Here is a 115,343-nt window from a genome sequence, read left to right on the forward strand (position 1 = left end):
GTTCTAAAATGAGTAGTAATTTATTAGGGCAGTTTAAGTCGTCGAGCTGAGTTGGCGATAAATTAAATGCCATTTTAAAATCATGACCTAGTTGCGCTTTCATATTTTTAAATTCGCTGGTGGCCTTTTCAAAAAGAGAAAATGTAATTTGATTAATTAAGTTGTGTTGTTCGGCAGTGTTTATAAAACGGTTAGGTAAAATAATATTGCCGTCTTTACTTGATAAAATACGTGCTAAGACTTCAACGCTTTCAATTTTATTGTTATCAGCGTTTATTTTTGGTTGGTAAAAAGGCGTTATTTCATCGTTTTTTAATGCATCAATAAGCTCATCTTTTGAAATGGCTGACTCTTTTAATAAAGTGTGGCTGTTTAATTGCGCCACTTTAATAAGTAACCTACTAACCTGAGACAGTTGCACTGGCTTTTCAATATTACCAATGAGGTGAGCGTTATGTTGTTTCGCGAGATTGGCAGCTAAGCTAATAACTTTATGGTCCATTTCAGAAACAATTATAATACCGCCTTGATAATGTAACTCTCCTAAGTGGCGGATTAATTCCATGCCGTCCATTTCGGGCATATTGAGATCAGTAAAAATAGCATCAAAGTAGTTGATATCCTCTTTAACTTTTTCAAGAGCTTCTTTTGCATTCAGGCACGTAGTTATAGTGTTAGACATACCCAATTCGTTAAGTATAGCTTCCATAACGATCAAAATTGCTTTTGAATCGTCAACAACTAAAATATTAGGCACTATTTTGTCCACTGTTATCCCTTTCAATGTATCGCTTGGAGTTACTATAAAAGTAGTAGTGTTTTTTTATTTTGTCAGTATCAAATACTTTTATTTTGAAAATAGTTACCTAGCACCTTCACTCGTGTTTTTAAGCTGATTAGGTATACTAGCGCCATTGTTTTAAACGGTCTTAATTATGATAAGAATAGATCTTACTTTAGCCGAGCAGCCATTTTCGCTTATGGTGTCTGGGCAAAAAATTGTGCAGGTATTTCACGCGCAACAAGCCATTACCTTTGATAACCCTCGTGAAAATTATTTTCAATTTACTTACGACAACAAAGTAATAGGTATTGATACAGCTGCAGTGGAAGAGCAAAGCATTTCGCTCTTTGTAGATGATCAATTTGCAACACAACTTGCGTTACCAGCACCTACAAATGGATCACCTAAAAAAGGCTTTTTAGGGCTAGCTGCATTAGGTTTTAAGCTTTTTAAAAGTGCTAAGGTAATTAAAGTAGTGCTTGCCGGGGCTTCTGTTGCAGGCTATGCGTGGTTATTTAGTATTGAATTTGCACTAATGCTGATTGGGTGTTTAGTTGTACATGAGTACGGCCATGTGCGAGCAATGAAATATTTTGGTATAAAAACCAAAGGTATTTATTTAATCCCGTTTGTTGGTGGGCTAGCTGTAAGTGACGATAAAATAACGACTCGCTGGCAAGATGTCGTTATATCGCTAATGGGGCCTGCATTTGGTTTAATTACCTCGGTACTGGGTGTCGTTTTATATTACGCCACCGAGATGGAAATATTTGCAGGTGTGGCGGTTCTTAGTGCGTTATTAAATTTATTTAACTTGTTACCTATTTTACCGCTTGATGGCGGGCATGTATTAAAAAGTATTAGCTTTTCAATGCGTTCATGGATTGGTTTAATCGTATGTTTACTCGGTGTATTTTTTGGCTTATGGCTGAGCTACACATTTGGCTTAATGTTATTGGTATTCTTTTTGTTTGTAGGTGCGCTGGAAATTGTATTTGAGTGGCGAGGCCGTCACTATTCACATTTAATGCCACTAGATAAATATGGCCAAGGCTTTTCAGCGGTTATGTATGCAGTTGTAGTAGCTGGGCATGTAGCTGTAATGATGCACTTTGCCGATTCGGAAAATCCAATATTGAGCCTTCCAATGACTATTTTATCGAGCTAGCATTTATCGTTCTAGGTAAAAGCGGGCTGTAATATTTGTTACAGCCCGTTAAAAATTAATAAAAGCTCAATACCAGCGATATAAAAACCCCAGTCACAAACAACTGCACAACACAAAACCCCATAATATCTTTTGCTTTTAGGCCTGCTATAGCCAATACGGGCAACGCCCAAAAAGGTTGAATTAAATTAGTCCAGGCATCACCCCATGCAACAGCCATTGCAACGCGCGATATATCAGCACCTAGCTCTTGCGCTGCGGGTATTACAATAGGTGCTTGTACAGCCCATTGGCCACCGCCAGAGGGAACAAACATATTAACGAGCCCTGCACTTATAAAACTAAAGAATGGCAAGCTATCAGCATCTGCAACGGCAATAAAGCCACGTGATATCTGTTGTGCTAACCCTGTATCGACCATTACCGCCATGATGCCGGCATAAAAAGGAAATTGAATAACAATGCCAGCCCCGCTTGGAATTGCTTGTTGCAGGCTATTAAGTAAATTATGGGGTGTTTGATGCAGTGTAATAGCTAAAAATAAAAACACGGCAATAACGCTATTAAGGTTTAAGTTTCCGCCAGTAATAAAAAAGTAATAGCCTAAATATGCCAAACCTAATAAGCCAATTGTCATACCGAGTAGTTTACTTTGTTCCAAATGTTGAGCGGGTCTGGTTATTGTTGTGGGCTTAGGTGTTGTCTCTTGTAAAAGAGCTGGGTCGATATATACGCTTTCTTGCTCGCTTGGCAGCATATAGCGATTAACGAGCGGCATAATAATGAATAAACCAACTAATATGGCTATATTAAAGCCCGCAAACAAAGTGTGCTCTGTACTAATAATACCAATGCTGGACTCTGAAAAGTGACCATCGGTTGCGATAGTTAAAGGAATCGAACCGGCTAATCCGCCATGCCATACAACAAAACCTGAGTAAGCGCTGGCTACTAATAATCGATAATCAACACGAGTATGTTTAGCAATTGCCTTGGCAAAAAGGGCACCAATAACTAAGCCAAATCCCCAATTTATCCAGCTCGCTAAAAGCGAAATAAGCGTGACTAATATAATTGCTTTAGGTGCTGTATTTGCGAGTGTTGCTAGTTTTTCTAATAACTTACTTATAGGAGGCGTACTTGCCAGCATGTAGCCTGTAATTAACACTAGTAGCATTTGCATAGCAAAACTTAATAAGTTCCAAAACCCACCTCCCCACGCTTGTAATACTTCAATGTTAGTTGCGGTTGTAAATAAGCTCGCACTGACAAGAGTAATTATTGTAAGTAAAATTACAAATATAAAAGGGTCGGGAAGATAGCGTTCTACAATTTTAGTAAAAGGGCGGGCTATTTTATTAAGCATAAGCACAACTGTTTTGGTTATTATTTTAACGCTAATTAATCATGAAAAATCACCATTGGCAAACAGCATTTAGTCTTATATTTGTGGTTAAAAGCTTAAACATTGCTTAAAAGCATCGCTTACAGTAACGTACTGTTTATAGATAATTTACTAACGAAGACTTTGTATTATGCCGGTGATATTTAAAAGGCTAGCGTTACTTGTTCGCGCTCATATAGATCAGTTGAGTTGGCAAGCAGTGGCATTAGCTATTTTGACTCATATGCTATTAACATGGAGCTTACTATTTATAGCGAATGAGAAAGCGTTAACCTCGCTTACTACCTTTTTTTACTATTACACAGTAACAACATCAACAGTGGGATATGGTGACTTTAGTCCAACTACTGATCTTGGTCGTTGGGTGGTTGCATTAATACAAATTCCATTTGGTTTAGCTTTATTTGGTGTTTTGCTAGGAAAAGCAGGACAAACTGTTACTTACTTAATTAGGCGCGCTATGACTGGTGATAAAAACTTTGCCCACAGTAACCACCATATTATTATTTTTGGTTGGCACGACACTCGTACAAAAAAGATGATTGATTACATTTTGGCAGATACGAAACGTACTGACCGTCGTATTTTACTCGCGGTAACAGAGCAAATGGATCATCCTTTTTTAGCTAACGAAAGCGTTGATTTTGCACGTTTAACGAGCTTCACTAATTTAGCTGAACTAGAGCGGGTAGCTATTCGTAGTGCTGATAAAGTGATTATTGATGGTCAAGATGACGATCAGACATTTACAACAGCCCTGCGCATTAGTCGCTTAGTAAAAGATGATTGTCATATAAGTGCTCACTTTTTGGATGAAACCAAAGTTGAGATGATGTTAGAGCATTGCCAAAATGTAGAGTGTAGTAGTGCAAAATCAGCTGAGATACTCGTACGCTCAATGCAAGATCCAGGTTCGAGCCGTGTGCAAGAGGAGCTGCTATCTACTTTGCACGGCGATACACAATTTAGCTTGAAAGTACCAAGTGGCTGCAAAGATATGGAGTTTGGTACTTTGTTTCATCATTTTAAGCTTGAGCATGATGCAATACTGTTAGGTGTTGCCCATAATTTAAGTGCGCAAAATATGGATTTAAACCCACCATTAGATTACAAAGTAAGTGAAGGCGATATTTTACACTATATATCGGTAGATCGAGTATTAAGTAGTGAAGTAGACTGGTCGAGCCTAGAAAAGTAATGAATGAAGTTGTATTTTTAATTGTTGTTTTAAGTGCTTACATATTACCTGTCGTTATTGTACTTAACAGTAAGCGTACACAGGGTCATGAAAAGAATGGCTGGCTAATGGGAATCATTATATTTTCTTGGTTAGGTTTAATGATGTACTTTACCATTGTGCCCAAGCATAGGCACAAAAAGAAAAAGGCTAAATAGAGTAATTAGCCTTTATAGCCGTTTTCGTTGGAATAATTACTCTTCCAACTGTTTGAGTTTATGCTCAATTAGAGGGTCGTCAGGTAGAAGTTGCTGGGCGACTTCTAATAGCTGAATAGCATCATTAGGGTGCTCATCTTGGTGCTTAAGTGCCACATCTATTAATGGCTGAATATCAATTTTTGCTTGATGCTCTTGTACATACACTTCTTTTTCATCAGCTAAAATTTTATGCGCTGTACTCAATAATGCTAAACGATGGGGGGAGTCTGCATTAGCCGTATTGAGACTTTGATAATAATCTTCTTTTAAGCGTAAGGTTTTGGTTTGCAGGCGAAACTGTGCAATATCGATTTGCTGATGTTGAATGAAATCAACGGCTACTTGCTTATAAAACCCAAACTTATTCAAATATGTAGCGTGTGTGCCATGTCCCATACCAAATACTCGCAAGTGAGTTAACTGCTTATAGCGCTTGGCGTGCATTCGGTCTATACGATTAGTAGGATCGTAAATAATATAGCCTTGGGCATCTCCTAAATCTAGATCGTGATAATCTTGTTGCCATTCAAACTGCTGAGCTATATCGGTACTAGAGCGGTCATCCCACGGTACTAATTCTTTATTTTTAGTACTTACCGGGTGAAAGAACAGTACTTGGTTTAGCTTTAATAGTTTAGCAAAAGCGCCAACAGCAAATCCGCCACGGCTTAAGCCATAGCCTAATCGACAATTAAACGGCGTAAGTAATGTTGATAATTGCTCGAGAAAAAAGATTAAATTACGATTACGAAACCAATTACTTTTACCTAAATGCTGAAAAGCGATTACGTTTACGTTTTGTTTTTGAGCCAAGTGATAACCCCATGGTGCAAAATCAGGGTGAAGATCTTGCTCTTGCACGTTAGTGCCTGCGGGTGAAAAGGTAAAAAGCAGGGGCTTATTAACGTCAACAAAATCATACTTAACAAATACATCGCCGAGTAAATCACTACCCGTCATGGGTAATCGAGTTTGTTGCTCATTGCGCGGGAGAGTTAACCATTCATCTAACCAATACAGTAATTTCATTAATCCTCCAGCTATAAGTCAGCGTAGATCATATCAAACTCAATGAAATTAGGTCAAACCGAGAGGGTGTTACTGCGCCATTTTGATTATTTCATCCCAGTCATTTTTAGTAACAGGCATTATTGATAGTCGTCCGCCTTTTTTAAGTGCGATTTCAGTAATATTATTATTGGCTTTAATATCTTTAAGGCTAATTAATTTTTTTAAATGGCTTTGGTAAGTAACCTCAACAACAACCCAGCGTGGTTTGTCGCTGGTGGCTTTTGCATCGTAATAGTCGCTACTTAAATCAAACTGAGTAGGGTCAGGGTAGGCATCGTGTGTCACTTCGGCAATACCCGCTACACCTACGTGTTTACAGCTTGAATGGTAAATCATCACTGAATCACCGAGCTTAACGCCATCACGCATAAAGTTTCGCGCTTGGTAATTACGCACGCCTTCCCAAAAAGTCGTTTGTTTTGGTGCGTTTTTTAAATCATCTAATGAAAACGCATCGGGTTCAGTTTTAAATAGCCAGTAAGCCATAACAGTATTCCTAACAAATATTTACTTCCCACTATTGTATAGTATCATTTGGATACTAGGGTAATGAGGAAGAAGTAATGAGCCAAGTATTAGATGATTTATTGTCGTTGTTAACACTTGAAGAAATTGAGCAAGGTTTATATCGAGGACAAAGCCAAGATTTAGGCTTTGGTGCTGTGTTTGGCGGTCAAGTTATGGGGCAGGCGCTTTCTGCCGCTAAAGAAACTCTACCTGAGGGGCGTATAGTTCACTCATTACATTCTTACTTTTTACGCCCAGGCGATCCAGCTAAACCGATTGTTTATGATGTAGAAACTATTCGCGATGGAAAGAGCTTTAGTACTCGCCGAGTAAAAGCGATTCAGTACGGTAAGCCAATTTTTTATATGACAGCGTCGTTTCAGGGTGAAGAAAATGGTTTGTCGCATCAAGCAACAATGCCTGATGTACCCGCACCTGAAGAGTTACGCTCATCACTTGAGTTTTATCAAGATAACGCTTCTCATATCCCTGAAGTCATCCGTAATAAGTTTACGCGTGAAATGCCAATTGAAATGCGACCAGTAACTTTTCATAACCCGTTTAAACCAGAAGTTATGGAGCCGGTAAAGCATATTTGGTTTAAAGCTAATGGTGAAATGCCAGACGATCAGCGCATCCACAATTATTTATTAGCATACGCCTCTGATTTTGAGTTTTTACCAACAGCATTGCAGCCTCATGGTGTATCGTTTATGCAGCCAAATATGCAAGTAGCTACTATTGATCATGCAATGTGGTTTCATCGGCCATTTAGAATGGATGATTGGATTTTGTATTCAATTGACAGTCCAAGTGCGAGTAATGGGTGTGGTTTGGTACGCGGGCAGTTTTTTGATCGCCAAGGCAACTTGGTTGCCTCAACAATGCAAGAAGGGGTTATGCGTCAGCGCTAACCCCCCTTCTATAGATATATTACTAGTTACACTGATCTTGTACTATATCGCTGATTGACTGCCAGACGCGTGCTGGCAGTAATGTTTTAAGGTGTGCGTAGGTTTCGCAAAGTTGTGTACTGCCTACTAAGCCTTTATCACCCTCTGTTATTAACGACTCGCCACGTAAGTTTTCGATAAAACTAACAAGTACTTTTTTATCAAAAAACTCAGGTGTTTTAATGCCATGCAGTGTGCCTAAACGCTGTGCAAGCACTTGGCTCTCTCGTTCTAATTCTGCTTTTTCAATGCCATCACTTGTTTGAATAAAACCAATCACAATAGCGTAACGTTGTAGAGTAAAACTAAGTGCTCGTCCAAGCATTTCTAGCTTAGCTAAGCAGTCATTACTGTTCGTTATATGAATGTTATCGCCATCAAACTCAATTAAATTTTGATCAGCAAAGTTAGCTAAAATACGCGTTATATAGTTTTCATCAAGAGGCTGTAAATACCATTCTTTAGCAAATAATGGATAAAACGTTTTTACAAGTTGCTGGCATTGCTCAATAGTTGTGCTGTGTTGTTTAAATAGATGTAGTGCAATTAAGCTTGGTACTGCAAATAAGTGCAAAATATTGTTTCGGTAGTAATTAAACAGTACTTTTTCTTTATCGCTAATAGTAATAATTTCGCCAAATTCATCACTGATAACTTCAAACTTATTCAGCTTTAATGCATGCGTTAGTAATTGCTCTGGTGTTTCGTTTGGCGCGGTTACTTTATCGCTATAGCTTGCATCGCGCTGTAAGCGCAGATAAAAATCAAGTTGTGCTAATAGCTTTGGTTTACTCAATGCTTGTTTATCGTTAACCAGCAATATCATCGCTAGTAAGTTAACCGCATTAAGCGCCGCCGCATTATTAATTTTAACCATTACTTGGTCGGCAAGTTTAGTTACTTGTGGCGCTAACCATTGTGGCTTTTGTACATCGGTAGGGTGTATTGAATCACGCCAATCAGGTTGGTTATCGTTTAAGTATTGGTTAATCGAGATTGGATCACCAAAGTTTAAATTACCACGACCGTAGTTTTTAAGGTTTTTGATTGCCTTAAAAATACCAAATATAGATTCGCCTTTTTTATCTTTTCCATCCAGCTCTTTAAGGTAGGTGTTAATTTCCATTACGTGCTCGTAGCCAATGTACACAGGAACGATAGATATTGGTCTGTCTATTCCGCGTAGCATTGCTTGTAATGTCATAGATAGCATACCTGTTTTAGGTGGAAGTAAGCGCCCAGTTCGGCTTCGACCGCCTTCCGTGTAAAACTTAACAGAGTAACCTTTAATAAACAGTTGGCTTAAATACTCTTTGAATATGGCAGAATAAAGTTTATTGCCTGCAAACGAGCGACGAATAAAGAATGCCCCAGAGCGTCTAAATATGCCACCGGCAGGGAAAAAGTTAAGATTTATACCTGCAGCTATATGTGGTGGAACTAAGCCTAAATGATAAATAGAGTAAGTAAGCAGTAAGTAATCCATATGACTGCGATGACAAGGCATATAGATTATTTCATGGCCTTTATCTGTTAGTTCATGAATTTGTTCTGCGTGTTTAATATCAATACCGTTATAGAGCTTATTCCACAACCAAGTTAAAAATCGCTCGGCCACACGTATCATTGCTTCAGAGTAATTAGCGGCTATCTCATCAAGTAGCTTAAGTGCATTTTGGCGGGCTTCTGTTTGGCTAATGTTTTTAGCTTTAGCTTCATCTTGAATTGCTTTTTTTATTGTAGGTGACGCTAATAATGAATTAAATAATTGTTCACGAGAGGGCATTTTAGGGCCTGTAGCAGCTAGCTTTTGGCGCTTAAAGTGAACACGTGCTACACGTAATAATTTATGTGGTAACTCGCTTACATCGGCTTTTTCATTGACTAAAAGCGATAAGTCGAGTGGTTGGCTAAAGCGAATAAAGTTGTCGCGTCCTGAAAACAACACCACAAAAAACTTTCTAAACCAGCTAGGAGTTAGAGAGTGCGTAATTAAAGTGCGTAGCCCCGGCTTTTCTTTACCCGGGTCGCGACCCCATAAAATAGTAACCGGAACCACTTGTACGTTTTGCTGCCCACTTTGTATTAGGTATTCAATAATTTGTTTACCTTGAGCTAAAGCATTGGTTGGCTTAGCTTCATCACCAAACAGTGGCGGTGGATTTTTAATACCAATAAAACGGTCTAAATCTTGGTTACCTAATACTTGCTCTTCGGTTGGGCTAGGTAGACCATTTTTTTTACACGCATGTGCGAGAGCCGCTAAATCAAATCGTGAATTTAAACGCACTATATAAAATGTAGGGTACTCAGGGTTTAGATCATACTGTTTAATCGGATTTTCTGGCAGCACTTTGCTTTTTACAAATAAGCGGCTAAATCCAGCAGACATAACATTTAAACAATAATTAAAAATACGCATCGACTCACCATATTGAGAGTATTAAGGGCAAAATTAGCGCAGTAGGATACCATAATATCTAAAAATCCCTTAGTTTGCGTAATTAAGGTGTTAACTTGTTTATTGACTAACAGTAGAGGTATTAGTTCAAGTATAGCTAGTAAGCATGTATGGGTGCTTATTTAATCAAATTTATAGGCATTGTATTGTTTCTAAATAGTTGTTGCATTTATCACCAATACCTCTATAATACGCAGGCTTTCAAAATTCCTCTGGGAACTAGAAAGGATAAATTAAGCTTGGATTTCAAGCTAATAAACAGGAGTTCCGATTTGGAACTCAACGTAGATATAATCAAACAGCCGACATCTTAAGTTTTAAGATTGTTTCGGTCGTTTTTTTATGCTCTTTTATATGCTCTTTATATTGAGGTTAAGAATGTCAAATCAACGCATTCGTATTCGCCTAAAAGCTTTTGACCACCGTTTGATTGACCAATCAACGGCAGAAATCGTGGAAACTGCGAAACGCACTGGCGCACAAGTACGTGGTCCAATCCCACTACCTACACGCTTTGAACGTTTTACTGTACTAACTTCACCGCACGTTAATAAAGATGCGCGTGATCAGTACGAGATCCGCACCCATAAACGTCTGATAGACATCGTAGAACCAACTGATAAGACTGTAGACGCGCTTATGCGTTTAGATCTTGCTGCTGGTGTTGATGTTCAAATCAGCCTGGGTTAATCGAAAGATTAGAGAGGTTTTAGGAAAATGGCATTAGGTCTAGTCGGTCGTAAAGTGGGTATGACACGAATCTTCACTGAAGATGGTGTATCTATCCCTGTGACAGTTATTGAAGCGACACCTAACCGCATTGCTCAGATCAAATCTGACGCAACAGACGGTTATAACGCGCTTCAAGTAACCGCAGGCACTAAAAAAGCAAGTCGTGTAAACAAAGCTAAAGCGGGTCATTTCGCTAAAGCTGGTGTTGAAGCGGGTCGCGGTCTGTGGGAATTCCGCCTTAACGGTGGTGAAGGCGATTTTGAAGTAGGCGCTGAGCTTACTGTTGAATTATTCAACGAAATCAACAAGGTTGACGTAACCGGTACTTCTAAAGGTAAAGGTTTCCAAGGTGGTGTTAAGCGCTGGAATTTCAGCATGCAAGACGCTACACATGGTAACTCTCTATCTCACCGTGCTCCTGGTTCAATCGGTCAAAACCAATCACCTGGTAAGGTGTTTAAAGGTAAGAAAATGGCCGGTCATATGGGTGCTGAGCGTGTAACGACTCAAAACTTAGAACTAGTTCGCGTTGACGCTGAGCGTAATTTGCTTTTAGTTAAGGGTGCAGTACCTGGAGCTATTGGCGGTGACGTTATCGTTAAACCAGCTGTTAAAGCATAAGTCCTGGAGATTTAGTGATGGAATTAGCAATTAAAGACGCTTCTGGCGGTCTTGAAGTTTCTGAAGCTACTTTTGGACGTGAGTTTAACGAAGCATTAGTACATCAAGTAGTTGTTGCATACGCAGCAGGTGCTCGTCAAGGTACTCGTGCTCAGAAGACACGTTCTGAAGTAAGCGGTGGTGGTAAAAAACCATGGGCTCAAAAAGGTACTGGCCGTGCACGTGCCGGTACAATCCGTAGCCCAATTTGGCGTTCAGGTGGCGTTAGCTTTGCAGCTAAACCACAAGACCACAGCCAAAAAGTAAACCGTAAAATGTACCGTGGTGCGATTAAAAGCATCTTATCTGAATTAGTTCGTCAAGAGCGTTTAATCGTTGTTGAAAGTTTTGCTCTAGCAGCACCAAAAACTAAAGAACTAGTTGCTAAGCTTAAAGAACTTGAGCTTAAAGATGTTCTTATCGTGACTGAAGAAGTAGATGAAAATCTTTTCTTATCGGCACGTAACCTTTATAAGGTTGACACACGTGATGTAGCTGGTATCGATCCTGTAAGCTTAATTGCTTTCGATAAGGTACTTATTACAGCCGCTGCTGTTAAGCAACTTGAGGAGGCGCTAGCATGATTCGCGAAGAACGTCTTTTAAAAGTGATCCTTGCTCCACATATCTCTGAAAAAAGCACAATTGCTGCTGAAGAAAACAATACTATTGTTTTTAAAGTAGTAAATGACGCAACTAAAGCTGAAATTAAAGTAGCAGTTGAGAAGCTTTTTGAAGTAGAAGTAACTGGTGTTCGCACACTTAACGTTAAGGGTAAAACAAAACGTACTGGCGCACGTTTCGGTCGTCGTAGCGACTGGAAGAAAGCTTACGTTACTCTTAAAGAAGGCAGCGAGCTAGACTTTGTCGGCGGCGCCGAGTAATAAGGGGATAGAATTATGGCACTTCAAAAGTGTAAGCCTACTTCTGCGGGCCGTCGTCACCTAGTTAAAGTGGTTAACTCTGATCTACATAAGGGTAAGCCATACGCACCACTTTTAGAGAAAAACTCTAAATCAGGTGGTCGTAATAACAATGGTCGTATTACGGTTCGTCATATCGGTGGTGGTCATAAACAACACTACCGTTTAATCGATTTCAAACGTACTAAAGATGGCATTCCAGCTACTGTTGAACGTTTAGAATACGATCCAAATCGTAGCGCAAACATCGCTCTTGTATTATATGCAGACGGTGAGCGTCGTTACATTATCGCACCTAAAGGCTTAAAAGCTGGCGATGCAATCCAGTCTGGTGTTGATGCACCAATCAAGCCTGGTAATGCATTACCAATGCGTAATATGCCTGTAGGTTCGACTGTTCACAACGTAGAATTAAAACCAGGTAAAGGTGCTCAAATCGCACGTTCTGCTGGTGCATACGTTCAAATCCTTGCTCGTGATGGTCAGTATGTAACATTACGTCTTCGTTCAGGCGAAGTTCGTAAAGTTGAATCTGATTGTCGTGCGACTCTAGGTGAAGTAGGCAATGCTGAGCATATGCTTCGTTCACTTGGTAAAGCAGGTGCAAATCGCTGGCGTGGTATTCGTCCGACAGTTCGTGGTGTTGCCATGAACCCGGTAGATCACCCACACGGTGGTGGTGAAGGTCGTACATCTGGTGGTCGTCATCCTGTGTCTCCATGGGGTAAACCGACTAAAGGTGCGAAGACGCGTAAGAACAAGCGTACGGATAAATTTATAGTACGTCGTCGTACTAAGTAATATTGAGGAATAGCCATGCCACGCTCTCTCAAGAAGGGTCCTTTTATAGACCTACACTTGCTGAAGAAGGTAGAGAAAGCTTTGGAAAGCGGTGAGAAAAAGCCAATTAAAACTTGGAGCCGTCGTTCAATGATCATACCTAACATGATCGGATTGACCATTGCTGTCCATAATGGTCGCCAGCACGTACCAGTTTTCGTTTCTGACGAAATGATCGGTCACAAACTAGGTGAATTTGCACCAACTCGCACTTACCGTGGCCATGCTGCGGATAAGAAAGCGAAGAAACGATAAGAGGGGAAGATAAATGCAAGCATTAGCTAAACATAAATTCGCCTCTGGTTCGGCGCAAAAAGCACGTCTAGTTGCAGATCAGATCCGCGGGTTACCTGTAGATCGCGCACTAGAAATCCTGGCGTACAGCCCTAAGAAAGCGGCTGTATTAGTTAAGAAAGTACTTGAGTCTGCTATTGCTAACGCAGAGCATAACGAAGGTGCTGACATTGATGAGCTTCGTATAACAACGATCTTTGTGGACGATGGTCCTACAATGAAACGTATTATGCCTCGTGCTAAAGGACGCGCAGACCGCATCCTTAAGCGTACAAGCCATATCACTGTTATGGTTTCAGATAGCTAGGAGTATAAGTAATGGGACAAAAAGTTCATCCTACTGGTATTCGCCTAGGTATATCTAAACCTTGGGTTTCTACCTGGTACGCGAGTTCAAAAGATTTCTCTGCACAGCTTTTTGGCGATCACAAAGTTCGTACATTCCTTACTAAGGAATTGAAAACGGCTTCTGTGTCTAAAATCGTTATTGAGCGTCCAGCAAAATCAATCCGTGTAACAATTCATACGGCTCGTCCGGGTGTTGTTATCGGTAAAAAAGGCGAAGACGTAGAAAAATTACGTCAAGCGGTAACTAAAATCGCTGGTGTACCTGCTCAGATTAATATCTCTGAAGTACGTAAACCAGAACTAGATGCACAACTAGTAGCAGACGGCATTGCCTCTCAACTAGAACGTCGTGTTATGTTCCGTCGCGCTATGAAGCGTTCGGTACAAAATGCAATGCGCATCGGTTCTAAAGGGATTAAAGTTGAAGTTAGCGGTCGTCTTGGCGGCGCTGAAATCGCACGTTCAGAATGGTATCGTGAAGGTCGTGTACCTCTACATACTCTTCGTGCTGATATCGATTACGCAACTTCTGAAGCCTTAACCACTTATGGTATCATTGGTGTTAAAGTTTGGATCTTCAAAGGCGAAGTTATTGGTGGTTTACCACTAGTACAAGAGCAAGAGAAGCCAGCTAAACGCGCACCAAAGAAAGCCAAGAAAAGTGCTAAGTAGAGGTAGCGACTAATGTTACAGCCAAAACGTACAAAATTCCGTAAAATGCACAAAGGCCGCAACCGCGGTTTAGCGCAAAACGGTAACAAAGTAAGCTTCGGTACTTTCGGATTGAAAGCAACTGGCCGTGGCCGTATGACTGCTCGTCAAATCGAAGCAGCTCGTCGTGCTATGACGCGTCACGTGAAACGTCAAGGTAAAATCTGGATTCGTGTCTTCCCTGACAAACCGATTACAGAAAAACCTCTTGAAGTTCGTATGGGTAAAGGTAAAGGTTCTGTTGAATATTGGGTTGCTGAAATTCAGCCTGGTAAAGTACTTTACGAAATGGAAGGTGTTTCAGAAGAGCTTGCTCGTGAAGCATTCGACCTTGCTGCTCGTAAATTGCCATTCAAAACAACTTTCGTAACTCGGACGGTAATGTGATGAAAGCTAGCGAACTAAAAGACAAAAGCGTAGAAGAGCTTAATGCTGAACTTCTAGGACTACTTCGTGAGCAATTTAATATGCGCATGCAAGCTAGCACTGGTCAGTTAGCTCAGACACACACGCTAAGAACAGTACGCCGCGATATCGCGCGTGTAAAAACAGTTATTAACCAGAAGGCAGGTCAATAATGAGCGATAAAATTCGTACTCTTCAAGGCCGTGTAATCAGCGACAAGATGGAAAAATCTTTCACTATCGCTATCGCACGTTACGTGAAGCACCCGATCTATGGGAAATTCATTAAACGTACGACTAAGTTACACGTACATGACGAAAATAACACAGCAAAAGCGGGTGACGTAGTTACTATCCGTGAATGCGCACCAATTTCTAAGAATAAATCTTGGACTTTAGTAGACGTTATTTCTAGTCCAAAACAAGCTTAATTTTTTAATTAAGTTAGTTTTGTAAAAAAGCCCCGGCATTAGCTGGGGCTTTTTGTTTTTAAAGCACCTGCAAACAGTAAACTAGGATGAGCGGGTCACCTGGATTAGTCTTCTATCTGAAAATACAAAGTTATCTTGGGGAGTAGTGAGAGTTTCATGTACCAGTTACTTTTTTGCTAGCAGAACCATCTGCTGAATCAGAAGAAGTTAGATAATAAACTTACATATCTCAGTTAATTTAATGCCAACATGGGGTCATCTAATTCGTGGTGTTACTTTTCTTTTACTATCTTTTAGTCTGAGAACTCACTTACCTTATTTTATTACAATAATACAGTTTCAAAGTATCGAAAATAGACATTCATACACAACTTTCATTATCAGCTTATCTGGTTTTTTTATGTCTAAAATCTCAATTTATCGCCTTAAATTAATATTCTGGTATGATTAGCAAATATGCGCTTTTGAATGAATTTTTGAGGTAGTAATGACGTGTAGTTTTGAATTTCATTTGACTGATGAAGTAGCCACGGTCGCAATGGGTAATTGCGTTGCTGATATTATAGAGCAAGGTGCGGTTATTTATTTACATGGTGATTTAGGCGCTGGTAAAACAACGTTTACTCGAGGTGTAGTGCAAGGCTTTGGACATACAGGTAAAGTTAAAAGCCCAACATATACACTTGTTGAGCCCTATGAACTCGAGCGCGCAAATGTTTATCATTTTGATTTATACCGCTTAGGTGATCCTGAAGAACTAGAATACATGGGAATACGCGATTATTTTTCACCAGATGCAATTTGCGTTGTTGAGTGGCCAGAAAAAGGTGGTGAATTTATTCCTGTGCCTGATTTAGATATTACTCTAAGCTATATGGGTAACGAACGTAAAATTGTTATTAATAGCGCCAGTGAGCGTGGTGTAGCAATTGTCGAAAAACTAAATAACAAATAATAATATAGTTAAGGCAGTAATTATCAAATGAGCCGAGGTGTAGTTAAACTCTTTATTTACCTTATGGTTATTACCATAAGCTTGCCGCTGTGGGCCAAAAATACAATTAATAGTGTACGCGTATGGCCGTCCCCTGATAGTACGCGTGTGGTATTTGATTTAAATGATAAGCCTGACTTTAGCTATTTCATGCTTAAAAACCCAAGCCGCTTAGTAATTGATTTAGAAAACACTAGCGAGTTAAAAATACTACCAGGTGTACCACCAAAACATCAAATAGTGAGCAAGCTACGCTACTCAAAACCTAAAAATAAGCACAGTGTTCGGTTAGTGTTTGAATTAAACGCACCAGTAAAGCCAGTTGTATTTGCCTTAGCGCCTACAGGCCCTTATAAAAACAGGCTCGTTGTTGATTTATACAATAAAAGCCAAGCTGCCACAGTTGTTTCTCCTGCTCAAACAGCAGCTAAAAATCGCCAGTTAAGCCAAGAGCGCGATATTGTGATTGCAATTGATGCGGGTCATGGCGGCGAAGATCCAGGTTCAATTGGTCCATCTGGCACGTACGAAAAAACAGTAACACTGCAAATTGCAAAACGTTTAGAGCGCATGATTGATGGCGAACGTGGGATGATTTCGCGCATGGTACGAAGCGGTGACTACTTTGTAAAACTTAATACGCGTACCAATCGTGCTCGTGAAAAAAAGGCCGACTTTTTTGTCTCTATTCATGCTGATGCATTTACGAGCCCGGGACCAAATGGTGCCTCTGTTTGGGTGTTGTCGTTAAGGCGTGCTAATTCAGAGATAGGTAAATGGATAGAAGATAAAGAAAAGCACTCTGAGCTTTTAGGTGGCGCTGCGGATGTAATGAAAGATGCCGCTAACGAAAAATACTTAGCGCAAGCATTACTTGATATGTCGATGGATCACTCTATGAAAACCGGCTTAAACGTAGCTGACGAAGTGGTTAAAGAGCTACGTAAAGTTGCTAAGCTGCATAAAAAAGATCCCCAACATGCGAGTCTTGCTGTACTTAAATCACCAGATATCCCATCAATTTTAGTAGAAACAGGGTTTATATCTAACCCACGAGAAGAAAAGCTGCTTAAAAGTGCTAACCATCAAGAGCGTTTGGCTAAAGCTATATTTACTTCAATTAAAAATTACTATTTAAAAAATCCACCTGATGATTCTTTATTTGCTAAATTAAAGTCGCAATATCCAACAAAGCACAAGGTACGCCCGGGTGAATCTTTAAGTATGTTGGCGAGTCGCTATGGCATTACAGTCACTGAATTAAAACAAGTTAATAAGCTTAGCTCTAATACTTTGTTTATTGGGCAAGAGCTCGATATACCACAAAGTTAGTCATTATTATTAGCGCAATGCTTGCTAGGAAATCTCATGAATATTGAAATATTACCCGCGCGTTTAGCTAACCAAATTGCCGCAGGCGAAGTGGTTGAGCGCCCAGCGTCGGTAGTAAAAGAGCTAGTCGAAAACAGTTTAGATGCTGGCGCTACACGTATTCAGATAGATATAGAGCGTGGCGGTCATAAGCTTATTCGTATACGTGATAACGGTTCAGGGATAAGTAAAGATGAGCTAACGCTCGCGCTTTCTCGTCACGCTACGAGTAAATTAAAATCTCTAGATGACCTTGAAAATATTTGTTCACTTGGTTTTAGGGGGGAAGCGCTTGCGTCAATTAGCTCTGTATCGCGTTTAACGCTGAGCTCAAAACCAAAAGATCAAGAAGCTGCTTGGCAAGCATTTGCAGAAGGTCGCGATATGGCCGTGCAAGTAAAGCCAGTAGCGCACCCTGATGGCACAACCATTGAAGTAAAAGATTTATTTTTTAACACCCCAGCTCGTCGTAAATTCTTGCGTACCGAAAAAACTGAATTTAGCCATATTGATGAGTTGATAAAGCGTATTGCGCTTAGTCGCTTTGATGTCTCTATTACACTAACTCACAACGAAAAAGTAGTAAGGCAGTATCGTGCGAAGACAGATCCCTCTCAGGCTATTACACGTGTAGCGCAAGTTGCAGGTAAGGCTTTTGCTGAGCAAGGTTTGCATATTCAATCAGGAGAGGGTGGCTTACAGCTGCATGGTTGGGTGCTACCTGTAGGTTCAGCTAATACGACTCAGTATACTTATGTTAATAATCGTATGATGCGCGATAAACTTATTCTGCATGCTATACGCCAGGCATTTGAAGAAGTAAGTGGAACACAAGAATTACCCGGTTTTGTCATTTATATTGATATAGACCCTCGGCAGGTTGATGTAAATGTTCATCCAGCTAAGCATGAAGTGCGTTTTCATCAAGGGCGCTTAATTCATGACTTTATATTACAGGCTATTAAGCAAGTGGTAGTGCCGCTGCAAGGTGAGTTTACGAATGAACCGCTTAGCTCTGAGATGGAATCTGCGCCTGTGTTTATGGGGTCAGCGCATAGTAGTTCTAATGATACAAAAGCGGATGGAGTATTTGATTACCCTAAATCGCAATTACAGCCCTCTTACTCAGGAAGTGCTGGTAGTTCGTCATCAGGTACTAGAAGTGTTGGCGGTGGCGGGGCATACCGTGCTACACCAAGTACAAGCCATCATGATGTAAACGCGTTTTATCAAGGTGTGAGTGAGCAACACGCTGCGCATTTTGATAATGTAGCAAACATACCTGTAGCACAACACCAGTTAGAGTCTGCGCATAATGTTTTAAAGACAGTTTCAATCATCAGTGTTAATGAAGGTGCGTGTGTATTTAGTGTTGAGCAGCAATTGTATTGCTCACATTTCAAATATGCATTGGTAGATGATTGGCATAATCAAATTAAAGAGTCCGGAAGTTTAGAAGGGAAAGCCCTTTTGCTGCCCGTAAGAGTAAACTTATCAAAAGAAGATTGCTTACTTATAGAAGCTCAGCAATCGTGGTTTACTTTACTTGGTTTTGAACTCGTAATAGAAAAACAGTTTGTAATGGTTAAAAAATTGCCAGCGTGCTTATATTTACTTGATGTAAGTACAGCGATAGGTGAGCTACTTGATGGGTGTAAAACAGGGCTTGAAAATATAGAGAATTGGTTAGAGTGGCAGATAAAATGTGTACCTCCCCGGTTTTATTTAAGCAATGTGTTTTTAGCGCAACAAATGCGCTTACAAAATAATCCGCAAACTATTGAACGCTTACGCGAAAAAGCAGTTAAAATAGAGCTAAATCACTATTTAATGCAATTAGATTAAGGTATCAGTGTTGAGTAATTTACCAGTCATATTTTTAATGGGTCCAACTGCTGCTGGTAAAACAGCATTGGCAATCTCACTGTGCGAGCATTTAAATACAGAAATAATCAGCGTTGATTCAGCGTTAGTGTATAAAGATATGAACATTGGTACTGCAAAACCCGATGCAGAAGAACTTGCTAAAGCTCCGCATCATCTGATCGACTTACTTGACCCGAGTGAAACATATTCAGTTGCTGATTTTAGGCGCGATGCAGTACAAAAAATTGACGAATTTCATAGACAAGGTAAAGTGCCTGTATTGGTTGGAGGTACAATGTTGTACTTTAAATCTTTAATTGATGGTTTATCGCCTTTGCCTGAAGCAGATACAGTAATAAGATCAGAGCTAGAAGCACAAGCTAAAGAATTTGGCTGGCCTCATTTATATAAAGAATTAGTTAAAGTTGACCCAAAAGCAGCCGAAAAAATAAGTGAGAATGACTCACAAAGAATTAATCGAGCTTTAGAGGTTTACAGGTTAACTGGTAAGACCATGACTGAGTTGCAAAAGCAAAAACAGCCGGCTTTACCTTATACTTTTCATCAATTTGCGATTGCACCGCAAGAACGTAGCGAATTACATCGCCGAATTGAAGAAAGGTTTAAAATAATGATTGATCAGGGGTTTGAAAATGAAGTTTCGACCCTATATCTACGTAAGGATTTACACCCCAATATGCCTTCTATTCGTTGTGTTGGTTATAGACAAATGTGGGATTACCTTGCGGGTGAAACAAGCCATGATGAAATGGTTTTTCGTGGCATCGCAGCAACACGTCAATTGGCAAAACGTCAGTTAACGTGGCTTCGTAGCTGGCCTGATGTTACTTGGTTAACAACGGGTGACGAAGAAAACTTGCATCGTGTAGTAAGTTCGCTAAGCTAGTAGTAGTTGAATATTGTTTTTTATCAAATAAGTTCAGCCACTTAATTATAATAACACCTAGAACGAAGGAACAATAACATGGCAAAAGGCCAATCGTTACAAGACCCATTTTTGAATGCACTACGACGTGAGCGCATTCCAGTATCAATCTTTTTGGTAAATGGCATAAAATTACAAGGCAAAATTCAGTCATTTGACCAATTTGTTATTTTACTAGAGAACACCGTAAATCAAATGGTTTATAAGCATGCAATTTCAACAGTTGTCCCTGCTCGCGCAGTTAACTTCCAAGCAGTTCAAGGGAGTGAAGACACTGAAGAACCAGAAGCTGGTAACTTTTAATTAGGAGCATAATGTTTGTTTGACCGCTATGAATCCGGCGAACAGGCAATTTTAGTTCATATCGACTTACCTAAAGAAGGGGATCGTGAAGATCTTCATGAATTAGAAATGTTGGTATCTTCTGCTGGTGTTAGTAGTTTGGCGGTTGTGCAAGGCAGCCGTCAAGCACCACATCCGAAACTATTCGTCGGTACCGGTAAAGCAGAAGAAATAGCTGAGATTGTCAAAATCCACAATGCAGATGTCGTAATTTTCAATCATCAACTCAGGCCGTCACAAGAGCGTAATTTAGAGCGTGTTTGTCAGTGTCGTGTGCTTGATAGAACGACGCTAATTCTTGATATTTTTGCCCAACGTGCACGTACCCATGAGGGTAAGCTGCAGGTTGAATTGGCACAACTTCGCCATATGTCGACTCGATTAATTCGGGGCTGGACCCATCTTGAACGCCAAAAAGGCGGGATTGGTTTACGTGGACCTGGTGAAACCCAACTTGAAACAGATAGACGATTACTTCGTGCCCGAATTCAAAATATCCGTGCGCGTTTAGCTAAAGTAGCAGTGCAACGCGAACAAGGTAGGCGAGCTCGTACTCGTAACGAAATACCTACGGTATCGTTAGTTGGCTATACCAATGCGGGTAAATCTACATTATTTAATCGAATTACGAATTCAGATGTATACGCGGCCGATCAGTTGTTTGCAACGCTTGACCCGACTCTACGTAAGCTTGAATTAGGTGATGTTGGTCCTGTTATCTTAGCTGATACAGTGGGCTTTATTCGTCATTTACCGCACGACTTAGTTGCTGCTTTTAAAGCAACGCTAACTGAAACTCGTGAAGCTGATTTACAGTTACATGTAATTGACGCAGCAGACTCTCGTCTTCAAGAAAATATTGAACAAGTACAATCGGTGCTTAAAGAAATTGAAGCCGATGAAGTACCACAGCTATTAATTTATAATAAAATTGATGCGCTGGATAACGTAAGCCCACGTATTGATCGAGATGACGAAGGCCAACCTATAAGAGTATGGCTTAGCGCTCAGACTGGTGAAGGGTGTGAATTACTTAGTGAGGCTATTAGTGAACTGCTTGCTAAGAAGATGTTTAACGAAACATTATTTCTTACGCCATTGTATGGTCGCCTAAGGGCTGCATTGTTTAGTTTAAATGCAGTACATGAAGAACGCTTTGATGAGCAAGGTAATTGGCTGTTAGATGTTAGAATGCCAATGGTTGAGTGGAATCGTTTAATTAAAGAATTTGGTCCTGAAATTGCTGGTTTTATCAACCGTAATTAAAAATTGACGTTTTAATGTCGGTTTTTGTATGAGAAACGCGGTAGATTTGTTAGATTTAACACAATTTCCTAATTTATTTAGATAACAATGGAGTATAGCTATGGCCTGGAATGAACCGGGTAATAATGGCAATGACAAAGATCCGTGGAATAATAAAGGCGGACGTGATCAAGGCCCACCTGATTTAGACGAGGTGTTCCGCAAGTTTAGTAACAAGTTCGGCGGCTTATTTGGCGGGAAAAAATCCGGCAATGGTAGCGGCGGTGGACTTGGCGGAGCCGGTATTTCATTCATACTTATTATCGCCGTTATTGTATGGGCGTTAAGTGGTATTTATACGGTTAAAGAAGCCGAGCGTGGTGTGGTTCTTCAATTTGGTAAATATGACCGAATTGCTGATCCTGGTCTGCGTTGGAAAATGACGTTTATTGAAACGGTAATCCCAGTAGATATTGAAGCAGTTCGTTCATTATCGGCTTCTGGTTTTATGCTTACTGAAGACGAAAACGTAGTGAGCGTTGAGTTTCAGGTGCAATACCGTGTTATTGACCCATACCTTTATGAATTTAGCGTAACTAACGCTGATAGTAGCTTAGAAGAAGCACTAGATAGTGCACTACGTTACGTTGTGGGCCATGCAAAAATGGACCAAGTATTAACTAATGGCCGTGAGGTTGTTCGTCAAAATACATGGGATGAGCTTAATAAGATTATCGAACCATATAACTTAGGTTTAATTGTTACTGACGTGAACTTTAAAGACTCTCGTCCGCCAACTGAAGTTAAAGATGCATTTGATGATGCGATTGCTGCACAAGAAGATGAAGAACGTTTCATTCGTGAAGCAGAAGCATATGCTCGTGAAATTGAACCGCGTGCTCGTGGTCAAGTAACGCGTATGACTCAAGAAGCGGAAGGTTACCAAGAGCGTATTACATTAGAAGCACAAGGTGAAGTAGCTCGTTTTGAAAAGCTATTACCTGAATATCAAGCAGCTAAAGAAGTTACTCGTGAGCGCTTATACATTGATGCAATGGAAGAAGTGTTAGGGAGTAGTTCTAAAATATTGGTTGATGTTAAAGGCGGTAATAATATGCTTTATTTACCACTTGATAAGATCATGGATAAGCAAGGGACAGCAACACGTGTTGCACTTCCAAGCTCTAGTGATATTCAAGATTTACGCAATAAAGTAAATACGTCGCGCAATAGCTCTGTTAATAGTGGCAATGACCGCTTTAACAACGACCGCTTCAATGATGGGAGATAATCATAATGAAAAACTTTAGTTTAGTAATACTATTAGCTGCCATTGTTATGTCTTTTTCATCGGTATTTGTTGTACCTGAAGGGCAAAAAGCAATTGTAATGTTATTCAGTAAAGTACAAAAAGACAGCGACGATCAAGCGATTGTATATGGCCCAGGCCTACAATTTAAGGTGCCATTTTTTAGCCAAGTACGTCGTATTGATGCACGTATTCAAACGCTAGATGGTGCGCCGGACCGCTTTGTTACTAGTGAGAAAAAAGACTTAATTGTTGATTCGTTTGTAAAATGGCGTGTTAATGACTTTAGCGCTTTTTACTTACGTGCCCGTGGCGATAAGCAATATGCTGAAACGCTACTTAAACAAAAAGTAAATAATGGTCTTCGTACAAACTTTGGTACACGTACAATTCGCGAAATTGTATCGGGTGAGCGTAGCGAGTTGATGGAAGAAGCGTTAGTACAAGCTTCTGAAAGTGCACGTGAGCTTGGTATTGAGGTGCTAGACGTACGTGTTAAGCAAATTAACCTACCACAAGAAGTGAGTAGCTCTATTTACCAACGTATGCGCGCTGAGCGTACTGCTGTTGCAAAAGAGCATCGTTCTGAAGGTCAGGAAAAAGCCGAGACTATTCGTGCGGGTGTTGACCGTCGTGTAACAGTAATGCTTGCCGATGCAGAGCGTAATGCGCGTTCTGTACGTGGTCAAGGCGATGCTGATGCCGCAGGCATCTATGCAAGCGCGTATAACAAAGACCCTGAGTTCTTTAGTTTTGTGCGTTCGCTTGAGGCTTACAAAAAGACTTTTAAAAATAAGCAAGACGTTATGGTGCTTTCACCAGATAGCGACTTCTTCCAATATATGAAAGGCGCTAAAGCTCAATAGGCTTTACGTTAATTATTTAAAAGTTAAAAAGCCTCGCATTTGCGGGGCTTTTTGTTAAACACAGTCTAGTGCTTTAAATCACTGTTATTTATGTGGTTATTAGCTAATATTTGGATATAACAAATGCGCGCAGAAAAAATAAGCTGAACAGGGGTGATCTTTACTTTAGTTTTCTGGTAAAATCTCGTCCTAATTTTCTCTAAGTGAATTTACGATGGGTAAAAACGTTGTTGTATTAGGCACCCAATGGGGTGACGAAGGAAAGGGTAAGGTAGTTGATCTCCTTACAGACAAAGCATCTTTAGTAGTTCGTTATCAAGGTGGCCACAATGCGGGTCATACTTTAGTTATCGAAGGTGAAAAGACGGTTCTACACCTTATTCCATCGGGTGTATTACGTGACAATGTTAAATGTGTGATTGGTAATGGTGTAGTTTTATCACCAGAAGCGCTAATGAGAGAAATTGGCATGCTTGAAGAACGCGGCGTACCAGTACGTGAGCGTCTTTTAATAAGTGAAGCATGTCCGCTAATCTTGCCTTTCCATGTTGCATTAGATGTAGCCCGCGAAACTGCTCGTGGCGATAAGCCAATTGGCACAACTGGCCGTGGTATCGGTCCTGCGTACGAAGATAAAGTGGCTCGCCGTGGTTTACGCGTAGGCGATTTATTTAATCCTGAATTATTTGCAGCTAAATTAAAAGAAGTTCTTGAATACCATAACTTCACTTTAGTTAACTACTACAAAGTAGACGCTGTAGATTTCCAAAAAACGTTTGATGATGCAATGGCTGTTGCTGATATCTTAAAAGCAATGGTTGTAGATGTAACTGAGCTTTTAGATCAAACGCGTTTAGCAGGCGAAAACATTTTATTTGAAGGTGCACAAGGTACGTTACTTGATATTGATCATGGTACTTACCCATATGTAACATCTTCAAATACTACAGCTGGTGGCGTTGCTACTGGTGCAGGTTTTGGTCCATTAAACCTTGATTACGTTTTAGGTATTATTAAAGCGTACACTACACGTGTTGGTTCAGGTCCTTTCCCTACAGAGCTTTACGACGGTCTTGAGAAACAAGATCCAGTTGGTAAGCACTTAGGTGATAAAGGTCATGAATTTGGCGCGACAACAGGTCGACTTCGTCGTACTGGTTGGTTAGATGCAGTGGCAATGCGCCGTGCAGTTCAAATCAACAGTATTTCAGGTTTTTGTTTAACTAAGCTTGATGTTTTAGATGGCTTAGAAACACTTAAAATCTGTACTGGATATAAGCTTGAAGATGGCACTGTTACTAACATAACGCCATTAGCAGCTGAAGGTTACGATAAAGTAACACCAGTATACGAAGAGATGCCAGGTTGGTCAGAGAACACAGTTGGTGTAACTAGTCTTGACGGTTTACCAAAAGCTGCGATTGATTACATCAAGCGTATCGAAGAAATTACGGGTGTTCCAATTGATATTATTTCTACAGGTCCAGATCGTGTAGAAACTATGGTACTTCGCAACCCGTTTGCGTAATTACTAATAGATTAAAAAAGCTGCCTAGTGCAGCTTTTTTTGTGTCTAAAATTCACCTTGGAACGATCTTTGTATATCATTTAATAAGTTTATTTTTATAAGTGGTGAGCATGCGTTTATTTACTCATAATTGCGTATTAAGGCTTTCGTTAATTTCGTTATCTTTATTTATATCAACCAATAGCTTAGCTACAGAAAGCCCAGCTGCAGTGCCGCTGTATACTGAATCTGAGCTAATTGCATTAATAAATAAAAATACGCATTTAGCGCGTGTAAAGGCAGATGATTGCCAGTTAGTGCAAGATATAGAGGCGCGAGCCAATAAAATGACACTGCCGTCTTATCAGTTTTTATATGGCGATATGCTGGCTTATAACGTGTGTGTTGATCGAAATGTAGAGTTAGGTGTGTATTATATGCGAAAAGCTGCTCAGCAAGGCTTAGCGGCTGCATTAGAGCAACTAGGGCGTTACTACGACACTGGGCGTTTAGTTCAACAAGATAAAGCAATGGCAATTACTTATTTGCGTGAAGCTTCGTCGCAAGGTAATTTGAAAGCACAGTTGCGCTTAGTTAAATTATTTAATGATGGCTATGGCAGCCCGCGTGATTTTGAAGACGCGTATCGTTGGTTATTTAACTCTATGGTGGCAGATAAGGCGACTCATAAAAAAATTGAGCAAGCGTTAACTAAGTTAGCGCAAAAAATGCCAGATAGTGTAGTTGCCCGAGCTCGCCTTCCTATTTAATGGCTCTTAAAAAACAAAACCCTAACTTTTTAAGTTAGGGTTTTTGAGTTTTTACAGGTAGTAAAAGTGTTTAACTTTCTTCTTTAGCCTTTGTTTGCGGGTCTTTTAAGACCGACATTTTAGGCGGCTGTAATGCAACAACACGCTCGCCTTCTTGCGGTGGTTTTTCCATGTTGATTGTAAACGGTCTTAGCTTAATTGGCGTATCGTCGTCGCTGTCTTTATCACCTTTAAGAATAAACAAAGGGATAGCTTCAGGGTTCATTTCCTGGTACTGCTCCCAACTAAATTCATCAGAGATACGAGTAGCACTCACCTTTCCGCCTTTTGCAATCATGCTGCTTAAACGTGCGTACGAGCCTTCATCCCCAAACAGTATTTGTCGTGATAAAAACGTTGCGCTGTCTTTATTTGCTTTTGCATGTGACGTTGAAGAGCGAAGCGAAAATACATTTTTTTCATTAAGTAAATGAGAAAAATATTGAACTCCCAGCGCGTTATGATGACGATTTGGCGATAATGCTAATACACTACGAATGGTTGTTAGTGGTAAATAACGCTCGGCATGCTCTGATTGCGGGTTACCGTAATAACAGGCTAAGCCGTCCATACGTGCCATCCTACAGTTTTCCCATGCTGGGTCTGATAAATGCACTGGAATATTTTGATCTTTCAAACCACGACCAATTGCACGCGATACATGGTTAGCGCCTATAATTAATATGGTATTTGCAGATGGCTGACGTACACCTAAAATTTTAGCAACAGGAATTGCTGTTAAGCTTTGTAGTACCACTGTAATGATAATTACTGTAAATATTAACGGTACCATTTTTTCGGCATCGGCAACGCCGGCTTCCATCATGCTTAAAGCAAATACAGAACCTACTGCAGCAGCAACAATACCTCGCGGAGCAATCCACGCTAGCACTAAGCGCGACTTCATTGGTAAGTCGGTACCAAAGGTTGATATTGCAATACACAGCGGGCGTGCAATAAATAACACAACAGCTAAAAATATAAATACGTCACCGTCGAGCATCATTAAATCCGAAAGCTTTAAGCGTGCAGCGAGTAAAATAAATAGTGTTGATATTAAAATCATTGATAAGTCTTCTTTAAACTCAAGGACTGAATCAATTTCTAAATCGTCTTGATTGGCAAGCCAAATACCAAATACAGTCACGGCTAATAAACCAGATTCATGACTTAAATGATTAGATACAGAAAAACTAATAAGTACTAACGCTAAAATACCAAACTTATGTAATTCAAATGGTAGCCACTCACGACGCATAAGTTGTGTTGTAATCCAACCAGCAGCAACACCTATACTTAAACCAACACCGAGTGTTTTAACTAAAGCGATAATTGTATGGCTTAGTATTTCACCTTGCCCAACAAGCATAACGGCTTCAAATACCAATACGGCAAACAATGCGCCAATAGGGTCAATTACAATCCCTTCCCAGCGAAGTATGCGGTCTATATCTTGCGTTGGTCGCATAGAATTTAGCAAAGGTGCAATTACGGTAGGTCCCGTAACAACAAGTACAGCACCAAGCACTGCGGCAACTCGCCAGTTGAGCTCTAGTAGCCAATAAGCACTTAGGCTAACAACAATACAGGTAGTAAGCATACCGATAGAGCAGAGGTTTCTAACAACTTTACCAATGCCTTTTAATTCTCGAAAATGTAATGTGAGTGAACCTTCGAATAGGATCACCGCAACACTTAAAGATACAATTGGAAACAGTAAGTCTCCTAAAAGTGCATCTGGGTCTAATACGCCACTAAATGGCCCTAATAACAGTCCCGTAAGCAATAAAAAAAGAATAGCAGGCACTTTAAACGCCCATGCTACCCATTGAGCAAGCACAGAGCAAAGTGCGATACCGGCTATATAAATTGCTGACATAGATTAAGAATTCCTTATTTATGACGATATTTTAAAGTATAACTTTTGTTAATTATTAGTACAGGGGTATACACGTGAAACTCAAATATTACTAATGAATTTTAGCTGCTTATAAAAGATTAGTGAGCTTTAATTATTGCTAAAGTACCGAAGAGCCTTATTAAAGCGCATAAAAGGAACTTAATATTTTGATTATAAAGGATAAAAATAGAGGTTTTAAACAATATTACCAATGCCGTTTAAATTTTAGCCTTGATCTTACACCCCAAAATGACGTATTATACTTCGTGTTCAAACAATTAGTTATCTAAGTATGTTTATTGTTATTAAATAATGGCTCGTTAATGTTAGCGTCATATTTAAACCTTATAATCATGCAGTAACAGTTAAATTTGAGTTTGAATACTCAAAATGTCATTTACCGAACTCTTTGGTATGGTTTTGCTAAACAAGTTTATTTAATTTTTTAAGTAAGCAAAGGTTTGAGTTGAACTATTACCTTTCAATATTTAATCCCCATCGTGGCGGTTAAATCTCGGTCCTTAAGTCTTCACCCTATCTGTCGGTGTATCAGACTTTAGAGGCTCTATGTATGTTGTTAATAGAAAAGCTTCACACAGCTTTTTACAGCGATGCATAAACAACACTTTTTAAATTTTCTGATTTAGTACCACTCAATTTTATTGAGTTGTTGCTACTTTATATTCGAGCTTAAATCTACAACCATGGTTTTAGATATGGCCTTTTCGCGTGCGTAAAAAAGTGTCGCCTAAATGACAAGACAAATTCGAAGCTATGTTTTATACGTAGCTACCTAGTTTTAGCTTATCGAGTAAAGATGAGCGCAGATAAAATGGAAAGTTGAGCTCTTATGCAAAAGTTAAATTGGCGACGTATTGTACTTAAAGTAGGTAGTGCTTTAATTGCACCAGATCAAGATGGCTGTCGTTCACGCTATTTACTAACTATCGCACAGTTTATTGTTCGTTGTCGTGCCCGTGGTATTGAAGTTATTTTAGTTTCATCGGGTTCTGTAGCAGCAGGCGCACACTTATTCCCATCGGATAAACCACGTACTGTTGTTATGAAAAAAGCAATGGCGGCGGCAGGTCAAACTGAAATGATGGCAATGTGGGATCGCTTTTTTGATTTTCCTTCAGCGCAATTATTACTAACTCATGGTGATTTACGTGACCATGACCGCTATCAGAGTATTCGCGAAACCGTATTTACCTTACTAGAGCACGGTGTATTACCTATCATTAATGAAAATGATGCTGTAACTACGGATGATCTAAAAGTAGGTGACAACGATAATTTATCAGCGATGGTAGCAGCTGCGGCAGATGCAGATGCATTATTAATATTTTCAGATGTTGATGGGTTATACGATAAAAATCCAAATTTACATGATGATGCAGTGCTATTGCCTGAAATAAAATCAATTGATGAATCTATTTATGCTATGGCAGGATGTGCTACAAGTTCAGTAGGCACGGGCGGTATGAAAACCAAAATAGAAGCTGCAGAAAAAGCGACTTCACATGGTATCGCAACATATATTATAAATGGTTTTAAAGAAGAAACATTTACACAACTATTAGCTGGTGAAAACCCTGGTAGTATATTCTTACCATACGAAAAACCAATGCAAGATTCTGTTCATTGGATGACACACACAGCAAACGAGCAAGGCGAAGTTGTTGTTGATGGATCATTTGATGAATCATTAGAAGGTGAAACAGGCTGTATTCGCGGCGATGAAATAATGGAAGTACACGGCGAGTTTGCCGTTGGTGATACTATTTTAGTTCGTAGTGAAGATGGCACTCGGTTAGCGAAAGCGACCGCAAATTATAGTAGTTGTTTGTTGAACTTTATTGCAGACAACGAACAAAGTGAATTCAGTGAAAAAATGCAGGATTCAATTGGACCTGTAATATCTGAGAAATATATCGCATTATTGGAGAAGTCATGAGCTTAATTACAGACATTTCACGCCAAGCAGCTAAAGCTGCATTAACACTTGCTTTACTCGATACCAAGACAAAAGATCAAGTATTAACAGAGATAGCAGCAGCACTTAGAGCTCAAAAAGCATTTATAATTAAAGAAAACGAAAGTGATTTAAGCGCTGCTCGCGACAACGGTTTACCAGCAGCAATGATTGACCGTTTAACACTAAACGACGAGCGTATTGAGTCAATGGCGCAAGGCATTGAAGTTATAGTTAGCCTTGATGATCCAGTTGGTCAACTACGTGATATCACAGAACGTCCAAATGGTATTAAAATTCGTAAAATGCGCGTACCACTAGGCGTAGTTTGTATGATTTATGAAGCGCGTCCAAATGTAACAGCGGATGCCGGCGCATTGTGTTTCAAATCAGGTAATAGTGTTATTTTACGTGGCGGTAAAGAAGCGCTTAAAAGTTCACAAGCAATCGCGAGCGTAATGCACACCGTGCTTGAAAAGCACAATTTACCTTTAGCGCTTATCTCGGTAATACCTGATCCAGACCGTGCGCTATTAATGGAATTAATGCAGCAACGTGACAGTATTGACCTAATAATACCGCGCGGCGGTGAAGGTTTAATTAATTTTGTAACTGAAAACAGTACTATTCCAGTGATCCAGCATTACAAAGGTGTTTGTCATTTGTATGTAGATAAGGACGCTGATTTAGAAGTGGCAATTAACTTATTACTTAATGGTAAAACACAGCGTACAGGCGTATGTAATGCGCTTGAAGGCTTAGTTGTTCACCAAGATGTTGCTGATGAGTTTTTAAATCTGTGTGCCGTGGTATTACGCCAAGAGGGTGTAAAAATAAATGCAGATAGCCAAGCAGCTAAGTATTTTGATAACGCAACAGTATTAGCTGATGATGAATTTGGTGAAGAATACCTAGATTTAGAAATCGCTATTCGTGTCGTACCAAGCTTTACAGCAGCGGTAGAGCATATTGCTCAATTTGGCTCAAACCACACTGAAGTAATTTGTACTAAAAACCAAACTGCAGCAGAATTATTTCAACGTAGCGTTGATGCATCAGTAGTTATGGTTAATACATCTTCACGCTTCTCAGATGGCTCGCAGTTAGGTTTAGGTGCCGAGATTGGTATCGCAACCTCTAAGCTTCATGCTTACGGACCTATGGGTCTTGAATCACTAACAACTGAAAAGTACTTAGTGAATGGTGAAGGTCAAGTACGCGAATAAGTTAATAGTATAAAATTAAACTAAAAAGCCGAGCTATGCTCGGCTTTTCTATTTTAATGGCTAATAGTTTAGCCGTTGCTTATTACTTTAGTTTTTCGAGCCAATCATTTGCTGGCTCTGGTTTATGCAAATAGTAACCTTGCAATATAACCTCAGGATATTCTTGTAATAAATCAAAGTGCGATTGATTTTCTACCCCTTCAGCAACAACTTCTAATTCAAATAAACGACCTAAGCTCACAATCATATCAACAATTAACTTATCGTTATTATCAGTTGGTGCTTCCAATACAAAAGAACGGTCAATTTTTAGTTCTTGTATGGGTAATTGTTTAAGATAAGTTAAACTCGAATATCCAGTACCAAAGTCATCAATTGATACCCTAATACCTAGCTTCTTGAGAAAGTGAACAGCCTCAATAGCCGCTTCCATGTGATTAAGCAATGTACCTTCAATTATCTCAATAGTGAGTTGCTGAGGATTAATGTTATGTTGCTTTATTTGTTGGCTAATAAAGCTTAAAAAACGCGCTTCATGAAAGTGCCTGCCACTTACGTTAATTGATAGGTTTAACTCAGGGTGAGTTTTACTAAGTTGCGTTAATATTTCAAGTGCATTTGAAGTTACCCAGCAATCTAAGTCATAAATTATATCTGACTCTTCGGCTATAGATATAAACTCACCAGGGCTAATGAAGCCTTTTTGAGGATGCTCCCATCTTAATAAAACCTCAGCCCCTTTAAGGGTTTGGCTTCGGTCAAATTGGGATTGTAAATATAGGGATAACTCATTATTTGAGATTGCTTTACGTAAATCTTGCTCTATTTCAAAACGGCGTTTTGCTTGCTCGCCAAACGAAGTATCAAAAAAGGTAACTCTATTACCGCCTTTTTCTTTTGCTTTGTAACAAGCCGCCTCACAGTTACGAATTGTTTCTATAGCACTTTCCCACTGATCTTCTCGAGGAAAAATATACGTGCCAATACTTACTGTTAAGCTAACGTCTTGTTCATCAACCACAAAGGGGTGGTTTACACTTATGAGCAGTTCTTGGGCTTTATTTTCAGCCATAGCTTGGGCTCTGATCCTGCCAATACCTTTTTCAACTGTACACAGTACTGCAAATTCATCACTGCCTAAGCGAGCAATAACATCTTTTTTACTCACCTTAGAATGAATTCGTTTAGTTAATTCTTTTAAAATGTTATCGCCAGCGAGTAGGCCTAATCCATCATTTATTGAGTGGAAGCTGTCTATGTCAATAATATAAATATAGGCATAACTATTTTCGGTACTACAAACCTGAAGTTGCTGCTCCAACTGCTTTAAAAAACCATTTCGGTTGGGCAAACCTGTAAGTTCATCATGCCATGTGAGGTAGTGAATTCTTTCTTGCGTTATCTTAACGCTAGAAATATCACTAAATACACCAATATAATGCACGTTGGTATCTTGCTCGCCTTTTACCATACTAAGAGTTAATAACTCAGGATAAAGCTCGCCATTTTTTCGTCTGGTTACTAGCTCTCCACTCCAATATCCTGCTTGGTTTGCATGATGCCATACTTGATCAAAGCTAATACTAGGGTGGTTATTTTGTTTAATATCGTGCAACTGCATTTGCAGGGAGTCAGATTCAGAGTAACCTGTAATCCGGCAAAATGAAGGGTTTACGGCAATAATTTTTCCGTTACTGTCGGTAATAACAACGCCATCAGCGGTACCCGTTAGGGCTTGATAAAATAACTTTTGTTTTGAGGAGAGTTCTTTTAACTCTTCTTCACGCTGACTTAATTCTTTCGCCAGTGACTCTATTTCAAGTAGTTTGTCGTGCAGGTCAAAGTTTTTTTCTATAAGCCTATCTAGCATGCCTTGAGCGGTAATATGAGTGCGAATGCGTGCTCTAACGAGCGCTAACTTGTAAGGTTTGTGTATGTAGTCGATTGCGCCCATAGCAAAGCCTTTTTCTTCAGACTCTTCCTCGGTAAGCGCAGTTACAAATATAACGGGGATGCCTTTGGTATTTTGTTTCGCTTTGAGTATATTACATACTTCGTAGCCGTCCATGCCGGGCATCATTATGTCTAATAAAATCAAGTCAGGCCTAGTTGACTCAATAAAGATCAAAGCCTGCTCACCACTAGTAGAAATACGTACATCGTAGTCAGTTAAAAGTCCTTCTACTAATACGTGTAAATTACTAGGTTCGTCATCAACAATAAGAATTAAAGGTTTATGCTTTTGTTCTGTGGTTAATCCATTATTGTTTGCGAGGTAATTTGAATGCACTATCTGTCCTTCTCTGCGTTCTTTACAATATTAAATCTAGTTCAGGTTAGTGGTTATACCTAATTTTTATTATCGTTCCTATACATATCAATAAGCTCAATTACTAACGCGTAGTTAAAATGATCAATTGCTTCTTTGAGCTTAAATAGGGAGTGGCCTCTATCATATTGATTCATTTCTAGCTGTCTAACCAAACTGCTAGGTACGGGGCGAGCCGTTAATGCTAATGAGTATATATTATCAATAACCGAGTCTTCGTTTTCTAGTTCATGTTGCTGTATATGTTCTTTTTTAAAGCTATCAGCTATCAAAAATTGTTTTACAGCAAAAAGTGTAAGTATTAATTGCTCATTAAAATGAGATAAATTAATACTTTTCTTATCTATTAAGCTTTCCTCAACACTTTGCGCGCTTTGTTGCAGTAGCTCAAAGCCTAATGTGCCGGCCAAGCCTTTGAGTGTATGTACTAGTCGAATTAAGCTTTCTAACTCTCCATTTTTGATTAATATATCAGCTTTAATCGAAAAGTCATTGTAATCGTTGACAAACTGAGTAAATAATTTAGCTAACAATTCGTCATTGTTTTCTAGGTTTTCTTTTGCTAAAGGCAGGTTTATAGTGCTCAGAGATTCGCTACTTTGCAGATGCTTTTCTATACTTTCGTAAAGCGCATCAAAAATAATCGGTTTTACTAAAAAGTCATCCATACCCGCTCTAAACGCTGCTTTTTTATCATTAGGATCGGCGGCTGCCGTAATGGCAATTATGGGAGTTTTGTAGCCTCGCTCTCTTAATATGCTTGTTGCTTCAAGCCCATCCATAACTGGCATTTGAACATCCATAAAAATAATATCGATGTCATTTATCTCTACTTTATCTAATGCATCATGTCCATTATCAGCAATGATCACGGTCATATCTAATCTTGCTAAAAGGGCGGAGGCTATTTCTTGGTTAATTCTATTATCATCAACAACTAATGCATTAAAACCCGAGAATTTAGGGTGAGGCTTTAATTGCTTTTCTTTAAAATTATTTGGTGAAAGCATTCTTAAAATTTCAACTTCACTATTTTTATTACCAATAATTATAATGTCTATATTTTCATTTTTTGCAATTGGCTCAGGAGACTCTTCATCGGTAATTAATAAAATCAGTGTCAATTTTTCATTAACGTTTTTATTTTGAGCGTACAGTTGTTGTAAAATAAAGTTATCGTTGAGCTCTTTTTTTTCTATCGACATTATTACAATACTAAATGGGCTACTAGGCTGAGACATTTTTGCAATGGCCCTTAATGGTTCTTGTGTTGTTTCTGTCGTTATATTTATATCACTTAGTAAGTCCATTAATTTTTTAATTTGCTCATTATCAGGGCTAATTAATAAGGCGTGTTTTTTAAGCTTTTGTTGCTCAGATAAAGTAAAGGGTAAAGTAAAGAAAAACTCGCTACCTTGATTAATCGTGCTCCTTACTTGTATATCTCCGCCCAGCAATTTAGTTAATTGTTTGCTTATAGTGAGTCCTAAACCAGTACCACCATACTTTCTTGTTGTGCTTGAATCACCTTGCGAGAAAGACTGGAATATAATTTTTGATTGCTCTTCAGTCATCCCAATACCGGTGTCTTTTATACTAAAGCGAAGGTTTATTGTTTTTTCGTGTTGAGATGTCGCTTCTATAATTAATGATATTTCACCATGCTCAGTAAACTTAATTGCGTTACCTACACAGTTATTTATTATTTGACTTAAGTGCATTGGGTCGCCAATAAGTTCAAGCCCTGCATCAACGTGTAAAGTAAAGTTTAATAACAAGCCTTTTTGCTTAGCATTTGTTGAGAATAAATTTTGAACGTTAGAAACTATAGTATGTAAGGTAAAAGGGATTTGCTCTAACTGAACTTTTTCCGATTCTAGTTTAGAAAAATCCAGAATATTATTTAAAATCTGCAATAAATTTTGAGCACTTGAAAAAGCTTTATCTGCGTAGTGTTTTTGCCTTGAGGGAAGCTCGCTGCTTTGTAAGAGTTGCAACATACCTAATATGCCATTCATTGGGGTGCGAAGTTCATGACTCATATTGGCTACAAAATCTATTTTTGTTTTATTGGCTTTATCAGTTTGCTCCATAGCACTCGTCAGGTCGGCATTCATTGCTTCCATTTGGGAATTTAATACGCGGGTTTCATTGAGTAGCTCTTTGGTTTGCTTATTTTTTAAATATAAAGCGTTGGCTGCATTTATTACCGACGCTATTTCAGTTTGATTTTGGCTGGTATTTGAAATAGTTACTGGCTTTTCGTTATTCATGTCTTTAAGTAATAAAGTGAGCTGGGTAATCGGTTTTATAACCGATCTAAAAATAAAATAGCTTAATAATAAAATGATTAACATAATTAAAACGGCAAATATATTTGCCTGTTCTGTATTTTTTGTTAAGTGGCTACTTAGTAGCTCTTCTGTTTTGATTAGTTTATTTTTTTCTATATTTTTAATTTCATTAGTTAAATACAGCAATTCGTTTTCTATGCCTGTAAGCACTACATTTACAGAAAAAGTGTAGCTACGGGTGAGTAATACAAGTTGGTTATAAGCTTGTTTTAAGCTTGTTGTTTTATTGGAGAGGGATTCATTTATTACAGAGGTGCTCGTTAGTTTTTTATGTAAGTGATTTAAGTTTTGTTTTACATTTTGTGCTTCATCAAAATTAGGTTTATAGAGATAGCTTATAATTGCGTGTTTTAAATTACTTATTGTGAGTAAAACATCGTTAAAAATAACTTTATTATCATTGTTTGAAGACCCTTCTAAATCACTAATTGTTACCTGTAGGTCATCAATAGGCTGTTTGAACTGAGTAGTGTAAAGGTGTTCGCGTTTTTGTCTGTTTACGACAACTTGGCCAAATGTATCTTGGTAATTATTTAGATACTCGCCAAGGCGTATTAGTGAGTTTTGATACTCAGGGGTTTGGTTTTGAGTGTTTGTTTTTAGCTGCTCGAGATTTAGATTTGCCTTATTTAAATAAAAATTAAATTTGGTAATCGTATTTTCATTTGCATTGTCAATAAATGAAACTGCATGCCCTTGCAGGGAAATAATATCGTTTTCTAAGTGATTCACAGCTTCACTTTGAATAAGCGCGTTATGCTGCGACTTTTGCAAGTTAAGTAAGGACGTTTGTGAATAGTTAAACAAATAGCTTTGTAAAAGAAGTAATCCAATCAGCGAACACAAAGCTAATATTATTTTTGATTTAATTGAATTTATTATCATTATCGGCTAATCAACTCATACCATTTTTGTAGACTGTAGTCATAGGTTGGCATAACTGTATTCCATACTGCTACATTGCTAAAGCGTTTATGGTAACTACCGCCATTACGCTGCTCACCTGCTTTTACTGCTACGTCGCCATTTGTATTTAATAAATCTATGCTTGTTACTTTTCCACCGTACCAGTAATCCCATTCGGCCGGCGATAAGAGTAGTTTAGAGCGTTGTGGGTTACTAATGTAATAACCTTGGCGAGCAATAAATGCACCAGGCCAACCCGAAAGCCACCAGTTCATATAATCGTAAGCTGCATCTTTTACGCTACTTTGTGTTTGTGACGATAAACACATAACACCATGCCAGCCTCGGTAGCCTTCTTTTGGCGCGGCAAAACGAACATTAATATTTTGGCTGTTTAACGCAGAGACGGCAGGCGAAAACATACTTTCTATATGGGCTCGCTTACTTTTCATAAATTCAATCGACTCAGGAACCGAGTTCCAATAGCCACTAAAGTGACCTTGGCGTTTAAAGTCGAGTAATATACTAAACAATCTATCAAGTTCTGGGCGAGTCATCGCACCTATATTGTTAAATTTTATAAGCCCTTTACTTTGTGCTGCTAGGGCTAGGTCAAAGAGTCCAATGGTAGGCGCATTTACGATAGCTACTTTACCTCTGTTCTCGTCATCAAGCAGCCAACTCCAGCTTTCGGTTTCGTATGCTATACCGGGCTTAATAAAATCGGTGTTGTAACCAAAAGAGTCAACATTATGCACATAAGGTAAAAAGCTAATATGATCGCTTTCTTGTGAGCTTAATGTGCCATCGGGTTGAACATTTAATAATTTATAGGGAGCATCACCTGCACCAATACTTGCAGTTTCGGTTAGTTTTCCCGTTTTAGTAAGTGGATTTATCTCGTTAAAGTAGGTGAGTCGTTTTTTTTCTATTGGCTGTATAGAACCTGCATCCCAAAGCACATTAATGCTGTTTGACCATTGTTCGTATAAATCAAAGGAGCTAGGGTCCATTGATGCCTTTTGCAAAACAGCAGCGCTGCCTGCTGGAGTAAATTCTATATTAATACCCAAGTCACTCATCGCTTGCTTGCGGATAGCCTCTTGGAGTGTTACATGCGTACCAAGTACTCTTAATGTGACTTTTTTTCGGGCAAAAACATAAGGCGCATGTGTTATTGCACCAGCTGTTAAACCTATTGCAGCTAGCTTTTTTAGCGTTGAACGCTTGGGTATGTCCATGTTAAGCCTAAAGTACTAATGTGTGACATTATGTATAGCTAAGAACTTGTAAAGACACAAGTTGAATGGATAAATTTAAAATTATATAGAATGAAAAATTAGAATAGTAGGGTGTCAAAAAACAATAAAAACAATAAAAACAATGGAAAAATAGAAGAGTAGAGCGAATTTGAAAAGGAGTAGGAAAGTGGTGGAGCTAAGCAGGATCGAACTGCTGACCTCCTGCGTGCAAGGCAGGCGCTCTCCCAGCTGAGCTATAGCCCCACATTCCTAAGTTACATATAATGTAACTGCTTGACTGCTGAGTTCCAAGCGGGACGAACTTTAAGTTTTTTTATAAAATTGGTCAAGTATTTTTTCGTAAATTTTCACTGTTTACGTCAATTTTTGTTAGACTCGGCTTAATTCAAAACTAAAACGATAAAAAACAATGAAAAAATGTGTTCTAGCGCTTATGGTTTTACTCGCTGGCTGTGCCTCAAATGATGAGCCGCCTTTTGAAATAAATAATAAACAGTTTCACGAAAAGCAAGATGAGCAAGGCAATAAGCTTTTTGCTTATGTTGTTTCGGTAAAAGCTAAGCATCGTGAAAACTTTAACCTAGACCGTGGTCCTAACAATAGACCAAGCCGTGGTGAGGTTAAGCAGTATATAGAGAAAGAGCATTTTGAAGAGTCGAGCATTCTAAAGTTACAGCTAGAAGATCAAGCAGTTGAATTATTAAATCAAGAGCTAAAAGAGCGTGAGTATTGCGATAACAAACATGAAGTTAATGATGTTTTATGGCGAGATTTGAGCGTACAGCTAAGAGGGCGTTGTTTGTAATATGTTGGCTGATAAAACTAAGTTAGCAGAGCTTTTAGTGCGCCTAGATATTACTTACGATGCAATAGAACATCCGCCGCTACATACTAGCTTAGCGGCTGATGAGTTTATGATTGAGCGCCCAGGTACTCGTCTTAAAAACCTATTTTTACGCGATAACGAAGGCAAGCGACACTTTTTAGTTATTACAGCGCACAATAAGCAACTCGATTTAAAGGCGCTATCAAAGCAACAAGGGCTTTCGCGTTTAGGGTTTGCATCGAGTGAACGCTTAGCAACGTATTTAAAAGTGGCTCCTGGGTGTGTATCTATGTTGGCTCTTTTAAATGATAAGCAAAACGAAGTGAGCTTATGGGTCGATCAAGATATTTGGGGTGGTGATTTGTTTCATTGTCATCCGTTTGAAAACACCCAAACATGGTTGCTTAGTAAAGCTGATTTAGAAACATTTTTTAATCACACAAAGCATCAACCGCGCGTTGTATTTTTACCCTCAAAATAAGCCCACATAATTAACGATAAACCGCATAAGCAAACTGCGAGCAGCGCAAACATAAACGCTGTTTGCCCATGATGTTGGTATACCACACCGGGTAATAACGACCCCAATGCCCCACCACTGTAATAAAACGATACATATCCGCCATTGGTTACACTTGGCGAGGCTTTACTTATTTTATTAACGAGTGGCGCTGCGGTTGAGTGAATCACAAACATAGCACCACAAAACAAAGTAAATGCGATTAAAAATAAGCTAAGCTGGTGGCTCATTAATAAAATAATACTCACACTATAAAAACTAAATACCGCAGTTAATAAATGCCAAGGCGAAGGGACTTTTTTAAGTAACCAAGGTGCAGCAATAGAGGCGAGGGCACCAATTAAATAACCACTGTAAACTAAACCTATGTCACGAGTATTGGTAATTAAAAACGTGTTTTGTAATATAAACGGTAAGTAATTAAGTAGTGCAGCAAAACAAAAAAACATACAAAAGACGGCACCGTACACTTTAAGGATAGCGCCTTCTTTAAGTTGTTTAATGTAATCCAGAGGGGAGAGCTGCGACGGTGTAGCTGGGTTTGTAAAGCGAGAATGCTTAATTGTCAAAGCTAAGCAAATAAGCATAAAAGCAATTACGTAATAAAAGCTCTGCCAATTCCATAAGTCGCTAAACAAAGCTGCGAGCACACGACCAAAGTAACCACCAACTATACTGCTACCAATATATAGGGTCATGTTTTTTTGAAGTGTATCAGCGCTATAGCTCATGCCTATATAGCTAGTCATTGCTGTTAAAGCTGCGGGGAGCGTTAAACCTTGTAAAAATCTGACTAATAATAAAAGCTCAAAGCTAGGTACATAAATAAAAAGTAGGCAGCTAAGGCCTAAAAGCACCATTGCAATACGTAATATAAGTAGTGGATTTATTTTTGCTAAAAATAAACCATAAACGAGCGGGGCAATGGCTAAGGGCAGCATAGTTGCAGTCATTAAGCTGCCAGCTACCGCAGGTGCTACATTAAATTCGCTCGCAAAAAGGCTAAGTAGGGGTTGGGGTGCATAAAGCACAAAAAATATAAATACCGAGCAAACGAGTAGATGAGGTAAACGCATTATATGGCTCGTGCATTTGCTGATTGGTTGCGTGGTATTGTATTAAAAATTGCTTTTAATTCATAATTAAAACCATAGTCATTGCGCTATATCATGGTTTGTTTTAACTAGTTTGCTAGATTAATGTCGATAGCGCTGTTATTTGAACTCGTTGGTGATTAAAATAGCGATAATATTAGTTTTTAGTGGAACAAAGCCATGGGTTCATTACAAGACCAATTGCTTCAAGCAGGATTAACAACATCGCATAATGCTAAAGTTGCTAAATCAGAAAAGCGTAAGCAACAAAAAAAGCAAAAGAAAGGGGCTACTAGCAACCCAAGTGATCTGCAAAAGCATATTCAACAAACCAAGCTAGAACAGCAAAAAAAAGCTGAAGAGCTTAACCAAACACGCCAAGTGAGCTTAAAGCAGCGCGAGCAAGAAGCGCGTGTTAAACAAATTTTAGAGCACCACAACCAAGACGCTATTCGTGGTGAGCGCACATTTAATTTTACTTATCAAAATAAAGTAAAAAATATCGACGTGAACGAGAAAACGCAAAAAGCGTTATCGGGCGGTCGTTTAGCTATTTGTGTACTAGAAGGGCAATTTTACGTATTAGACGACGAACCAGCACGCAAAGTGGCTGAAGTTGACGAAAAGTATATTGTTTTTCATGTAGAGCCAGAAAACAAACCAAAAGATGAAGATGACCCGTACGCAGACTTTGAAGTACCAGATGATATAGTGTGGTAATAGTCTATTAAGGGTAAGCTCATTTTTATTTGCTAAAGTATATAAAAGTGAGACAGAAACGAGTTGGCGGTTTTTGGTTAAGTTGATCGTCTAGCGTCGTTTCGTACGTATGCTTTTTATTTGATTGTTTACTACAATCAATAGAACAGTTTTTCTAACCGTCAAAAAAGAAGAGTAAATACAATGAGCAAGATGAAAACACTACTATTAGGCGCGGGTATTACTTTAGCCGCAAGCTTCTCGTTTAATGCAGCTGCTGCCGATGGCGCTGCACTTTATACCGCTAAGAATTGTCAAACTTGTCATGGCGCTGAAGGTAAAGCACCAATTATGGGTATGTACCCTAAACTAAACGGTCAAAACAAAGACTATTTAGTAGCGCAAATGAAAGATATTAAGTCAGGTGCACGTAATAACGGTATGACCATGGCTATGAAAGCAATGGTTGCAACGGTAACTGATGAAGAGTTTGAAGCAATTGCAGATTACCTAGCTAACGTAAAATAATTTACGCAGTTATACCATTTTAATGCAATTGGTATTTTAGTTTTATAAACAGCCACACAATAGTGTGGCTGTTTTGTTTGGTGTTTGCTATAAAATAGAGACTGCTTTAGACTTCTAAACATCTGTTCGTACAGGTTAATAATGTACGTTTTTATAAGGCTCATTATGTTTGATTTACCCCAACTCGATTTAAAAAATAAAGTATCAGCACAAGAGTGGCAACTGCGTATTGATTTAGCTGCGTGTTACAGACTGGTAGAGCACTTTCGTTGGGGGGATTTGATCTATACGCATTTATCAGCACGTTTGCCTGGCACAGATCACTACCTAGTAAATGCCTTTGGTTTAACCTTTGATGAAGTAACTGCGTCAAATTTAGTAAAGGTCGACTTAGACGGTAACATTATTGACGATACGCCATTTAGTATTAATCCTGCTGGCTTTACTATTCACAGTGCGATTCATGAGGTACGCGAAGACGCTCATTGTGTTATTCACCTTCATACTAAAGAAACAATCGCTGTCGCTACACAAAAAAATGGTTTATTACCGCTTAGCCAGTATTCAATGTTTTCACTGCCATCGCTTTCTTATCATGGCTACGAAGGGCTTGCAGTAAACGACGACGAGCGAAAAGTGTTGCAAGATGATTTGGGCAGCACCAACCATATGTTATTGGTAAATCACGGTGGCTTAACGGTAGGCCCAACGGTAGGCGATGCGTTTATGCGCTTTTATGATTTACAGCGAGCGTGTGAAATACAACTAGCGCTACAATCAAGCTCGCAAGAGGTGATTGAAGTACCGCAACCTATAATCGACAATATTTATAATCAAGCAAACGTAGTACACAGTGGTAGCACTGGCGGGCAACTTGCGTGGCCTGCTATGTTACGTAAAGCGTATCGACTTGACCCTAGTTTTGCAAAATAACCCATAGCGGTTAATAAGGAATTTTAATGAAAGTAAATCGCGTTGAAGTATTTGATATTCACTGTCCTGATAGACCTTCTTGGACACCTGTGTTTGTACGTATTCATACTGACGAAGGTATTAGTGGTGTTGGCGAAGCGGGCCTTGCATACGATTTAGGTCACAGTGCTGCAGCGGCTATGATTAAGGAAATGGCCGATGCCTTTTTAATCGGCCACGACCCGTTTCAAACAGAAAAACTATGGTCACGTATGTTACGTGAAAGCTTTTGGGGTTTAGGCGGCGGACCTGTTGTTTATGCTGCAATGAGCGCAATTGATACCGCACTTTGGGATATAAAAGGTAAAGCGCTTGGTTTACCTGTATACCAGTTATTAGGCGGTAAGGTTAACGACAAACTACGCACTTACGCTTCGCAATTACAGTTTGACTGGGATAGCGAATTTAAAGCGCTCGTACAACCGCAAGAATATGCAGAAGCGGCTTTAAAGGCGATGGCCGAAGGTTACGATGCAGTAAAAGTAGATCCAATTCAGTACGATAAAGACGGCAATACTTATTACGACCGTACAAAAATAATCTCACGTACTGAAATGAAGTTATACCGTGCACGTATGCAAGCTATTCGCGAAGCGGTAGGTGACGAAGTAGATATTATTTTTGAATGCCACAGCTTACCTGGTGTGACAACAGCCATTCAGTTGGGTGAAATTGCAGAAGAATTTGACTGTATGTACTTTGAAGAGCCAGTTAACTATTTAAACCATTCATTACATGCAAAAGTAGCAGATAAAGTTAATGTGCCAATTGCTGGTGGTGAGCGTTTGTATAATCGCTGGGGTGTGCGCCCGTATTTAGAAGATCAAAGTATTGATGTACTACAGCCAGATATTGGTTTATGTGGTGGTTTTACCGAAACCAAAAAAGTGTGTGATTACGCTGATATTTTTGATGTGCGTATTCAAGCTCACGTATGTGGCGGGCCTGTTGCAACAGCAGCATCACTGCACTTAGAAACGGCTATTCCTAACTTTTTGATTCATGAGCACCATACTTATGCGATTAAAAAGTGGAACCGCGAGTTATGTTTACAAGACCCACAACCTAAAAATGGTTTCTTTGAAGTATCAGAAGAGCCTGGGTTAGGTATTGAATTAAACGATGAGATTGTTATGCGTTCTCAACGTGTAGAAATAAAATAATAGCCTTTTAACCTAACTTTAGGTCATGCATTAAAAAGCCGGTAAGTGATTAGTCACTTACCGGCTTTTATTTGTTTGGGGGAAGTAAAGCTTGTTATAACTCGTTAATTTTACATTCTACGTCTTTAAGCTCAATAGTTGCTTTACTATCGAGATGGCGTATATAGCACTGATTACCTTTAATCATCAATTCAAACTGATCGGGTGTATTGCGACTTTGCGTGTCGATAATATTATTACCATCCACATTGCTAAGGGTTACTGTGCTGCTGGTAGTAAATACATTATCAGCTAATTGAGTTTCTTGCATATGTACAAGTGTTTTAATTGCTTTGCTAACTGCTGTTTTATTTGGCTTTGCCAGTAGAGCATGTTGCAGCTTAGGTGTAGGGTCTGGATTTTGAGATATGCAGCCATTGAGAAGAAGCACTGAAAATACAACGATTGGTAAAAAGTACATTTTCATAAATTAGCCGTATTATCATAAAAAGAGAGTTTAATATAACTAGTTTTACTTACACTTGGTAGTAGTGCTTAGCGTTTGCATAGCTGAGGTTGTGCCATGTCTTATCGTTTGAGCATAACGCCTTATGGGAATGCCATAGAGTGTTGTAGCTTGTATTTATTTGGCACACAGGGAAGTTGCTTGCAAACATAATACGCTGCTGGCCAAAGTGATTAAAAAGAATATTAAAACACGCTGCTTGTTGCTCACTGGTGAGTTGTAGTAATTCAAAACCAGAGAATTTAATTGCTATGTTGTCATGCTGAGCAAGTAACTCAACACCTTGTCGCCAATCATTTAAATTACTTGGTAGTCCTGCATGATTAATTATAATTTGAAGCCGCGGTAGCTGCTTAGCGTAGTAAGCTATTTGTTTGGTTATTTCGCTATTTTCAATATCAAATTGCGCTTCAAAATGCAGCTGGGTATCTGATAATGTTGTTAGGTTTTTAAAGCTATTGGCATCTAATAAACGCTTTGCGTCAGTACCTTCGGTTATATCTCTAATGCCACACAAACTCAGATGAGCTAAAGCTTCTAACGAGTTTATAAACTGATCAGCCGATGAGTCAATTTGGGTGTAACTAATAGCTTTAAATGAAAGACTTTTTAAATGCGAGCTTAGCCAGTTTAGCTCGTTTATAGGTGATTGATTATCAAACCCAGCCTCAATGTGCACAATACCGGCAAGTTCAAAATCAGTACTTTTAACAAGTTGCTCTGCACTTATTGGTTGTTTAATTTTTTCTAGGTTAGGCCATGCTGGTGGGTTTTCGCCTTGTAGCCAAGTATATTGCCCCTCGGCAAGATTAAAAAAATGGACATGGGGGTCAATAATTTGCATGCTCATTGCACATTACTCATTGGGCTGTATAGCCGCCATCAATACTTTGTAAGCTGCCAGTAATAAAGCTTGCGTCATCACTTGCTAAAAAGCTCACAAGGGCAGCTACTTCATCGGCTTGACCTAATCGGTTTAGCGGTTGAAGACTTGCTTCCTCGGCAACTATTTCAGCTTTGTTTGCGCCACTTTTTGCGCAGTACGCATCTATCGCGTTGTGAAATAAAGGTGTTTCTATTGTGCCAGGGCATACCGCATTTACTCTAATATTAAAGCCCGCGTAATCAAGCGCCGTTGTTTTAGCCATTGAAGCAAGGGCATGTTTTGTTAGGTTATACGCAAAAGAGTTTTGCTTACCTATAATTGCCTGATCGGAAGCGACTAATATAATAGCGCCGCTATTTTGCGCTTTCATGCTTGGCAATACGCTTTTTACAGCGGCATAGGCGCCTTTAACATTAAGCGCAAAAAGTGCATCGAGAGTTTGCTCGTCGGTGCTTTCTATATTTGCGCTTAAGTGTTTTCCAGCATTAGAAACAAGTACATCAATACGTTTGCTTTGTTCACAGATAGCGTTGATACAGCTTTGTACCGCCGATACATCACTTACATCACACTGATGAAATATACCGATTTCGCTCAGCTCTATATCAAGGTTATGTACTTCATAGCCATTGTTTAGCAAACGCTTAACTACGGCTAAGCCAATACCTTTTGTACCACCTGTAACGACTGCAACTTTAGACATACTTACTTCCTTTATTGCTAACTAGTGAGAGTGACCACAGCCGCCTTCAGCGTGCACGTGTCCGTGAGAAACTTCTTCACTTGTTGCTTCACGTACTGATATAACTTCAACGTCAAACGTTAGCGTTTTACCAGCAAATGGGTGGTTTAAATCACAATCTGCGTTAAAACGACCAACCTTAACAATAGTAACCTGATGACGACCTTGGTTAGAGCTAACCATTGCTGTCATACCTGGTTTCCATACTTTAACGTCGCCTTGTAGGTGCTTAAGCGGAATACGTTGAATTAAGTCATCAACACGCTCGCCGTATGATTCACTTGGCTCTAGAGTTACACTAAATTTTTCGCCAACTTCTTTGCCTTCAAGTGCTTTTTCTAAACCAGGAAGCATGCCTTCGCTGCCATGAATGTAAGTAAGTGGCGCTTCGTTTGTGCTACTTTCAATTTGCTCGCCCGCTTCGCTAAGGGTGTAATGAAATTCAACTGCTGAATTTTTGCTAATTTGCATGCTTGTCTCTTCAAATAATAACTATGTTAGGGCGCAATTTTACGCGAAATATACTTGTTTATAAACTTAACGTGGCTGATTTAGTGTTTTTTGTAAATTTAGCAGAAAATCTTTTTTTGTTGGGGCTGCTTTTTGCTTTTCAGCCTGTGGTATAAACAGCACTAATTGAGTACCAGGCTTTAAAATGCTAGATGCAGAGAGTTTGTTCCATTTTGCCAAGTCGCTATGAGGTACATCGTAAAGCTGACTTATACTCCAAAGGCTATCGCCCGACTTAACTTCGTAATCTATTTCAATGGTGGGAATCGCAATCTCTTGGTGTTCTAAATAAGGGCTAATTTTGTAATCAACTGTTAATGTGCTTGGCAGGGTTTTAGGTTGTCCAACTAATAACTTTTCTCCAACGCCTATTAAATTATTATTTTTGTTATTAAGTTGTTTTAAAGCTTTTACCGACATACTAAAACGTCTAGCAATACCGTAAAGCGTGTCGTTTTGTTTAACGATGTACTCTCCAGCAAAGTTTGATTTAAAAAACTGACTTTTTAATAAGGCCTCTTGCCCTATAGGCAGCAGTAAAGTATGCGGCCCGTTAGGTGAGCTTTGATTTTTTAAATATCCCTGATTAATCGCGTGTAACTGCTTTGAACCTATACCAGAGAGCTTAGCTATAACCGAAAAGTCGAACTGCTGGCCTATATTCATCTGTGTTGTAAATGGCTTATATGCAAGCTTTGGGCGTTTAATGCCCTTTTGTGGATGCTTAACTAAATAGCTTAAAGCGAGTAACTTGGGTACGTAGTCGGCGGTTTCTTTTGGCAGGCTAAGCGACCAGTAATCGGTGCTTTTACCGCGTTTTTTGTTTTTTTCGATTGCGCGTTTAACGCGGCCCTCACCGCTGTTATAAGCGGCCAAAGCATGTAGCCAATTACCATCAAAGCGTTTATGTAAGTAGCTTAAGTAATCAAGTGCTGCATCGGTTGAAGCAAGTACGTCTTGGCGACCGTCGTACCATTGGTCTGACTTAACTCCAAAGTGATGCGCTGTTGCGCCAACTAACTGCCAAACACCAACAGCTTGCTGTGATGAGGCTATCGTTGGTCTAAAATCGCTTTCTACAAATGGTAGTAAAGCGAGCTCCATAGGTAGTTGCTTTTGCTCAATTTTTTTTACGATATGATACAGGTAAGGCGCTGCGCGTTTACTCACAGTTTGTAAGTAGTTAGGTTGCTTTGCGTACCAGCTGATACGCTTTTTTAACGCGCGATTTTGATAAACCGTAAAGTGTAGATTGTTGGCTATATGCACCCACAGATCGGTGGTTCTTGGTGGGCGCTTTTTTACGATTGTTTTTTTGAATTGAAGTGACGTAACGTGCTCACTAACTTGGGGCGATTGAGCTACTTCTTCTTCAATATCATAAGTATAGTCAGGCTCAAAATGAGTAAATATTTGTGGAGCTTCTTGTGGTTCTTGCTCCGTTGATTGACAACCAAATAACAAAATACCCAAACAACATAAAACCAAACTGCGCATAGTGATCACTTTTGTAAATTCCTTTTATTATTTTAACACAATCCGTTGTGTTGAGTTATTCTGCGCTTTTTACGCGATTTAGGCCAGCTTGTAAAAAGAAGTTACTCGATTTTATATTAAGCGCTTCTTGTTTATAAGGCTCAATAACTGATTCAGGAAACGATAGCATTAACTGCTCAATACTTTGATCTTTATTGTTTTTAACGTGCTCTATTATGGCTGTTAAAAATGATAGAGGCTGTTTCAGCTGCTCTTTTGTTAATGTGCCGCCGTGCCCAGGTAAAATAATAGTGAGCTTTTCGTCGTTAATATATTGCTTAAGCAACGTTTGCCAACTTTTAAGTTCACCGTGTCCAGGGTAAGGAAGCCAGTCAACGATATCGCCACCAATCAGCACACTGCCATCATTAGTAGTAATAGTTAAATCGCCGTTAGTATGGGCTTGTTGCGGCTCAAGCGTTACCTCAAAATCACCAAGGTCGATAACTTTACGACTATCAATTACTATTTCTGGTTTGCTAAGCTGATACTCCTGCCAGCGAAAAAGTCGTTTTTTTGCAAGCTCTAACTTATTTCGCCATTTAGCTTGCTCTTCTTTGGGCACATTCGCTAATCGTTGGTAGCTCAGCTCAATGCTCTTTTCATACGTGTCTAGTTTGTCGGTATATGCTGTTTGATAAAGGTTAAAATTTTTATTTACCTGCTGATGAACAATGAGCTTAGCATCAGGGTAAAAATTTTGCATAACCGCCATGCCCAGCAAGTGATCGTCGTGAAAGTGGGTAGCCACTAAATAGCATAAAGGTGTTTTAAGGCGTTTCTTTAAATCTTCAGCAAGTTGTTCAACTGCGGCAAAATTGGCGCTCGTATCAACAAGTAGGGCACATTTTTCGCCTTCAATTAATACTTGGTTAGAGTCGTAAAAGCGAAGCTTGTCTTGTTGCTTTAAAAACTGAATATGAGGGTTTATTGTATTCCAAGTGACGGCAGCATAGGTGCTAGGTACTATTGATAATAAAGTGCATGCTAATAGTAAGTGCTTACATGAAGAGGCTATGTTTGAAAGTTTTAACTTCATTTATTATCTCTACGCTGATGTTTAATTACTTTAATAATAAACAAAAAGCGCAGTATGCGCTTTTTATTTTTGGTGTTTGGGGTCATTTGCCAAATGCTGACTGAGTTTATCAATCATTTGGTCTTGATGCTGTTGCTCAACTGTAGCCTGTGTTTTTGCTTCTAGCAATTCGTGGCTTAAGTTTAATGCTGCCATTAGTAGGGCTTTTTGATCGTTTCTAACGGTTGAGCGTTGCTTCATTTGCTCAACTAAGTCATTTAGATTTTTAGCTGCTGCTATTAATGCATCTTCCTGCCCTTCAGGGCAAGCAAATTGCTGCTCTTTACCTAGCAACTCAACAGTGACCCGCTGGTTTTGCAGCTCAGACATTAGCTAGCCTGTTGTGCGCTTTGTAACTTATCAAGAAGACCAGATAAAGTAGTGCTGGCATCTTTTTGCTTTTCTTCATTTTCTAAAGCTTCAAGTTGTAGCAATTCGTTGTCATCGCTTAGTTTAGTGTTCTGTTCTTTTAAAGTAACAACATCTGTTTGTAATTGGTTATTACGTTCGATTAAAGAATCGATCAGTTGTTCGAGTTGTTGAAGAGTAGTGTTATTCATAAAGGCGCTCATATAACTGTAATTAATGTCATGCAAATGTAAAGCAAAGTGTGTTGATTTGCCAGCATTTACGGTGGTTTTAGCTGGTTTTTCTTTTGCGTTAAGGGATAATTCAGCATATGGGCTTTTTCATTCAGAAATGGTTCACTTAAACACTCTCTTATCTTGGTGTAAGTTGCCAAAGCCTAGTGCTTATGGTTCACTTACGATATTAAATTGCGTATGGCGAAAATAAATAATGCTTAGTTACAGACACTCATTTCATGCGGGTAATCCTGCCGATGTACTTAAACACTTAGTACTGGCACAAGTGCTAAATTATCAAACAATTAAAGATAAACCGCTTGATTATATAGACACACATTCAGGTGCTGGCTTTTTTGAACTTGCAGCTGCCGATGCGCAAAAAACGCAAGAGTATCAAGATGGTATTGAAAAACTTTGGCATCATAAAAGTGAGCATGCTGAGCTTAATGAATACATTGAATTAATTAAGTCATTTAACGACACTGACGAACTTGCGTTTTATCCAGGTTCACCAAAAATTGCAGAGCACTACTTACGCCGCCAAGATAAGGGTTGGTTTTTTGAACTGCACCCGCGCGATTTATTATTACTTGAAGAAAACATGCAAGGTAAGCGATCTATTCGTGTACGTGGAGAGGATGGTTTTGCAGGCTTAGTTGGTTTGTTACCACCAGCATCTCGCAGAGCGTGTGTATTAATTGATCCTCCATACGAAATTAAAGATGACTACGAAACGGTTGTAAAAACCTTAGTTAAAGCTCATCAGCGCTTTGCTACAGGTACTTACATGATTTGGTATCCGGTTGTTGATAGAGAACGCATTGATAATATGGAGCAGGGCTTAATTGATTCAGGAATGCGCAACATTCAGTTATTTGAATTAGGCACTGAAGCCGATACTGATGTACACGGTATGACAGCATCGGGCATGATTGTAATTAATCCTCCATGGAAGCTAAAGCAAACAATGGATGCAATAATGCCTGAGCTTGTTGGTTTGTTAAGTGAGCCAAGTGGTTTTTACCGAAGTGAACAACTCGTTGATGAGTAACTTTAAATAGCGCTTATAACGAATAATAAAATGCCCAGCTTTGCTGGGCATTTTATTTAAAATCAATACGAATGTGTTAGGTAATATTTATATAAGGGAGCTAAATATTAATTAAAATAAACCGCACTAAAAGTAGCAAGTGTATTACCGCGACTGTTTTTAAGTTTTAGTGATTCACCTGTTATTTCCCACTTTGAAGTTTTGCTAAGTACGTCAGACATAGCCGCTTCTTGGCTCATATTATCCGAGCACATCTTTTTTGTACTTGCTAGCTGACTAAGTGTAATTGTTTGCTGCTCGGTGCTATAGCTTCCGCTAAAATTATTACAGCCTAAAAAGCCATTAACGCGGTGGTCTTTATTGAACTGAATGAATGGTTCTTTAGTTGTAACATTCACAGTTTGAGCATTTATTGTTATTGCTTTCCAGTAAGTATTTGTGAGTGTTACATCGGGTTTTTGAGTCGACACTTTTGAAAGCTCAATTTTATAGGGGGTAGTTAACTGTGATTCTGCAAACGGGTCATGATTTGTTGTACTTGTGTAAAGCACTTTGTCTTTATTTATAATTCTGGCGCTTAGGCTATAGCGATGTTTATCGCTAATTTTGCTGGCATCATAAATTAGCTCAACGGTAAATGGCGGGGCTTGGGTTACATCAATCACTTCTTGTGTGATTATATCGGCTTTTACATCCATTTTAGATACATTGGAAAGCGTAACTATTAATTGCGAGCCAGGGCGAAGCATACTGCGATCTTTGTAGCTAGCTTGGATAGTTAGGCTGGTTATTGCTTCTGCAATTTCTGTGTTTTTAGTCGATTTAGTTTGCTCACCGCAGCCAGTTACTGCAAAAGCGCTAAGCGCCAATAAGCCAATCCCTGCAACTGCTTTTTTACGCGAAGATACTGCTTGATGCTTTTCCATGTTGGTTATCCTTACTCAATATTATGTCCTTAGTGTATTACCTAGTTACTTAATCATTCCTTAACTTATTTTAAACATAAAAAAGGCGCATTAGCGCCTTTAATAATTAAAAACAAACGATTATTTTTTAACAAACTTAGTTAAAATAACAATGCGCTGGCCGTCAACTCGCCCTTCAATATGTTCAGGGTTGCTGGTTAGGCCAATATTACGAACAGCTGTTCCACGTTTAGCGGTAAGGCTACTGCCTTTAACGTCTAAGTCTTTAATTAGGGTAACAGTATCGCCTGCTTGAAGTACTACACCGTTGCTATCTACATGCTTTAAATCGTCATCTTCGGCAAGTGCTTTTTTAGCCCAGGTTAGCGTGTCTTCTTCAAGGTAAATCATGTCTAGCGCATCTTGTGCCCAGCCATTATCAGGCGCTAAACGCGAAAGCATTCTGTAAGCTACAACTTGTACTGCAGGAGTTTGGCTCCACATGCTATCGTTTAAACAGTGCCAATGTGTAGGCGTTATTTCGCTGTTATTCTCGATTTGATCTTTACATGTTTGACACGTGTAAATACATTTATCTGAGTGGGTTTCAGTTACCGGTGGTACTTCATAAACAGATAAGTTCTCGGTGGCTGCACACAATTCACATTGATTATTACTACGTTCGATTAAGGCTTTTTCAATACTCATGGGGCTCTTTCTGATTCTGGTCGAGTTAACATTTGCTGCTATTATACTCCAAAACACGAGCTCTGCGCCATTAGTCCCTTAATTTTGTGTGGGTATATTACTCATATACTTATCTTCAATACTTTTTATATATCCTTGAGCATGAAGGTTTTTAATTGCTAGGTTTATTTGGGGCAATAATTCTTTATGTTTGCTTAATAAACGAATTCTTAAAAAACCATGGGAATGCTGTGCGCCAAAGGCAATGTTTATCTCTAATTGCTTTGCCCAATAGAGCGCAGTTAACTTACCTACTAGTGCAGCTTCTACACGGTTTCTTGAGAGAGCGGTCATAAGTTCTTTCTCGGATGGAAAGTCAACGCGCTCAAAGGTGTTGTCATTAAAGTAATAGTAACCTAGTACTGTTCCTATATATTTGCCCTTTAAGCTATCGGCGCTTTGCCAGTTCTGGGCATTTTGAGGCAAGGTAACAATCATTTCTGTGGCATAAATAAGGGGCTCTGAAAAAACATAGCGAGAGTCATTTCTCTCATCCTTTGGGAGCCATTCTAATGAAATAACATCAAAATCGATTATTTCATCTTGTAAATATTTGGTAATACGCTTTGTGGGTAGGTCGATATGAGAAGCTGCAATATTTGCATCATCGAGTGCTTTTTCAATAATTTCGGGTAATACACCAGGCTTTTCTGGATCATTTGTATAATATGGATAATGACTACCTGACGCGCTAACATTGTATTTGAGGGGAGTAGGGTTAATGCTGGCATAGCTAAAAAATACAAATAGCAGAGGGCTCAGTACTAATAACCGAATAAAGTTAGCCAAATCTCCACCTTTTATATTAATATTTTTATATTAGTGTTGTGTAATTTTAACATTTTTGCAATGACGACTATGTTTATCTTATGCGAGTTGCATTAAAGTACACATATTATTGGCTGTTTTGCCATCTCTTATTTATAGGTTTAGAGCCAAGTGAAATTAAATAACATACCTGATGAGGTACAAAAAATAACTCAGTTTGTCGCGCGGCAACCTATTTTTGATATAGACCAGAATGTTTTCTCGTACGAACTGCTTTATCGAGACTCAGCCAACAATGCGTTTCCTGTGGGCACTTCTGATGTGCATGCGACAAGCCGCCTGTTTTTTAATGCATTAATGTTGGTAGGTTTAGATAGACTTACCGCGCATCATTTAGCTTTTATAAACTTGTCATCAGAAACTATTCTCGATAACTTTCCCAAACTTTTATTGCCAGAAAATAGTGTTATTGAAATAGTAGAGCGCACGGGCAATATTCCTGCGGTTGCTGAGCGTGTGCAAGAACTTAAAAAAGAAGGGTATGTTTTTGCACTTGATGATTACGATGGCGATCCAAAATGGGAGTCACTATTAGCACATGTTGATTACATAAAAATTGAGATAGATGATCCGGTTATTAAAACCAATATGCGCATTAAAAAAATAAAACGCGCAAATCCACATGCAAAAATAATTGTTGAACGAATAGAGACGCATGAACAATTTAATATATTAAAATTGGCAGGCTGTGATTTATTTCAGGGGTTCTTTTTTTCTCGCCCAGAAATGATTACGTATAAAGGTGTAGAGCCTTCAAAGTTAACTGTTTTTGATCTATTGCGTTTTACAGCAAAACAAAAACTTTGCTTTAAAGAAGTTCATCAACGAGTGGCCAGAGATGTAGCCATAACAGCCAGGGTTTTAAAGCTGGCTAACGCGCGTTCAGGAAAAGCAAATTTAGTTATTACTTCTATTTCACAAGCGGTTATTTATTTAGGTGAAGATACAATAAGGCAATTTGTTCGTGTATTAGCAATTAGTGAGTTGGGGGTCGAAAAACCAACCGAATTAACTAAGCTTGCTTTAACGCGGGCTCAATTTATGTCGCTTATTTTAGAGCAAAATAATAAAGAGCTGACCGAGCAAGGGTATCTAGTGGGTTTGTTCTCGGTGCTTGATGCTATTTTAGATGCTGATTTAAAAGACATAGTTAAAGAGTTTACCTTAGATGCAGCTATATCTGATGCGTTACTATTAGAGAGCGGCATTTTAGGAAACTGTTTATCGCTTATAAAAGAATTTGAATTAGATAATGTAGATGAAGCTATGGTCCATTTGGCCAACATAAACTCAGAGCTACACATTGGCGATATATTTAATTTTTTACTGGATGCTGTTTTATACAGTGACGATATTATTGAGGCAATAGCAGAATAAATATGCGTAATTGGTTGTCGGTTATAAGTGTAGTGGTTGCTCTTTGTTTATTGTTTCCTGGTATTACAAAACCAGTATTAACAATAGAGGGCAACATAGATAAATCAAAACTAGCGCAAGCGGGTATTGAAATGCTGGCTGAAGAGGGCGATGGTCGAACTCGCAGTATGCTAATGATGTTCTCGAACATGCTAGGGCTTGATAAGTTAGAAGGTGAGATTAGCGCCTATAACAAAACACAAAGTATTTTAGGCACAGTTAAAGAGCTTGCTAGCAATAATAATTTATTTGTAGCCGCTTTAGTGGGGTTGTTTTCTATTGTTATTCCAAGCTTAAAGCTATTATTACAGTTGCTTTATTGTTGCCTACCTTTGAATGGGTTTAAGCAAAAGCTCGGTCTGGTTATTTGTGCATTAAGTAAGTGGAGCATGGTTGATGTATTTGTTATTGCATTAATAGTGACTTACTTAGCAGGTAACGCCCATGGTAAAAGTGGCGAGCTACTTGTTATGAATGCACAATTTGGTGAAGGGTTTTGGTATTTTAGCGCATATTGTATATTTGCAATTATCGCGAGTAACTTAATTAAAACACCTGCTAAACCGCAGTCTACATAATTAAAGTATTTGTGGTTGCCGTTAGGTTACCTTACAATCATTTTAAAGTTTATTAAAAGGCATAATGTTGCAACGTTTTTACTCTAGTTTACTCATGATAACTTTACTGCTCACTTTTGTGGGTCAGGCAGTTGCGTCTGTAGCTATGGTATGCGAAATGCCACATATGCCAACTAAAACAGCAACGCATGCCCAAATGCCAATGATACAAAGTAGTGATGCAACAGCTGTCGTTAGCATGTCTGAAAATATGATGCAGATGGATTGTTGCGACGACGAAAGTACGCCACAAAATGACTGCAAATGCCCTATGAGTGGCTGCGCTGCTAACTCAATGCTTAATGTTGATACTTTATTTAGCGTTACTTTACTTGAATCTGAAAAAGTAAATGTACGTGTATTTACTACACAAATTAATATACCTCGTTCACTCTATCGCCCTCCTATGTCTGCTTAATAGCAGGATAGGTGTATGTAAAAATTGCGGTAACCCCGTTTATTGGTAACTCCTAAACACCTTTTTTGCTTCCTAATTTAAGATTTTCTTTTATTTTTAGATGGAGCAGGTGATGAACCACGCTGTAAGTATTAAAGTCGTATTATGTAGTGTTGTGTTATTTAGCACCGCTGTTAATGCGCAAAACAATCAAAATAACCTAAATACCGAAATACTAAAGCAAACTAGTAATGAGCAAACGCTTAGCTTAACGCAAGCGCTTAATTATGCGCTAACGCATGAGCCATGGCTAAAAGCGAGTGGCTACCAAGAAGATGCAGCAATAGCGCAAAGCATTGCTGCAGGCACCTTACCCGATCCTGTTTTAACGGTTGGCTTACTCAACTTACCTACTAACGGTTATGCGTTTGACCAAGAAGGGATGACGCAGCTTAAAGTTGATTTGAGCCAAAAGTTTAGCCGAGGGAATAGTTTAGCGCTTAGACAAAAAGCATTAGCACAGTCTGCTCAACAATACCCTTGGCAGCGCGCCGATCGCTTAGCACAAGTAAAAGCAATTGTGATTGAGTCGTGGTTAAACGCGTATCGTGCTCAGCGAAGTATTGCTTTAATTGAGCTAGATAAAGGGCTATTTACTCAACTTATTGACATTACCGAAGCAAGCTACGCAAGCACCTTAGGTAAAACACGTCAGCAAGATATTATTCGTGCGCAATTAGAACTCACCCGTCTTGAAGATAAGCTGGTTATGCTTGAGCAGCAATTTGAAAGTGCTAAAAACCGTTTAGCACAGTGGTTACCTATGAATATGCTTATGCAGCCTTTAAATACTGAGTTTACTAAAACCGCAGGGCTGGTTGATTTTGCGAGCCTTGAATTTGATGAGCTAATACAGTTGCTTATGACGCATCCCGCAATTATTGCGATAGATAAAACCGTAACGGCAAAGCAAACCGAAGTTGCACTCGCTAAGCAAAGCTACAAACCTCAGATGGGCGTTAATGTGGGTTATGGTTACCGAGATGATACCCCGATGGGTGAGTCGCGAGCTGATTTACTCTCTGTAGGGTTTAGTATTGATTTGCCATTGTTTACTGATAACAGACAAGATCAACAGGTTAAATCGGCTATTGCTAGTGCAGAAGCTACTAAAACACAAAAGCTGGTGGCGCTTCAAAAACTCAAAGGCATGTACTTTAAGGAGTTTAGCCAACTCGCTCGTTTGCAAAAACGCGATGCGCTTTATCAAAATACGTTATTACCGCAAATGTCAGAGCAATCTCAGGCAACACTAAATGCTTATACACGCGACGACGGGGATTTTTCTGACGTGATGCGCGCGCGCATTAGTGAACTTAACGCCAAAATTGATGCACTGAATATTCAAGTAGATCAACATATTATTACCGCCCGCCTTAATTATTATGCAAGTAGCTTAGACCCCCAAGTAATGAGCGAGCAAACTGGAGAATTACACAATGAATACTAATTTAAAGTTACTTGTTGCCGCCTTAGTTGGCGCAGGCGCCTTTGGGTTAATAGGCGGCTTAGTAATGCAGTTTTTACCTAGCAACTCGGCAATGAATGAACAACAAAGCGCAGACAAACAGCCCTTATATTGGGTAGCCCCTATGGATAGTAATTACAGGCGTGACACGCCAGGGCTGTCGCCAATGGGAATGGATTTAGTACCTGTGTATGAAAACGCTAGCAACGCTCAGGATGGACCTGGTGCTGTAACTATTTCGCCTGCAGTCGTTAATAACTTTGGTGTAAGAACGGCCAAAGTAGAGCTTAAAACACTTCACAGCGATATAAATACTGTGGGTTATGTGCAATATAACCAAGACCAACTTATTCACATTCATCCGCGTGTAGAAGGCTGGATTGAAAGTTTATATGTTAAAGCACAAGGTGCAGAAGTTAAAGCCGGTGAGCCTTTATATACATTGTATTCACCACAATTGGTGAACGCACAGGAAGAGCTTTTATTGGCGGTTAATCGTAATAATACCGTGTTAATTCGCGCTGCAAAGGCGCGTTTAGAGTCGTTAAATGTGTCTGATGGATTTATCGAGCGCTTACAAAAAAATAAAAAGATAATGCAAAATATTACTTTTTACGCAAAGCAAAGTGGTGTGGTAGATGAGCTAACAGTACGAGAAGGCTTTTACGTTAAACCAGGCACATCAATGATGAGTATTGCCCAGCTTGATGAAATTTGGGTAGAGGCGGAAGTGTTCGAGCGCCAATCAGAACAAGTGAGTGTTGGGTTGCCCGTTACAATGACGCTTGATTACTTAAAAGGTCAAAAGTGGGAAGGTAAGGTTGATTACATTTACCCCGCGCTTGATGCTAAAAACCGGACTCTGCGTGTAAGGCTTAGGTTTGAAAATGCAGATCATCGGTTAAAACCAAATATGTTTGCACAAGTGAGCATTCACGCTAAAGCGAGTAAGGCGCAATTTACAGTCCCTAAAGAAGCGGTAATCCGCACGCAGCATCAAAACCGCGTGGTTATTGCATTAGGTGAGGGTCGTTTTAAATCGGTAGAAGTTGAAGTTGGGCAAATTAATAGTAATGAAGCGGTCATTTTGTCAGGTGTAATGACAGGTGACACGGTAGTGACTTCAGCGCAATTTTTAATAGACTCTGAATCGAGTAAAAGCTCCGACTTTAAACGAATGGAAATGCCTAGTTCTAGTATTAGCTCAGGTATGAGTTCGGATTCTGGTTCAGACTCAAATATGAACATAGATATGCAGCCACAAAACGCCACGGTTAACGGCACTATTAATGCCATAGATATACAAAATCGCATTATTAATATTAGCCGAGAAGCCATTGAAAAATGGAATCGAGAACCCGCCACAATGGACTTTGTATTAGCGCCAGATATTGATATTACTCAGTTTGAAAATGCCCAGTATATTAATTTTACTTTTAGCATTATTAACGATGAATTTGTAATTACTAAAGCGCAAAACGCAGAGCCGATTGATCATTCTACTATGCAACATAGTTCTCACTAGGAGCCATTATGATAACTGCCATTATTCGCTGGTCTGTTAGCAATCGCTTTTTTGTGTTGTTGCTTACATTAATTTTACTGGGTGGAGGATTGTTTGCGGTAAAAAATACGCCCGTGGATGCCTTGCCTGACTTATCTGATGTTCAGGTCATTATAAAAACCACTTACCCGGGGCAAGCGCCGCAAGTAGTGCAAGACCAAGTTACATTTCCGCTCACCACAGCAATGCTTTCTGTGCCGGGTGCACAAACTGTAAGGGGTTTTTCGTTTTTTGGTGACTCGTACGTTTACGTTATTTTTGACGAAAAAACCGATTTGTATTGGGCGCGTAGCCGAGTACAAGAATACCTAAGCCAAGTAGCGAGTAGATTACCCGATAGCGCTACGCCAGAGCTTGGCCCTGATGCAACAGGCGTAGGTTGGATTTACTTATACGCACTAATTGATAAAACAAATAAACACGATATTAGTCAGCTACGAAGCTTACAAGATTGGTTTTTAAAGTTTGAGCTACAAACTGTGCCCGGTGTATCTGAAGTGGCTGCTGTTGGTGGCATGGTTAAGCAATACCAAGTCAATGTAGAGCCTGATAAATTACGCGCATATGGTATTCCGCTTAGCCTTATTCAAACCGCTATTCAACAAGGCAACCAAGAGATGGGCGCCTCGGTAGTTGAAATGGCTGAAGCTGAATACATGGTAACAAGCACAGGCTACATTAAGAGTGTTGCCGACTTGGAAGCTATTCCGCTTGGTGTAAACGCCAACGGTACTGCGCTGCAATTGCGTGATGTAGCTGATATTCGAGTCGGGCCGCAAATGCGCCGTGGTGTAGCAGAGCTAAATGGCGAAGGTGAAGTAACCGGCGGCATTGTTATTATGCGCTATGGCGAAAATGCACAAAAAACCATTGAACTCGTAAAAGCAAAGTTAGAATCGCTTAAAAAGGGATTACCAGAGGGCGTTGAAATAGTCCCTGTGTACGATCGCTCCAACTTAATAAATAACGCGGTAGATAATCTAACAAGTAAGCTAATTGAAGAGCTTATTGTAGTTGCCTTAGTGTGTGTGGTGTTTTTATTTCATGTGCGCTCATCACTTGTAGCGATTATTACGTTACCGCTTGGAATTTTAACGGCATTTATAATTATGTATTGGCAGGGGATTAACGCCAATATTATGTCTTTAGGGGGGATTGCAATAGCCATAGGCGCAATGACCGATGGCGCTATCGTTATGATTGAAAATATGCATAAGCATATGGAAAAAACGCCCCTTACCAACGAAAACCGCTGGGAAGTTGTGGCTAAATCGGCGAGTGAAGTGGGTCCTGCATTATTTTTTAGTTTATTAATTATTACCGTCAGCTTTATGCCGGTATTTATTTTAGAAGCACAAGAAGGGCGTATGTTTGCGCCACTGGCTTACACTAAAACCTATGCTATGGCTGCGTCTGCTGGGCTTGCGATTACCTTAGTGCCGGTATTAATGGGTTACTTTATTAGAGGTAAGGTCATTTCGGAGCAAAAAAATCCAGTTAATCGATTACTCGTCGCAGCGTATCGTCCACTACTTAACTGGGTGCTTAAATTTCCAAAAATGACATTGGTACTCGCGGTGGTTGTTTCTGTTATTGGCTTTTACCCGGTAAATAAAATAGGTAGTGAATTTATTCCGCCACTCGATGAGGGCGATTTAATGTATATGCCCACAACGTATCCTGGTTTATCGGTAGGTAAAGCGCGCGAAATACTACAGCAAACCGACAAGTTAATTGCCACAGTACCCGAGGTTAAAACAGTATTTGGTAAAGTTGGGCGAGCAGAAACTGCAACAGATCCTGCGCCGCTTACAATGATAGAGACGTTTATTCAGCTAAAGCCAAAAGACGAATGGCGCGAGGGTATGACTCTTGAAAAGCTTAAAAAAGAACTCGATGGTTTGGTTAAGTTCCCTGGGCTTACAAATGCGTGGGTTATGCCAATTAAAACACGTATTGATATGCTCGCAACGGGTATTAAAACCCCTGTGGGAATTAAAGTTGCGGGACCAAAGTTGAGCGAAATTCAAAAAATTGGTCAACAAATAGAAGTGCTTCTAAAAGATGTTCAAGGCACCGCATCGGTTTACTCAGAGCGAGTAGCCGGTGGACGTTATATAAAAGTAGATATAAATCGTGAAAAAGCTGCGCGTTATAGTTTAAACATTAGCGACGTACAGCAGGTTGTATCTACTGCAATAGGTGGTACAAACGTAACACAAACGGTAGAAGGGCAAGAGCGTTACCCTGTTAATTTACGTTATCCGCAAGCATACAGAGACTCGCCAGAAGAGTTAATGTTGTTACCTATTGTAACGCCTACAGGGCAGCGTATAGCACTTGGTGATGTAGCCGATGTATTTATTGAAGATGGACCGCCTGGTATAAAAAGCGAAAATGCACGTTTAAACGGTTGGAGTTTTATTGATATAGATGGCGTTGATATTGGTACTTACGTTGAGCACGCTCAGCAAGTGCTCGATAAAGACCTAATACTACCTGCTGGCTACTCAATTACGTGGGCTGGGCAGTATGAATACATGCAGCGCGCTAAAGAAAAACTGACTTATGTATTACCACTTACATTAGCGATTATTATTGTATTGCTTTACCTTAATTTTAGAAGCTTTGCTGAGGTCACTATTATTATGGCTACGTTGCCACTGGCAATGATTGGTGGCGTATGGCTAATGTATTTAGAGGGCTTTAACTTTTCAGTTGCAGTAGGTGTAGGCTTTATTGCCTTAGCTGGGGTAGCGGTAGAAATTGGGGTCATTATGTTGGTGTATTTAAACCAAGCCTATCAAGAAAAGTGCCTCGAAGCAGAGCAAGCAGGTAAGCCACTTAGCTTAGTACAATTACAGCAAGCTATTATTGAAGGAGCAGGGCTTCGAGTACGCCCGGTTATGATGACTGTCGCGACAATTATTATCGGTTTATTACCTGTACTTTATGGCACGGGCACCGGAAGCGAAGTAATGAGCCGAATAGCAGCGCCTATGGTTGGCGGTATGGGCAGTGCAATTGTACTCACCTTACTTGTTATTCCTGCGGTTTACTTGCTGTGGCGCAAACAAGGACTTAAATAATATAAAACAACAAGACTATAGAGCAATGCTGTTACTACTCACGCATTGCTCTATAAAAATTACCTATAATTTGTAAGTTGTTCTATTAAATAGCGAGTTATTACTCATGTTTAAATTAACTAACTGTTTTTAAATAGCTTTTTAATTGGCACGCTTTACGCAGTGTATTACCTATACAGTCAACTAAGTAAGGAATGCACATGCAAGTTAAAACAATTAAAGAGGTATACGATTGGACCGTTTTGTTTCATACGCAAATGGCGGCTAATTTTTATAGCGTAAAGGATTTACTCGATGAACATAATGCAATGCTGGTGGACTACTACCTAAATTACGAAAAAAAACTCGCCGAAGATTTAGTCGGGTTTAAAGCGATAACCGAAATAAATACGCTCGATACGTACAGTTATGAATACTTTGCTAAAAATCCTGAGCTAATTACTTTTGAAGACATTAGTAAAGATCAGCAATTCGATGAAGAAGTCATTCAAGGCTATTTAGCACAGCAACATCAAAAAGTGATTGAGTTATATGAATACTTACTTGAACGCGCCGAAACCGAAAGTGGGCAAGAAAAGCTTCAACAAATACTAGAGCTTGAAAAGCAAGGTATAAAGCAAATGATGCAAAGTACTAATCGTCATATGGATATGTAGCTTTATAAAAGAGCGGGATTACTGAGTTTATCTCGCTCTTATTAGCTTTAAGGTGATTATTTAAAATAGCTGATGCTTGCATCGGCTTATTTTATGTCTGCGTTAAATAATCTGCAGAGCATTTTGATGGACTGAAATGGTATGCGTGTCAGTTGTATGGCACGCATAAATGGAGGTTAAACTTCTTCCGTATCTACAATTAAATCACTTGTAATTGATTCCAATGCTTCAATAACTTCGTCTTTATCCATACCATTTGGCAAAGTAACGGTAGCAACAGCGCTAAAAATAGGCACTCCCCAATTAGGTGCACTTTGTTGTCTTGAATTTAAGTGAGTAATATTAGCGCCTTTATGACGTATTACACTTGCCAGTTCTTGAACAATACCAGGACGGTCGTTACCTGTTATAACTAGATTAATTTGCTCTAGTGTTGATGGTTCAATCTCTGTGTTTCCGGTTTCAATACGAACGTCTAACTTAGGTAACTTATTTAAAGCACTTTGTAATGATTGAAAATGCTCCTCAGCAACTTCAAGTTGAATAATACCTGCAAAATGACCTAATAAATGGCTTAAGTTACTGCTTAGCCAGTTGCCATGATTCTGTAATACGACTGATGAGATGCTCTCTACTAAACCAGGGCGATCTTTCCCTAAAATAGTTATAACCAACTGCTTCATAAATAATTCTCTTTTTAAGCCCAAAGAAAGTAAATGCATAGGCATTAAGTATGTTGTCTAATTTAAATTGTGTGTTGTTGCACTTTTTTATAAATCTTTGATTATAAGTTAAAAAAATGGATATAGTTGTGTTGACTATACGCAGTATTAATAGTCATTATTATTTACTAAGTACTCTTTTAGTATTGACCTCGATAAATACTTTGTCCAATTATTTTATAATTTAGTTCACTTATAAATCACCTATTTGAAGCTAATTTAGACTTTTCCCTCGTTAGTTTTATTTAAAGCTGTTTTAGAGTGCTTATTGTTACCGTTGTAACAATACTGTCATCTTGATGAAATATAATTTATGCAACGTTAAGATTTAAGGGTGTTTTGATGACTTCAAATCCGAATAAGCCGACTTTTAATACGGATCGAAGCCGTCTATTTAAAGATCGGTTTGCCAAATTTGGCATAACCGCAGGTGGGATAATGGTATTAGTAGCGCTGCTATTAATATTCTTTTACCTTCTTTATGTAGTACAGCCAATTTTTGAATCAGCAAAAGTAGAAAAGCGCGATAGCTTTCATGTTGCTAATTCACAGCAAATAGTAGGTTTAGGCGTAGAAGAGCAAACTGAAGTAGCTTACTTACTAAGTGAGCAGGGGCAGGTTGATTTTTACAGTGTTGAGTCAGGTAGTTTTGGTAAAAAACTCAAAATGCTTAATGCAGAGTTACCTAGTGATGCAACAAGCTTTGCAACTAGCGCGCCTTTTCAAGGGCATTATGCGTTTGGTTTAAAAGATGGCACCGTAATGGTTGTTGCACCTAAATTTTTAGTTACCTTTCCAAACAACGAACGTAAATTAACACCTCGCTTAGGTTTTCCTCTTGGGGAAATGGCTTTAGAAGTAGATGAGCAAGGTGCGGCTATTAAACGCTTTGCATTTAGTCACTATGAAGACAAAACAGCAGTTGTAGCACTTACCGAAGATAAACGTGTACTGTTTAGCAGTTTTGTTGCTGAAGAGAATATGTTTACTGGTGAAGTTGAGTGGGTTGTTGAGCGTACAGAACTTGATGTTGAAGGACGTGTAGACGAGTTATTAATGTCGCCAGATACAACACGTACTTTTGTGCGTTCTGCTAATCAAGTGTATGTATACGATACACGAGACCCAAGTGATGTAGAGCAAATTCAATTACTTTCGGCTAACGAAGAAAATGCAAATATTGTATCTGCACAGTTGTTGGCTGGTGCAAACTCATTAATGCTTGCGAATGATAACGGTGAGGTTTCGCAGTGGTTTGAAGTAAACACTGACACAGGCCGCGAATATCAAAAAATTCGCTCATTTGAAACGACTAAGCAAAGTAAGCTAAATATATTTACTGAGTTTTACCGTCGTACTTTTTTTACTACCGGCAATAATGGTGAGCTAGGTGTGTATTACACAACAAGTGAAGCAAAACTTTGGCAAGGTAAAGTAAGTGAAGGTGCAATAGAGAACTTTGCAATTGCACCACGTTCAAATGCTGCGTTAATTTTAGCGGATAACAAACTAACCGTATTAGATATTCACAACGAGCATCCAGAAGTTACTTGGTCAGCACTTTGGCAAGAAGTGTGGTACGAAGGTTACCCAGAGCCAGGTTATATATGGCAGTCAACATCAGCTAGTGATGACTTTGAGTCTAAGTTTTCATTAGTGCCAATTTCGTTTGGTACATTAAAAGCTGCACTTTACGCTATGTTGTTTGCTGTACCAATCGCGCTTTCGGCGGCTATTTACACGGCATACTTTATGTCGAGCAAATTACGTAAAGTGGTTAAGCCTACCGTAGAAATAATGGAAGCATTACCAACGGTTATTTTGGGTTTTTTAGCGGGTCTTTGGTTAGCACCGTTAATAGAAGAACACTTACCTGCGATTGTTGGGTTACTCGTACTATTACCGCTAGGTATGTTAGCGACGGGCTTAGCTTGGACTAAATTGCCAACAAAAATTCGCCATAGAATTCCTGAAGGTTCTCATTCAATTATCCTTATTCCGGTCGTCTTACTTATTGGTTGGTTTTCGTTTGCGATGAGTGGATTTGTTGAGCTTTGGATGTTTGACGGCAATGTACGTCAGTACTTAACAAATGAGCTGGGTATGACATTCGATCAACGTAACTCGCTTGTTGTAGGTATTGCGATGGGCTTTGCGGTTATTCCTACTATATTCTCAATTGCAGAAGACGCGGTATTTAGTGTTCCAAAGCATTTATCAAATGGCTCATTAGCATTAGGTGCAACGCAGTGGCAAACACTAATACGTGTTGTATTACTAACAGCAAGCCCAGGTATTTTCTCTGCGGTAATGATGGGACTTGGCCGAGCAGTTGGCGAAACCATGATTGTACTTATGGCAACCGGTAATACACCGATTATGGATTGGAGCATTTTCCAAGGTATGCGTACGCTTGCAGCAAATATTGCAGTTGAAATGCCAGAGTCAGAAGTAGGTAGTTCGCACTATAGAATATTATTCTTAGCGGCCTTTGTATTATTCATATTCACATTCATTTTTAACACAGTCGCTGAGTTTGTTCGCCAGCAACTGCGTGAAAAATACAGCTCAATGTAAGCGGAGAGACATGACATGGTAAAGCAGTGGTTTAAGTCTGGTTCTCCTTGGATTTGGATGACCGGTGGTGCAGTGAGCATCAGTTTGATTTCAGTTTTAGGCTTATTAGCAATGATAGCCTGGAAAGGGTTAAGCTTTTTCTGGCCTTCAGAAGTTGTACAGTTTGAACTTGAAGGGTCGATTGCAAAGCAAACTGTTATTGGCGAAGTTTACGACCGTGAATTAGTACCAAAAACGCGTTTAGCCGCCACAGGTATTGATGTTAGCGGATTTGAAAAAGAAGAAATAGAGCGCTTACTTATTAAAACAGGTAACCGCGAATATGTAGATTTAGATTTTCGTTGGATATTAGAAACCGACATAACAAATAAAACAGCACCAGCGGCGCTTGCAGTATTTGAGCGTAGTAAAAACGGTAACTTTTATGGTTATGTGCAAAACGTTATTAAAGACGGTAAACCAGTCGAAGGCGATAAGATTGAAGCGCTACATGAGCTTGTAGAGCGTGCAGTAGACTTAAATGACGAAGCACTTGATTTGCAAAATGGTGACATTGGGCATATTAACTACGCACTTGAACGCCTTCGTTTAAAAGAAAAGGGCTACTTACTCGATAATGCACTTACTGATGAGCGTGTTGCTGAGCTTGCTCAAGAGCGTGCTGAATTACGTGCACAGTATGGTGTACTTGAAAAAGATTTATTTGCACTACGCAAACAAGCTAAACGTGACCACGTAACTGTAAAAGATATGCGCGGTGAGGTTGTAACGATTCCAATGTACCAAGTACTTGATGTTTGGTTTCCAAACGACATGGGCTTTTTTGCAAAGCTAGGTCACTATTTTGTACAGCTAGGTAAGTTTGTATCTGATGATCCACGTGAAGCAAATACAGAGGGCGGTGTGTTCCCTGCTATATTTGGTACTGTGTTTATGGTTATGTTGATGGCTGTGATAGTGACACCGTTTGGCGTTGTTGCTGCGATTTACTTACACGAGTACGCCGCTAAAAATGCAATCACTAAAATGATTCGTATCGCGGTGATTAACTTGGCTGGTGTTCCTTCAATTGTATATGGTGTATTTGGCCTTGGCTTTTTTGTATACATGTTAGGTGGTAGCTTAGACCAACTATTTTATCCAGAATCGTCGCCAACGCCAGTATTTGGTACGCCAGGTGTAATGTGGTCGGCATTAACGCTCGCTATACTAACGCTGCCAGTTGTTATTGTATCGACTGAAGAAGGTTTATCTCGTATTCCAAGTACCGTACGTGATGGTTCACTAGCGCTTGGCGCAACAAAAGTAGAAACGTTATGGCGCATAATTATTCCAATGGCAAGCCCTGCAATTATGACCGGTTTAATACTGGCAGTTGCGCGTGCTGCAGGTGAAGTTGCACCGTTAATGCTGGTAGGTGTCGTAAAAATGGCCCCTACATTACCACTTGATGGCAACTTCCCGTATTTTCACTTAGATAGAAAGTTCATGCACTTAGGCTTTCATATATACGATGTTGGCTTCCAAAGCCCTAATGTTGAAGCGGCACGCCCGCTGGTATACGCAACGGCCTTTTTATTGGTGTCGGTGATTATTACCCTAAACATAACGGCCATTGGTATACGTAACCATTTACGTGAAAAATTCAGATCGCTTGAACACTAATTAGTAAAGATTTTATAGGTAACAAAAATGATTACAGTCGCTCCAAAAGTAAACCAAGCTAATATAGGCCAGAAGTTAGACCTAGAAAATTTAACGGATGACCAAAAAGCGCTAGAGATTAAAGATCTCGATCTTTACTACGGTGATAAGCAAGCGCTTAATAAAGTAAATATGAACATTCCAAAAGGCCAAGTAACTGCGTTTATAGGACCATCGGGCTGTGGTAAATCAACGTTATTACGTTGTATTAACCGCATGAACGATTTGGTAGATATTTGTCGTATTGAAGGTGAAATATTACTTCACGGTCAAAATATTTACGATAAGAGCGTAGATGTAGCAGCACTTCGTCGTAATGTAGGTATGGTGTTTCAGCGTCCTAACCCATTTCCTAAATCAATTTATGAAAATGTGGTTTATGGCCTACGCTTACAAGGTATTAAAGAGAAGCGTAAGTTAGATGAAGTGGTAGAGCAATCACTTCGTGGTGCTGCTTTATGGGATGAAGTAAAAGATAGATTACACGACAGCGCGTTTGGCTTATCGGGTGGTCAGCAACAGCGTTTAGTTATTGCTCGCTCAATTGCAATTGAGCCAGAAGTTCTTTTATTAGATGAACCTACATCAGCACTTGACCCTATTTCTACTTTGGTAATCGAAGAGCTAATAAACGATTTAAAAAACCAATTTACCGTTGTTATTGTTACACATAACATGCAACAAGCAGCGCGTGTATCTGATCAAACAGCCTTTATGTATATGGGCGAATTGATTGAGTACTCAGACACAAATACCTTATTTACTACACCAACGAAGAAAAAGACCGAAGATTATATTACCGGTCGTTACGGTTAATTAGCCCGTTGTAGCGTGTTGTGCAAGATTAAGAGAGAAGGTAACTATGGAACATAATATTAATAAACATATTTCTGGGCGTTTTAACCAAGAACTAGAAAATGTACGTAATCATGTATTAAGTATGGGTGGCTTAGTTGAGCAGCAGTTAAACAGTGCGCTTGATGCGGTGAGTCGTAACGATGCAGAGCTTGCTCAAAAGGTACGTCAGAACGATTATAAAGTGAATGCAATGGAAGTAAGCATTGATGAAGAGTGTACGCGTATTATTGCTCGTCGTCAGCCTGCAGCAAGCGACTTACGTTTAGTGATTGCAATTGCAAAAACAATTGCTGATTTAGAGCGTATTGGCGATGAAGCTGAGCGAATTGCTAAAGTTGCACTAGACTCATTTACCAAAGATCAGCAAGATTTATTAGTAAATATTGAAAATATGGGCCGTCAAGTTTTAAAAATGCTACACGACGTACTGGATGCATTTGCGCGTATGGATGTGCAACGCGCATTTCAAGTACATAAAGAAGATGCAAAAGTTGACCGCGAATATGAAGCCATCACACGTCAAATAATGACTTACATGATGGAAGATCCACGCTCAATCCCTAAAATCATGGACTTAGTTTGGTCTGTTCGCTCATTAGAGCGTATTGGTGATCGCTGTCAGAACATTGCTGAATACATTATTTATTTTGTTAATGGCAAAGATATTCGCCATACATCTCAAGAAGATATAGAAAAATCACTATGATTTTTTATCCATCATGTATTTCTATTAAAGCGGCTTAGTGCCGCTTTGTGTATTGCAAGCTTTAGTGAAGTAATAAAAAGCGTTCACAATCTTGGTTAATACTGTAAAATTCATGCTGCAAAGCATATCAATTTGATTAAAGGGTCAGTTATGCCTACAAACGCGTTTTTAGGAGTATTTGCAAAATCTCCTATCAAACCAATGGAAGAACACATCAAGAAGGTTCATCAAGCAAGTAAAGCTTTGATACCTTTTTTTAATCACGTATTTAAAGAAGAGTGGGTACAAGCAGAAGAGCTTCGCATCACTATTCGCAATTTAGAACGTGAAGCTGATGATATGAAAAGAGATATACGTTTACAATTACCGCGTGGTTTATTCATGCCGGTAGAGCGTACAGATCTTCTCGAACTAGTAACTCAACAAGATAAAATTGCCAATAAAGCAAAAGATATTGCAGGGCGAGTGATTGGTCGTGAAATGACCATTCCAAAAGTTATGCAAGCTGATTTCTTAGCTTACTTAACCCGTTGTGTAGATGCGACTAAACAAGCATCTAAAGCAATTAACGAATTAGAAGAATTGCTAGAAACGGGTTTTAAAGGTCGAGAAGTCACCTTAGTAGAAAAAATGTTAGTTGAATTGGATGCCATAGAACAAGACACGGACGAAATGCAGATAAAAGTACGCCGCCAGCTACGTGATGTAGAGGGTGAGTTAAATCCAATTGATGTTATGTTTTTGTACAAAATCATTGAATGGGTTGGCGAGCTTGCAGATATTGCAGAGCGCGTAGGATCACGTCTTGAGCTGATGTTAGCTCGTTAATTTAAAATCAGTTCAAACACGAAAGATTAAGGTTTTACAATGGATATCATTGCATCTTACGGCACGGTATTAATTTTAATTGCCGCAGCAGTCGGCTTTTTTATGGCTTATGGTATTGGCGCGAACGACGTAGCGAACGCCATGGGCACATCTGTAGGTTCAAAAGCGCTAACAATCAAACAAGCTATTTTTATAGCGATGATTTTTGAATTTGCAGGCGCTTACTTAGCAGGTGGTGAGGTTACATCAACAATTCGTAAAGGAATTATCGATGCCGCACCATTTGCAGACATTCCTGAACTTATGGTTCTGGGTATGATTTCATCTTTATTTGCAGCGGGTGCTTGGTTATTAATGGCCTCGTTCTTGGGTTGGCCAGTATCAACGACTCACTCAATCATTGGTGCAATCATTGGTTTTGCGTTAGTTGCTGTTGGTACTGAGGCGATTCAATGGGATAAAGTAGGTGGTATTGTTGGTAGTTGGATTATAACGCCCGCCATATCAGGCTTTATTGCATACTTAATATTTATGAGTGCACAAAAACTTATTTTTAATACAGATGCACCACTAAAAAATGCTAAACGCTATGTACCACTTTATATGGGTTTAGCAGGTTTTATAATGGCCTTGGTTACAATTAAAAAAGGCTTAAAGCATGTTGGTGTTGATTTAGGTGCAGCCGAAGGGTACGCCTTAGCAATAGCTGTAGCAGTTGTCGTTGCTATAATTGGTAAAATTGCTATTTCTCGTTTAAATATCGATCCAAAAGCAGATAAACAAATGCAATTCAACAATGTTGAAAAAGTGTTTGCTGTTCTTATGGTATTAACAGCATGTTGTATGGCCTTTGCACATGGTTCTAACGATGTTGCTAATGCAATCGGTCCACTAGCTGCTGTTGTAAATATTGTTGAAAACAATGGTGAAATTGCTAAAAAAGCGGCTATTGCTTGGTGGATTCTACCTCTAGGTGGTTTTGGTATTGTTGCGGGTCTTGCTATTTTGGGCAAAAAAGTAATTAAAACGATTGGTGAAGGCATTACACATTTAACGCCTAGCCGTGGTTTTGCTGCTGAACTAGCCGCTGCTTCTACCGTTGTTATTGCATCAGGTACTGGTATGCCAATCTCTACTACTCAAACCTTAGTAGGTGCGGTATTAGGTGTAGGTATGGCACGTGGAATTGGTGCACTTAACATGGGTGTTATCAGAAACATTGTAGTTTCTTGGGTAATTACATTGCCAGTTGGCGCTGCCCTTGCTATTGTTATTTTCTACGTACTAAGAACCGCATTTGGGGTTTAACAAAAAAGTACTCAAAGACTTTTAGCTTGAAAAGATCTCAATGCCCTAGGTGTTGGGGTCTTTTTATTTGTGGAAAGAAAAAATGACCAATCTTCCAAGTATCAAACAGCTACAGTATTTATTAGCTGTTCATCAACATCAGCACTTTGGCAGAGCTGCCAGTGCCTGTTTTATTGGGCAATCTACTTTAAGCAGTGCTATTCAAAATCTTGAAGAAACTTTGGGTTGCCAGCTTATTGAACGCGAAAATCGCAGCCTCATGTTTACCAGTATTGGTGAAGAAGTTGTTGAGCGCTCTCGTAAAATAATTAACGATACAATTAGTTTAAAAGAGCTCACTAAAAGCTTTTTAACACCACTGAGTGGTAAATTAACGGTGGGTGTTATACCTACAATTGCTAGCTTTATAGCGGCTCCTCTGTATCACTTTTGTAAAGAAACCTTTTGTGATTTAGAGCTGGTATTAATAGAAGATACGAGTGATAAGCTACTGGATAAACTTGAGCATGGGCATATTGATTTAGCGCTACTTGCACTGCCATACGAAACCGATAAATTTCATACACAAGTATTGGCAAAAGATCAGTTTAGTTTAGTGCACCATAAGGATTACAGCGCTGCAAAGGGCGTAGTCGACTTTAATCTATTACCAGAGGCTAGCGTATTCTTACTCGAGCGTGAGCACTGTATGACAGGCCATGCGCTTAGTGCATGTCATTTAAATCGTGCTAGCTGTATTAACCCATTTGAAGCAGCAAGCTTGCATACATTATTAAGTATGGTTGAGCATCAGCTCGGGGTGACTTTTTTACCACAAATGGCGATTAACGCCGGAATTTTAGATAATAAAAATATGGTGGCTACACCATCACAAAGTGATGCATATAGAGATATTGGCATATTGTGGCGGAAAACTACGGGGCGGATCCGCGACTTTAAGTTATTTAGTCAACAGCTTGAGATATTTTTAAAGCGCCAATGTAGTTTAGATTTTTCTAAATAAGAATAGTAAATGAATGAAAGCAGCCTATAAAGGCTGCTTTTGATTTTTAAAATGGCTTTCAAAAGGCTCAAGTTCGGGTAAAAATAGTAAATAAATCCATACCACCAAGTTAAAGTAAGGCACGCAACCTAATACAGTAAAAACCTTAACTGGGTAGCCTTTAATATTTGCGTAACGATAACACTGATACGCGATTGCAAAATGTATAATCAGTAATAACATAACTAGCTGTGTCATACCTTTCTCCTTAAAAGCTTAAATAGCTTTGAAACCCACTATAAATATCAGTACTACGTCGCCAAAAGGTAATGTCATGTTTTTAAAGTGAAATACATTAAAATGCACGACATTTTTTATTTGATACTGAAAGTATAGGCAAGAAAGGTAATATTGGTAGTAACAAATTGTTTAATTTTGTTTATTTTGGGCTAGCTTGTTGTTGGTAAAACGTTTTATTTTTTGAAATTTTTTCAAGCTCATCTTTTACTTTTTCAACAGGTACTGGGCGTGCAATAAAGTAGCCTTGTCCATAATCAACACCTATCTCTTTTAGTGCAAAAAATATCTCTTCGTTTTCAACGTACTCAGCTACAGAGCGCTTATCGAGAGACCGACTAATATCATTTATTGCTTTTACTAACGCTAAGTCTATAGGGTCATTAAGCATGTCGCTTACAAATGAGCCATCAATTTTTACATGTTGTGCTGGAAGCTGCTTTAAATAGTTAAATGTACTAAAGCCAGTTCCAAAATCGTCAATAGAAAAATGACAGCCTAAGCTATTAAGCTTCTCAATCATTTTACGAGTCGCTTTTAAGTTGTTAATACTTGCTGATTCAGTTATTTCAAAAATTATCCGCGAAGGGGGCACGTTATACTTTTCAAGATTTGATTCAATTAATGGCAATAAGCGTTCATCTAAGAATGATTGTGCTGACAAATTAATAGCAACTTGGTTTAACTCTGGGTGCTTAGACACACAAGCAACGGCATTACGTATAACGCATTGATCCATCAAAAATGTGTCGTTAAGCATCTCTAAAGAGGGAATAAATTGATTTGGGTACACAAGTTTACCTTTGAGTTTTAAGCGTAAGAGCGCTTCAAAATAAGCAACTTTACACTCTTTAAAATCCCAAATAGGTTGGTAATGCAGTTCAATATTATCTTGCTGCAGTGCTTGTCGAATTTCGTGACCCCATTCAAGCCCAGTTTGAAGCGTATTGTTTTGAGCGTCCTCTTTTGAGTAGCAATGTACTAAGTTACGCCCTAAATTTTTGGCAATATACAAAGCAATATCGGCTTGTTTTAAACACTCATTAGGGTCGTTATTTTGTGTCGTGATTTGAGTTAAACCAATAGAGCAGCTAATAGTGTATATCTGATCTTCTGATTTAAAAGCATGTTTTTCTATCGCACTACACACACCTTCTGCAATAAGGTGTGCATCCAGTAAATTCATATCGGTAAGTATGACTGCAAACTCATCGCCGCCTATTCGGCACACCAAATGGTCTTCGCCAATATTTGTTTTAAATAATTGCGCCACTTCTTTTAATACTATGTCACCTTGGTGGTGACCTTTGCTGTCGTTTATTATTTTAAAGTGATCGAGGTCAATATAAATAACAGCATGCTCTATACCATCATACGTGTATTTATCTTGGCATATTTTATTAAGCTGTTGATCAAAGTAATAACGGTTATGTAAACCAGTTAGTGGGTCATGGTGTGCTAAATGACGTAGTTGGATCTCTGCTTGTTTACGTTCATGTATGTTGTCGATAGTGGCAGTTATGGTCGCGTTATTACGACTATTTTTGATTAGCTGTAATCTGCATTCGACCCAAATTAAATTGCCATTTTTATGGGTGAGCTTTACTTCTATTTGTTGCTGTTGCTCGCCACCATGTAAAATGTCATTAATAGTATAATTTAGTCTTCCTTTATCTTCGTTATTACAATAAGCGCTTAATGGGGTTTGTAGCGATGATTTAACACCAAAACCGCTCAATGCCTCCCATGCAGGGTTAATAAAACGAATATGCCCTTGCTGATCAAGCTCTAAAACAACCGTATTCAAATGCAATAAAATACGCTGATGAGCCGAAAATAACTCTTTGTAACGCACTTCGCTCACGCTAAGCTGCTCTACTTTGTAAGCAAACTCAGCATAACTCACCATAAAATCTTCACGTCGTGCGGCGTGGTCACACACTTTATTTAAAAATGAAGGGTCGTATGGGGCTCTAATAAAATCGGTAACACCAGACAGCAAAAGCTGCTCAGCGTAATCAGCATCATCACTTTCTATAATCGTAACAATAGCTTGTTTAGAATTGTGCTGTAGGATTTCTTCAACGAGTACACTCGAGCTCTCTGCACTTGATGTAGTGGCATCGAGTAGCACAATTGAAAACTGCTGTTGGTTGTAAGCGTTTAGTGCTGCTTTGGCTGAGGTAACGTGAGTAATAGCAAAGTTTAACTTTAACTGTTCACTTATTTTGTCGGCCGTATTTTGAAGTGGCTCTAATAATAATAAGTTTAGCCGGCTACTTTTTTCTAAGTGAGTAGATAAAACATTCGCAAGTACTTGAGGGAGCATGTCTTTATGTTCAAACGGCAGTACAGCATCTATCCCGTAGCTTCGGGCTGTTGTTTCTGCAATACGCTCACAGTAAATTGGCGGAATAAGTAAAATTGGGGTGTTTTTCGGTGTTTTTAATAATCCTGAGCGGATCATCCTCGAAAAGCGCCAGCCGTCAATTTTCCCAACATTAATGCCCGTTATTATAATATCAACAGGGTGTTGTTTTAAAAGCTTTAAAGCTTGTTGGCTATCTTGCGCATCAGTAAAGGTAAATACATTTAAGCTATCTAAAGTGCCTTTAATCGCGCGGCGTTCAGCACTACTTGCGTTTAATATTAGCAATTTAAGCTGGTTTGGCACGTGTTGAACACCCCTAATGTAACTTATAATAATTCAGCCGAACAAGAATAGTGACATTTAACCATAAGAACAAGAAAATTTAATGATAAACACGCAAACAAGATATTATAAGTTTGGCTGATTTCTTGAGCTTAATATCCGATACATATACACTTGGCGCGATTTTAAATGATGTGGATTACTAATTATGCGCGTGGCTGACTTTAGCTTTGACTTACCTGATGAATTAATAGCTCGTTTTCCTAAAGCGGACAGAACTAGCAGCCGTTTACTTACTTTAGATGGCCCAAGCGGAACTCTAGAACATAAAGTGTTTAGCGACATACTTGATTTAGTAAACGAAGGCGATTTGTTAGTCTTTAACAATACACGCGTTATTCCAGCACGTATGTTTGGTCAAAAAGCCTCTGGCGGCAAAGTTGAAGTGCTTGTAGAGCGAGTGCTAGATGAACATCGCGTACTTGCGCACGTACGCGCGAGCAAGTCGCTTAAGGTTGGTAACGAAGTTATTCTTGAAGGCAAAGCTAAAGCAATAATGGTTGCACGCCACGATACATTATTTGAGCTTGAGTTTGATCATAGCCAAAACGTGCTAGATATACTTAATGATATTGGTCATATGCCACTGCCTCCTTATATTGACCGACCTGATACCGAAGCTGATCGCGAGCGTTACCAAACTGTTTATGGAGAAAAGCCAGGTGCAGTTGCTGCGCCAACAGCGGGCTTACATTTTGACGATAAGTTAATGACGGCACTAAAAGATAAAGGTGTAAACATGGCTTTTGTTACTTTGCACGTTGGCGCCGGTACTTTTCAGCCAGTACGAGTGGATAGTGTTGATGAGCATGTAATGCATTCCGAGTACATAGAAGTGCCCGATGATGTAGTTGCTGCCGTTGCACAAACCAAAGCAAGTGGCGGGCGTGTAATTGCGGTTGGCACAACTTCAGTACGCTCATTAGAGTCGGCAGCTAAAGTTCACGGCGGCAAGTTAGATACGTATTTTGGTGATACCGATATATTTATTTTTCCGGGTTACCAATTTAATGTTGTTGATGCCATGGTCACTAATTTTCACTTACCTGAGTCAACACTCATTATGTTAGTAAGTGCTTTTAGCGGACAAGACAATATTATGGGCGCATACAATACCGCAATTGAACAAAAATACCGCTTTTTTAGTTACGGTGATGCGATGTTTTTAACACGCAAGTAACAGCTTGTTATTTAATACTCAGTAAAAAACATTAAAAACCCCAGCTTCGTTGCTGGGGTTTTTGTTTAGCGTAATAAGCAAGATTGAATTTATCGCAGCTAATAGTATTAATGAGGCAAAAAGGGTAGAATCGAGCGGTTAAATTATAGCTTGTTGGACTGTTTTTCCGACATTGAGGATGATATGAAATTTGAATTAGATTGTACTGACGGAAAAGCGCGCCGCGGCCGCTTAATTTTTGACCGTGGTGTAATAGAAACACCTGCATTTATGCCTGTTGGTACTTACGGTACTGTAAAAGGTATGACGCCAGATGAAGTAAAAGCCACTGGTGCGCAAATATGTTTAGGTAATACCTTTCATTTAATGCTTCGCCCAGGTACTGAAATCATTAAGCAACATGGTGATTTACACGACTTTATGAATTGGGATTTCCCAATTTTAACTGACTCAGGCGGTTTCCAAGTATTTAGCTTAGGCGCAATGCGTAAAATCACTGAAGAAGGCGTGTTATTTCAATCTCCAGTAAATGGTGATGAAATTATGATGTCGCCTGAAAAGTCGATGGAAGTACAGCGCGACTTAGGCTCAGACATCGTTATGATTTTTGACGAGTGTACGCCATACCCAGCAACTGAAAAAGAAGCTAAAGATTCTATGGAGTTATCTCTTCGTTGGGCTAAGCGTTCAAAAGAAGGGCATGGCGACAATCCATCTGCTTTGTTTGGTATTATTCAAGGTGGTATGTACCCAGAATTACGTGCACAATCGCAAGCAGGCTTAGAAGAAATTGGCTTTGATGGCTATGCATTAGGTGGTCTATCAGTAGGCGAGCCTAAAAACGAAATGATGAATATTCTTGATCATTGTGCGTTTAAAATGCCAGAAGACAAACCACGCTACCTTATGGGTGTAGGCAAGCCAGAGGATTTAGTTGAGTCTGTTCGCCGTGGTATTGATATGTTTGACTGTGTTATGCCAACACGTAATGCGCGTAACGGCCATTTATTCATTACCACAGGTGTAGTTAAAATACGTAACGCAGTACATAAAACAGACACAGGGCCACTTGATCCTGAGTGTGATTGCCATACGTGTGGAAACTATTCACGAGCTTATTTGCATCACCTTGATAAATGTAACGAAATTTTAGGTGCGCGACTAAACACAATTCATAACTTACGTTACTATCAACGTGTTATGGAAGGTTTACGTAATGCAATTAGCGAAGGTAAATTAGAAGAATTTGTACAAGATTTTTATGCTCGCCGAGGCCAAGACGTGCCAGAGCTAGTAGATATAAAAAATTAAACTTTAAAATTAAAGAGGAAGTATCATGAGTTTATTTATTTCAAATGCACACGCAGCAGCTGGTCAACCTGCGGCAAGCGGTGGTTGGGAAATGCTAATAATGTTAGCTATTTTCGGTTTGGTTTTTTACTTTTTAATCTACCGCCCGCAAGCTAAGCGCGTTAAAGAGCACAAAAGCTTAATGAGTATGATGGCTAAAGGCGATGAAGTACTTACCCAAGGCGGTTTAGTGGGTAAAATTGTGAAGATTTCTGAAGAGAAAGATTTCATCGTTATCTCTTTAAACGAGCAGGCAGAAGTAACAGTACAAAAATCTGCAGTATCTGCAGTATTGCCAAAAGGCACAATGAAGTCGCTATAAAAATAATAAGGACGACCCCGTGTTAAACAAGTTTCCAGTTTGGAAGTATTTACTTGTTTTAGCTGTGGTAGCCATTGGCCTTTTATATGCCTCTCCAAACTTGTATGGTCGTGATCCGGCTATACAAGTTTCAGGTGCTAAAGGCGCTGATGTCGATCTCAGTGTTGTAGACAAAGTAAACGCAATCCTTGAAAAAAATAATGTAACCGCTAAATCGACAATACTTGAAGATGGGCAAATTTTAGTTCGTTTAAAAAATGTTGAAGAACAGCTTAAAGCGCATGATGTGCTGCGCGACTCACTTAGCGACGATTACATTTCTGCTATTAATATGGCACCTGCTCAACCAGCTTGGTTAAAAGCGGTTGGTGGTAACCCTATGAAGCTAGGTCTTGATTTAAGTGGTGGCGTACATTTCACCATGGAAATCGACATGGCAACAGCGGTTGATAACCAGCTTGAGCAAATGGAACAAGATTTTCGTAGCGACCTGCGCGAAGAAAAACTACGTTACCGTAGTGTTCGCCGCGTAGCAGGCTCCGATCGTATGCGTGTAGAAATGCGTACCGAAGCAGATAAAGACGCAGCAGAGAGCTTCTTAGAAACTCGCTACCCGCTAAATGTCTACATTGATGACAGCAGTAACGATAAAGCATTTTTTGCGACAATGAGTGAGCAAAAACTCAAAGAAATTCGTGACTACGCTATCAAGCAAAATGAAACGATTATTCGTAACCGTATCAACCAAATTGGTGTTGCAGAACCTAACGTACAACGCCAAGGCGCTGAGCGTATTATTGTTCAACTACCAGGTATTCAAGACACAGCACGCGCTAAAGAAATTTTAGGCGCAACAGCAACACTTGAATTTCGCGAAGTAGACGAAAACGCTGATATCAGCGCTGCTGCTCAAGGTCGTATCCCAGCGGGTACTGAAATGATCATGAGCCGCGACGGTTACCCTGTTGTACTTAAAAAGCGTATTATTCTAGAAGGCAGTCATATTACTGGCGCGCAATCTGGCGCTGATGAATACCAACGCCCGCAAGTGAGTATTACGCTCGATAGCAAAGGTGGGGCAAAAATGAATGCCTTTACCAAACGTGCTATTGGTAAGCGTATGGCAACGGTATTTATTGAATATAAGCCATCAGGTAAAAAAGATGCAGACGGTAAAGCGCTTCCGCCTATTAAGGTTGAAGAAGTTATTAACGTAGCAACAATTCAAGCACGTCTTGATCGCTCGTTCCGTATTACAGGTATCGATAACCCAGCTGAAGCACATAACTTAAGTTTGCTACTTCGTGCAGGTGCGCTTGTAGCACCAATTCAAATTGTTGAAGAGCGCACTGTAGGTCCAAGTTTAGGTCAAGAAAATATTGAAGCGGGTATGACTGCGGTTGCACTTGGTTTTGCGTTTGTACTTGTGTTTATGCTTGTGTACTACAAAGGCTTTGGTATGGTTGCAAACCTTGCTCTTGCGGCTAACTTAGTACTGATTGTTGGTGTTATGTCTTTAATTCCAGGCGCGACACTTACGCTACCTGGTATTGCCGGTATTGTATTAACGGTAGGTATGGCGGTTGATGCTAACGTACTTATTTTTGAACGTATCCGTGAAGAGCTAGCCGATGGCCGAAGCCCTCAACAAGCAATTCATTTTGGCTACGATAGCGCATTTAGCACTATATTCGATGCCAACATCACCACGCTAATTGCTGCCATTATACTGTTTGCAGTAGGTACCGGCCCAATAGCGGGCTTTGCAGTAACACTTGCGATTGGTATTTTAACTTCAATGTTTACAGCCATCGTTGGTACCCGTGCGGTAATCAACTTATTTGTTGGTGGTAAACGTATTGATAAACTTTCGATTTAAGGAGCTGACATGCAAATTTTAAGTTTGGGTAGTAGAACCCTTCGTTTCATGTCTCTTCGAAAAGTGGCTATGGGTTTTTCGACGTTATTAATTTTAGCGTCGTTTGCATCAATTTTTGTTAAGGGCCTAAACTTTGGTTTAGATTTTACCGGCGGTACGGCGGTAGAAGTGGGTTTTTCACAACCGGCTGATCTTAAAAAAGTACGTGATGCACTAGCTGATAATGGTTTTGCTGATGCATCAGTGCAGCTATTTGGTTCAAGCCAAGAGATTTTAGTTCGCTTAGCACCACGCGGTAGCGATGTAAAAGCTGAAGTGATTGGTAACCAAGTAATTGATGCGCTTAAAAAAGCAGACGACAGCGTAGTAATGCGCCGTATTGAGTTTGTAGGCCCAAGCGTAGGTGAAGACTTAAAAGAGCAGGGTGGCCTTGCCATGTTAACTGCACTTATTTGTATCTTAATCTACGTTGCGTTTCGCTTTGAATGGCGCTTTGCTGTGGGTGCGGTAGGTGCACTACTACACGATGTTATTATTACTGTGGGTTTATTTTCGATATTAGGTTTAGAGTTTGATTTAACTATATTAGCGGCAATTCTTGCGGTGATAGGTTATTCACTTAACGATACAATTGTTGTATCTGACCGTATACGTGAAAACTTCCGCAAAGTGCGCATTGACGATACTGTAGAAATTATTGATATTTCACTTACGCAAACACTTAATCGTACACTTGTAACATCAATCACGACTATTTTAGTATTGATTGCTTTGTTTGCATGGGGCGGACAAACCATTCATGGCTTTGCAACTGCATTGCTATTTGGTGTGTTTATTGGTACTTATTCTTCGATTTATGTTGCGAGCTCTGTTGCTATAGCAATGGGCGTAAGCAAAGAAGACTTAATACCAGAAGTAATTGAAAAAGAAGGTGCAGACCTAGACGCAATGCCGTAATGGTTTTGTAACTACTTTAAAAAACCGCTCATTGAGCGGTTTTTTATTGCCTGTAATATATTTATGCTCACGATTGTTTTAGCTTTACTGTGCAAGTATGAATAAACAGTGCTAACTTTGTAGAGCACGCCATGAGTGTAACGTCGTACTATGTATTTAAAATAAGTATTAATAGCGCGGTTATTAATAAGTACAGTTACATAATATCGTCATCTTATATTTAGGCGCTGGAAGCTATTTAGCTTAAATAACGCGATAATTTAAACTATCAATAATAACTGTTAAAACTACCGATAATAACTAAGGTGATAATTATGTTGCCATTAAAGTATTTGATTAACGTAGTAAGTTTGTTTGTATGCAGCGCTTTAGCGAGTGAGGTAAATATCGTAAATGTAGCCCAGGAGCAGCGTGTGCAATATGCTCGTGACGACTACCTTAACGAGCTATTAGAAAAAGCATTGGTTAGCGCACAATACCCTGCAGAGATTAACCCCGTTTTAATTCATCCCCATCAACAACGTACTTTAATAGCACTAGATACAAAAAATTTAGATTTATACTGGAGTATGAGCAGTCCCGAAAGAGAGTCTTTAGCTATTGCGATTAAAATCCCATTATTTAAAGGCTACATAGGTAAAAGGGCACTATTAACAAGTAAGAACAGCATTGCTAGATTTAAAGGTATTACTAGCTTAGGGCAGTTAGGTAAGCTTTCTGCGGTGCAAGGTCATGATTGGCCAGATACAAAAATAATGGCATTTAATGGCTTGCATATAAGACCGTTTGCAAATTATCAGGCTATGTTTGCCTTAACAAGTGCAGGGCGTATTGATTACTTCCCACGTTCATTTATCGAGGTTAATTCAGAGCTTCTAGCTAATAAAGAAAGCAACCTAGTGATAGTACCTAACTTATATATAAGTTACCCAACAGGATTTTATTATTTTGTATCAAATAGTAAGCCAGAGCTTGCAGTGGCAATTGAAAAAGGGCTTAAAATAATGCAAAAAAATGGTGAGTTTGATACGTTGTTTGATGAATACTTTGCGAAGGATTTAAATACATTACCTTACGAAAAAGGTAAAACAGTAGAACTCAAGCTAGATAATCCTTATTTTTAGACACAAAAAAAGGAGCCTGAGCTCCTTTTTAGCATGCTATTAATAGCATCAAATTAGCGAAGTAACGACTCAGTTAATACTGGACGAATTTCACGAATAATTGCTTGAGTCAATTTTGGTGAACCACAGATAATATTGCCGCTGTGGTTATAGTTATTACCACCAGCGAAATCTACAACCATACCGCCCGCTTCTTTAACCATAAGTTCGCCTGCAGCAGAGTTCCAAGGTTTTAAACCAATTTCAAAAAATCCATCAACACGACCAGCTGCAACGTATGCCATATCTAAAGCAGAACAACCTGCGCGGCGAATGTCTGCAGTGTGTACAAACAATGCTTTAAACGCTTCAGTGTATGCGTCCATGTGGTTTTTGTTTTTGAAAGGGAAGCCAGTAGCAAGTACAGTGCCTGCAAGGACCGTCGTTTTGCTAACACGTAGACGTTTGCTGTTTAACTGAGTGCCTTGTCCGCGAGACGCAGTGAAAAGCTCGCCACGAATTGGATCATAAATAACAGCTTGGTCTAAACGACCTTTAACTTTAAGTGCGATAGAAACCGCGTAATGAGGGATACCTTTGATGAAGTTAGTTGTTCCATCGATAGGATCTACAATCCATTGGTAATCATCATCCTTGCCTTTATGCTCACCTAATTCCTCACCAACAATAGAGTGAGTAGGGTAAGACTGTAAAATAGTGTCACGAATTACGGCTTCGGCTTCTTTATCAATGTTAGTTACTAAGTCGTTAGCGCCTTTTTGTTGCACTTCAACTTTTGATAAATCTTCACTTGCGCGAAGTAAAATTTTGCCTGCGTTGCGCGCAGCGCGAACCGCAATGTTTAACATTGGATGCATGGTATTACCTTTGGGTTGTAAAAGAACGTTTATATATTTCAGCCGGCGTATTTTAGCGACTTTTGACATAAAGTAAACAATAAACCCCAAATACTTATGTTTGTTTTTTATGCAAGATTGAAATGTGTATATATTTTTAAAAAATAATAATGAGCAATTAATAAGTCATTATGTTCCTTTATGTGTTTATTAAATCGAATTAATTTTAAATAACGCTTTACCTAAAGTTAGCTTGAGGTTTTATCGTGCTCCTAACTTAATTGATAGGACAACATTATGCATTTAGAGCACGTAAACTTAGTCGCGAGTGATATAGATAGCATGCTTAAATTTTATCGCGCTGTATTTCCACATTGGTCGATTAGAAGTGAGGGCAGAGGCGATTGGCATGGAAAACCAAGACGCTGGGTACACTTTGGAGATGACACGCATTACATTGCGATAAGCGATCATGGTGAGGGTGAAAACAGAAACTTATCGGGTCATCAAGTTGGTTTTGCACACTTTGCTTATGTAACTAGTAACTTAAATGAAGTAGTAGCACGCTTAAATAAAACGGGTTTTGGGATAAGTAAGCAAGGTAGTGAGAACCCTTTTAGAAAGAATGTTTATTTTATTGACCCCGCAGGGTTTGAAGTAGAATTTGTAGAATATTTAAGTGATATCCCAAGTGAGCGAAATAACGATTTATAATAGGTTAAGCACCGCAAAGTGCGGTGCTTAACGAGGCTTTATGAACGATTATTTCCAGCGCCAAGTTGTGTTTTTAGCTCATTAGCAAAGCTCATAAATTTTTCTTTAATTGTGCGCTTTATTTTTACTTCGACTGAGCCCATTACTGCCTTTCCTTCAATATGAATAGTAGGACCTTGGCGTTTGTTAAGCGACACAGATTTATTTTCAAGGCTACTTAAAATACAAAACATTTTAGACACTACATTTACATGCTCTGGTACGTAAATCTCATCACTACCAAAAATACAGTTAACGTGAATAGTTACATTTTGATGCGCAAAAATGGCATCGGTAAAATCTAGCACCACCGATCCCATAAAGTTACTCAAATATATATTCTTTGGCACGACCCACTGACCGCTTCGCTCGTTAGAGCCTAAAATGCTGCGTAATGTAAAATCATCATCACTGTTTTGTTGTGCACTATAATGTGGTGTAAATTGCGATTGTTTTTCTGCTTTATATTGCTGATCAGTATTAAGTGTTAAATCTTCTACTAAGGCTAAAAGAGCTTCGTTATTAGGTGCATCCATCGCGTTATCTAAGCGTCTCTCAAATGCATCAACAGAAATAACCCCATGACTGTAATTATAAATTAATTGATCAATTACTTGTTCGCGTACTTGCTCTATTGGGCGGTCTTCGACTTTTACAGACATGGGGCATTCCTTATTATATTTACTATTAATACAGCTCTTGATGTTTATATGCAAAGCACGCACCAAATATAATAACCTTAATTATCAATGATTTAATTTTAAATGATGTTTTATGTTTTGTTATATTAACGATAGATTAACCAAAAATGCAATTATCTAGTTATTTTCACTATTTGAGAAAGTTTTACCGAGTAGCCTGTAAATAGTTACACAGCTATAGATAGTGCCTTATCCCAAAATTACATCAAGTTATTGAAATATATATATAAATAAAGTTGGCCTAAAGCTCGCATTAGTTAAAGTGTCTTTAATCAAAAGGAGAAAGATTATGAAAACATTTAACAAATCTATTATCGCAGCTCTAGTTCTTGGTACTACGGCTATGGGTGCCCAAGCAAACAGCTGGGAAAACGAAAGTAAAGATGCTTGGATTGATGGTAAGGCAGAAACAGTTCTACTTATGAACACTAATCTAAACAACTTTGACATTAACACTGATGTAAAAAATGGCAAGGTAGTACTTACAGGTAAAGTTAATAGCGAGCTTGATAAAGAGCTAGCAGAAGAACTTGTACTTAGCCTAGATGGCGTATCTGATGTTGAAAACAGCCTTACCGTTGTTAAAAGCATGGACACAAAAGATAGAAGCAAAGACATGATGGACGATGATGATAACGACTTAACGGACGCTAAAATCACCACTGTAATCACAACTCGCTTCCTGTTTGATTCAGAAGTTGGTGGTACAGACATCGATGTTGATACCGACAACGGTGTAGTAACTCTGAATGGCTCAGTAGAGTCTGAAGCTGAAAAGCAGCTAGCAGTTGAAATTGCTAAAAATGCTGAAGATGTTCGTGACGTAGTTGATAAACTATCTATTACTGCTGAATAACACAGTATAGTTAAGGCCCACTAACACTGGGCTTTACGCCTTTTTAATGCTTAATTTAAATGGAGTTTAATCATGGATATTATTCGTATAATACTTTCAGTTTTATTGCCGCCATTAGGTGTATTTTTGCAAGTTGGCTTAGGTATGCATTTTTGGTTAAATATTGTATTAACACTGTTAGGTTATTTCCCAGGGTTAATACATGCAATCTACATTATTGCGAAAAAATAATGACAGATTATATATTGTGTAAGCCGACTACTGAGGTTTAGCTAAATAAAAACTTCAGTACTGATCGGCTCACAATATCAGTTTTTAAAGTAAATATTTTTTATCAAAATCTAATTTTTAATTGACTCAAACTAAGTGATTTATTTCTTGTAACTCACTCCCAACATTCCCTCAGCCACACCTATCGTTTACTTCAATTAAGCTTTCTAACTAACAGCAGTGTTCTGATTCTGTATTGATGCCATTTAGGAAGTCTTTAACATTAGTTTGTTTATATATCTACAATACGCGATTAATTACTCTATTATTAAGTGGCAATATTACCATCACTTCTAGTGTTATCATTAAACCAAGTTTTTACGCATATTGAGGTAGCTAATTGAATATTCGACTTATACTGTCAGGCGTTGTGTCATTCGTTTTTTATTTTAGTTGGGCCTACTGGGCAAATAGTTCGGCAGATATTGCTAAATCTGTCACGTTTCAAGCTGCATTAGTACAAGGTTTGTATAGTGGATTTGTAACGCTGTTTTTTACTTTTATTTTAGAAAAGGTCGTCAACAAGTATAAGTCTAGTTATGTAACGCTTGCGTTTGTAACTCCAATTATTTGTATGTTTCATTCTAAAACACCACAAAACGTAGCAATACGACAAAGCTTCAATAATGCAATTAACTCTAGCGCCTCGTATTTAGGTAACAAAAAAATAGCAGGTGTACTTTTTGCACCTATTATTCCGATTACTGTTCAATCGAGCTTAGTGATTATGGTGAATGTAATTAATCAGACACCTAATTTGGCACTTACAGTAGCCCCAAGCATATTTTTTACAGCCTTGTATGCCTACACATATATGTTAGCTTTACTTAAAAAAGTAGAGCGTTAAATATAAAAGACTACATGTGGGGGGAAGGTTTTTATAATTTAATGCAGAAAATATCATGGGAAATATCTTACATTTTATGCTTATACCCACCTAAAAGATTACTATTTAAGCAGTTAGCTTACTGATTGTTAAAATAAAGGTGTTTGGTAGTGACAAGCACCTAAAAAGTTTTTATACTGCAACCCGCTTTAGTCGCTCTGTGACTGAACGCTTCAAAAATTAACTGCCTAGCAGTTATATAAAAGTTGGCCCCTTAGCTCAGTTGGTTAGAGCACACGACTCATAATCGTTAGGTCCCCAGTTCGAGTCTGGGAGGGGCCACCACTTTTACAAACTTTCCAAAAAAATACCTACTCAAATTATTTAATGCTACATGAATTTAATATCGTGTAATTTATTATTCTTTATTTACCCCTAATAATAAATATAATTTAAATAAAGTTAATCCATAGATTAAGCTAAGCTTTCTTAAATTTGAAAGAGTGCGAATGCACTATTAAATTCCAGCGTTAGATCGGACGCTATTCATGCTCTGTCTTGTAAATAATAATGAGCTGCATCTGATTTCAGAATACAAAAAAAGCCCCTATTGGGGCTTTTTACTTGCTAGTGTTTACTTCTATTGCTCAAAACTACAAGAGTTAACTAATTTTTACGGTATATCTCATGCTCAATATCGTAAATATTTACGCTTAGGCTGTCTGATGCTCTGCAGTATGTTTTTAAGCATGAAAGTAGCAGTTCGCTTAACATTTGTTTTTGCTCAATTGAGCGCCCAGCCAATATATGTACCGCGATATGTATAAACCCTGATTTTCCTGCGCCAAGTTGATATTGCTGATAAGCAATAGCGCGTGTTTTGATGGTTTCTAATTCAAATAAGTTACTTTCGAAAGCGGTAGTGTGAATTTTTTCTACGAGAACTTGTGGTAATACAGGGAGGTCTTCTGAGTGTTCAATAATAATGTGCGGCATTTAGGCGTTTCCTATTATGAGTTACTGCATGAGCGAGAGTTAATTGTATCAAATACAACAGGGTTCGCTAAACCCTGAGCTATCTAAAATCTTTACTTTAAACTAATTTAGTCGTATTTATTTTTGATGTTAGTATAAAAACATACAGGTGAACCTTCGCTTAGTAACGTAGGTGCTAAATTACTTATATATTAATTAAGGATAAGTATGAAATTACCACAAAAATTTAAACGTTTAGTTTTACTTGCAGGTGCTGTTGTTACATTAAGTGCTTGCTCTGATGATGTTGCGTCGGTAAGCCTTGGGTTATTTACAACTAAAGATGTTGTAGTTAATTCGCAGCAAGATCCCATTGTTGAGGGCGTTACTTGTCATATTAGTCATATAGAGGCTAATTTGGATTTTTCTGATCCCTCTGATATGTCTATAGCGTGTCGTCAAACGGGGCCTATTACAGCGCAGCAGCTACAAAAAATAGACCGCAGTAAATCAGGTGAAGTGATATTCAAATCATCTAAAAGTATATTATTTAAATCACTAAAAGTGCGCCGTATTTACGATGCTGAGAATCGTACTTTATTGTACTTATCGTACTCAACTAAAGAATCCAGTGGTAGCCACCACCATGCGCTATCAACAGTGCCGCTATACAATACTCAAGCGTGGGATTGGGCGCTTACACAGAAAGACTAAACTAGCACTAAAACTTATAAGAGCACCTTATGTTAGCTTTATTTAAATCGGCACCTTTATTGGAAGATCAAGAGCAGCAATGGCTTATTGATACATTTATTTGGGCTGTAGAAAATTTTGATGCTGAGTTTTTTACAAAGCAAACACAAATAATACTGCCAACGGCCACTTTTTTCCCTGATTCGGTATCGAGCATTGAGGAAATGGCGAGTAATGTTTTTACCCGCGTTACTAATTACGCGGGTATGAATGCATGGCCTATTCAATTAGTTGCACCTCAGCAGTTACAACCACAAGTTTTTCCGCACTTTGAATTTAGTGATGAAATACGTGGCGAAGGCAGTCATTTAATTGTGCCGCCAAGCCATAAGGTCAGTATCTCTTTTAATCCTAATCAGATTAATCAGCCACAAGATTTAGTGGCAAGTTATGCGGGTACATTGGCCACCATACTTATTCATCACGTTGGGGTGCTACCGCCAGGTGGTAGGGAGTATTTACCACAAGCTGCAGATGCACTTGCCTGTTTTTTAGGGTTTGGTGTGATGATGAGCAACACGGTGTATCAGTTTAAAGGCGGTTGTGGCTCTTGTTATAATCCATACGCTAACCGTGAAGCTAAGTTAAGTGAAACACATACGGTATTTATGCATGCTCTGATTAGTTACTTTAAAAACGATAAAGTGTCTAAAAAACACTTAAAGCCGCATTTACGTGGTCAGTTTAAAAAAGCACAAAAAGAAATTAAAGCATTGGTAAATAACTCGGCTAACCCGCTGTTATTAGCTTATTCGCCAAACTAGCAAGGACCTGCGTGGAATACTTAGATGAATTTTTACTGATTGTTATTGCTCATTTTTTTGCAGTAGCAAGCCCCGGGCCTGACTTTGCCGTAGTACTTAAGCAAAGCGTGCAGCAAGGTAGGCGCAATGCATTGTGGACAAGCGCCGGTGTTGGCGCTGCTATTTTACTGCACGTTGCCTATTGCGTTTTAGGTGTTGCGCTTATTTTAACGCAATCGCCTAGTTTATTTATGGCGCTTAAGTATCTTGCCGGTGCATATTTAGCTTATTTAGGCGTACAAGCACTCAGAGCTGCAAAACCTCCAGCAAGTAATGAAGGCGAGGCTGCAAAAGATGTTGAAAACAAAACCGTCCAAGAAGAACCTGTTTGGCTTGCTTTTAGGCGCGGCTTTTTCACAAATGCATTAAACCCAAAAGCCACGTTATTTTTTATGTCGTTATTTACACTCGTGATTAGCCCAACCACACCTATTAGTATACAGGTCGGCTATGGCGTATACATGGCATTGGCTACGTGGGCGTGGTTTTCAATGCTTTCAATGATACTTTCTAGAAATAATGTAAGGGGTTTTTTCCAACAACGCGGTTATTGGTTTGACCGTGGAATTGGCGTTATTTTAATTGCCCTTGCAGTACGTGTTGTTATTTAACTTATTTAAAAAGTGTAGGAGATAAAATGCCGTTATATAATTTTTCGTTTGGCTCTAATATGTCATCTAATCGTTTGCTAGCGCGCTTACCGAATGTAAAGCGTGTAGGAACAGCGGTACTTAAAGGTTATGAGCTAACTTTTGATATGCTATTTAAAGATGGCTCAGGCAAGTGCAGTATTTGCCCAAGCGATAAAGAAGACGCGCTGGTTTACGGCGTTATTTATGAGCTTAATGAAGATGAAAAAGTTATTTTAGATAGTATTGAGGGCGTAGGTTACGACTGCGTAGATATAGCCCCAACGCTTTTAACGGGTGAGACTGTAACTGCACATTGTTATATAGCTAATACCCACGACAGCGACGTACTACCATACGATTGGTACATAAAACACGTTCATCGCGGATCACTTGAAGCGGGCGTACCAAAAGAATACAGTGATGCGATATTAAATCGCGCACAAAAAAGCGATACCAATCAAGAACGCGCAGCAATTGAATTTGCAGTTCATCAAAAAATAATAAAATAGGATTGATATGAAATTAACCAAACTTGCCGCAATTGCACTATTAGCGGGCACTACGTTTAGTAGCTGGGCACAAGTTGATACCAACAAAATTGACGATGTTATTAAAGCCTCAATGGCACGTTTTGACGTACCCGGTATGGCAGTCGCCATTGTTGAAAACGATAAAGTGATATTTGCTAAAGGCTTTGGTGTAACTAATCTCGATACCAACAAAAAAGTAAACAAAGACACTTTATTTGGTATTGCTTCAAACACCAAAGCATTCACTACTGCGGCACTGGCAAAGTTGGTTGATGAAGGTAAATTAAGCTGGGATGACCGCGTAATTGATCATTTACCAGAATTTAGATTATACGACTCATACGTAACACGCGAAATGCGTATTCGTGATTTATTAAGCCATCGCAGTGGGCTGGGACTTGGGCAAGGCGATTTAATGATTTGGCCAAGTACCGACAAGTCAGTTGATGAAATTTTAGCGGGATTACAGTATTTAAAACCAGCGAGCAGTTTTCGTAGTAAGTATGCTTATAACAACTTAATGTTTGTTACCGCTGGCGAAGTAGTTGCGCGTGTATCGGGTATGAGTTGGAATGATTATATCGAAAAAAACATATTGCAGCCGCTACACATGGACAACTCGCGCGCGGGATTTTCGCGTATTCCAGAAAGTAATAAAAACTGGGCAACCGGTCATATTCCTATGGATGGCACGCTTCATCCATTTTTTGTGAACTACCTAGAAGATTTTAGAGGTGCAGGTGCAATTGCTTCAAGTGTAAGCGACATGAGCCAGTGGCTTCGTACACAATTAGCAGGCGGTAAAATGCCAAACGGCAAGCAGCTATTTAGCGAAAAGCAACAAGCGCAAATGTGGCACCCACATATTACGTCTATGGCGTCTAAAAGCGCGTTTGAATCGTATCATCAGCAGTTTAGAGGTTATGGGTTAGGTTGGAGCATTGAAGACTATCACGGCTTTAAAAAGCTAGGTCACGGTGGTGGTATTTTAGGGATGGTATCGCAAGTTACTTTATTGCCTGAGAAAAAACTCGGTATTGTTATTTTATCTAATCAACAAGCTTTTGGTGCGCTTTCGGCGGTAACCCATGAAGTACTTGAAGATGCGCTTGAGCTTGAAGATAAAGACTGGGTAGAAGATTTAGCTAAAAGTCATTTTGAAGGTAAACAACACGCGTACGCTAATGCAAAACCAGAAGCTCCGGCTGACTACCAACCGCAATTACCAAACATTAATTACACCGGTACATTACATGATGATTGGTATGGCGATGTGATTATTGAGCAGCTTGATAGTAAATTGCATATTGATTTTACGCATACCAAGCGCTTAAAAGGCACACTTGAGCATTACACCGGTAATACATTTATAGTTAAGTGGGATGAAAAACTGCTTGAAGCGGATGCGTTTATTCGTTTTGAAATGAGCTCACAAAACCGTGTAAATAGCGCTAAAATGCGTGCAGTATCAACAGCGGTTACCGACTTTAGCTTTGATTTTAGAAACCTGCATTTAAAGGCAAAGTAGCTAATAGCTTTGATATTTAAAATGTTGATATAAACCAAAGTCGCAAAGCCACCTGTCGGTGGCTTTGTTATATTAAGTTTTTACACCTTGTAAGGGACTTTTTATGCGTACCGCTGTTATTTCTCATCCTCATTGCCGTAAGCATAAAATGATAGACGACCATCCTGAGTGTCCTGAGCGCTTAGATGCAATTACCGACAGATTATTAGCCAGCGGTGTAGATGTTGGCTTAACCCACCTTCAAGCCCCTAAAGCCGAGCGTGAGCATTATTTACTTGCTCACGATGAATCTTTAGTTAAACACGTAGAAGCCACGATACCAACCGAAGGGCTTGCTAATTTAGATGGCGATACTTGGCTATGCCCAGATTCGTTTAAAGCGATTGAGCGTGCAGTAGGTGCGGGGGTTTTAGCTGTTGATGAAATACTTGCTGATAAACTCGATGCCGCTTTTTGTTCTGTGCGCCCGCCAGGGCATCATGCTAATAAAGATTCGTCATCCGGATTTTGTGTATTTAATAACTTAGCCATTGCTGTTAAGTACGCCCAAAGCAAAGGGGTTAAACGGATTGCGATTGCTGACTTTGATGTACACCACGGTAATGGCACACAAGACATTTTTATTGATGACGAAAACGTACTGCTTTGTTCGTTATTTCAGTATCCGTTTTATCCTAATACAGCGGTTAAAAATAATAGTCATATTGTTAATTCACCTCTGCCAATTGCTAGTAATGGCGACGACCTAAAAGAGGTGTTTACTGGGCAATGGTTACCAAAATTGAAAGCGTTTAAGCCTGAATTACTTTTTATAAGCGCAGGGTTTGATGCTCACCTAGAAGATGATATGGCAAGCTTAAAGTTTGTTGAGGATGACTACATTTGGCTTACCGAGCAACTATGTGGTGTTGCTAAAGAGGGCGGTTGCAAAGGGGTTATTTCGTATTTAGAGGGTGGCTATGCGCTATCAGCTTTAGGTCGCAGTGCTGTAGCGCATATAAAAGTACTTACTGAACTTTAAATAAAAAGGGAGTTTATAACCCTAGTAAATCAAACGCCTGCGCTGCACTTAGGGTTTTGATTTTACCAAGGCAGCATTGCCCTTCATTTAATAAGTAAGCTGTAACAAGCTGTGCTAGCTGCTCGCCATTCAATTTAGGGCAAGCAGTGCCTTGTAAATTAAGGAAGTCACCTTGCTTATTAAGTACTCGCACATCGCTTAGCTCACTTTGCATAACGCTGTGTAAGCATTCTTGTTGCTCTTGTTGGTTATGGGCTATCTCAAGCTCATTATAAATAACCAATAACTGTGGGTAGCTGTTTAACATAGCCCGTTAGCCTACGGTTACTTCATAAGACGTAAATTTACGAATATTAATAACGCCTTTTTCAAAAATTAAGTATTGGCCTTTAATACCTTGTAAAACACCACTTACAACAGGGTCTTTATCAAAGTTAAATGAGCTGATTTTTGTTGGGTATTCGGTTACTGGAAAGTTTAAATCAACCACATCTTCATCAAGTTGTTCTATTGCTGTTGCGCCAAATAATTCACTGAGCTCGTTTAGCTTTTCACTAATTTGTGGGATCAGCTCGGCTGCAGCTGCTTTTAAGTCAATTGCTTCGTTTTGACCTTTTAGCATATTGCGCCAATTCGTTTTATCGGCAATAAATTCAGCCAATGCAACTTCCACTAAACCTGATTGCAGGCGAGTTTGCACTTTAAAAATAGGTAATGCCTGAGTCGCGCCTTGATCAACCCAACGAGTCGGTATTTGTGTGTGGCGGGTAATACCTACTTTTAACCCAGAGGTGTTAGCGAGATATACATAGTGCGGAATCATGCAGTTTTCTTCACCCCACTGTGGCTCTCGGCACGTGCCTTGGTCGTAGTGGCAGGTTTCTGGTTTCATAATACACATATCGCAACTAGCGAGCTTGCGCATGCATACAAAACAGTGACCTTGAGAATAGCTTTTTTTGGTTTTTTTACCGCAGTTAGAACATAAAATAGTGCCACTAAAGGTAAGCGTAAGCTCCTTACCTATAAATGCATTTAAGTCTACTAGGTGTTCACCTACAGGTAAGTGATATTGTACTGGTTCGGTTAAGCTCGATTTTAATTTACGCAGTGTGCCTTGCATCTTTACTTGGCCCCTAAAGATGTTAAAAAGAGGAGTCTAACATTTTTAAGCTATATTGGCTTTTTAAGAAGTGTAAATAGTCGGTGTAAGGCAGTGCTTTTGCGTATAAATAACCTTGGGCGTAGTCAGCGTTCATATCTTTGAGTAAGTGATGGATTTCTTGGGTTTCTACCCCCTCAATTGTTATTGATAAATTGAGGTTATGCGCCATATCAATGGCTGTTTGTACAATAACCTGGTGAGTAGGGTTATTAGGTAAATCAAAAACAAATGACTTATCTATTTTAAGTTCACTAAAGTGATAATTGACTAAGTAGCTAAGTGATGCATAGCCTGTCCCAAAGTCATCCAGTACTACTTTAATACCTAATGCGGTTAGCTCATCAACTAACTTTATAAGTGCATCCTGGCTATCTACGAAGGCCGATTCGGTTAGTTCAAATTTAAGTAACTGTGCCGGCACTTGGTATTTAATTAAAATATTTTCTACTTTTTCGGCTAAGTTATTTATAGTTAAGTTTTTAGCGCTTAAATTTACGCTAATTGTGTGCTCGTTATAGCCATTTTTTGTTAGCTTGACTATGTCTTTACAGGCTTGCTCTATTACCCACAGTGTTAGCTCGTTAATAATGCCTGTGTGCTCAGCAAGTATTATTAGTTCTTCAATTGATAAGTTGCTGTAAGTTGGGTCGGGCCAACGTAATAAAGCTTCAGCACCACTTACGTGGTTACTTAATAAGTTTATTTGAGGTTGGTAATAAAGTGCCAGTTGATTTGTTTTGATGGCTTGTTGCAGCTTAGCGGCTAGAGCAACGTCCATCATTAGATTATTACCATTTGACGATGACCCAACTTGATTAACGCTACCTTTTGCTTTTTTAAGCGCTAAATAACCACGCTTTAACCAATATTCAAAGTCGTTACTCTTACCTGCACTACTAATACCTATACTGTAACTAAGCTGCAGGTTTAGCCCTTTAATTTCATATTGTTTTGGTAGGCTGCTAATTATTTTAGTCAGTAGTGCTTCTAGCATTTCTTGGTTTTGTGTTTTAGTAGAAATACAGGCAAATACGCCACTGCTTAAATCGGCTAAGCGTGGGCTGGTGTTTAAATCTGTTTCGAGGTTTGTAAATTCGCGTTCATGGCTGAGTTCTAATTCAAGCTCTTTGGCTACATGCTTTATAAGTGTGTAGCCCTGAGAAGAGGTAATAATAGTATTGAGCGAATTAAAGTGACGTATTTTTATTAAACATAAAGTTGTTGAGCGGTTTTGGCTTTGTAGCGCCATAAATGCTTGTTTTAGCTTGGAGCTATTAAGTAACTTTGTTTGTTGTGTGTGCGTGGCATGGTAAAGCGCACGTTCGCGCTGATACCTTACTCGGTCTGCTAACGCCATTGCCATTAAAATAACTTCGCACAAAATAGCGACTAAAAAGGCATGGCGGGTTGTAAAGGTATACGGTAAAACACCAGTGAGTTCCATGGGCTGAATTGCAGCACCAAATATTAGTGGTATCCATGAAAAAACATAAAACTTAGCCCACCTAAAACCACTACGTAACTTGTTATATATTAAAATAATACAGGTAATATAAAGCAGTACCATCACACCAAAAAATATAGGAGCCGCTATATTCTCGGGAATAAACAAGCTACATACAGCAAGAACAAACATAAGCCAAAGTAGGGTGATGCTCATTTTGTAGCGCCAGCATTTATCCTTATGGTAGCGCAAAAACATGGTGCAAAAAGCAAGGGTGAAAAAAGCGACCCCATAATTACTAAACACGACTTGTTCGTTAATAAGGAGCTGCCAGTGATTAGGCCATATATAAAAACCAAAACCTAATACAGCCCCCATTAACGTAATAGCGCTGACGATGTAGCCAATATAAATTAAATAAACACGGTCTTTTATGCCAAAATAAAGCACCAAGTTATAAAGCGCAGCCATCAATAGCACGCCTACAAAAATGCCCCAGATCCCAGTTTGAGAGCGCACTAAGTCAATAAACTCTTTATCACGATATAAGTTTACAGGTGTTTTACTTATGCCGATTGTGTCTATTTTCATTACTAGGCGCTGTGACGATTTTCTTTCTACTAAAAAACGAATATGCGGTACGCTGTACTCAAACAAAGAGAGGGCTTCTTCTTTATCACCGAGTTTGTATGTTTCAATTAGTTTGTTATTTTTGTCGAGGCGATAAACCGTAAGATGATCGACCATAGGGTTGTCAAAATGTGCCACAACATTTTGCTTGTTAAGGCTTTTATTTTCTAAATCAAGAAACAACCAATAGTTTTGCTGGCTAAAACTCCATGGAACATCTGAAAATGGTTGATGAGTAAGTAATTCAGGTTGGTTAATGATGGTATCGAATGTTTTAGTTTTGGTTTCGTCAATATAGTAGGCGTAATCGAGGTACATTGGAGCCGTTTTATCAATTGTATATCGTGTAGGCACGACAAGGTTTGATGCCAATGTACTGATTATAAAAAATATAAATATCAGTATGGCAACAGCAATTGCATGGTAACGTAAAGTTCTTAGTTCCAACGTTAATTTACTTTTAAAAAACCTTTTAATTAGTGTAGCACTAAAAAAGCGCAGATAAACTGCGCTTTTGTAGTTAAATTAACTGGTTATACCAATGAATAGGTATTACAGGCTATTGCTCGCGTGCAATAGCACGGTAAGCTATATCAGTACGATATTCCATACCATCCCAGCTAATTTGTTTAACAAGCTCATAGGCGCGCTGCTGCGCTTGCGTAACGGTGTTACCAAGTGCTGTTGCGCATAATACGCGACCGCCTGCGGTTACAACGTCATTGCCACTTTTCTTAGTACCCGCATGAAACACTTTTTCACCCGCAGGGTAATCAACTTTTAGCCCCGAAATTGCATCACCTTTAGGGTAATCACCAGGGTAACCTTTAGCTGCAAGTACAACACCAACGGCTGCGCGTGGGTCAAACTTAATCGTTGTTTTATCAAGTTCTACACGGTTAGCAGCTTCAATCAATTCAACTAAGTCTGATTGTAAACGTAGCATCATTGGTTGAGTTTCAGGGTCGCCAAATCGGCAGTTGTACTCAATTACTTTAGGGGTACCTGTTTCGTCAATCATCAAACCTGCGTATAAAAAGCCGGTGTACGGATGGCCTTCGCTTGCCATGCCTTCTACCGTAGGGTAGATCACTTCGTTCATAATACGCTGGTGGATTTCATCCGTAACAACTGGCGCAGGTGAGTATGCACCCATGCCACCCGTGTTAGGACCGGCATCGCCATTGTAAGCGCGTTTATGGTCCTGACTGGTAGCAAATGGTAATACGTTTTTGCCATCAACCATTACAATGAAAGACGCTTCTTCACCGTCTAAAAACTCTTCGATAACAACACGACTTCCCGCATCGCCAAAAGCATTACCCGCAAGCATATCGCGAATAGCTGCTTCGGCATCGGCTTGCGTCATGGCTACAATTACGCCTTTACCTGCAGCTAAACCATCTGCTTTTACAACAATTGGCGCGCCTTTTTCTTTTAAATAAGCTAGGGCTGGGTCAATTTGTTCAAACGTTTGATAATCGCCTGATGGAATATTGTGGCGTGCTAAAAAATCTTTAGTAAACGATTTAGAGCCTTCAAGCTGGGCTGCGCCTGCCGTTGGGCCAAAAATAGCCATGTTATGTTCACGAAACTTATCAACAACACCCAGTACTAACGGTATTTCTGGACCTACAATAGTAAGCTCTACCTTGTTTTGCTGTGCAAAACTAAGTAAACCATCTAAGTCGTCAACGTTTATTGCTACGTTTTCAAGTTTTGGTTCAAGTGCAGTACCTGCATTACCAGGGGCTACAAATACAGTATTTACTTTGGTGTTTTGAGCGGCTTTAAACGCAAGTGCGTGTTCGCGGCCGCCGCTGCCAATGACTAAAACATTCATGGCGAAAATTCCTATTTAAAGCGGTTTCTTAAATTTCAGCGTCATGCGGTCGCTTTCACCAATGGCTTTATATTTGTCAGCATCTTGTTCGCCGAGTCTTAAGCTTGGTGGTAGCGTCCATACACCTTTAGGGTGATCGGCTGTATCTTTTGGATTTGCATTTATTTCACTGCTTGCTACTAATTCAAACCCAGCTTGTTTAGCAAGGTCTACTACGTAGCTCTGCTTCATATAACCTGATGTTTTTTGATCTTCGTCAGCACGCTCTTCAGCTAAACGGTGTTCAACTAAACCTAATGTACCACCTGGTTTAAGGGCTTTATAAAAAGCTTGGAATGCACTTAATGCACCGCTTTTATCTTTGCCCATATACCAGTTATGCACATTACGGAAAGTTAAAACCATATCGGCACTGCCAGCTGGCGCAATATCTAAATGTGTTACAGGTGCAAACTCAGTAATTTTAACGCTACTAAAGCGCTCATCTTCAGCTACTTTTTGTTTAAAGCCCGCAAGAGAGCGTTGGTAGTAGCCAACTGATGAATCAGCAGGAAAGTGCGCGGCATAATAAGTACCTTGCTCTTTTAGTGCTGGCGCTAAAATTTCACTATACCAACCACCGCCTGGCGCAATTTCAACAACTGTCATAGTTGGTTTAAAGCCAAAAAATGCAAGTGTTTGAGCCGGGTGACGATATTCGTCACGAACGCTGTTTTTAGCGCTACGTTCGCTTGATTGAAGTGCATGCTCAAGGCTCGATTCGTGGTTATGGCTAAGCGCCATAGTCGATGTCATCGTTAGTGTGGCTACAAGTAGCGATTTTAGCGCAAATTTCATTGTTTGTTCCTTCACATTATAATTTTAAATAGGTTATTGAATAATCAGAATACGTGAATTTATAGCAAACAAAAAGGGTTAAACCAACGTTTAACCCTTTGTGTGATTAGTGGCGGAAATGGCGCATACCAGTAAGTACCATTGCCATGCCAGCTTCATCAGCAGCTGCAATCACTTCTTCATCACGCATTGAGCCACCTGGCTGAATTACCGCAGTAATACCAGCGGCTGCTGCTGCGTCAATGCCATCACGGAATGGGAAGAATGCATCAGACGCCATAACTGAACCTTTAACTTCAAGGTTTTCGTCGGCAGCTTTTATGCCTGCAATTTTAGCTGAGTATACGCGGCTCATTTGGCCTGCGCCTACACCAATGGTCATACCGTCACGGGCATAAACAATTGCGTTTGATTTAACAAACTTAGCTACTTTCCAACAAAATAGTAAATCTTTAAGTTCTTGCTCTGTAGGTTGGCGCTTAGAAACAACTTTTAAGTCGCCTTGCGTTACCATGCCTAAATCGCGGTCTTGAACTAAAATACCGCCGTTAACGCGTTTAATATCTTGGCCAGCTGCTTTACCTGTCCACTGTCCACATTCTAATAAACGAACGTTCTTTTTAGCTTCAACAATTTTTGCAGCGTCGCTCGAAATACTAGGTGCGATAATTACTTCAACAAACTGACGATCAACAATTGCTTGTGCAGTTGCGGCATCTAGCTCTCGGTTAAAGGCAATAATGCCACCAAATGCTGATGTAGGGTCTGTTTTAAAAGCGCGCTCGTATGCTTGTAGAATATTGTCCCCAATTGAAACACCACACGGGTTAGCATGTTTTACAATTACGCACGCAGGTACGTCAAATTCTTTAACACATTCAAGTGCTGCATCGGTATCTGCAATGTTGTTAAACGAAAGGGCCTTACCTTGCAATTGAGTTGCTGTTGCAACTGATGCTTCAGCAATGTCACTTTCAACATAAAAAGCAGCATCTTGATGTGAGTTTTCACCGTAACGCATATCTTGCTTTTTAGTGAACTGCATATTGATAGTACGTGGGAATTTAGTCTCTACAGCAGCTTCCTCGGTGTAATCAGGAACCATTTTACCGAAGTAGTTAGCAATCATGCCATCGTATGCGGCAGTGTGCTCGTAAGCTGCAATCGCTAAGTCAAAACGTGTTTTATATGTAGTAGAGCCATTATTGTTTTGCATTTCACTAATAACACGGTCGTAGTCACTCGCGTTTACCACGATTGTTACGTCTTTGTGGTTTTTAGCGGCTGCACGAACCATTGTAGGGCCGCCAATATCAATATTTTCAATAGCATCTTCAAGGCTGCAGTTTTCTTGAGCGACTGTATTCGCAAAGGGGTATAAGTTAACTACAACTATGTCGATAGCAGAAATGTTGTTATCTGCCATTACGCTTTCATCTTGTCCGCGACGGGCTAATATGCCGCCGTGAATTTTTGGGTGAAGAGTTTTTACGCGACCATCCATGATTTCAGGGTGGCCTGTGTGATCTGATACTTCAGTCACTTTTATGCCGTTATCAGCAAGTAGTTTACATGTGCCGCCAGTTGATAATATATCAACGCCTTGCGCTTCTAGTGCGCGGGCAAATTCAACAATACCGGTTTTATCAGACACACTTAATAGTGCGCGACGAATGGGACGATGAGTATCCATTGTAGTTTGATTTCCTCAGTTAATGAGCTAGCTTAGAAGCGGGCATTTTAACTGATTACAACTCAAAAAACGACTTATAAAGCGCCGATGAGGGTGAGCATTTTGCAACTCGGCTATTAAACTACGGGCATAAAAAAAGCACCCTAGGGTGCTTTTTTAATAATTAGCTGTGATAAATCACAGCCAGCATATTAGTTCATGCCGTATTTTTTAAGCTTTTTACGTAAAGTACCACGGTTGATACCTAGTAAAATTGCTGCACGAGTTTGGTTACCACGTGTATATGTCATTACTTCTTCAAGTAATGGCGCTTCTAGCTCTGAAAGAACAAGGTCGTAAACGTCTTGCACATCTTGACCGTTAAGCTGCTTTAAATAGTGGTGAACAGCTTTTTTTACTGCATCACGCAATGGCTGCGGTTTCTCGTGTGACTGAACATGAGGGTTAGTGATAAATGGAGAAGTCACGTTTTGTTCGAACATTATTAAGTCTCTTTCTTTCTTAGTTAGCTGCTAGTGTTTTAAAGTATTGCTCTAATGCGACGACCTGTGCTTGTGGGTTGTCGAGCGCATTAAATACTCGCCTAAACTGACCATCACTGTCATGGGTTTGCAAATACCAAGATACATGTTTGCGAGCAATTCGCGCTCCCATTGGCTCACCGTAAAACAGATGGAGGTTTGTTAAATGCTCCATTAAAATACTGCGCACCTCTGCAATAGCAGGCGGCTGTAAGTGTTCCCCAGTTCGCAAATAGTGGTCTATCTCCCTAAATATCCAAGGGCGACCTTGGGCGGCTCGGCCAATCATAATGGCATCTGCACCCGTATAGTCTAAAACCTGTTTTGCTTTTTCTGGTGATGTAATATCACCATTGGCAACAACAGGAATCGACACTGAACGTTTTATATCCCTAATCGTGGCGTACTCAGCATCACCTTTGTACATACATGCGCGCGTACGCCCATGTACAGCAAGTGATGCAATGCCATAACGTTCAGCTATTCTCGCAATCTCTACACCATTACGGTTATCCGGATCCCATCCTGTACGGATTTTAAGTGTCACAGGTATATCAACAGCATTAACGACTGCATCAATAATCTCTTCCACAAGTTCAGGAAACTGTAATAAGGCAGAGCCTGCGAGTTTCTTGTTCACTTTTTTTGCTGGGCACCCCATATTGATATCTATGATCTGTGCACCGTTAGCAACATTGAATTGTGCGGCCTGCGCCATAAGCTCAGGATCTGCTCCTGCAATTTGCACAGCGCGTATACCCGACTCACCGCTGTGATCCATACGGTTCATCGACTTTTCCGTTTTCCAAACCTTAGGATTAGACGATAGCATTTCAGAAACAGCTAGCCCTGCGCCTAAACGACGGCAAAGTTGTCTAAATGGTCTGTCTGTAATGCCAGCCATTGGCGCGACAATTACATTATTCTCAAGTTGGTATTTACCGATACGCACTATATTCAATAGGCCTCTTTTCAAGGGGCGCTAAGTTTACGGTTTTTTTCACAAAAATCAAAGGCTATAAATTGAACAAAAGTAACTTTTTTTTGCCCTTTTCGTATTGACATTTGATAACCACATGACAAGTAGGTTGATTTGTTTGAAATTTATACAAGTTTTATTTTTTACACAATAATCAGAAAACTTTTAATATGTAAAAAAATAGTAAAGCCTGTTAAATACAGGCTTTACATGCAGGTTTTGAGTTAATGCTCTAAATTTGGTTGTGCAGTTTATTACGCTTTTTTAGTGCCACTTACTCGAGTCCAATCACCTTCAACGGCAATGTCATCTAGTTCAATAAACGGTGCATAAATATCAGCAACTGATTGTGCTTGTTCTTCTAAAATACCCGACATGGCAATTTTTCCACCAGGCTTTAATAAACCTAAAATTACACTGTGCAATTCGCGAAGTGGCTGGGCTAATATATTTGCCACTACTATGTCGGCGGTAAACTCAGGTTGGTTTTCTGGAAGGTATACTTCAAGTTTGTCTGCAACGCCATTACGGTTAGCATTATCGAGGCTTGCCTCAAGCGCTTGAGGATCAATATCAATCCCAATCATGCGCTCTGCGCCTAGTTTTATAGCTGCAATACCTAAAATGCCTGAGCCACAACCAAAATCAACAACCGTTTTACCTGTTAGATCTTGGCTTTCTAACCACTTAAGACATAAGGCCGTTGTTGCATGTGTGCCCGTACCAAAGGCAAGGCCAGGGTCAAGCAGTACATTTACTGCATCAGGATCTGGAATGTCGCGCCAGCTTGGACAAATCCATAGCCTTTCACCAAATTGAATAGGGTGGAAGTTATCCATCCATTCACGTTCCCAGTCTTTATCCTCAAGCTGCTCTATTTTGTATACTAAATTGTCTTTTAGTTCATCATGGCGTTTCAATAACGCAACGACTTCATTCATATCGTGATTAGCTTCAAACAAGCCAATTACTGTTGTATCAGCCCAAAATACAACGGTGCCAATTTTGGGTTCGTAAATAGGGGTGTCTTTTGCGTCAATAAAGGTTACTGAAGCACTACCCGCTTCCATTAATAGGTCACTTACTGCATCTGCTGTTGCAGCATTGGCGTTAATACGAATTTGGATCCAAGCCATGATTATTTCCTTCAAATAGAAAAAAGGCCGCTATAGCGGCCTTTTTAGTTTATATAGTAGCGCTAAATTATTTAGCGTCTAAAAAGCTTTTCAGTAAATCTGAGCGAGAAGGGTGGCGTAATTTACGCAGCGCTTTCGCTTCTATTTGACGAATACGTTCACGTGTTACGTCAAACTGTTTACCTACTTCTTCTAAGGTGTGGTCGGTATTCATATCAATACCAAAACGCATACGTAGTACTTTAGCTTCACGGGCTGTTAGGCCTGCAAGTACATCGTTAGTTGCGCCACGAAGAGACTCCATTGTTGCCGAATCGATTGGCGAATCAATAGTTGTATCTTCGATAAAGTCACCTAAGTGAGAATCTTCATCATCACCGATTGGTGTTTCCATTGAAATTGGCTCTTTAGCAATCTTAAGTACCTTACGGATTTTATCCTCAGGCATCATCATGCGTTCTGCTAATTCTTCTGGATTTGGCTCACGACCCATTTCTTGTAACATTTGACGAGAAATACGGTTAAGTTTATTAATCGTTTCAATCATATGTACTGGAATACGGATTGTTCTTGCTTGGTCAGCAATAGAGCGAGTGATTGCTTGACGTATCCACCACGTAGCATAAGTAGAGAACTTATAACCACGGCGATATTCAAACTTATCAACTGCTTTCATCAGACCAATGTTACCTTCTTGAATTAAATCCAAGAATTGTAAGCCACGGTTTGTATATTTTTTAGCAATTGAGATTACAAGACGTAAGTTAGCTTCAACCATTTCTTTTTTCGCACGGCGTGCTTTCGCTTCACCAATGCTCATTCGACGGTTAATGTCTTTAATACGCTCAATGCTTAAACCTGTTGTTTGTTCAATAACAGATAGTTTATTAATGCTACGAATGATTTCTGGCTTAACTTCTTCAAGTTTAGCTGAATACTTTTCGTTACCTGAAATTTCTAAATCTACCCATGAAGCGTCAGTTTCGTTATTAGCAAAATGCTTAACGAATGTTTTCTTCGGTAATTTAGCAATTTGTACAGCTTGTTTCATGATTAGACGTTCTTGAACGCGAACACGATCCATCATTTCACGCATGTTATTTACCATGCGGTCAAACTGTTTAGGTATTAATTTAAAGGTTCTGAAAAGCTCACCAATTTCAAAAATGGCGGCTTGTGATTCAGGATGCGAACGACCTTTAGCTTCAAACGTATCACGTGCTTTATTGTATAAATCACGTAAATTTTCAAAATGAATGCGCGCTTCTTCAGGATCTGGCCCTGTGTCTACTTCTTCTTCATCTTCGTCATCGCTATCAGCATCATCTTTGTCATCTTTATCGTCATCAAGTTGCTTAGCACTTAATTCTGAACCGATATTAGTTGCTGAAATTGGCGCTGTATCTTCATTAGGATCGATAAATCCAACGATGATATCGCTTAAACGCATTTCTTCAGCTTCAAACTTATCCCACTGCTCTAGCAGGTAAGTGATTGCTTCAGGGTACTCTGCAACAGAAATCTGTACTTGGTTAATGCCTTCTTCGATACGTTTAGCGATTACAATTTCGCCTTCACGTGTAAGAAGTTCAACAGTACCCATTTCACGCATGTACATGCGAACCGGATCCGTTGTACGGCCGATTTCTTTTTCTACAGTCGCAAGGGCTGCAGCGGCAGCTTCAGCTGCGTCTTCGTCTGTCGTTGTTTCTTGCATCATTAATTCATCAGCATCAGGCGCGTTTTCGCTAACCTTGATACCCATATCATTAATCATGCTTATGATATCTTCTACTTGATCTGAGTCTATAATGTCTTGTGGAAGGTGATCATTTACTTCTGCAAAAGTTAAGTAGCCTTGCTCTTTACCTTTTTGAATCAGAAGTTTTAATTGTGACTGAGGAGTTGGATCCATAGAGATTGTTTCTTCCACTCTGATAAGTTGATACAACAGGCGCCATCATGTAGTTTGCATTAAAGCCAACTAGAATAATGTGACGCAGTGAATAGCACAGTATAACAGTTTAAATCAATTTTGACTAGCTGTTAGTGGCTTTTAACGCTGTCATTAACAAATGACACTCAAGTCTTTCGTCGCTACTAAGGCCTTGTGTCTTGTCCTTTATTAATAGGGTCTCGAGTCGATAATTTAAACACTGATCTTCAATAAACTTGAAAGTATTTTTAAAAACCGTCTCTAAACGCTCTTCATTTATGTCGTGTTGCCACGTTGCAAGCTTGATTAAGGGCTCGTAATCTTCAGTTCCTCTAAAAAATTCGAGTAGTTGCGCTGTGGTAATGCTTTCTTTTTCTAAAGCTTGCTCTTGTAAGCGTAATAATAGCCCTATACCAGCAATATTCATTTGTGCGAGTTCAGGCAAATATGGCACATTTTTAGCCAAATTAGGATGTTGAATTAAAATACCAATCGCTTGACGCATTGGTGTTATTTTAAACTTACGTTCAATCGAATGCTGTTGCTTTGGCGTTTTTAAACGGTTATTTAATTGCTCACGCGTTCTTCCGATTAAACGCCCTAACTGTTCAAGAATGTTTTCTTGATAAAATTCACTTGGGATTTTTTCAATGAGTGGAAGTGCTGCACTGAGTAATTTAGCTTTTCCTGAGTCGAGTGTTAAATCAACTTCTTGGCTTAATTTATTAAACAATACTTTGGTAAAGTCATCTGCTTGGCTTAGGCGCAATTCGAATTGCTCCTTACCTTCTTTTTGTACAAGAGAGTCAGGGTCTTCGCCATCGGGTAAAAAAGTAAATTGCAGTGCTTTACCGTCATTTAAATAAGGAAGTGCGTTTTCAAGCGCCCTCCAAGCTGCATCACGGCCAGCTCTGTCGCCATCGTAACAACAGATTACTTTATCTGTTGTTCTAAACAGCGTATGCATGTGCTCGCTTGTTGTTGCGGTACCTAGTGATGCAACGGCATATTCAATCCCTTGCTCGGCTAAGGCAACAACATCCATGTAACCTTCCACAACCATTACATGCTCAAGTTTTTTATGGGCTTGCTTTGCTTCATAAAGTCCGTAAAGCTCAAAGCCTTTATGAAAAATTCGGGTCTCCGGCGAGTTTAAATATTTTGGCCCTTGGTCGGCTTGCATTACACGCCCACCAAATGCAATAACGCGTCCGCGTTTATCGCGAATAGGGAACATTAATCGGTCGCGGAAAAAATCAAATTGTCTGCCTGGTGTTTTTTCTGAAGCTAGCTTTAATTCAACTAATTGCTCTTTTTGTTCTTTATTACGGCCAAGCTGAAGACATAATCCATCCCATTCGCTGGGGGCGTAGCCAATCATAAACTTTTTAACTGTTTCACCACTTAAACCACGGCCTTTTACATATTCAATAACGGCGGCAGAATTACTGTGGTGTTTTAATTGGTGCTGATAAAAGCGCGCAGTATGAAGCATTAAATCGTAATCAGAGCGCTTTTGTGCAGCAGTACGTTCTGGTGCTGAGTTTGTGCCTTGTTCTCGAGGTACTTCTAAGTTAAGCATGCTTGCTATTTCTTCAATAGCATCTACAAACTCAAGCTTTTCATACTCCATTACAAACGAAATTGCATTACCATTAGCGCCACAACCAAAGCAATGATAAAACTGTTTGTCTTGCGATACGGTAAATGAGGGCGATTTTTCGTTATGAAATGGGCAACAAGCTTGATAATCCTTACCTGCTTTTTTTAGACCTACTTTTGAGTCTATCAGGTCGACAATATCGGTTCTGGCAAGTAAATCGTCTATAAAGTTACGTGGGATCTTTCCAGCCATTAGTAAAATACAGTCCTGAAATAATAAGAAGAATAACGAATATGAAATTTACTTTTTTATACTTGCTTGATGCAAAATATAGTGTGCTTTAACTTACCAAAATGACAGCGAAATAAATAGGGAAGCTATAAAAAATTTCATTTTAAAGTAACCTAGTAGGTGTACTTTTTATTAAAGTTAAAAACAAAGAAACCGAGCGCAAGGCTCGGTTCACTTCAATCATACTTTAATGTATGTGGGAGTATTAGGCAGTTAATCGTTGCTTAATTAAACCAGAGATTTTGCCCATATCGGCACGACCTTCGGCTTTGCTTTTGATTATACCCATTACTTTACCCATGTCTTGCATACCTGCTGCGTTAGTATCAGCAATAGCCGCATCAATGAGAGCAATGATTTCTTCTTCACTCAATTTTTGAGGTAAGAAAGTTTCAAGTGCTACTATTTCATTTGCTTCAATATCAGCTAAATCATCACGCCCAGCATCTTTGTACTGAGTGTAAGAGTCACGACGTTGTTTAACAAGCTTCACTATAACGGAGGTAATACCTGCGTCGTCTAGTTCTATGCGCTCGTCAATTTCACGTTGCTTGATTGCAGCAAGTACCATACGAATAGGGTTAAGACGTTGTTTGTCTTTAGCTCTCATCGCATCTTTTTGCGCATCTTTTAGCGTTATTAAAAGGCTCATTTATACAAGACCTAATATATTAGTATAATTTAACGCGACGTGCGTTATCACGAGAAAGTTTTTTCATGTGACGTTTTACTGCAGCAGCTTTTTTACGCTTACGCTCAGCTGTTGGTTTTTCATAGTGCTCGCGACGACGAACTTCTGAAAGGATTCCTGCTTTTTCACATGAACGCTTGAAGCGACGAAGTGCTACGTCAAACGGTTCGTTCTCTCTTACTTTAATTACTGGCATTAAAAATTCACCTACCTAAATTATGAGCGTTGCTCAAGTTGATCAAACATTGATCAAGTGGTTCAAAAATGGTGCGGTATTGTAATCCGAAGCAACACCACATGTAAAGGACAATATTAACAGAAACGCATCATGTAAAACAGTATTAATTTGCTTGGCGCTGGTAGAGTTTGCAAAACACTTGGCCTGCCTTTTTTTCTTTAATTAACAACCAGTTGCTCGGGTTCTTGAAGGTGGTTAACTCTGTTTCTATTTCAACATAAATTAATGCATCATCGCTTAACCATTGGTTTTTTTCTAATAAATCGCAGGTTGTTTGCGCTAAATCTTTACGAAATGGTGGGTCAACAAATACAAGATTAAACGCTTCGTTTGTGTTTTTTTGCTCTAAAAAGGAGAGTGAATTAGTATGTTTAACGTATGCGTTGTCGAGCTTTAAAGTGCTAATGTTTTGTTCTAATTGCTTGGCAGCTGACGAGTCGAGCTCGATAAATGTGGCGTTTTTTGCAAATCGAGATAGCGCTTCAAATCCTAACCCACCAGAACCTGCAAAACAATCAAGTACATTTGTGTCACGCGTATCTTGCATTAGCCAATTAAATACAGTTTCTTTAATTCGATCGGTAGTAGGTCTTAAGCCTTCTACATTTTTAACAGGGAGTTTTCGGCCTCGAAATTGGCCACTAATCACTCTAATAAAGCCATCACTGGGCTTGTTAGTAGCTTTATTTTGCGTTGTTTTTTTTCTCATTTAGCTCACTAAAAAATGGTATATGGTATCTAGCTCAGATAATATTATGGGTGATTACGTGTAGCTTCATTTTTCAACCGTATTAAAAGTGTTACTATTGAACACTTACGTTTTGAATGGTTGTATTTATTAGCAACTATTGCTGGGCATTGCCAAGCTATTTCAAATTTTAGTTTATCAGATTTTTATAAGTGGTTATTAGCAAGTATGACAAAAAAAAGTAAATTCATGTCGTGGCTCGGTTTTGGCAAGTCAGATAAAAAAGAAGCAGAGCAAAAAGCAGCCGCTGATAAACAACAAGCATTAGCGCAAGAAGAAGCGCAGAAGCTAGAGCAAGAAAAGCTTGCGCAGCAGGCTGAAACTGAACGCTTACAAGCAGAAGCCGAAGCAGAGCGCTTAGAGCAGGAGCGTATTGCTGCTGAAAAAATTGAAGCTAAACGTTTAGAGCAAGAAACGCTAGCACAGGAGCAAGCTGAAGCTGAACGTTTAAAAGCAGAGGCCGAAACAGAGCGCTTAGAGCAGGAGCGTATTGCTTCTGAACAAATTGAAGCAAAACGTTTAGAGCAAGATCGTGCTGAAAACGCAGAAAAGATTGCAATTGAGCAGGCCAATGCTGAATTACTTGCAAAACAACAAGCTGATGCAGAAGCGCAAAGACAAGAATATGCACAACGTTTAGCCGATCAAGAAACGCAGATGCTGTTAGAGCAAGAGCGATTGGCTGCAGAAAAAGTAGAGGCTGAGCGACTAGATCAAATACGCCTTGAAAAAAAGGATGAAGCTGAAAAGCTTGCAATAGAGCAAGCGAATGCTGAGTTATTAGCAAAAGAACAAGCAGATGCTGAAGCACAAAGACAAGAGCAAGCAAAACGTTTAGCAGAACAAGAAGCGCAAATGCGTTTAGAACAAGAACGCATTACTGCGGAAAAAGCAGAAAATGAACGTTTAGAGCAAGAGCGCATTGCTTTAGAAAAAGCAGAAAATGAACGTTTAGAGCAAGAGCGCATTGGTTTAGAAAAAGCAGAAAACGAGCGTTTAGAGCAAGAGCGCATTGCGGCTGAAAAAGCAGAAAACGAGCGTTTAGAACAAGAGCGCATTGCAGCTGAAAAAGCAGAAAATGAACGTTTAGAGCAAGAACGCATTGCTTTAGAAAAAGCAGAAAATGAGCGTTTAGAGCAAGAGCGCATTGCTGCTGAAAAAGCAGAAAACGAGCGTTTAGAGCAAGAGCGCATTGCAGCGGAAAAAGCAGAAAACGAGCGTTCAGAGCAAGAACGCATTGCTGCTGAAAAAGCAGAGAATGAGCGTTTAGAACAAGAGCGCATTGCAGAAGAACTTGCAATTGAAGAAGCTAAAAAAGCAGAAAAGCCGAAAAAAGAAGGGTTTTTCTCTCGTCTTAAAAAGGGCTTGTTAAAAACTCGCGTTAATATAGGTTCTGGTTTTGCATCTATTTTTAGTGGTAAAAAAATAGATGACGAATTATTTGAAGATCTTGAAACACAGCTGCTCACCGCCGATTTAGGCGTTGATACCACCATGAAGTTGATTGATAGCTTAACTGATGCTGCAAACCGTAAGCAGTTAAAAGATGGTGATGCGCTTTATGAGTTAATGAAACAAGAAATGGCGGCGATGCTAAAAACGGCTGAACAGCCTTTAGTAATTACCAAAGATAAAAAGCCATTTGTTATTTTAATGGTGGGCGTAAATGGCGTTGGTAAAACAACGACTATTGGTAAGATGGCTAAGCAATTTCAAAGCGAAGGTAAGTCGGTTATGCTGGCTGCTGGCGATACGTTTAGAGCGGCTGCTGTTGAGCAACTTCAGGTTTGGGGTGAACGTAACAGCATTCCTGTTATTGCACAGCATACGGGTGCAGATAGTGCATCGGTTGTTTTTGATGCATTCCAAGCTGCAAAAGCACGTAATATAGATGTGTTAATTGCAGATACAGCGGGTCGCTTGCAAAATAAAGATAACTTAATGCAGGAGCTTGAAAAAATAGCTCGTGTTATGAAAAAAATTGATCCTGATGCGCCGCACGAAGTGATGCTAACCATTGATGCTGGCACAGGTCAAAATGCAATTAGCCAAGTGAACTTATTTAATCAATGCGTTGGCTTAACTGGTATTACGCTTTCAAAACTTGATGGAACTGCAAAGGGTGGTGTTATTTTTGCGGTTGCAGATAAGTTTAATATTCCAATTCGTTACATTGGTGTTGGTGAAGGTATTGATGATTTACGCGCTTTTAAAAGCGATGACTTTATTGATGCGTTATTTAGCCAAGATGAGGACGACGTTTAATTTACCAAAAGAGGGAGCTTGCTCCCTTTTTAATTGCGAGGAATACCAATTTTATTAGTAAACTAATTGAATTGGCATAATAAAAAGATGATAAATTTTCAGCAAGTAAGTAAGACTTATCCTGGAGGGCACCGCGCCCTCGAAAAAGTTAATTTTCATGTTAAACCGGGTGAACTTGCCTTTTTAACCGGCCACAGTGGTGCGGGTAAAAGTACGTTGCTTAAGTTAATTAGCTTAATGGAACGTCCATCGGCAGGCAGTGTATTTATCAACGGTGTTGATTTAAATAAAGTAAACTCGCGTCAAATTCCTTATGCTCGCCGTGATATAGGTATTATTTTTCAAAACCACCGCTTACTAGAGCGCTATACCATTTTTGATAACGTGGCACTGCCTCTTATTATTGAGGGTACTCACCATAAGCAAATAGCTAAACGTGTTCATGGTGCGCTTGATAAAGTAGGCCTGATAGACAAAATAAAATGTCATCCGTCTATGCTCTCTGGAGGCGAGCAGCAACGTGTTGGTATTGCCAGAGCAATTGTAAACTCTCCGCCAATTCTGTTAGCCGATGAGCCTACAGGTAACCTAGACCCTGAGCTTTCAATGGAAATCCTAAAGCTGTTTGAGGACTTTAATAAACACGGCACCACTGTTCTTATAGCGACGCATGACTTAGGTTTGGTTGCACGTATGAAGTACCGCAGTCTAACCTTAAAAGATGGCCGCATGCTTCAAGATCCGCTCGCTGAGGGAGCACTATGAGTTTACTTTTTAAAAGTCGTCAAAATAGTAACGACAAGCAAAAAAAATCAGTATTAGCTGGCGGTTATTTTTTCATTATTAATATTTTTCGCCAAGGTGTTCATAGCTTAGGTGAAATGTGGCGTACGCCGCTTGCATCTATGATGACTATTGCTGTACTTGGTTTGAGCCTAACGTTACCTGCAACACTTTATCTCGTTGTTAAAAACGTACAGCAAGTAAGTAGTGGTTTTGAAGAAGCGAGTGAGATATCGTTGTTTGTAAAAGAAAGTATGAACGAGCAAGAAACACAAACATTAGTAAAGCGTTTAGCACTTTATCCAGAAGTGGAAAGCGTTGAATTTATTTCAAAGCAAAAAGCACTAACAGAATTTAAAGACGTATCTGGCTTTGGGCAAGCTTTAGAGTACTTAGATAAAAACCCATTACCTGATGTGGTACTTGTTACTCCTACAAAACGTCACAGACACCCAAATGCCGCTAAAGTACTGCTAACTAAATTAGAAAGTGAACGTGAAGTTGATTTTGGTAAGCTCGATATAGCGTGGCTAGAGCGTTTAAATGCATTACTAGATTTACTGAAAGAAAGTGTAATAACCATCGCATTATTATTGCTTACCTCAGTGACGCTTATTATTGGTAACACCATCCGTTTGTCGATCATGGATAAAAAAGAAGAAATACAAGTAATGAAGCTAGTCGGCGCAACTAACACCTTTATACATGCCCCATTTTTGTGGACCGGTATTTGGTATGGTGTAATAGGTGGTTTATTTGCCTTTATATGCGTAGGACTAATGATGTGGTGGCTTTCAAGCGCTGTGAGCAGTGTAGCGGGGGTGTATCAAACAAGCTTCTCGTTAATTGGATTATCGCTTAATGAGCTCGGCTTTTTAGTGTTGCTTGCAACAAGCTTAGGATTTGTGGGCTCGTACCTTTCTGTAAATCGATATATTAAAGAAATAGAACCCGATAAAGTATAAAAAATCCTGCAAACTATAAGTGAACCAACCCAGCTTGATATGCGTATCGTACCGAACTGGGTTGTACCTCCTGTTATTAAAATTGTCATATTTATGTACTATCCTCCCATGAAGTAATGAGTTGTAAATAAGGTGATGCAGCGAGGTTAACCTGCTGCAGCCCCTCAATTCATCACTTATTCAGTCGCTTGTAGTAAACTAAACACATACTAAAAACTGCTTGATTTATACTTTAAAAAAGTTTTAAATTGGGGTTAGCACTCTTAAAGAAAGAGTGCTAAGATAGTTTCAAATATTTATCACCGAGGTGAAAAATGAGTAAAGATTTATACGCAATGGCACTTACAGTCGGACAACAAAGCGCAAGCATGGACGGTTACCTTCAAGCGGTAAGCACTATTCCTATGCTTAAAGTTGAACAAGAGCAAGAACTTGCTAAAAAACTTCAGGAAGAAGGCGATCTTAGTGCTGCCAAGCAACTCATTATGTCGCATTTACGCTTTGTAGCGCATATTGCTAAAGGCTACTCGGGATACGGCTTACCACAAGCTGACCTTATTCAAGAAGGTAATATAGGCCTGATGAAAGCGGTTAAGCGTTTCGACCCTACTGTGGGTGTACGTTTAGTATCGTTTGCAGTGCATTGGATTAAAGCCGAAATTCACGAGTTTGTGCTTAAAAATTGGCGCATAGTTAAAGTTGCAACCACTAAAGCGCAACGTAAATTGTTTTTTAATCTTCGTAAAAATAAAAAGCGTTTAGGTTGGTTTAATCAAGCTGAGGTTAGTACCGTTGCTAGCGAGCTAGGTGTGAGTGAAAAAGAAGTACGTGAAATGGAATCGCGCATGAGCGGCCAAGACATGGGCTTTGACCTAACGGGCGACGATAACGACGACGCACCAACAAGTACGTACTCTCCAGTACAATATTTAACAGATGGCGCAGCTGATTTAGCTGACGACGTTGAACAAGAGCAGTGGAAAGAGCAAGCGCATACTCGTTTATTTAGCGCACTTAAAACACTAGACGAACGTTCACAAGATATTGTTAGCGCACGTTGGTTGTCGGATGATAAGGCGACTCTTCAAGAGCTTGCACAAAAGTACAGTGTATCTGCTGAACGTGTTCGCCAGCTTGAAAAAACAGCGATGAAAAAATTACAAAGCGCTATGAGCTAAACACAGTTCAAGCTGCAAAATTTAAAAAGCCCTGCATGAAAATGCGGGGCTTTTTGCTTTCGCGTAGGTTGGTTTGAGCGAAGCGAAACCCAACGATAAAATATCCAATTAAGTAATACCGATGCGCTGCATATTGAATGGTTATACCAATCCGCAATAATACTTAATCATTTTGCGGGGCTAAACGTGTCGCTACCTGCGTTAAAAAATTCTCATTTAGAACAACTAAATAGCGAATTTTTTGCCTAGCTATCAACACGTTTTTCCGCCCTCAAAATAGACCACTTAATTAAGCGAATTGGTATTAGTTTATCATTCGGATATAGCATTATTTAAAGCTTATATCATCTAGCACTAATCCCTTTCCCCTCAGCCTGCGCTAACTGAATGTATTTACGCTCAACCAGCTGCGAAACCGGCACGAGCTCAAAACCTTGCTTAGTTAGCTCGGGTAAGGCATGGCGTAAAAATTCGATTGTTTCTGGGTAGGGATGAGCAATTGCAATAGCGGAATTATGAGTGATGGCTAGTTGTTTTAATTCTTCAAGCCTTAGCTGCAGTTGTTCTGGTGTAGTTATATTGTCTAAGAACACTTGGCGACTAATATTGGCAACACCTAAAAAGTTAGCAGCATTTTGTGCTTGGCTTAAATCGGTTGTGCGGCTATCTAAAAAATATAAATGGCGCTTTTTAAGCACTTCCATTGTCCACTTCATAGCTTGGCTTTTTTGCGTAAGCGCTGAGCCCATGTGGTTATTAACGCCTTTAACTTGCGGTAAACTAGCGAGAGCGGTTCCTAGAGTTTGCTGAAGCTGCTCTTTATTCATATTTAAAGTAAGCGCGCCAGGTCCGAGTTCTTTACCGTTAAGTGCCTGCATAGGTACATGAAGTAATAGTTCTTTATTTGATTGACTAGCAAGCGTTGCAAAAATTTGCGAATAAGGAGTATGGGGCAAAATTGAATACGACAATTGCCCTGGTAAGGAAAGGAACTCTAAGTCCCGTTGATGATAGCCTATATCGTCTATCACTATTGCTATTTGTTTAGCGCTAATTGTTGCTGAGCTAAAACAAATAGCTAATATTAGCCATTTTATTATTTTCACGTTTATAGTTTTTATTATCTTTTTAGCTTTGTTTAACAGCTTATACAAGTTACTGCATGCTGAGTAATTGTTTTGCTTTAACTAACTGTAAGTCGGCTAAGTTACCAGTAAGTAATTGCGCGTTACTGTTAGTGTGTTCATTTTTTATTATAACGGCTTTATTACTTTGTGAAAGGTTTGTTTGATTAACCGCCACATCTGGGGTTATTCCTATTCCATCAATCGATTTACCTAGCGGCGTAAAGTATTTAGCTGTGGTGAGCTTTAATGCAGTGTTGCCATCACCTAGAGGAATGAGCGATTGTACAGAACCCTTCCCAAAAGATTGACTGCCAACAACGGTTGCTCGTTTATTATCTTTAAGTGCTGCTGCAAGTATTTCGGCTGCAGAGGCTGAATTTTCATTTATAAGCACAACAATGGGGGCATTTTTTAGAATGTCTCCACTCTTTGCATAAAATGCTTGGTTGGCATCGTAAAAACGCCCTTTAGTCGTCACTATAGTGCCACTTTGTAAAAAT

General features: G+C 39.4%; 111 protein-coding genes and 2 tRNA genes (1 of these 113 running past the window's edge). 69 read left to right on the forward strand and 44 right to left on the reverse strand.

Annotated elements, in window-relative coordinates; all coding sequences use genetic code 11:
• On the reverse strand, positions 1-769 hold a 769-nt coding region (locus tag CXF89_RS02580; protein ID WP_121953727.1), incomplete at its 3' end, for an EAL domain-containing protein.
• Between the two features lie 166 nt (positions 770-935).
• Here CXF89_RS02580 and CXF89_RS02585 point away from each other — a divergent pair.
• Entirely contained in the window at positions 936-1,952 is a 1,017-nt protein-coding gene (locus tag CXF89_RS02585; protein WP_121953728.1) for a metalloprotease, read from the forward strand.
• 55 nt (positions 1,953-2,007) lie between these two features.
• On the opposite strand, the gene CXF89_RS02590 is transcribed toward CXF89_RS02585, so the two are convergent.
• Positions 2,008-3,318: a short-chain fatty acid transporter gene (locus tag CXF89_RS02590; protein WP_121953729.1), complete on the reverse strand. Its 1,311-nt coding sequence runs from the start codon at positions 3,316-3,318 to the stop codon at positions 2,008-2,010.
• Positions 3,319-3,487: 169 nt separating this feature from the next.
• On the opposite strand from CXF89_RS02590, the gene CXF89_RS02595 reads away from it, so the two are divergent.
• Positions 3,488-4,555: a potassium channel family protein gene (locus CXF89_RS02595; protein WP_007587041.1), complete on the forward strand. Its 1,068-nt coding sequence runs from the start codon at positions 3,488-3,490 to the stop codon at positions 4,553-4,555.
• Entirely contained in the window at positions 4,555-4,752 is a 198-nt protein-coding gene (locus CXF89_RS02600) for a PLDc N-terminal domain-containing protein (protein ID WP_007587044.1), read from the forward strand. The genes CXF89_RS02595 and CXF89_RS02600 overlap by 1 nt, the downstream gene beginning before the upstream one ends.
• 36 nt (positions 4,753-4,788) lie before the next feature.
• On the opposite strand, the gene CXF89_RS02605 is transcribed toward CXF89_RS02600, so the two are convergent.
• Both CXF89_RS02605 and CXF89_RS02610 read right to left on the reverse strand, forming a co-directional pair.
• Positions 4,789-5,823, reverse strand: a complete 1,035-nt coding sequence (locus CXF89_RS02605; RefSeq protein WP_121953730.1) for a cytosolic protein — start codon at positions 5,821-5,823, stop codon at positions 4,789-4,791.
• 69 nt (positions 5,824-5,892) lie between these two features.
• Positions 5,893-6,351, reverse strand: coding sequence for an EVE domain-containing protein (locus CXF89_RS02610; RefSeq protein WP_121953731.1), 459 nt, complete (start codon positions 6,349-6,351; stop codon positions 5,893-5,895).
• 77 nt (positions 6,352-6,428) lie between these two features.
• Between CXF89_RS02610 and tesB the strand changes: the two genes are divergently transcribed.
• Positions 6,429-7,286, forward strand: a complete 858-nt coding sequence (gene tesB / locus CXF89_RS02615; RefSeq protein ID WP_002957902.1) for an acyl-CoA thioesterase II — start codon at positions 6,429-6,431, stop codon at positions 7,284-7,286.
• 22 nt (positions 7,287-7,308) lie between these two features.
• On the opposite strand, the gene plsB is transcribed toward tesB, so the two are convergent.
• Positions 7,309-9,747, reverse strand: coding sequence for a glycerol-3-phosphate 1-O-acyltransferase PlsB (gene plsB / locus CXF89_RS02620; protein ID WP_007587050.1), 2,439 nt, complete (start codon positions 9,745-9,747; stop codon positions 7,309-7,311).
• 417 nt (positions 9,748-10,164) lie between these two features.
• Between plsB and rpsJ the strand changes: the two genes are divergently transcribed.
• The 21 genes from rpsJ to CXF89_RS02725 all read left to right on the forward strand — a co-directional run bounded on the left by rpsJ (position 10,165) and on the right by CXF89_RS02725 (position 26,344).
• The gene (gene rpsJ, locus CXF89_RS02625; protein ID WP_002957900.1) at positions 10,165-10,476 is read left to right on the forward strand and encodes a 30S ribosomal protein S10; all 312 of its coding nucleotides are present in this window, start codon (positions 10,165-10,167) and stop codon (positions 10,474-10,476) included.
• A gap of 27 nt (positions 10,477-10,503) precedes the next feature.
• On the forward strand, positions 10,504-11,139 hold the full coding sequence (gene rplC / locus CXF89_RS02630; RefSeq protein ID WP_002957898.1) for a 50S ribosomal protein L3: 636 nt from the start codon (positions 10,504-10,506) through the stop codon (positions 11,137-11,139).
• A 17-nt stretch (positions 11,140-11,156) separates the two neighbouring features.
• Positions 11,157-11,762, forward strand: coding sequence for a 50S ribosomal protein L4 (gene rplD / locus CXF89_RS02635; RefSeq protein ID WP_002957897.1), 606 nt, complete (start codon positions 11,157-11,159; stop codon positions 11,760-11,762).
• Positions 11,759-12,061: a 50S ribosomal protein L23 gene (rplW, locus tag CXF89_RS02640; RefSeq protein ID WP_002957896.1), complete on the forward strand. Its 303-nt coding sequence runs from the start codon at positions 11,759-11,761 to the stop codon at positions 12,059-12,061. Before rplD ends, rplW begins: the two co-directional genes overlap by 4 nt.
• Before the next feature lie 15 nt (positions 12,062-12,076).
• A complete protein-coding gene (rplB, locus tag CXF89_RS02645; RefSeq protein ID WP_002957895.1) occupies positions 12,077-12,901 on the forward strand; it encodes a 50S ribosomal protein L2 in 825 nt (274 codons plus the stop codon).
• Positions 12,902-12,916: 15 nt separating this feature from the next.
• A complete protein-coding gene (gene rpsS, locus CXF89_RS02650) occupies positions 12,917-13,195 on the forward strand; it encodes a 30S ribosomal protein S19 (RefSeq protein ID WP_004588689.1) in 279 nt (92 codons plus the stop codon).
• A 13-nt stretch (positions 13,196-13,208) separates the two neighbouring features.
• Positions 13,209-13,541 carry a 50S ribosomal protein L22 gene (rplV, locus tag CXF89_RS02655; protein ID WP_002957892.1) on the forward strand — a complete coding sequence of 111 codons (333 nt, stop codon included), beginning with the start codon at positions 13,209-13,211 and terminating at the stop codon, positions 13,539-13,541.
• Positions 13,542-13,552: 11 nt separating this feature from the next.
• On the forward strand, positions 13,553-14,254 hold the full coding sequence (gene rpsC, locus CXF89_RS02660) for a 30S ribosomal protein S3 (protein WP_002957891.1): 702 nt from the start codon (positions 13,553-13,555) through the stop codon (positions 14,252-14,254).
• 12 nt (positions 14,255-14,266) lie between these two features.
• Entirely contained in the window at positions 14,267-14,680 is a 414-nt protein-coding gene (rplP, locus tag CXF89_RS02665) for a 50S ribosomal protein L16 (protein ID WP_002957890.1), read from the forward strand.
• A complete protein-coding gene (gene rpmC, locus CXF89_RS02670; protein WP_002957889.1) occupies positions 14,680-14,871 on the forward strand; it encodes a 50S ribosomal protein L29 in 192 nt (63 codons plus the stop codon). The genes rplP and rpmC overlap by 1 nt, the downstream gene beginning before the upstream one ends.
• Positions 14,871-15,128, forward strand: coding sequence for a 30S ribosomal protein S17 (rpsQ, locus tag CXF89_RS02675; protein WP_002957888.1), 258 nt, complete (start codon positions 14,871-14,873; stop codon positions 15,126-15,128). Before rpmC ends, rpsQ begins: the two co-directional genes overlap by 1 nt.
• Positions 15,129-15,615: 487 nt before the next feature.
• On the forward strand, positions 15,616-16,083 hold the full coding sequence (gene tsaE, locus CXF89_RS02680) for a tRNA (adenosine(37)-N6)-threonylcarbamoyltransferase complex ATPase subunit type 1 TsaE (RefSeq protein WP_121953732.1): 468 nt from the start codon (positions 15,616-15,618) through the stop codon (positions 16,081-16,083).
• Between the two features lie 27 nt (positions 16,084-16,110).
• Positions 16,111-17,454, forward strand: a complete 1,344-nt coding sequence (locus tag CXF89_RS02685) for an N-acetylmuramoyl-L-alanine amidase (protein ID WP_024597271.1) — start codon at positions 16,111-16,113, stop codon at positions 17,452-17,454.
• 36 nt (positions 17,455-17,490) lie between these two features.
• Entirely contained in the window at positions 17,491-19,338 is a 1,848-nt protein-coding gene (mutL, locus tag CXF89_RS02690) for a DNA mismatch repair endonuclease MutL (protein WP_121953733.1), read from the forward strand.
• Between the two features lie 10 nt (positions 19,339-19,348).
• The gene (miaA, locus tag CXF89_RS02695) at positions 19,349-20,266 is read left to right on the forward strand and encodes a tRNA (adenosine(37)-N6)-dimethylallyltransferase MiaA (protein ID WP_007586400.1); all 918 of its coding nucleotides are present in this window, start codon (positions 19,349-19,351) and stop codon (positions 20,264-20,266) included.
• A 78-nt stretch (positions 20,267-20,344) separates the two neighbouring features.
• On the forward strand, positions 20,345-20,608 hold the full coding sequence (hfq, locus tag CXF89_RS02700; RefSeq protein WP_007586402.1) for an RNA chaperone Hfq: 264 nt from the start codon (positions 20,345-20,347) through the stop codon (positions 20,606-20,608).
• A gap of 15 nt (positions 20,609-20,623) precedes the next feature.
• A complete protein-coding gene (gene hflX, locus CXF89_RS02705) occupies positions 20,624-21,913 on the forward strand; it encodes a ribosome rescue GTPase HflX (protein WP_007586404.1) in 1,290 nt (429 codons plus the stop codon).
• Between the two features lie 100 nt (positions 21,914-22,013).
• Positions 22,014-23,183, forward strand: a complete 1,170-nt coding sequence (gene hflK / locus CXF89_RS02710) for an FtsH protease activity modulator HflK (RefSeq protein WP_010554352.1) — start codon at positions 22,014-22,016, stop codon at positions 23,181-23,183.
• Between the two features lie 5 nt (positions 23,184-23,188).
• On the forward strand, positions 23,189-24,067 hold the full coding sequence (hflC, locus tag CXF89_RS02715) for a protease modulator HflC (RefSeq protein ID WP_010554353.1): 879 nt from the start codon (positions 23,189-23,191) through the stop codon (positions 24,065-24,067).
• A 214-nt stretch (positions 24,068-24,281) separates the two neighbouring features.
• A complete protein-coding gene (locus CXF89_RS02720; protein ID WP_121953734.1) occupies positions 24,282-25,595 on the forward strand; it encodes an adenylosuccinate synthase in 1,314 nt (437 codons plus the stop codon).
• 110 nt (positions 25,596-25,705) lie between these two features.
• The gene (locus CXF89_RS02725) at positions 25,706-26,344 is read left to right on the forward strand and encodes a tetratricopeptide repeat protein (protein WP_121953735.1); all 639 of its coding nucleotides are present in this window, start codon (positions 25,706-25,708) and stop codon (positions 26,342-26,344) included.
• Between the two features lie 70 nt (positions 26,345-26,414).
• On the opposite strand, the gene CXF89_RS02730 is transcribed toward CXF89_RS02725, so the two are convergent.
• Complete coding sequence (locus CXF89_RS02730; RefSeq protein ID WP_121953736.1) at positions 26,415-28,262, reverse strand: cation:proton antiporter; 1,848 nt, start codon at positions 28,260-28,262, stop codon at positions 26,415-26,417.
• 871 nt (positions 28,263-29,133) lie between these two features.
• Between CXF89_RS02730 and proB the strand changes: the two genes are divergently transcribed.
• Both proB and CXF89_RS02740 read left to right on the forward strand, forming a co-directional pair.
• A complete protein-coding gene (gene proB / locus CXF89_RS02735; RefSeq protein ID WP_024610440.1) occupies positions 29,134-30,240 on the forward strand; it encodes a glutamate 5-kinase in 1,107 nt (368 codons plus the stop codon).
• A complete protein-coding gene (locus CXF89_RS02740) occupies positions 30,237-31,484 on the forward strand; it encodes a glutamate-5-semialdehyde dehydrogenase (protein WP_121953737.1) in 1,248 nt (415 codons plus the stop codon). The genes proB and CXF89_RS02740 overlap by 4 nt, the downstream gene beginning before the upstream one ends.
• 82 nt (positions 31,485-31,566) lie before the next feature.
• On the opposite strand, the gene CXF89_RS02745 is transcribed toward CXF89_RS02740, so the two are convergent.
• The 4 genes from CXF89_RS02745 to CXF89_RS02760 all read right to left on the reverse strand — a co-directional run bounded on the left by CXF89_RS02745 (position 31,567) and on the right by CXF89_RS02760 (position 38,578).
• Positions 31,567-33,774, reverse strand: coding sequence for a two-component system response regulator (locus tag CXF89_RS02745; RefSeq protein ID WP_121953738.1), 2,208 nt, complete (start codon positions 33,772-33,774; stop codon positions 31,567-31,569).
• A gap of 59 nt (positions 33,775-33,833) precedes the next feature.
• Entirely contained in the window at positions 33,834-37,052 is a 3,219-nt protein-coding gene (locus CXF89_RS02750) for an ATP-binding protein (protein WP_121953739.1), read from the reverse strand.
• Positions 37,052-38,314 (reverse strand): ABC transporter substrate-binding protein, encoded by a 1,263-nt coding sequence (locus tag CXF89_RS02755; protein WP_121953740.1) that lies wholly within the window; start codon positions 38,312-38,314, stop codon positions 37,052-37,054. The genes CXF89_RS02750 and CXF89_RS02755 overlap by 1 nt, the downstream gene beginning before the upstream one ends.
• A 188-nt stretch (positions 38,315-38,502) precedes the next feature.
• A tRNA-Ala gene (locus CXF89_RS02760) sits at positions 38,503-38,578 on the reverse strand.
• Positions 38,579-38,744: 166 nt separating this feature from the next.
• Here CXF89_RS02760 and CXF89_RS02765 point away from each other — a divergent pair.
• A complete protein-coding gene (locus CXF89_RS02765; RefSeq protein WP_010554359.1) occupies positions 38,745-39,140 on the forward strand; it encodes a putative periplasmic lipoprotein in 396 nt (131 codons plus the stop codon).
• 1 nt (position 39,141) lies between these two features.
• Positions 39,142-39,642, forward strand: coding sequence for a prolyl-tRNA synthetase associated domain-containing protein (locus CXF89_RS02770; RefSeq protein WP_010554360.1), 501 nt, complete (start codon positions 39,142-39,144; stop codon positions 39,640-39,642).
• Here the strand turns inward: CXF89_RS02770 and CXF89_RS02775 are convergent.
• On the reverse strand, positions 39,609-40,757 hold the full coding sequence (locus CXF89_RS02775; protein ID WP_121953741.1) for an MFS transporter: 1,149 nt from the start codon (positions 40,755-40,757) through the stop codon (positions 39,609-39,611). The genes CXF89_RS02770 and CXF89_RS02775 overlap by 34 nt on opposite strands.
• Before the next feature lie 198 nt (positions 40,758-40,955).
• Between CXF89_RS02775 and CXF89_RS02780 the strand changes: the two genes are divergently transcribed.
• The 4 genes from CXF89_RS02780 (at position 40,956) to CXF89_RS02795 (ending at position 44,137) form a co-directional block, all read left to right on the forward strand.
• Positions 40,956-41,495, forward strand: a complete 540-nt coding sequence (locus tag CXF89_RS02780) for a DUF2058 domain-containing protein (RefSeq protein ID WP_002957867.1) — start codon at positions 40,956-40,958, stop codon at positions 41,493-41,495.
• Between the two features lie 183 nt (positions 41,496-41,678).
• On the forward strand, positions 41,679-42,002 hold the full coding sequence (locus CXF89_RS02785) for a c-type cytochrome (protein WP_002957866.1): 324 nt from the start codon (positions 41,679-41,681) through the stop codon (positions 42,000-42,002).
• A gap of 165 nt (positions 42,003-42,167) precedes the next feature.
• Positions 42,168-42,935, forward strand: coding sequence for a class II aldolase/adducin family protein (locus CXF89_RS02790; protein ID WP_121953742.1), 768 nt, complete (start codon positions 42,168-42,170; stop codon positions 42,933-42,935).
• Between the two features lie 26 nt (positions 42,936-42,961).
• Entirely contained in the window at positions 42,962-44,137 is a 1,176-nt protein-coding gene (locus CXF89_RS02795) for a mandelate racemase/muconate lactonizing enzyme family protein (RefSeq protein WP_007375956.1), read from the forward strand.
• Between the two features lie 94 nt (positions 44,138-44,231).
• Here CXF89_RS02795 and CXF89_RS02800 read toward each other — a convergent pair whose 3' ends face one another.
• The 8 genes from CXF89_RS02800 to CXF89_RS02835 form a co-directional block, all read right to left on the reverse strand.
• A complete protein-coding gene (locus CXF89_RS02800; protein WP_121953743.1) occupies positions 44,232-44,603 on the reverse strand; it encodes a hypothetical protein in 372 nt (123 codons plus the stop codon).
• A gap of 49 nt (positions 44,604-44,652) precedes the next feature.
• Positions 44,653-45,492, reverse strand: coding sequence for an amidohydrolase family protein (locus CXF89_RS02805; RefSeq protein WP_121953744.1), 840 nt, complete (start codon positions 45,490-45,492; stop codon positions 44,653-44,655).
• Positions 45,493-45,502: 10 nt separating this feature from the next.
• Positions 45,503-46,231, reverse strand: coding sequence for an SDR family NAD(P)-dependent oxidoreductase (locus tag CXF89_RS02810; RefSeq protein WP_121953745.1), 729 nt, complete (start codon positions 46,229-46,231; stop codon positions 45,503-45,505).
• A gap of 21 nt (positions 46,232-46,252) precedes the next feature.
• Positions 46,253-46,741: an FKBP-type peptidyl-prolyl cis-trans isomerase gene (locus CXF89_RS02815; protein ID WP_121953746.1), complete on the reverse strand. Its 489-nt coding sequence runs from the start codon at positions 46,739-46,741 to the stop codon at positions 46,253-46,255.
• A 66-nt stretch (positions 46,742-46,807) separates the two neighbouring features.
• Complete coding sequence (locus CXF89_RS02820; RefSeq protein WP_024592486.1) at positions 46,808-48,277, reverse strand: LysM peptidoglycan-binding domain-containing protein; 1,470 nt, start codon at positions 48,275-48,277, stop codon at positions 46,808-46,810.
• 55 nt (positions 48,278-48,332) lie between these two features.
• Entirely contained in the window at positions 48,333-49,355 is a 1,023-nt protein-coding gene (locus tag CXF89_RS02825) for an MBL fold metallo-hydrolase (RefSeq protein ID WP_121953747.1), read from the reverse strand.
• A gap of 63 nt (positions 49,356-49,418) precedes the next feature.
• Positions 49,419-49,724, reverse strand: coding sequence for a cell division protein ZapA (locus CXF89_RS02830; RefSeq protein WP_007586447.1), 306 nt, complete (start codon positions 49,722-49,724; stop codon positions 49,419-49,421).
• Positions 49,724-49,954, reverse strand: a complete 231-nt coding sequence (locus tag CXF89_RS02835) for a hypothetical protein (RefSeq protein ID WP_007586448.1) — start codon at positions 49,952-49,954, stop codon at positions 49,724-49,726. The genes CXF89_RS02830 and CXF89_RS02835 overlap by 1 nt, the downstream gene beginning before the upstream one ends.
• 238 nt (positions 49,955-50,192) lie before the next feature.
• Here CXF89_RS02835 and CXF89_RS02840 point away from each other — a divergent pair, with 238 nt between their 5' ends.
• Positions 50,193-51,032 (forward strand): 23S rRNA (adenine(2030)-N(6))-methyltransferase RlmJ, encoded by an 840-nt coding sequence (locus tag CXF89_RS02840; RefSeq protein ID WP_121953748.1) that lies wholly within the window; start codon positions 50,193-50,195, stop codon positions 51,030-51,032.
• Positions 51,033-51,139: 107 nt separating this feature from the next.
• On the opposite strand, the gene CXF89_RS02845 is transcribed toward CXF89_RS02840, so the two are convergent.
• From CXF89_RS02845 to CXF89_RS02855, 3 genes are all read right to left on the reverse strand, one after another.
• Complete coding sequence (locus tag CXF89_RS02845) at positions 51,140-51,958, reverse strand: META domain-containing protein (protein ID WP_121953749.1); 819 nt, start codon at positions 51,956-51,958, stop codon at positions 51,140-51,142.
• Between the two features lie 120 nt (positions 51,959-52,078).
• Positions 52,079-52,645, reverse strand: coding sequence for a PhnA domain-containing protein (locus CXF89_RS02850; protein ID WP_007586451.1), 567 nt, complete (start codon positions 52,643-52,645; stop codon positions 52,079-52,081).
• Positions 52,646-52,723: 78 nt separating this feature from the next.
• On the reverse strand, positions 52,724-53,473 hold the full coding sequence (locus CXF89_RS02855) for a substrate-binding periplasmic protein (RefSeq protein ID WP_121953750.1): 750 nt from the start codon (positions 53,471-53,473) through the stop codon (positions 52,724-52,726).
• Positions 53,474-53,623: 150 nt separating this feature from the next.
• Here CXF89_RS02855 and CXF89_RS02860 point away from each other — a divergent pair, with 150 nt between their 5' ends.
• The 7 genes from CXF89_RS02860 to CXF89_RS02890 all read left to right on the forward strand — a co-directional run bounded on the left by CXF89_RS02860 (position 53,624) and on the right by CXF89_RS02890 (position 62,779).
• Entirely contained in the window at positions 53,624-54,889 is a 1,266-nt protein-coding gene (locus CXF89_RS02860) for an EAL and HDOD domain-containing protein (protein WP_121953751.1), read from the forward strand.
• 2 nt (positions 54,890-54,891) lie between these two features.
• On the forward strand, positions 54,892-55,506 hold the full coding sequence (locus tag CXF89_RS02865; RefSeq protein ID WP_007586454.1) for a paraquat-inducible protein A: 615 nt from the start codon (positions 54,892-54,894) through the stop codon (positions 55,504-55,506).
• Positions 55,507-55,600: 94 nt separating this feature from the next.
• A complete protein-coding gene (locus CXF89_RS02870; protein ID WP_308304262.1) occupies positions 55,601-55,963 on the forward strand; it encodes a hypothetical protein in 363 nt (120 codons plus the stop codon).
• 112 nt (positions 55,964-56,075) lie between these two features.
• Positions 56,076-57,452, forward strand: a complete 1,377-nt coding sequence (locus CXF89_RS02875; protein ID WP_121953752.1) for a TolC family protein — start codon at positions 56,076-56,078, stop codon at positions 57,450-57,452.
• The gene (locus tag CXF89_RS02880; RefSeq protein ID WP_121953753.1) at positions 57,442-58,995 is read left to right on the forward strand and encodes an efflux RND transporter periplasmic adaptor subunit; all 1,554 of its coding nucleotides are present in this window, start codon (positions 57,442-57,444) and stop codon (positions 58,993-58,995) included. The genes CXF89_RS02875 and CXF89_RS02880 overlap by 11 nt, the downstream gene beginning before the upstream one ends.
• 8 nt (positions 58,996-59,003) lie before the next feature.
• Positions 59,004-62,123 carry an efflux RND transporter permease subunit gene (locus CXF89_RS02885; RefSeq protein WP_121953754.1) on the forward strand — a complete coding sequence of 1,040 codons (3,120 nt, stop codon included), beginning with the start codon at positions 59,004-59,006 and terminating at the stop codon, positions 62,121-62,123.
• A 200-nt stretch (positions 62,124-62,323) separates the two neighbouring features.
• On the forward strand, positions 62,324-62,779 hold the full coding sequence (locus tag CXF89_RS02890; RefSeq protein ID WP_007586459.1) for a hypothetical protein: 456 nt from the start codon (positions 62,324-62,326) through the stop codon (positions 62,777-62,779).
• A gap of 176 nt (positions 62,780-62,955) precedes the next feature.
• Here the strand turns inward: CXF89_RS02890 and CXF89_RS02895 are convergent, their stop codons facing one another.
• Positions 62,956-63,462: a glycine cleavage system transcriptional repressor gene (locus tag CXF89_RS02895; protein WP_007586460.1), complete on the reverse strand. Its 507-nt coding sequence runs from the start codon at positions 63,460-63,462 to the stop codon at positions 62,956-62,958.
• A gap of 381 nt (positions 63,463-63,843) precedes the next feature.
• On the opposite strand from CXF89_RS02895, the gene CXF89_RS02900 reads away from it, so the two are divergent.
• The 7 genes from CXF89_RS02900 to CXF89_RS02930 all read left to right on the forward strand — a co-directional run bounded on the left by CXF89_RS02900 (position 63,844) and on the right by CXF89_RS02930 (position 72,485).
• Positions 63,844-66,078, forward strand: coding sequence for an ABC transporter permease subunit (locus tag CXF89_RS02900; protein WP_121953755.1), 2,235 nt, complete (start codon positions 63,844-63,846; stop codon positions 66,076-66,078).
• A gap of 15 nt (positions 66,079-66,093) precedes the next feature.
• A complete protein-coding gene (gene pstA / locus CXF89_RS02905; protein WP_121953756.1) occupies positions 66,094-67,743 on the forward strand; it encodes a phosphate ABC transporter permease PstA in 1,650 nt (549 codons plus the stop codon).
• Positions 67,744-67,770: 27 nt separating this feature from the next.
• Complete coding sequence (gene pstB, locus CXF89_RS02910; protein ID WP_007586464.1) at positions 67,771-68,598, forward strand: phosphate ABC transporter ATP-binding protein PstB; 828 nt, start codon at positions 67,771-67,773, stop codon at positions 68,596-68,598.
• A 46-nt stretch (positions 68,599-68,644) separates the two neighbouring features.
• On the forward strand, positions 68,645-69,346 hold the full coding sequence (phoU, locus tag CXF89_RS02915) for a phosphate signaling complex protein PhoU (protein WP_007586465.1): 702 nt from the start codon (positions 68,645-68,647) through the stop codon (positions 69,344-69,346).
• 150 nt (positions 69,347-69,496) lie between these two features.
• On the forward strand, positions 69,497-70,174 hold the full coding sequence (locus tag CXF89_RS02920; protein WP_002957838.1) for a TIGR00153 family protein: 678 nt from the start codon (positions 69,497-69,499) through the stop codon (positions 70,172-70,174).
• A gap of 39 nt (positions 70,175-70,213) precedes the next feature.
• Positions 70,214-71,482, forward strand: coding sequence for an inorganic phosphate transporter (locus tag CXF89_RS02925; RefSeq protein ID WP_007586466.1), 1,269 nt, complete (start codon positions 70,214-70,216; stop codon positions 71,480-71,482).
• Between the two features lie 82 nt (positions 71,483-71,564).
• Entirely contained in the window at positions 71,565-72,485 is a 921-nt protein-coding gene (locus CXF89_RS02930) for a hydrogen peroxide-inducible genes activator (RefSeq protein ID WP_007586467.1), read from the forward strand.
• 24 nt (positions 72,486-72,509) lie between these two features.
• Here CXF89_RS02930 and CXF89_RS02935 read toward each other — a convergent pair whose 3' ends face one another.
• Positions 72,510-72,722: a hypothetical protein gene (locus CXF89_RS02935; RefSeq protein WP_121953757.1), complete on the reverse strand. Its 213-nt coding sequence runs from the start codon at positions 72,720-72,722 to the stop codon at positions 72,510-72,512.
• 181 nt (positions 72,723-72,903) lie between these two features.
• Positions 72,904-75,435, reverse strand: a complete 2,532-nt coding sequence (locus CXF89_RS02940) for a two-component system response regulator (protein ID WP_121953758.1) — start codon at positions 75,433-75,435, stop codon at positions 72,904-72,906.
• Between the two features lie 187 nt (positions 75,436-75,622).
• Here CXF89_RS02940 and queA point away from each other — a divergent pair, with 187 nt between their 5' ends.
• The 6 genes from queA (at position 75,623) to CXF89_RS02970 (ending at position 82,286) form a co-directional block, all read left to right on the forward strand.
• Entirely contained in the window at positions 75,623-76,654 is a 1,032-nt protein-coding gene (queA, locus tag CXF89_RS02945) for a tRNA preQ1(34) S-adenosylmethionine ribosyltransferase-isomerase QueA (protein ID WP_010554380.1), read from the forward strand.
• Between the two features lie 183 nt (positions 76,655-76,837).
• The gene (tgt, locus tag CXF89_RS02950) at positions 76,838-77,965 is read left to right on the forward strand and encodes a tRNA guanosine(34) transglycosylase Tgt (RefSeq protein WP_007586471.1); all 1,128 of its coding nucleotides are present in this window, start codon (positions 76,838-76,840) and stop codon (positions 77,963-77,965) included.
• 25 nt (positions 77,966-77,990) lie between these two features.
• Positions 77,991-78,326 carry a preprotein translocase subunit YajC gene (gene yajC, locus CXF89_RS02955; RefSeq protein ID WP_007586472.1) on the forward strand — a complete coding sequence of 112 codons (336 nt, stop codon included), beginning with the start codon at positions 77,991-77,993 and terminating at the stop codon, positions 78,324-78,326.
• A 19-nt stretch (positions 78,327-78,345) separates the two neighbouring features.
• Positions 78,346-80,205 (forward strand): protein translocase subunit SecD, encoded by a 1,860-nt coding sequence (gene secD / locus CXF89_RS02960; RefSeq protein ID WP_121953759.1) that lies wholly within the window; start codon positions 78,346-78,348, stop codon positions 80,203-80,205.
• 9 nt (positions 80,206-80,214) lie between these two features.
• Positions 80,215-81,162 carry a protein translocase subunit SecF gene (gene secF / locus CXF89_RS02965; RefSeq protein WP_024590595.1) on the forward strand — a complete coding sequence of 316 codons (948 nt, stop codon included), beginning with the start codon at positions 80,215-80,217 and terminating at the stop codon, positions 81,160-81,162.
• A 314-nt stretch (positions 81,163-81,476) separates the two neighbouring features.
• Complete coding sequence (locus tag CXF89_RS02970) at positions 81,477-82,286, forward strand: substrate-binding periplasmic protein (protein ID WP_121953760.1); 810 nt, start codon at positions 81,477-81,479, stop codon at positions 82,284-82,286.
• Positions 82,287-82,339: 53 nt separating this feature from the next.
• Here the strand turns inward: CXF89_RS02970 and suhB are convergent, their stop codons facing one another.
• Complete coding sequence (gene suhB / locus CXF89_RS02975) at positions 82,340-83,143, reverse strand: inositol-1-monophosphatase (protein WP_002957826.1); 804 nt, start codon at positions 83,141-83,143, stop codon at positions 82,340-82,342.
• A gap of 276 nt (positions 83,144-83,419) precedes the next feature.
• Here suhB and CXF89_RS02980 point away from each other — a divergent pair, with 276 nt between their 5' ends.
• A complete protein-coding gene (locus tag CXF89_RS02980) occupies positions 83,420-83,836 on the forward strand; it encodes a VOC family protein (protein WP_121953761.1) in 417 nt (138 codons plus the stop codon).
• Between the two features lie 38 nt (positions 83,837-83,874).
• On the opposite strand, the gene CXF89_RS02985 is transcribed toward CXF89_RS02980, so the two are convergent.
• On the reverse strand, positions 83,875-84,537 hold the full coding sequence (locus CXF89_RS02985; protein ID WP_076924056.1) for a LiaF domain-containing protein: 663 nt from the start codon (positions 84,535-84,537) through the stop codon (positions 83,875-83,877).
• A 328-nt stretch (positions 84,538-84,865) separates the two neighbouring features.
• Between CXF89_RS02985 and CXF89_RS02990 the strand changes: the two genes are divergently transcribed.
• The 4 genes from CXF89_RS02990 to CXF89_RS03005 all read left to right on the forward strand — a co-directional run bounded on the left by CXF89_RS02990 (position 84,866) and on the right by CXF89_RS03005 (position 86,873).
• Entirely contained in the window at positions 84,866-85,432 is a 567-nt protein-coding gene (locus tag CXF89_RS02990) for a BON domain-containing protein (RefSeq protein WP_121953762.1), read from the forward strand.
• Between the two features lie 72 nt (positions 85,433-85,504).
• Complete coding sequence (locus CXF89_RS02995; RefSeq protein ID WP_121953763.1) at positions 85,505-85,663, forward strand: YqaE/Pmp3 family membrane protein; 159 nt, start codon at positions 85,505-85,507, stop codon at positions 85,661-85,663.
• Between the two features lie 379 nt (positions 85,664-86,042).
• Positions 86,043-86,549, forward strand: coding sequence for a hypothetical protein (locus CXF89_RS03000; protein ID WP_101162741.1), 507 nt, complete (start codon positions 86,043-86,045; stop codon positions 86,547-86,549).
• A gap of 247 nt (positions 86,550-86,796) precedes the next feature.
• Positions 86,797-86,873, forward strand: a tRNA-Ile gene (locus CXF89_RS03005).
• Positions 86,874-87,194: 321 nt separating this feature from the next.
• Here the strand turns inward: CXF89_RS03005 and CXF89_RS03010 are convergent.
• On the reverse strand, positions 87,195-87,524 hold the full coding sequence (locus CXF89_RS03010; RefSeq protein WP_002957818.1) for a 5-carboxymethyl-2-hydroxymuconate Delta-isomerase: 330 nt from the start codon (positions 87,522-87,524) through the stop codon (positions 87,195-87,197).
• 207 nt (positions 87,525-87,731) lie between these two features.
• On the opposite strand from CXF89_RS03010, the gene CXF89_RS03015 reads away from it, so the two are divergent.
• The 6 genes from CXF89_RS03015 to CXF89_RS03040 all read left to right on the forward strand — a co-directional run bounded on the left by CXF89_RS03015 (position 87,732) and on the right by CXF89_RS03040 (position 92,770).
• Positions 87,732-88,217, forward strand: coding sequence for a CreA family protein (locus tag CXF89_RS03015; RefSeq protein WP_121953764.1), 486 nt, complete (start codon positions 87,732-87,734; stop codon positions 88,215-88,217).
• A gap of 29 nt (positions 88,218-88,246) precedes the next feature.
• Complete coding sequence (locus tag CXF89_RS03020) at positions 88,247-89,020, forward strand: hypothetical protein (RefSeq protein ID WP_121953765.1); 774 nt, start codon at positions 88,247-88,249, stop codon at positions 89,018-89,020.
• Between the two features lie 11 nt (positions 89,021-89,031).
• The gene (locus tag CXF89_RS03025; protein ID WP_121953766.1) at positions 89,032-89,670 is read left to right on the forward strand and encodes a LysE family translocator; all 639 of its coding nucleotides are present in this window, start codon (positions 89,032-89,034) and stop codon (positions 89,668-89,670) included.
• A gap of 26 nt (positions 89,671-89,696) precedes the next feature.
• Positions 89,697-90,200, forward strand: a complete 504-nt coding sequence (locus tag CXF89_RS03030; protein WP_121953767.1) for a gamma-glutamylcyclotransferase family protein — start codon at positions 89,697-89,699, stop codon at positions 90,198-90,200.
• 7 nt (positions 90,201-90,207) lie between these two features.
• On the forward strand, positions 90,208-91,749 hold the full coding sequence (locus tag CXF89_RS03035) for a serine hydrolase (protein WP_121953768.1): 1,542 nt from the start codon (positions 90,208-90,210) through the stop codon (positions 91,747-91,749).
• A 103-nt stretch (positions 91,750-91,852) separates the two neighbouring features.
• Complete coding sequence (locus CXF89_RS03040) at positions 91,853-92,770, forward strand: histone deacetylase family protein (protein WP_024600162.1); 918 nt, start codon at positions 91,853-91,855, stop codon at positions 92,768-92,770.
• Positions 92,771-92,783: 13 nt separating this feature from the next.
• Here the strand turns inward: CXF89_RS03040 and CXF89_RS03045 are convergent, their stop codons facing one another.
• The 14 genes from CXF89_RS03045 to rsmD all read right to left on the reverse strand — a co-directional run bounded on the left by CXF89_RS03045 (position 92,784) and on the right by rsmD (position 108,486).
• Positions 92,784-93,077: a hypothetical protein gene (locus tag CXF89_RS03045; protein ID WP_121953769.1), complete on the reverse strand. Its 294-nt coding sequence runs from the start codon at positions 93,075-93,077 to the stop codon at positions 92,784-92,786.
• A 6-nt stretch (positions 93,078-93,083) separates the two neighbouring features.
• Complete coding sequence (locus CXF89_RS03050) at positions 93,084-93,893, reverse strand: DUF2797 domain-containing protein (RefSeq protein WP_010553372.1); 810 nt, start codon at positions 93,891-93,893, stop codon at positions 93,084-93,086.
• 22 nt (positions 93,894-93,915) lie between these two features.
• Positions 93,916-96,456, reverse strand: a complete 2,541-nt coding sequence (locus CXF89_RS03055; protein ID WP_121953770.1) for an EAL domain-containing protein — start codon at positions 96,454-96,456, stop codon at positions 93,916-93,918.
• Positions 96,457-96,568: 112 nt separating this feature from the next.
• Positions 96,569-97,852: a phosphoribosylamine--glycine ligase gene (gene purD / locus CXF89_RS03060; protein WP_121953771.1), complete on the reverse strand. Its 1,284-nt coding sequence runs from the start codon at positions 97,850-97,852 to the stop codon at positions 96,569-96,571.
• 15 nt (positions 97,853-97,867) lie between these two features.
• Entirely contained in the window at positions 97,868-98,689 is an 822-nt protein-coding gene (locus tag CXF89_RS03065) for a class I SAM-dependent methyltransferase (protein ID WP_007586523.1), read from the reverse strand.
• A 106-nt stretch (positions 98,690-98,795) separates the two neighbouring features.
• Complete coding sequence (gene purH / locus CXF89_RS03070) at positions 98,796-100,382, reverse strand: bifunctional phosphoribosylaminoimidazolecarboxamide formyltransferase/IMP cyclohydrolase (RefSeq protein ID WP_007586526.1); 1,587 nt, start codon at positions 100,380-100,382, stop codon at positions 98,796-98,798.
• 191 nt (positions 100,383-100,573) lie between these two features.
• Positions 100,574-100,864: a DNA-binding transcriptional regulator Fis gene (fis, locus tag CXF89_RS03075; protein WP_002957804.1), complete on the reverse strand. Its 291-nt coding sequence runs from the start codon at positions 100,862-100,864 to the stop codon at positions 100,574-100,576.
• Positions 100,865-100,883: 19 nt separating this feature from the next.
• Complete coding sequence (gene dusB, locus CXF89_RS03080) at positions 100,884-101,855, reverse strand: tRNA dihydrouridine synthase DusB (protein WP_010553368.1); 972 nt, start codon at positions 101,853-101,855, stop codon at positions 100,884-100,886.
• A gap of 281 nt (positions 101,856-102,136) precedes the next feature.
• The gene (gene prmA, locus CXF89_RS03085; RefSeq protein WP_010553367.1) at positions 102,137-103,018 is read right to left on the reverse strand and encodes a 50S ribosomal protein L11 methyltransferase; all 882 of its coding nucleotides are present in this window, start codon (positions 103,016-103,018) and stop codon (positions 102,137-102,139) included.
• 67 nt (positions 103,019-103,085) lie between these two features.
• Positions 103,086-104,933, reverse strand: a complete 1,848-nt coding sequence (rpoD, locus tag CXF89_RS03090) for an RNA polymerase sigma factor RpoD (RefSeq protein WP_007586533.1) — start codon at positions 104,931-104,933, stop codon at positions 103,086-103,088.
• Positions 104,934-105,057: 124 nt separating this feature from the next.
• Positions 105,058-106,809: a DNA primase gene (gene dnaG / locus CXF89_RS03095; RefSeq protein WP_007586534.1), complete on the reverse strand. Its 1,752-nt coding sequence runs from the start codon at positions 106,807-106,809 to the stop codon at positions 105,058-105,060.
• A 244-nt stretch (positions 106,810-107,053) separates the two neighbouring features.
• The gene (locus CXF89_RS03100) at positions 107,054-107,500 is read right to left on the reverse strand and encodes a GatB/YqeY domain-containing protein (RefSeq protein ID WP_007586535.1); all 447 of its coding nucleotides are present in this window, start codon (positions 107,498-107,500) and stop codon (positions 107,054-107,056) included.
• A 19-nt stretch (positions 107,501-107,519) separates the two neighbouring features.
• The gene (rpsU, locus tag CXF89_RS03105) at positions 107,520-107,735 is read right to left on the reverse strand and encodes a 30S ribosomal protein S21 (RefSeq protein WP_002957797.1); all 216 of its coding nucleotides are present in this window, start codon (positions 107,733-107,735) and stop codon (positions 107,520-107,522) included.
• Positions 107,736-107,880: 145 nt separating this feature from the next.
• Positions 107,881-108,486, reverse strand: coding sequence for a 16S rRNA (guanine(966)-N(2))-methyltransferase RsmD (gene rsmD / locus CXF89_RS03110; RefSeq protein ID WP_121953772.1), 606 nt, complete (start codon positions 108,484-108,486; stop codon positions 107,881-107,883).
• A gap of 207 nt (positions 108,487-108,693) precedes the next feature.
• On the opposite strand from rsmD, the gene ftsY reads away from it, so the two are divergent.
• The 4 genes from ftsY (at position 108,694) to rpoH (ending at position 113,716) form a co-directional block, all read left to right on the forward strand.
• A complete protein-coding gene (gene ftsY / locus CXF89_RS03115; protein WP_121953783.1) occupies positions 108,694-110,790 on the forward strand; it encodes a signal recognition particle-docking protein FtsY in 2,097 nt (698 codons plus the stop codon).
• Between the two features lie 87 nt (positions 110,791-110,877).
• A complete protein-coding gene (gene ftsE / locus CXF89_RS03120; RefSeq protein ID WP_007582842.1) occupies positions 110,878-111,555 on the forward strand; it encodes a cell division ATP-binding protein FtsE in 678 nt (225 codons plus the stop codon).
• On the forward strand, positions 111,552-112,538 hold the full coding sequence (ftsX, locus tag CXF89_RS03125) for a permease-like cell division protein FtsX (protein WP_007582840.1): 987 nt from the start codon (positions 111,552-111,554) through the stop codon (positions 112,536-112,538). Before ftsE ends, ftsX begins: the two co-directional genes overlap by 4 nt.
• Positions 112,539-112,852: 314 nt before the next feature.
• Complete coding sequence (gene rpoH, locus CXF89_RS03130; RefSeq protein ID WP_007582838.1) at positions 112,853-113,716, forward strand: RNA polymerase sigma factor RpoH; 864 nt, start codon at positions 112,853-112,855, stop codon at positions 113,714-113,716.
• 344 nt (positions 113,717-114,060) lie between these two features.
• Here rpoH and CXF89_RS03135 read toward each other — a convergent pair whose 3' ends face one another.
• Positions 114,061-114,822: a divergent polysaccharide deacetylase family protein gene (locus tag CXF89_RS03135; protein WP_180961376.1), complete on the reverse strand. Its 762-nt coding sequence runs from the start codon at positions 114,820-114,822 to the stop codon at positions 114,061-114,063.
• A 49-nt stretch (positions 114,823-114,871) separates the two neighbouring features.
• Positions 114,872-115,343, reverse strand: partial view of a S41 family peptidase gene (locus CXF89_RS03140; RefSeq protein WP_121953773.1) — the final stretch only. 794 nt of this gene lie beyond the right edge of the window; the window shows 472 of its 1,266 coding nt (coding positions 795-1,266); its start codon lies beyond the right edge, outside the window; its stop codon occupies positions 114,872-114,874.

This window comes from Pseudoalteromonas sp. MelDa3, from assembly GCF_002863625.1.
Lineage (GTDB): Bacteria > Pseudomonadota > Gammaproteobacteria > Enterobacterales > Alteromonadaceae > Pseudoalteromonas > Pseudoalteromonas arctica.

Coding starts and splice junctions, on each gene's coding strand:
- CXF89_RS02585 (WP_121953728.1), top strand. CDS start 936: ATGATAAGAATAGATCTTACTTTAGCCGAGCAGCCATTTTCGCTTATG.
- CXF89_RS02590 (WP_121953729.1), bottom strand. CDS start 3,318: ATGCTTAATAAAATAGCCCGCCCTTTTACTAAAATTGTAGAACGCTAT.
- CXF89_RS02595 (WP_007587041.1), top strand. CDS start 3,488: ATGCCGGTGATATTTAAAAGGCTAGCGTTACTTGTTCGCGCTCATATA.
- CXF89_RS02600 (WP_007587044.1), top strand. CDS start 4,555: ATGAATGAAGTTGTATTTTTAATTGTTGTTTTAAGTGCTTACATATTA.
- CXF89_RS02605 (WP_121953730.1), bottom strand. CDS start 5,823: ATGAAATTACTGTATTGGTTAGATGAATGGTTAACTCTCCCGCGCAAT.
- CXF89_RS02610 (WP_121953731.1), bottom strand. CDS start 6,351: ATGGCTTACTGGCTATTTAAAACTGAACCCGATGCGTTTTCATTAGAT.
- tesB (WP_002957902.1), top strand. CDS start 6,429: ATGAGCCAAGTATTAGATGATTTATTGTCGTTGTTAACACTTGAAGAA.
- plsB (WP_007587050.1), bottom strand. CDS start 9,747: ATGCGTATTTTTAATTATTGTTTAAATGTTATGTCTGCTGGATTTAGC.
- rpsJ (WP_002957900.1), top strand. CDS start 10,165: ATGTCAAATCAACGCATTCGTATTCGCCTAAAAGCTTTTGACCACCGT.
- rplC (WP_002957898.1), top strand. CDS start 10,504: ATGGCATTAGGTCTAGTCGGTCGTAAAGTGGGTATGACACGAATCTTC.
- rplD (WP_002957897.1), top strand. CDS start 11,157: ATGGAATTAGCAATTAAAGACGCTTCTGGCGGTCTTGAAGTTTCTGAA.
- rplW (WP_002957896.1), top strand. CDS start 11,759: ATGATTCGCGAAGAACGTCTTTTAAAAGTGATCCTTGCTCCACATATC.
- rplB (WP_002957895.1), top strand. CDS start 12,077: ATGGCACTTCAAAAGTGTAAGCCTACTTCTGCGGGCCGTCGTCACCTA.
- rpsS (WP_004588689.1), top strand. CDS start 12,917: ATGCCACGCTCTCTCAAGAAGGGTCCTTTTATAGACCTACACTTGCTG.
- rplV (WP_002957892.1), top strand. CDS start 13,209: ATGCAAGCATTAGCTAAACATAAATTCGCCTCTGGTTCGGCGCAAAAA.
- rpsC (WP_002957891.1), top strand. CDS start 13,553: ATGGGACAAAAAGTTCATCCTACTGGTATTCGCCTAGGTATATCTAAA.
- rplP (WP_002957890.1), top strand. CDS start 14,267: ATGTTACAGCCAAAACGTACAAAATTCCGTAAAATGCACAAAGGCCGC.
- rpmC (WP_002957889.1), top strand. CDS start 14,680: ATGAAAGCTAGCGAACTAAAAGACAAAAGCGTAGAAGAGCTTAATGCT.
- rpsQ (WP_002957888.1), top strand. CDS start 14,871: ATGAGCGATAAAATTCGTACTCTTCAAGGCCGTGTAATCAGCGACAAG.
- tsaE (WP_121953732.1), top strand. CDS start 15,616: ATGACGTGTAGTTTTGAATTTCATTTGACTGATGAAGTAGCCACGGTC.
- CXF89_RS02685 (WP_024597271.1), top strand. CDS start 16,111: ATGAGCCGAGGTGTAGTTAAACTCTTTATTTACCTTATGGTTATTACC.
- mutL (WP_121953733.1), top strand. CDS start 17,491: ATGAATATTGAAATATTACCCGCGCGTTTAGCTAACCAAATTGCCGCA.
- hfq (WP_007586402.1), top strand. CDS start 20,345: ATGGCAAAAGGCCAATCGTTACAAGACCCATTTTTGAATGCACTACGA.
- hflK (WP_010554352.1), top strand. CDS start 22,014: ATGGCCTGGAATGAACCGGGTAATAATGGCAATGACAAAGATCCGTGG.
- hflC (WP_010554353.1), top strand. CDS start 23,189: ATGAAAAACTTTAGTTTAGTAATACTATTAGCTGCCATTGTTATGTCT.
- CXF89_RS02720 (WP_121953734.1), top strand. CDS start 24,282: ATGGGTAAAAACGTTGTTGTATTAGGCACCCAATGGGGTGACGAAGGA.
- CXF89_RS02725 (WP_121953735.1), top strand. CDS start 25,706: ATGCGTTTATTTACTCATAATTGCGTATTAAGGCTTTCGTTAATTTCG.
- CXF89_RS02730 (WP_121953736.1), bottom strand. CDS start 28,262: ATGTCAGCAATTTATATAGCCGGTATCGCACTTTGCTCTGTGCTTGCT.
- proB (WP_024610440.1), top strand. CDS start 29,134: ATGCAAAAGTTAAATTGGCGACGTATTGTACTTAAAGTAGGTAGTGCT.
- CXF89_RS02740 (WP_121953737.1), top strand. CDS start 30,237: ATGAGCTTAATTACAGACATTTCACGCCAAGCAGCTAAAGCTGCATTA.
- CXF89_RS02750 (WP_121953739.1), bottom strand. CDS start 37,052: ATGATAATAAATTCAATTAAATCAAAAATAATATTAGCTTTGTGTTCG.
- CXF89_RS02755 (WP_121953740.1), bottom strand. CDS start 38,314: ATGGACATACCCAAGCGTTCAACGCTAAAAAAGCTAGCTGCAATAGGT.
- CXF89_RS02765 (WP_010554359.1), top strand. CDS start 38,745: ATGAAAAAATGTGTTCTAGCGCTTATGGTTTTACTCGCTGGCTGTGCC.
- CXF89_RS02770 (WP_010554360.1), top strand. CDS start 39,142: ATGTTGGCTGATAAAACTAAGTTAGCAGAGCTTTTAGTGCGCCTAGAT.
- CXF89_RS02775 (WP_121953741.1), bottom strand. CDS start 40,757: ATGCGTTTACCTCATCTACTCGTTTGCTCGGTATTTATATTTTTTGTG.
- CXF89_RS02780 (WP_002957867.1), top strand. CDS start 40,956: ATGGGTTCATTACAAGACCAATTGCTTCAAGCAGGATTAACAACATCG.
- CXF89_RS02785 (WP_002957866.1), top strand. CDS start 41,679: ATGAGCAAGATGAAAACACTACTATTAGGCGCGGGTATTACTTTAGCC.
- CXF89_RS02790 (WP_121953742.1), top strand. CDS start 42,168: ATGTTTGATTTACCCCAACTCGATTTAAAAAATAAAGTATCAGCACAA.
- CXF89_RS02795 (WP_007375956.1), top strand. CDS start 42,962: ATGAAAGTAAATCGCGTTGAAGTATTTGATATTCACTGTCCTGATAGA.
- CXF89_RS02800 (WP_121953743.1), bottom strand. CDS start 44,603: ATGAAAATGTACTTTTTACCAATCGTTGTATTTTCAGTGCTTCTTCTC.
- CXF89_RS02805 (WP_121953744.1), bottom strand. CDS start 45,492: ATGAGCATGCAAATTATTGACCCCCATGTCCATTTTTTTAATCTTGCC.
- CXF89_RS02810 (WP_121953745.1), bottom strand. CDS start 46,231: ATGTCTAAAGTTGCAGTCGTTACAGGTGGTACAAAAGGTATTGGCTTA.
- CXF89_RS02815 (WP_121953746.1), bottom strand. CDS start 46,741: ATGCAAATTAGCAAAAATTCAGCAGTTGAATTTCATTACACCCTTAGC.
- CXF89_RS02820 (WP_024592486.1), bottom strand. CDS start 48,277: ATGCGCAGTTTGGTTTTATGTTGTTTGGGTATTTTGTTATTTGGTTGT.
- CXF89_RS02825 (WP_121953747.1), bottom strand. CDS start 49,355: ATGAAGTTAAAACTTTCAAACATAGCCTCTTCATGTAAGCACTTACTA.
- CXF89_RS02830 (WP_007586447.1), bottom strand. CDS start 49,724: ATGTCTGAGCTGCAAAACCAGCGGGTCACTGTTGAGTTGCTAGGTAAA.
- CXF89_RS02835 (WP_007586448.1), bottom strand. CDS start 49,954: ATGAATAACACTACTCTTCAACAACTCGAACAACTGATCGATTCTTTA.
- CXF89_RS02840 (WP_121953748.1), top strand. CDS start 50,193: ATGCTTAGTTACAGACACTCATTTCATGCGGGTAATCCTGCCGATGTA.
- CXF89_RS02845 (WP_121953749.1), bottom strand. CDS start 51,958: ATGGAAAAGCATCAAGCAGTATCTTCGCGTAAAAAAGCAGTTGCAGGG.
- CXF89_RS02850 (WP_007586451.1), bottom strand. CDS start 52,645: ATGAGTATTGAAAAAGCCTTAATCGAACGTAGTAATAATCAATGTGAA.
- CXF89_RS02865 (WP_007586454.1), top strand. CDS start 54,892: ATGCGTAATTGGTTGTCGGTTATAAGTGTAGTGGTTGCTCTTTGTTTA.
- CXF89_RS02870 (WP_308304262.1), top strand. CDS start 55,601: ATGATAACTTTACTGCTCACTTTTGTGGGTCAGGCAGTTGCGTCTGTA.
- CXF89_RS02875 (WP_121953752.1), top strand. CDS start 56,076: ATGAACCACGCTGTAAGTATTAAAGTCGTATTATGTAGTGTTGTGTTA.
- CXF89_RS02880 (WP_121953753.1), top strand. CDS start 57,442: ATGAATACTAATTTAAAGTTACTTGTTGCCGCCTTAGTTGGCGCAGGC.
- CXF89_RS02885 (WP_121953754.1), top strand. CDS start 59,004: ATGATAACTGCCATTATTCGCTGGTCTGTTAGCAATCGCTTTTTTGTG.
- CXF89_RS02890 (WP_007586459.1), top strand. CDS start 62,324: ATGCAAGTTAAAACAATTAAAGAGGTATACGATTGGACCGTTTTGTTT.
- CXF89_RS02895 (WP_007586460.1), bottom strand. CDS start 63,462: ATGAAGCAGTTGGTTATAACTATTTTAGGGAAAGATCGCCCTGGTTTA.
- CXF89_RS02900 (WP_121953755.1), top strand. CDS start 63,844: ATGACTTCAAATCCGAATAAGCCGACTTTTAATACGGATCGAAGCCGT.
- pstA (WP_121953756.1), top strand. CDS start 66,094: ATGGTAAAGCAGTGGTTTAAGTCTGGTTCTCCTTGGATTTGGATGACC.
- pstB (WP_007586464.1), top strand. CDS start 67,771: ATGATTACAGTCGCTCCAAAAGTAAACCAAGCTAATATAGGCCAGAAG.
- phoU (WP_007586465.1), top strand. CDS start 68,645: ATGGAACATAATATTAATAAACATATTTCTGGGCGTTTTAACCAAGAA.
- CXF89_RS02920 (WP_002957838.1), top strand. CDS start 69,497: ATGCCTACAAACGCGTTTTTAGGAGTATTTGCAAAATCTCCTATCAAA.
- CXF89_RS02925 (WP_007586466.1), top strand. CDS start 70,214: ATGGATATCATTGCATCTTACGGCACGGTATTAATTTTAATTGCCGCA.
- CXF89_RS02930 (WP_007586467.1), top strand. CDS start 71,565: ATGACCAATCTTCCAAGTATCAAACAGCTACAGTATTTATTAGCTGTT.
- CXF89_RS02935 (WP_121953757.1), bottom strand. CDS start 72,722: ATGACACAGCTAGTTATGTTATTACTGATTATACATTTTGCAATCGCG.
- queA (WP_010554380.1), top strand. CDS start 75,623: ATGCGCGTGGCTGACTTTAGCTTTGACTTACCTGATGAATTAATAGCT.
- tgt (WP_007586471.1), top strand. CDS start 76,838: ATGAAATTTGAATTAGATTGTACTGACGGAAAAGCGCGCCGCGGCCGC.
- yajC (WP_007586472.1), top strand. CDS start 77,991: ATGAGTTTATTTATTTCAAATGCACACGCAGCAGCTGGTCAACCTGCG.
- secF (WP_024590595.1), top strand. CDS start 80,215: ATGCAAATTTTAAGTTTGGGTAGTAGAACCCTTCGTTTCATGTCTCTT.
- CXF89_RS02970 (WP_121953760.1), top strand. CDS start 81,477: ATGTTGCCATTAAAGTATTTGATTAACGTAGTAAGTTTGTTTGTATGC.
- suhB (WP_002957826.1), bottom strand. CDS start 83,143: ATGCATCCAATGTTAAACATTGCGGTTCGCGCTGCGCGCAACGCAGGC.
- CXF89_RS02980 (WP_121953761.1), top strand. CDS start 83,420: ATGCATTTAGAGCACGTAAACTTAGTCGCGAGTGATATAGATAGCATG.
- CXF89_RS02985 (WP_076924056.1), bottom strand. CDS start 84,537: ATGTCTGTAAAAGTCGAAGACCGCCCAATAGAGCAAGTACGCGAACAA.
- CXF89_RS02990 (WP_121953762.1), top strand. CDS start 84,866: ATGAAAACATTTAACAAATCTATTATCGCAGCTCTAGTTCTTGGTACT.
- CXF89_RS02995 (WP_121953763.1), top strand. CDS start 85,505: ATGGATATTATTCGTATAATACTTTCAGTTTTATTGCCGCCATTAGGT.
- CXF89_RS03010 (WP_002957818.1), bottom strand. CDS start 87,524: ATGCCGCACATTATTATTGAACACTCAGAAGACCTCCCTGTATTACCA.
- CXF89_RS03015 (WP_121953764.1), top strand. CDS start 87,732: ATGAAATTACCACAAAAATTTAAACGTTTAGTTTTACTTGCAGGTGCT.
- CXF89_RS03020 (WP_121953765.1), top strand. CDS start 88,247: ATGTTAGCTTTATTTAAATCGGCACCTTTATTGGAAGATCAAGAGCAG.
- CXF89_RS03030 (WP_121953767.1), top strand. CDS start 89,697: ATGCCGTTATATAATTTTTCGTTTGGCTCTAATATGTCATCTAATCGT.
- CXF89_RS03035 (WP_121953768.1), top strand. CDS start 90,208: ATGAAATTAACCAAACTTGCCGCAATTGCACTATTAGCGGGCACTACG.
- CXF89_RS03040 (WP_024600162.1), top strand. CDS start 91,853: ATGCGTACCGCTGTTATTTCTCATCCTCATTGCCGTAAGCATAAAATG.
- CXF89_RS03045 (WP_121953769.1), bottom strand. CDS start 93,077: ATGTTAAACAGCTACCCACAGTTATTGGTTATTTATAATGAGCTTGAG.
- CXF89_RS03050 (WP_010553372.1), bottom strand. CDS start 93,893: ATGCAAGGCACACTGCGTAAATTAAAATCGAGCTTAACCGAACCAGTA.
- purD (WP_121953771.1), bottom strand. CDS start 97,852: ATGAATGTTTTAGTCATTGGCAGCGGCGGCCGCGAACACGCACTTGCG.
- CXF89_RS03065 (WP_007586523.1), bottom strand. CDS start 98,689: ATGAAATTTGCGCTAAAATCGCTACTTGTAGCCACACTAACGATGACA.
- purH (WP_007586526.1), bottom strand. CDS start 100,382: ATGGATACTCATCGTCCCATTCGTCGCGCACTATTAAGTGTGTCTGAT.
- fis (WP_002957804.1), bottom strand. CDS start 100,864: ATGTTCGAACAAAACGTGACTTCTCCATTTATCACTAACCCTCATGTT.
- prmA (WP_010553367.1), bottom strand. CDS start 103,018: ATGGCTTGGATCCAAATTCGTATTAACGCCAATGCTGCAACAGCAGAT.
- rpoD (WP_007586533.1), bottom strand. CDS start 104,933: ATGGATCCAACTCCTCAGTCACAATTAAAACTTCTGATTCAAAAAGGT.
- dnaG (WP_007586534.1), bottom strand. CDS start 106,809: ATGGCTGGAAAGATCCCACGTAACTTTATAGACGATTTACTTGCCAGA.
- CXF89_RS03100 (WP_007586535.1), bottom strand. CDS start 107,500: ATGAGCCTTTTAATAACGCTAAAAGATGCGCAAAAAGATGCGATGAGA.
- rpsU (WP_002957797.1), bottom strand. CDS start 107,735: ATGCCAGTAATTAAAGTAAGAGAGAACGAACCGTTTGACGTAGCACTT.
- rsmD (WP_121953772.1), bottom strand. CDS start 108,486: ATGAGAAAAAAAACAACGCAAAATAAAGCTACTAACAAGCCCAGTGAT.
- ftsY (WP_121953783.1), top strand. CDS start 108,694: ATGACAAAAAAAAGTAAATTCATGTCGTGGCTCGGTTTTGGCAAGTCA.
- ftsE (WP_007582842.1), top strand. CDS start 110,878: ATGATAAATTTTCAGCAAGTAAGTAAGACTTATCCTGGAGGGCACCGC.
- ftsX (WP_007582840.1), top strand. CDS start 111,552: ATGAGTTTACTTTTTAAAAGTCGTCAAAATAGTAACGACAAGCAAAAA.
- rpoH (WP_007582838.1), top strand. CDS start 112,853: ATGAGTAAAGATTTATACGCAATGGCACTTACAGTCGGACAACAAAGC.